Annotated in this window: 94 protein-coding genes and 1 tRNA gene (1 of these 95 cut by a window edge); 50 read left to right on the top strand and 45 right to left on the bottom strand. The window is 67.3% G+C overall.

Annotated features, from left to right (window positions below):
• The first annotated feature begins 242 nt into the window (after positions 1 to 242).
• From ACFVVK_RS08675 to ACFVVK_RS08665, 3 genes are all read left to right on the top strand, one after another.
• Complete coding sequence (locus tag ACFVVK_RS08675) at positions 243 to 1,748, top strand: alkaline phosphatase family protein (RefSeq protein WP_390265981.1); 1,506 nt, start codon at positions 243 to 245, stop codon at positions 1,746 to 1,748.
• A gap of 135 nt (positions 1,749 to 1,883) precedes the next feature.
• Positions 1,884 to 2,732 carry an SDR family NAD(P)-dependent oxidoreductase gene (locus tag ACFVVK_RS08670; RefSeq protein ID WP_390265980.1) on the top strand — a complete coding sequence of 283 codons (849 nt, stop codon included), beginning with the start codon at positions 1,884 to 1,886 and terminating at the stop codon, positions 2,730 to 2,732.
• Between the two features lie 114 nt (positions 2,733 to 2,846).
• Complete coding sequence (locus ACFVVK_RS08665) at positions 2,847 to 3,143, top strand: excalibur calcium-binding domain-containing protein (RefSeq protein ID WP_390265979.1); 297 nt, start codon at positions 2,847 to 2,849, stop codon at positions 3,141 to 3,143.
• A gap of 57 nt (positions 3,144 to 3,200) precedes the next feature.
• Here the strand turns inward: ACFVVK_RS08665 and ACFVVK_RS08660 are convergent, their stop codons facing one another.
• The 10 genes from ACFVVK_RS08660 to ACFVVK_RS08615 all read right to left on the bottom strand — a co-directional run bounded on the left by ACFVVK_RS08660 (position 3,201) and on the right by ACFVVK_RS08615 (position 18,238).
• Positions 3,201 to 5,045: a putative bifunctional diguanylate cyclase/phosphodiesterase gene (locus tag ACFVVK_RS08660; protein ID WP_390265978.1), complete on the bottom strand. Its 1,845-nt coding sequence runs from the start codon at positions 5,043 to 5,045 to the stop codon at positions 3,201 to 3,203.
• 238 nt (positions 5,046 to 5,283) lie between these two features.
• Positions 5,284 to 7,632 (bottom strand): multicopper oxidase domain-containing protein, encoded by a 2,349-nt coding sequence (locus ACFVVK_RS08655; protein WP_390265977.1) that lies wholly within the window; start codon positions 7,630 to 7,632, stop codon positions 5,284 to 5,286.
• Positions 7,629 to 8,336, bottom strand: coding sequence for a hypothetical protein (locus ACFVVK_RS08650; RefSeq protein ID WP_390265975.1), 708 nt, complete (start codon positions 8,334 to 8,336; stop codon positions 7,629 to 7,631). The genes ACFVVK_RS08655 and ACFVVK_RS08650 overlap by 4 nt, the downstream gene beginning before the upstream one ends.
• A gap of 87 nt (positions 8,337 to 8,423) precedes the next feature.
• Positions 8,424 to 10,526, bottom strand: a complete 2,103-nt coding sequence (locus ACFVVK_RS08645) for a putative bifunctional diguanylate cyclase/phosphodiesterase (RefSeq protein WP_390265973.1) — start codon at positions 10,524 to 10,526, stop codon at positions 8,424 to 8,426.
• A gap of 134 nt (positions 10,527 to 10,660) precedes the next feature.
• Complete coding sequence (locus tag ACFVVK_RS08640; protein WP_390265971.1) at positions 10,661 to 12,928, bottom strand: EAL domain-containing protein; 2,268 nt, start codon at positions 12,926 to 12,928, stop codon at positions 10,661 to 10,663.
• 140 nt (positions 12,929 to 13,068) lie between these two features.
• Positions 13,069 to 14,247 carry a glycosyltransferase family 4 protein gene (locus tag ACFVVK_RS08635; protein ID WP_390265969.1) on the bottom strand — a complete coding sequence of 393 codons (1,179 nt, stop codon included), beginning with the start codon at positions 14,245 to 14,247 and terminating at the stop codon, positions 13,069 to 13,071.
• A gap of 292 nt (positions 14,248 to 14,539) precedes the next feature.
• A complete protein-coding gene (locus tag ACFVVK_RS08630) occupies positions 14,540 to 14,779 on the bottom strand; it encodes a hypothetical protein (RefSeq protein ID WP_390265967.1) in 240 nt (79 codons plus the stop codon).
• A 66-nt stretch (positions 14,780 to 14,845) separates the two neighbouring features.
• Positions 14,846 to 16,279: a flotillin family protein gene (locus ACFVVK_RS08625; RefSeq protein WP_390265965.1), complete on the bottom strand. Its 1,434-nt coding sequence runs from the start codon at positions 16,277 to 16,279 to the stop codon at positions 14,846 to 14,848.
• Positions 16,280 to 16,668: 389 nt separating this feature from the next.
• The gene (locus ACFVVK_RS08620; protein WP_390265963.1) at positions 16,669 to 17,157 is read right to left on the bottom strand and encodes a hypothetical protein; all 489 of its coding nucleotides are present in this window, start codon (positions 17,155 to 17,157) and stop codon (positions 16,669 to 16,671) included.
• 181 nt (positions 17,158 to 17,338) lie between these two features.
• A complete protein-coding gene (locus ACFVVK_RS08615) occupies positions 17,339 to 18,238 on the bottom strand; it encodes an HNH endonuclease (protein ID WP_390265961.1) in 900 nt (299 codons plus the stop codon).
• Between the two features lie 94 nt (positions 18,239 to 18,332).
• Between ACFVVK_RS08615 and ACFVVK_RS08610 the strand changes: the two genes are divergently transcribed.
• Together ACFVVK_RS08610 and ACFVVK_RS08605 are read left to right on the top strand one after the other, a co-directional pair.
• Positions 18,333 to 18,827, top strand: coding sequence for a GNAT family N-acetyltransferase (locus ACFVVK_RS08610; protein WP_390265959.1), 495 nt, complete (start codon positions 18,333 to 18,335; stop codon positions 18,825 to 18,827).
• Between the two features lie 126 nt (positions 18,828 to 18,953).
• Positions 18,954 to 19,142, top strand: coding sequence for a hypothetical protein (locus ACFVVK_RS08605; RefSeq protein WP_390265957.1), 189 nt, complete (start codon positions 18,954 to 18,956; stop codon positions 19,140 to 19,142).
• Between the two features lie 12 nt (positions 19,143 to 19,154).
• Here the strand turns inward: ACFVVK_RS08605 and ACFVVK_RS08600 are convergent, their stop codons facing one another.
• From ACFVVK_RS08600 to ACFVVK_RS08560, 9 genes are all read right to left on the bottom strand, one after another.
• On the bottom strand, positions 19,155 to 20,363 hold the full coding sequence (locus ACFVVK_RS08600) for a serine hydrolase domain-containing protein (protein WP_390265955.1): 1,209 nt from the start codon (positions 20,361 to 20,363) through the stop codon (positions 19,155 to 19,157).
• 140 nt (positions 20,364 to 20,503) lie between these two features.
• On the bottom strand, positions 20,504 to 20,827 hold the full coding sequence (gene fdxA, locus ACFVVK_RS08595; protein ID WP_390265953.1) for a ferredoxin: 324 nt from the start codon (positions 20,825 to 20,827) through the stop codon (positions 20,504 to 20,506).
• Positions 20,828 to 20,833: 6 nt separating this feature from the next.
• Positions 20,834 to 22,315 carry an aldehyde dehydrogenase family protein gene (locus tag ACFVVK_RS08590; RefSeq protein WP_390265951.1) on the bottom strand — a complete coding sequence of 494 codons (1,482 nt, stop codon included), beginning with the start codon at positions 22,313 to 22,315 and terminating at the stop codon, positions 20,834 to 20,836.
• A 59-nt stretch (positions 22,316 to 22,374) separates the two neighbouring features.
• Entirely contained in the window at positions 22,375 to 23,160 is a 786-nt protein-coding gene (locus ACFVVK_RS08585) for an SDR family oxidoreductase (RefSeq protein WP_390265950.1), read from the bottom strand.
• A complete protein-coding gene (locus ACFVVK_RS08580) occupies positions 23,160 to 24,092 on the bottom strand; it encodes a dihydrodipicolinate synthase family protein (protein ID WP_390265948.1) in 933 nt (310 codons plus the stop codon). Before ACFVVK_RS08580 ends, ACFVVK_RS08585 begins: the two co-directional genes overlap by 1 nt.
• A 119-nt stretch (positions 24,093 to 24,211) precedes the next feature.
• Entirely contained in the window at positions 24,212 to 25,042 is an 831-nt protein-coding gene (locus ACFVVK_RS08575) for an enoyl-CoA hydratase-related protein (RefSeq protein ID WP_390265946.1), read from the bottom strand.
• Positions 25,039 to 26,286, bottom strand: coding sequence for a CaiB/BaiF CoA transferase family protein (locus ACFVVK_RS08570; protein ID WP_390265944.1), 1,248 nt, complete (start codon positions 26,284 to 26,286; stop codon positions 25,039 to 25,041). Before ACFVVK_RS08570 ends, ACFVVK_RS08575 begins: the two co-directional genes overlap by 4 nt.
• Positions 26,283 to 27,665, bottom strand: a complete 1,383-nt coding sequence (locus ACFVVK_RS08565; RefSeq protein WP_390265942.1) for an FAD-dependent oxidoreductase — start codon at positions 27,663 to 27,665, stop codon at positions 26,283 to 26,285. Before ACFVVK_RS08565 ends, ACFVVK_RS08570 begins: the two co-directional genes overlap by 4 nt.
• A gap of 241 nt (positions 27,666 to 27,906) precedes the next feature.
• Entirely contained in the window at positions 27,907 to 28,515 is a 609-nt protein-coding gene (locus ACFVVK_RS08560) for a helix-turn-helix domain-containing protein (protein WP_390265940.1), read from the bottom strand.
• A 583-nt stretch (positions 28,516 to 29,098) separates the two neighbouring features.
• On the opposite strand from ACFVVK_RS08560, the gene ACFVVK_RS08555 reads away from it, so the two are divergent.
• A complete protein-coding gene (locus tag ACFVVK_RS08555) occupies positions 29,099 to 30,403 on the top strand; it encodes an MFS transporter (RefSeq protein ID WP_390265938.1) in 1,305 nt (434 codons plus the stop codon).
• A gap of 102 nt (positions 30,404 to 30,505) precedes the next feature.
• Positions 30,506 to 31,003 carry a hypothetical protein gene (locus ACFVVK_RS08550; RefSeq protein ID WP_390265936.1) on the top strand — a complete coding sequence of 166 codons (498 nt, stop codon included), beginning with the start codon at positions 30,506 to 30,508 and terminating at the stop codon, positions 31,001 to 31,003.
• A 217-nt stretch (positions 31,004 to 31,220) separates the two neighbouring features.
• Here the strand turns inward: ACFVVK_RS08550 and ACFVVK_RS08545 are convergent, their stop codons facing one another.
• Positions 31,221 to 31,637: a DUF4383 domain-containing protein gene (locus ACFVVK_RS08545; RefSeq protein ID WP_390265934.1), complete on the bottom strand. Its 417-nt coding sequence runs from the start codon at positions 31,635 to 31,637 to the stop codon at positions 31,221 to 31,223.
• Positions 31,638 to 31,884: 247 nt separating this feature from the next.
• Here ACFVVK_RS08545 and ACFVVK_RS08540 point away from each other — a divergent pair, with 247 nt between their 5' ends.
• The gene (locus ACFVVK_RS08540) at positions 31,885 to 33,204 is read left to right on the top strand and encodes a DUF6350 family protein (protein ID WP_390265993.1); all 1,320 of its coding nucleotides are present in this window, start codon (positions 31,885 to 31,887) and stop codon (positions 33,202 to 33,204) included.
• Positions 33,205 to 33,252: 48 nt separating this feature from the next.
• Here ACFVVK_RS08540 and ACFVVK_RS08535 read toward each other — a convergent pair whose 3' ends face one another.
• Complete coding sequence (locus ACFVVK_RS08535) at positions 33,253 to 33,684, bottom strand: hypothetical protein (RefSeq protein ID WP_390265932.1); 432 nt, start codon at positions 33,682 to 33,684, stop codon at positions 33,253 to 33,255.
• A gap of 39 nt (positions 33,685 to 33,723) precedes the next feature.
• Here ACFVVK_RS08535 and purN point away from each other — a divergent pair, with 39 nt between their 5' ends.
• Positions 33,724 to 34,290: a phosphoribosylglycinamide formyltransferase gene (gene purN / locus ACFVVK_RS08530; RefSeq protein WP_390265930.1), complete on the top strand. Its 567-nt coding sequence runs from the start codon at positions 33,724 to 33,726 to the stop codon at positions 34,288 to 34,290.
• A 54-nt stretch (positions 34,291 to 34,344) separates the two neighbouring features.
• Here purN and ACFVVK_RS08525 read toward each other — a convergent pair whose 3' ends face one another.
• A complete protein-coding gene (locus tag ACFVVK_RS08525; protein WP_390265928.1) occupies positions 34,345 to 35,697 on the bottom strand; it encodes an MFS transporter in 1,353 nt (450 codons plus the stop codon).
• A 149-nt stretch (positions 35,698 to 35,846) separates the two neighbouring features.
• Here ACFVVK_RS08525 and purH point away from each other — a divergent pair, with 149 nt between their 5' ends.
• Positions 35,847 to 37,532, top strand: coding sequence for a bifunctional phosphoribosylaminoimidazolecarboxamide formyltransferase/IMP cyclohydrolase (gene purH, locus ACFVVK_RS08520; RefSeq protein ID WP_390265926.1), 1,686 nt, complete (start codon positions 35,847 to 35,849; stop codon positions 37,530 to 37,532).
• An 821-nt stretch (positions 37,533 to 38,353) separates the two neighbouring features.
• Here purH and ACFVVK_RS08515 read toward each other — a convergent pair.
• Complete coding sequence (locus ACFVVK_RS08515) at positions 38,354 to 39,379, bottom strand: hypothetical protein (protein WP_390265924.1); 1,026 nt, start codon at positions 39,377 to 39,379, stop codon at positions 38,354 to 38,356.
• Between the two features lie 245 nt (positions 39,380 to 39,624).
• On the opposite strand from ACFVVK_RS08515, the gene ACFVVK_RS08510 reads away from it, so the two are divergent.
• Positions 39,625 to 41,847 (top strand): NADP-dependent isocitrate dehydrogenase, encoded by a 2,223-nt coding sequence (locus ACFVVK_RS08510; protein ID WP_390265922.1) that lies wholly within the window; start codon positions 39,625 to 39,627, stop codon positions 41,845 to 41,847.
• A 119-nt stretch (positions 41,848 to 41,966) separates the two neighbouring features.
• On the opposite strand, the gene ACFVVK_RS08505 is transcribed toward ACFVVK_RS08510, so the two are convergent.
• On the bottom strand, positions 41,967 to 42,659 hold the full coding sequence (locus ACFVVK_RS08505) for an SRPBCC family protein (RefSeq protein ID WP_390265920.1): 693 nt from the start codon (positions 42,657 to 42,659) through the stop codon (positions 41,967 to 41,969).
• Between the two features lie 278 nt (positions 42,660 to 42,937).
• Here ACFVVK_RS08505 and ACFVVK_RS08500 point away from each other — a divergent pair, with 278 nt between their 5' ends.
• Positions 42,938 to 45,151 (top strand): catalase, encoded by a 2,214-nt coding sequence (locus tag ACFVVK_RS08500; RefSeq protein WP_390265918.1) that lies wholly within the window; start codon positions 42,938 to 42,940, stop codon positions 45,149 to 45,151.
• 124 nt (positions 45,152 to 45,275) lie between these two features.
• Here ACFVVK_RS08500 and ACFVVK_RS08495 read toward each other — a convergent pair whose 3' ends face one another.
• From ACFVVK_RS08495 to ACFVVK_RS08450, 10 genes are all read right to left on the bottom strand, one after another.
• Positions 45,276 to 45,827 (bottom strand): mucin-associated surface protein, encoded by a 552-nt coding sequence (locus ACFVVK_RS08495; RefSeq protein ID WP_390265916.1) that lies wholly within the window; start codon positions 45,825 to 45,827, stop codon positions 45,276 to 45,278.
• Positions 45,824 to 47,113, bottom strand: a complete 1,290-nt coding sequence (locus tag ACFVVK_RS08490) for a serine/threonine-protein kinase (protein ID WP_390265914.1) — start codon at positions 47,111 to 47,113, stop codon at positions 45,824 to 45,826. Before ACFVVK_RS08490 ends, ACFVVK_RS08495 begins: the two co-directional genes overlap by 4 nt.
• A 505-nt stretch (positions 47,114 to 47,618) precedes the next feature.
• Positions 47,619 to 48,974 (bottom strand): hypothetical protein, encoded by a 1,356-nt coding sequence (locus tag ACFVVK_RS08485; RefSeq protein WP_390265912.1) that lies wholly within the window; start codon positions 48,972 to 48,974, stop codon positions 47,619 to 47,621.
• Between the two features lie 138 nt (positions 48,975 to 49,112).
• A complete protein-coding gene (locus tag ACFVVK_RS08480) occupies positions 49,113 to 50,183 on the bottom strand; it encodes a Gfo/Idh/MocA family protein (RefSeq protein ID WP_390265910.1) in 1,071 nt (356 codons plus the stop codon).
• 124 nt (positions 50,184 to 50,307) lie between these two features.
• Positions 50,308 to 51,009 (bottom strand): ABC transporter ATP-binding protein, encoded by a 702-nt coding sequence (locus ACFVVK_RS08475; protein WP_390265908.1) that lies wholly within the window; start codon positions 51,007 to 51,009, stop codon positions 50,308 to 50,310.
• Between the two features lie 2 nt (positions 51,010 to 51,011).
• On the bottom strand, positions 51,012 to 52,430 hold the full coding sequence (locus ACFVVK_RS08470; protein ID WP_390265906.1) for an ABC transporter permease: 1,419 nt from the start codon (positions 52,428 to 52,430) through the stop codon (positions 51,012 to 51,014).
• A 243-nt stretch (positions 52,431 to 52,673) separates the two neighbouring features.
• Positions 52,674 to 53,777 (bottom strand): substrate-binding domain-containing protein, encoded by a 1,104-nt coding sequence (locus ACFVVK_RS08465; protein ID WP_390265904.1) that lies wholly within the window; start codon positions 53,775 to 53,777, stop codon positions 52,674 to 52,676.
• A gap of 65 nt (positions 53,778 to 53,842) precedes the next feature.
• A complete protein-coding gene (gene mmsB / locus ACFVVK_RS08460; RefSeq protein WP_390265902.1) occupies positions 53,843 to 55,111 on the bottom strand; it encodes a multiple monosaccharide ABC transporter permease in 1,269 nt (422 codons plus the stop codon).
• A 3-nt stretch (positions 55,112 to 55,114) separates the two neighbouring features.
• On the bottom strand, positions 55,115 to 56,719 hold the full coding sequence (mmsA, locus tag ACFVVK_RS08455; protein ID WP_390265900.1) for a multiple monosaccharide ABC transporter ATP-binding protein: 1,605 nt from the start codon (positions 56,717 to 56,719) through the stop codon (positions 55,115 to 55,117).
• A gap of 129 nt (positions 56,720 to 56,848) precedes the next feature.
• Positions 56,849 to 58,039 (bottom strand): ROK family transcriptional regulator, encoded by a 1,191-nt coding sequence (locus ACFVVK_RS08450; protein WP_390265898.1) that lies wholly within the window; start codon positions 58,037 to 58,039, stop codon positions 56,849 to 56,851.
• 240 nt (positions 58,040 to 58,279) lie between these two features.
• On the opposite strand from ACFVVK_RS08450, the gene ACFVVK_RS08445 reads away from it, so the two are divergent.
• Positions 58,280 to 59,104, top strand: coding sequence for a nitrilase-related carbon-nitrogen hydrolase (locus ACFVVK_RS08445; RefSeq protein ID WP_390265896.1), 825 nt, complete (start codon positions 58,280 to 58,282; stop codon positions 59,102 to 59,104).
• On the opposite strand, the gene ACFVVK_RS08440 is transcribed toward ACFVVK_RS08445, so the two are convergent.
• Positions 59,083 to 60,888 carry a PucR family transcriptional regulator gene (locus tag ACFVVK_RS08440; protein ID WP_390265894.1) on the bottom strand — a complete coding sequence of 602 codons (1,806 nt, stop codon included), beginning with the start codon at positions 60,886 to 60,888 and terminating at the stop codon, positions 59,083 to 59,085. The two genes, ACFVVK_RS08445 and ACFVVK_RS08440, sit on opposite strands and share 22 nt — an antisense overlap.
• 111 nt (positions 60,889 to 60,999) lie before the next feature.
• Here ACFVVK_RS08440 and ACFVVK_RS08435 point away from each other — a divergent pair, with 111 nt between their 5' ends.
• On the top strand, positions 61,000 to 62,535 hold the full coding sequence (locus ACFVVK_RS08435; RefSeq protein WP_390265892.1) for an amino acid permease: 1,536 nt from the start codon (positions 61,000 to 61,002) through the stop codon (positions 62,533 to 62,535).
• Positions 62,532 to 64,244 (top strand): flavin monoamine oxidase family protein, encoded by a 1,713-nt coding sequence (locus ACFVVK_RS08430; RefSeq protein WP_390265891.1) that lies wholly within the window; start codon positions 62,532 to 62,534, stop codon positions 64,242 to 64,244. Before ACFVVK_RS08435 ends, ACFVVK_RS08430 begins: the two co-directional genes overlap by 4 nt.
• Positions 64,245 to 64,358: 114 nt before the next feature.
• Here the strand turns inward: ACFVVK_RS08430 and ACFVVK_RS08425 are convergent, their stop codons facing one another.
• The 3 genes from ACFVVK_RS08425 to purU all read right to left on the bottom strand — a co-directional run bounded on the left by ACFVVK_RS08425 (position 64,359) and on the right by purU (position 66,329).
• Positions 64,359 to 64,880: a gamma carbonic anhydrase family protein gene (locus ACFVVK_RS08425; protein ID WP_390265889.1), complete on the bottom strand. Its 522-nt coding sequence runs from the start codon at positions 64,878 to 64,880 to the stop codon at positions 64,359 to 64,361.
• 73 nt (positions 64,881 to 64,953) lie between these two features.
• The gene (locus ACFVVK_RS08420; RefSeq protein WP_390265887.1) at positions 64,954 to 65,427 is read right to left on the bottom strand and encodes a class I SAM-dependent methyltransferase; all 474 of its coding nucleotides are present in this window, start codon (positions 65,425 to 65,427) and stop codon (positions 64,954 to 64,956) included.
• Between the two features lie 41 nt (positions 65,428 to 65,468).
• Positions 65,469 to 66,329 carry a formyltetrahydrofolate deformylase gene (gene purU, locus ACFVVK_RS08415; protein ID WP_390265885.1) on the bottom strand — a complete coding sequence of 287 codons (861 nt, stop codon included), beginning with the start codon at positions 66,327 to 66,329 and terminating at the stop codon, positions 65,469 to 65,471.
• A 313-nt stretch (positions 66,330 to 66,642) separates the two neighbouring features.
• Here purU and glyA point away from each other — a divergent pair, with 313 nt between their 5' ends.
• From glyA to ACFVVK_RS08360, 11 genes are all read left to right on the top strand, one after another.
• Positions 66,643 to 67,941 (top strand): serine hydroxymethyltransferase, encoded by a 1,299-nt coding sequence (gene glyA / locus ACFVVK_RS08410; protein ID WP_390265883.1) that lies wholly within the window; start codon positions 66,643 to 66,645, stop codon positions 67,939 to 67,941.
• A gap of 3 nt (positions 67,942 to 67,944) precedes the next feature.
• Positions 67,945 to 68,868 carry a bifunctional methylenetetrahydrofolate dehydrogenase/methenyltetrahydrofolate cyclohydrolase gene (locus ACFVVK_RS08405; RefSeq protein ID WP_390265881.1) on the top strand — a complete coding sequence of 308 codons (924 nt, stop codon included), beginning with the start codon at positions 67,945 to 67,947 and terminating at the stop codon, positions 68,866 to 68,868.
• Positions 68,869 to 69,064: 196 nt separating this feature from the next.
• Positions 69,065 to 70,012 (top strand): ABC transporter ATP-binding protein, encoded by a 948-nt coding sequence (locus ACFVVK_RS08400; RefSeq protein ID WP_390265879.1) that lies wholly within the window; start codon positions 69,065 to 69,067, stop codon positions 70,010 to 70,012.
• Positions 70,013 to 70,103: 91 nt separating this feature from the next.
• Entirely contained in the window at positions 70,104 to 70,922 is an 819-nt protein-coding gene (locus tag ACFVVK_RS08395) for an ABC transporter permease (RefSeq protein ID WP_390265992.1), read from the top strand.
• Entirely contained in the window at positions 70,919 to 71,767 is an 849-nt protein-coding gene (locus ACFVVK_RS08390; RefSeq protein WP_390265877.1) for an ABC transporter permease, read from the top strand. The genes ACFVVK_RS08395 and ACFVVK_RS08390 overlap by 4 nt, the downstream gene beginning before the upstream one ends.
• Positions 71,768 to 71,801: 34 nt before the next feature.
• Positions 71,802 to 71,957, top strand: coding sequence for a hypothetical protein (locus ACFVVK_RS08385; protein WP_390265875.1), 156 nt, complete (start codon positions 71,802 to 71,804; stop codon positions 71,955 to 71,957).
• 583 nt (positions 71,958 to 72,540) lie between these two features.
• Positions 72,541 to 73,110 carry a hypothetical protein gene (locus ACFVVK_RS08380; protein WP_390265873.1) on the top strand — a complete coding sequence of 190 codons (570 nt, stop codon included), beginning with the start codon at positions 72,541 to 72,543 and terminating at the stop codon, positions 73,108 to 73,110.
• Positions 73,111 to 73,120: 10 nt separating this feature from the next.
• Positions 73,121 to 73,954 carry an exodeoxyribonuclease III gene (locus tag ACFVVK_RS08375; protein WP_390265871.1) on the top strand — a complete coding sequence of 278 codons (834 nt, stop codon included), beginning with the start codon at positions 73,121 to 73,123 and terminating at the stop codon, positions 73,952 to 73,954.
• Positions 73,955 to 73,971: 17 nt separating this feature from the next.
• Positions 73,972 to 75,078, top strand: coding sequence for a tryptophan--tRNA ligase (gene trpS / locus ACFVVK_RS08370; protein ID WP_390265869.1), 1,107 nt, complete (start codon positions 73,972 to 73,974; stop codon positions 75,076 to 75,078).
• A gap of 4 nt (positions 75,079 to 75,082) precedes the next feature.
• Complete coding sequence (locus ACFVVK_RS08365; protein WP_390265867.1) at positions 75,083 to 75,697, top strand: 2'-5' RNA ligase family protein; 615 nt, start codon at positions 75,083 to 75,085, stop codon at positions 75,695 to 75,697.
• On the top strand, positions 75,642 to 76,805 hold the full coding sequence (locus tag ACFVVK_RS08360) for a YihY/virulence factor BrkB family protein (RefSeq protein WP_390265865.1): 1,164 nt from the start codon (positions 75,642 to 75,644) through the stop codon (positions 76,803 to 76,805). Before ACFVVK_RS08365 ends, ACFVVK_RS08360 begins: the two co-directional genes overlap by 56 nt.
• Here the strand turns inward: ACFVVK_RS08360 and ACFVVK_RS08355 are convergent.
• The 5 genes from ACFVVK_RS08355 to sdhC all read right to left on the bottom strand — a co-directional run bounded on the left by ACFVVK_RS08355 (position 76,768) and on the right by sdhC (position 81,241).
• The gene (locus ACFVVK_RS08355) at positions 76,768 to 77,532 is read right to left on the bottom strand and encodes an alpha/beta hydrolase family protein (protein WP_390265863.1); all 765 of its coding nucleotides are present in this window, start codon (positions 77,530 to 77,532) and stop codon (positions 76,768 to 76,770) included. The two genes, ACFVVK_RS08360 and ACFVVK_RS08355, sit on opposite strands and share 38 nt — an antisense overlap.
• 96 nt (positions 77,533 to 77,628) lie before the next feature.
• Complete coding sequence (locus ACFVVK_RS08350; RefSeq protein ID WP_390265861.1) at positions 77,629 to 78,411, bottom strand: succinate dehydrogenase iron-sulfur subunit; 783 nt, start codon at positions 78,409 to 78,411, stop codon at positions 77,629 to 77,631.
• A gap of 1 nt (position 78,412) precedes the next feature.
• The gene (gene sdhA / locus ACFVVK_RS08345) at positions 78,413 to 80,212 is read right to left on the bottom strand and encodes a succinate dehydrogenase flavoprotein subunit (RefSeq protein WP_390265859.1); all 1,800 of its coding nucleotides are present in this window, start codon (positions 80,210 to 80,212) and stop codon (positions 78,413 to 78,415) included.
• A 180-nt stretch (positions 80,213 to 80,392) separates the two neighbouring features.
• The gene (locus tag ACFVVK_RS08340; protein ID WP_390265857.1) at positions 80,393 to 80,857 is read right to left on the bottom strand and encodes a succinate dehydrogenase hydrophobic membrane anchor subunit; all 465 of its coding nucleotides are present in this window, start codon (positions 80,855 to 80,857) and stop codon (positions 80,393 to 80,395) included.
• A gap of 3 nt (positions 80,858 to 80,860) precedes the next feature.
• Positions 80,861 to 81,241, bottom strand: a complete 381-nt coding sequence (gene sdhC, locus ACFVVK_RS08335; RefSeq protein WP_390265855.1) for a succinate dehydrogenase, cytochrome b556 subunit — start codon at positions 81,239 to 81,241, stop codon at positions 80,861 to 80,863.
• 269 nt (positions 81,242 to 81,510) lie between these two features.
• Between sdhC and ACFVVK_RS08330 the strand changes: the two genes are divergently transcribed.
• From ACFVVK_RS08330 to ACFVVK_RS08215, 24 genes are all read left to right on the top strand, one after another.
• The gene (locus ACFVVK_RS08330) at positions 81,511 to 82,644 is read left to right on the top strand and encodes a mannose-1-phosphate guanylyltransferase (RefSeq protein WP_390265853.1); all 1,134 of its coding nucleotides are present in this window, start codon (positions 81,511 to 81,513) and stop codon (positions 82,642 to 82,644) included.
• Between the two features lie 95 nt (positions 82,645 to 82,739).
• Positions 82,740 to 83,939 carry an amidohydrolase gene (locus ACFVVK_RS08325; protein ID WP_390265851.1) on the top strand — a complete coding sequence of 400 codons (1,200 nt, stop codon included), beginning with the start codon at positions 82,740 to 82,742 and terminating at the stop codon, positions 83,937 to 83,939.
• Between the two features lie 610 nt (positions 83,940 to 84,549).
• Entirely contained in the window at positions 84,550 to 85,014 is a 465-nt protein-coding gene (locus ACFVVK_RS08320) for a MarR family winged helix-turn-helix transcriptional regulator (protein ID WP_390265849.1), read from the top strand.
• A gap of 12 nt (positions 85,015 to 85,026) precedes the next feature.
• Positions 85,027 to 85,458 carry an organic hydroperoxide resistance protein gene (locus tag ACFVVK_RS08315; protein ID WP_390265847.1) on the top strand — a complete coding sequence of 144 codons (432 nt, stop codon included), beginning with the start codon at positions 85,027 to 85,029 and terminating at the stop codon, positions 85,456 to 85,458.
• Positions 85,455 to 86,486 carry an NADP-dependent oxidoreductase gene (locus ACFVVK_RS08310; RefSeq protein ID WP_390265845.1) on the top strand — a complete coding sequence of 344 codons (1,032 nt, stop codon included), beginning with the start codon at positions 85,455 to 85,457 and terminating at the stop codon, positions 86,484 to 86,486. Before ACFVVK_RS08315 ends, ACFVVK_RS08310 begins: the two co-directional genes overlap by 4 nt.
• A gap of 263 nt (positions 86,487 to 86,749) precedes the next feature.
• The gene (locus tag ACFVVK_RS08305; protein WP_390265991.1) at positions 86,750 to 87,817 is read left to right on the top strand and encodes a BMP family protein; all 1,068 of its coding nucleotides are present in this window, start codon (positions 86,750 to 86,752) and stop codon (positions 87,815 to 87,817) included.
• 164 nt (positions 87,818 to 87,981) lie between these two features.
• Complete coding sequence (locus tag ACFVVK_RS08300; RefSeq protein ID WP_390265843.1) at positions 87,982 to 89,697, top strand: ATP-binding cassette domain-containing protein; 1,716 nt, start codon at positions 87,982 to 87,984, stop codon at positions 89,695 to 89,697.
• The gene (locus ACFVVK_RS08295; RefSeq protein WP_390265841.1) at positions 89,690 to 91,090 is read left to right on the top strand and encodes an ABC transporter permease; all 1,401 of its coding nucleotides are present in this window, start codon (positions 89,690 to 89,692) and stop codon (positions 91,088 to 91,090) included. The genes ACFVVK_RS08300 and ACFVVK_RS08295 overlap by 8 nt, the downstream gene beginning before the upstream one ends.
• On the top strand, positions 91,087 to 92,403 hold the full coding sequence (locus ACFVVK_RS08290; RefSeq protein WP_390265839.1) for an ABC transporter permease: 1,317 nt from the start codon (positions 91,087 to 91,089) through the stop codon (positions 92,401 to 92,403). The genes ACFVVK_RS08295 and ACFVVK_RS08290 overlap by 4 nt, the downstream gene beginning before the upstream one ends.
• 2 nt (positions 92,404 to 92,405) lie before the next feature.
• Positions 92,406 to 92,810 carry a cytidine deaminase gene (locus ACFVVK_RS08285; RefSeq protein ID WP_390265837.1) on the top strand — a complete coding sequence of 135 codons (405 nt, stop codon included), beginning with the start codon at positions 92,406 to 92,408 and terminating at the stop codon, positions 92,808 to 92,810.
• The gene (locus ACFVVK_RS08280) at positions 92,807 to 94,138 is read left to right on the top strand and encodes a thymidine phosphorylase (protein WP_390265835.1); all 1,332 of its coding nucleotides are present in this window, start codon (positions 92,807 to 92,809) and stop codon (positions 94,136 to 94,138) included. Before ACFVVK_RS08285 ends, ACFVVK_RS08280 begins: the two co-directional genes overlap by 4 nt.
• Before the next feature lie 156 nt (positions 94,139 to 94,294).
• Complete coding sequence (locus ACFVVK_RS08275) at positions 94,295 to 94,930, top strand: DedA family protein (protein WP_390265833.1); 636 nt, start codon at positions 94,295 to 94,297, stop codon at positions 94,928 to 94,930.
• A 204-nt stretch (positions 94,931 to 95,134) separates the two neighbouring features.
• Complete coding sequence (locus tag ACFVVK_RS08270; RefSeq protein WP_390265831.1) at positions 95,135 to 95,836, top strand: DedA family protein; 702 nt, start codon at positions 95,135 to 95,137, stop codon at positions 95,834 to 95,836.
• Between the two features lie 33 nt (positions 95,837 to 95,869).
• Positions 95,870 to 97,039 (top strand): adenosine deaminase, encoded by a 1,170-nt coding sequence (locus tag ACFVVK_RS08265; RefSeq protein ID WP_390265829.1) that lies wholly within the window; start codon positions 95,870 to 95,872, stop codon positions 97,037 to 97,039.
• A 109-nt stretch (positions 97,040 to 97,148) separates the two neighbouring features.
• Positions 97,149 to 97,742, top strand: coding sequence for a MazG nucleotide pyrophosphohydrolase domain-containing protein (locus tag ACFVVK_RS08260; RefSeq protein ID WP_390265989.1), 594 nt, complete (start codon positions 97,149 to 97,151; stop codon positions 97,740 to 97,742).
• A gap of 180 nt (positions 97,743 to 97,922) precedes the next feature.
• Positions 97,923 to 99,203: a phosphopyruvate hydratase gene (eno, locus tag ACFVVK_RS08255; protein ID WP_390265827.1), complete on the top strand. Its 1,281-nt coding sequence runs from the start codon at positions 97,923 to 97,925 to the stop codon at positions 99,201 to 99,203.
• A gap of 86 nt (positions 99,204 to 99,289) precedes the next feature.
• Positions 99,290 to 100,069, top strand: a complete 780-nt coding sequence (locus ACFVVK_RS08250) for a septum formation initiator family protein (protein ID WP_390265825.1) — start codon at positions 99,290 to 99,292, stop codon at positions 100,067 to 100,069.
• 132 nt (positions 100,070 to 100,201) lie between these two features.
• Positions 100,202 to 100,933 carry a DUF501 domain-containing protein gene (locus ACFVVK_RS08245; RefSeq protein ID WP_390265988.1) on the top strand — a complete coding sequence of 244 codons (732 nt, stop codon included), beginning with the start codon at positions 100,202 to 100,204 and terminating at the stop codon, positions 100,931 to 100,933.
• Complete coding sequence (locus tag ACFVVK_RS08240; RefSeq protein WP_390265823.1) at positions 100,930 to 101,916, top strand: exopolyphosphatase; 987 nt, start codon at positions 100,930 to 100,932, stop codon at positions 101,914 to 101,916. The genes ACFVVK_RS08245 and ACFVVK_RS08240 overlap by 4 nt, the downstream gene beginning before the upstream one ends.
• An 81-nt stretch (positions 101,917 to 101,997) precedes the next feature.
• Positions 101,998 to 103,416, top strand: coding sequence for a S8 family serine peptidase (locus tag ACFVVK_RS08235; RefSeq protein WP_390265821.1), 1,419 nt, complete (start codon positions 101,998 to 102,000; stop codon positions 103,414 to 103,416).
• A gap of 38 nt (positions 103,417 to 103,454) precedes the next feature.
• Entirely contained in the window at positions 103,455 to 104,918 is a 1,464-nt protein-coding gene (locus ACFVVK_RS08230; protein ID WP_390265819.1) for an NAD(P)/FAD-dependent oxidoreductase, read from the top strand.
• A 178-nt stretch (positions 104,919 to 105,096) separates the two neighbouring features.
• A complete protein-coding gene (locus ACFVVK_RS08225) occupies positions 105,097 to 106,056 on the top strand; it encodes an N-acetyltransferase (RefSeq protein ID WP_390265818.1) in 960 nt (319 codons plus the stop codon).
• Positions 106,057 to 106,089: 33 nt separating this feature from the next.
• A tRNA-Leu gene (locus tag ACFVVK_RS08220) sits at positions 106,090 to 106,163 on the top strand.
• A gap of 278 nt (positions 106,164 to 106,441) precedes the next feature.
• Positions 106,442 to 107,791 carry an ABC transporter substrate-binding protein gene (locus ACFVVK_RS08215; protein ID WP_390265816.1) on the top strand — a complete coding sequence of 450 codons (1,350 nt, stop codon included), beginning with the start codon at positions 106,442 to 106,444 and terminating at the stop codon, positions 107,789 to 107,791.
• A gap of 319 nt (positions 107,792 to 108,110) precedes the next feature.
• Here the strand turns inward: ACFVVK_RS08215 and ACFVVK_RS08210 are convergent, their stop codons facing one another.
• Positions 108,111 to 108,881 carry an ABC transporter ATP-binding protein gene (locus ACFVVK_RS08210; protein ID WP_390265814.1) on the bottom strand — a complete coding sequence of 257 codons (771 nt, stop codon included), beginning with the start codon at positions 108,879 to 108,881 and terminating at the stop codon, positions 108,111 to 108,113.
• Positions 108,878 to 109,800, bottom strand: partial view of an ABC transporter ATP-binding protein gene (locus ACFVVK_RS08205; RefSeq protein WP_390265812.1) — the 3' portion only. It continues 214 nt past the right edge of the window; 923 of the gene's 1,137 nt are visible here — the last part of the coding sequence; its start codon lies beyond the right edge, outside the window — the gene reads right to left on this strand; it ends in the stop codon at positions 108,878 to 108,880. The genes ACFVVK_RS08210 and ACFVVK_RS08205 overlap by 4 nt, the downstream gene beginning before the upstream one ends.

Genomic DNA, 109,800 nt, shown 5'->3' with positions numbered 1-109,800 from the left:
GGGTGTGGGAGAGTAGGTCACCGCCGGAACACCATTCAGGTCGAGGACCCCAACCACCAGGTTGGGGTCCTCCCGCATTTAACACCACAAGCCGCTGATGAATGGTCAACCTTTGGAATACCTTTGGCTGGCCAGCAATTTGGGATGTGAGCATTGTCGGGCTCTATTTGACCCGCTAGGGTTTGAATTCCTGCGGGCCATTGGGGGCGTAGGAGACGTCGACCGGACCTTATAGGAGCACTATGATGAGCGTCGATTTTAGTTCTGCCATGCCAAAAAACGGTACTAAGAGGCATCGGTTCAGAGGCTCTTTCTCCGGGCGCCGATGGGTTTCCCTCGCGTCAGTCTTTTTCCTTGTGGCCGGCACGCTTTCCCTAATCGCCGGTCCCGCGCAAGCTGCCACCTTCACGTTTTCGACTGCGGCTGATGCCGTCGTGAAGCGCGACAGCCCCACGATCAATTTCCGCACGGCAACAGGCCTTAAGGCTGATAACTCGCCGGTCGAAATGATCTTCCTCAAGTTCACGGTAACCGGCACCGCGGGCAGCACCGTGACCGGCGCCAAGCTCAGGTTATTCGCCACGGATCCGTCCAACTCGGGCGGCCAATTCCGGCGGGTCCTCAACAACTCCTGGAGCGAAAACACGATCACATTCAACAATGCCCCCGTCGCGGAGACACCGATTGTGGCTTCCCGCGGCGCTGTTGCCGACAACACCTTTGTGGAGTTCGATCTCTTCAGCGTGATCAAGGGTGACGGCACCTATTCGTTCCGCATCAGCAACACGTCCTCCGATGGCGTCATTTACAGCTCCAAGGAAACGTCGGTCTCCACGCAACGGCCCCTTTTGACGATCACCACCAATGCGACGCCGCCGCCCCCGCCTCCTCCGCCACCACCGCCGCCGCCGCCTCCCGGCGCCAACCCTTGCGGCACCACCACGGTCGCGCCTGCGAAATACGACCACGTCATGTGGGTGCTTTTTGAGAACAAGACCTACTCACAGGTCATTGGGAACGCCAGCGCGCCGTACATGACAACGAAGGCCAACCAGTGCGCCTCGGTTTCCACCTGGAGCGACGCGGGCACGGGCTTGCCTTCACTGCCGAGCTATCTGGCCATGACTTCGGGCAGCACGCAGGGCGTCACTTCCGATTCGAGCCCATCGGGCCTGCCGCCCATTACGGCCGACAACATTTTCCGGCAGGTGCGTACCTCCGGCCAGTCCTACAAAAGCTACATGGAGGACATGCCTTCGAACTGCCGGCTGAGTGCGTCCGGCCTGTATGCAGAACGGCACAACCCTGAAATCTACTATCAGGGGACCGGAGACAGGGCGGCATGCGCGATCAACAACGTGCCCCTGGGCAACGTGAGCGCCGGACACCTGGCGAGCGACCTGGCCAACAACACTCTGCCGAATTTTTCGGTGGTGGTGCCGAACGTATGCAACGACATGCACGACTGCAGCGTCGCCACGGGCGACACCTGGCTATCGCAATGGCTGCCAGTCATTTTGAACAGCCAAAGCTACCGAGCGGGACGAACGGCGATCTTTGTACTCTTTGACGAAGATACTCCGATACCCAATTTCATCGTCGCTCCGTCGGTGGTCCCGGGCACCGTCATCCAAGGCAACTACAACCACTACTCCCTTCTCCGGACCACCGAAGAAATGCTGGCCATTGGCCTGAAATTGCAAAACGCCAGCACCGCCCTGAGTTTCCGGTCACCGCTGCGCATCTAATCACTGCAGGGACTCCCAGCAGACTCTCGGGAAACTTGCTGGCCCGGCGGAACGTTCCGCCGGGCCAGCTCGTTAGAATTCGATGGAGCTGGATTCCAAAAGACCAGCCCACCGCTTTCGTTCTAAGGACACTCAATGACTGAGCGCACCATCGTCATCACCGGAGCCAGCGACGGGATCGGCGCCTCCGCGGCGCGGACCTTCGCGATGCAGGGGGAACGGGTGATCGTCGTCGGGCGTTCCGCCGAGAAGACCGAGGCTGTCGCGAACGAGATCGGCGCGGACTACTTCGTCAGCGACTTCGCCGAGCTCGCCCAGGTGCGCACGCTGGCCGCACAGCTGAAGGAAAAGTACCCGCGGATCGACGTCCTGGCGAACAACGCCGGCGGCATCATGGGATCCCGCGAGCTCACCGTCGACGGCCACGAGAAGACCTTCCAGGTCAACCACCTGGCCCCGTTCCTGCTCACCACCGAGCTGATCGATGTCCTCACCGCCAGCCATGCCATGGTCATCAACACCTCAAGCGTCGCCAATTCGATCTTCGGCAAGCTGGACATCGATGACCTCGACGCGGCACGGAGCTACTCCACCAACCGCGCCTACGGCAACGCCAAGCTCGCGAACATCCTCTTCACCGCCGAGCTCCACAACCGCTACAACACCGAGGGAATCACGACGGCGGCGTTCCACCCCGGCGGCGTGGCCACCAACTTCGCGGCCGACTCCACGAGCAACATGCGGGTGGCGTACAAGTCAGTCCTCAAGCGCTTCATGAAAACCCCGGAGCAGGGCGCAGACACCCTTGTGTGGCTCGCCAACACCACCCCGGGCCACGACTGGGTCTCCGGCGCCTACTACGCCAAACGGAGGCTCGCCAAGGCCAACCGGCAGGCCTACAACACAGGTCTCGCCAAGGCGCTGTGGCAGCGCAGCGAGGCGATGGTGGCGCAGGACCTCGACAAGCTGGACCAAAGCGCCTGAGCCTCCTTTCGCGGCGGTGATTCAGCGCCTGAACAGCCAAAACGTGGGATAGCATGTCCCTGCCCCTCGCCGACACGCGGCCGAGGGCTTCTACCTGGGGGAGTGCTCTCTAACGTGCGCCTGAAGAAACTGATTATTGCGTCCCTGGCGGGCACCGCCATCGTCCTGAGCTCCACGGCGGTGCCGGCCACGGCAGCGGCGCCGAAGTCGTACAAGAACTGCACGGAGCTCAACAAGGTCTACCCGCACGGCGTGGGCCGCAAGGGCGCCTGGGACAAGACCAGCGGCAAGCGGGTCACGAACTTCCGCGTCGACAGCACCCTTTACAGCTACAACGACGGCGCCGCGCGGCACCGGGGCGAATACGACCTCGACCGCGACAACGACGGCATCGCCTGCGAAAAGCGCTGAGGTCAGTGGCCTGTCGGGGTGCCGGCTCACCGCCGGGACCCCGACCTGCCTAACCGGCTACCGCCCGGCGTCGACCTTGTCCAAAGCGTTCAGGGCGCTCTCCATGGTGCCGGCGAGATCGCTGGCAGGGGCGGGCTTGGCGAACAGGTAGCCCTGCAGGGAATCGCAGCCGCGCTCCATCAGGTACTTGGCCTGCTCCGCGGTTTCGATGCCCTCGGCCGTGACCAACAGGCCCAGGGCGTGCGCGGCCTTGATCATGGTGGTGAAGAACGGGAGCTGTTCCTTGCCGGTCTTGATCATGGCCACGAAGGAACGATCGATCTTGACCATGTCCAGCGGCAGTTCCTGGAGCCGGCCGAGGGTGGAATAGCCGGTGCCGAAGTCGTCCATGGCGATCCGGACGCCAGCCTCCCGCAGCAGGCGCAGCTGGCCCAGCACGTCGGAGGAGGCGTCGAAGAACACGCTTTCGGTCAGCTCAAGCGTCAGCTGGTGCGGGTCGACGCCGGTGGAGGCTGCAATCGCGAGGACGTCGGTGGCGAATTCGCGGTGCTGGAACTGCAGGCCTGAGATGTTCACGGCCACGCTGTAGGCGGTGTCGCCGGCCAGCCAGGGCCGGATTTCGGCGCACGCGCGGCGCAGGACCTCGTCGCCGATCTCGCGGATCAGGCCGCTCTGCTCGGCCACCGGCAGGAACTGGTTGGGCGGGACCAGCCGGCCGTGGCGTTCCCACCGGGCGAACGCCTCGAACTGCACCACGGAGCCGACGCCTGGGGACACGACGGGCTGGTAGTGCACCGAGATCTGGCCCAGTTCGACGGCGCGCCGGAGCCCGGTTTCGCCGTCGGCCTTGTGCGCCGCGGTGTTGAGCATTTCCGGCCGGAACCGCAGCCACTGGTTCTTCCCGGCGGCCTTGGCCGCGGTCATGGCGGCATCGGACTGCCGCAGCAGTTCCGCGCCGTCGAGCGTGTGCGCCGACTTGGATGCCAGGCCCATGCTCACCCCGGGCCGGACCATGGTCCCGCCGATGCGCAGGGGCTCGTAGAGGGCCTGCGCGATGCGCGTGGCCACCGCGTCCGCGTTGAGGCATTCGGTCAGGAGCACCGCGAACTCGTCGCCGCCCAGCCGGGCCACGGTGTCATGCGGGCGGACACAGTTGCGCAGCCTGCTCGCCACCTCCACCAGCAGCTCGTCGGCCGCGGAGCGTCCCAGCATGTCGTTGAGGTGCTTGAAGTCATCGATGTTCAGCAGCAGGATGTCCACCGGATCCGGACGGCGCAGGGCCGCGGCGAGCCGTTCGTTGAAGAACGGCCCGTTGGGCAGCGCCGTCAGGGGGTCGCGGAGCGAGACGGCCTTCAGCTCGTCGTCGTGCCCGGCGAACGCCGCGGGAGCGGCACCCGCCGCACGTGGCGCAGCCGGAGCTTCAGGCGTACGACGGCGGAGAACGGCGCCGCCGGGGGTCTGCCCGGCGGCGCCGGCAGCGGGGAGCGCTCCGGCGACGTGACCAGCGCTCGGCGCCCGGACGGTGCGGTGGTCATCCCGGGCACCGGCGTCCCGGACCGAGAGCACCACGGAGGATTCGACGTCGGCCGCTCCTGCCGGGGCCGGGACCAGCGAACAGGTGATTTCGATCTGGAGTTCGGCGCCGTCCGCCCGGCGGCCCGAGCCGGCGAACCGGGCGCGGGAGTCTGCAGCCGTGCCCAGCCCGGCCAGGACGCCGTGGAAGTCCTCCCGGGAAGCCTCGGCCAGGAGCATGCTGTGGTCTGCCCCCAGGAGCTGCGCCCGGGTGTAGCCGAAGAGCCGCTCCGCGGCCGTGTTGAGGAAGGAAATCGATCCGTCCTGGCCTACGAGCAGCAGCGCATCCGGGTTGTACTCCAGCAGTTGTTGTGCGAAACCAGCTTCCACGTTTTTTGACAGCCCCCCAGGCGACGAATTCAGATAGCGGGCACCAACAGCTAAGAAGGTGCGCTGCGCTGAGTGAATCATATGCGGTGCGGGCTCACCGAACGTGATGCGCATCATGGGGCACACGAATATGTCGAAAATGCCAGATCCGCCGGAGGGCACACCGGTGTGGAGCGCGGCCGGAGACCAGGCCGGCTACCTTGGCCGCGCTACACCCGAACGGCGGCGCGATCTTCGTCTAGGCGGCCACGACCGGAATCCTCCGGGTGAAGAGGACCTTCTCGGTGATCCAGTCCATGAGGTCCACGGTGAGCCAGTACGTGCCGGGTGCCGGTGGGCGCAGAAGCATGTCGTAGCGTTCGGCGGCGCCGAAGTTGATCAGGCTGGACCGCAGCGGGCCCGTGGAAGAAATCGGCCGTGCTGGTCCCGTGGGGCTGGACGTGTCCCGGAACGGCCGTCCGTCGTGCGAGATGAGTTCAGCCATGGCAACCGGCTTGCCGGCCGAATCTGTGAAGCGCACGTTGACCGGGAAGTAGTTGGCGTTGAGCAGGCGCAGCAGGGTGGGTTTGGCGGCACCTCCTGCCAGCCTGGCACGGATACGAGTAAGCAGGATCGGGCCGTCTTTTTTCGGCATCCGGGCCAGTTCCCCGGCCAAAAGGTAGAAGTGCTTGGGGCTGAACTTGTCCAGCCCGGCGTCATCGCCCGATAGCCCGGCGGCGTGGTTGAGCTGGTGCCACCGGGGGTCCACGGAGTAGGGCACGAGGAGAGTCTCCGTGTCGATGTCGTATTCCGGCCCGTCAACGAAGGCCCGCCTGGCGCCTGCGGCTACCGGAAAGTCCGGGTGGACTGGGGGGTCGATGATCAGGGGACCGAACATGCCCATTTGTACGTGCAGGGTGGTGTTGACGTGGCAGTGGTAGAAATACGTTCCGGACGCGCCCACGTTGGGGTTGCCGGGCTGCCCGCGTTCCGGGCGCCACTGATAGGTGTAGCTCCCTGTGACCTCGAATGAGGTGTGGCCGACGCCGTCGTTGCGTGGATCCGGCTCGATGCCGTGCCAGTGGATGGTGTGGACTCTCTTGCCCGGGCGGACAGTGCCGTGGAACAGCTGCCCCTCGGTGATCCGGATCAGCGGCGCCGGGAAAACCCGGCCGGAGTTCTCGGTCTCGAAGGTCCACATCTCGAATTCGCCGCCGTCGTCGAACTTCATTTTGCGGTTAAAGAACTTGAACTCGTGCTCCACGTCCGGGGTCTGGCGGAACTCGGTCTCGGGGCTGCCCTCGTGCATCTGGTGGGAGCTGAAGTCGACCTGGCTGCGGAACAGCTCGTGGGTGGCCTCGCCGGGGCTTCCCGGCTGGGGCGCCGCCACGGTCCAGTGGCCAACGAGCCCGCCTGGATACATGCCGCCCCGGGCTACCTGGGAAGGCTCGGCATGGCAGTGCATCGGGTAGTCCCAGTCCTCTTTCCGGGCGTTCCACACCTCGTCAATAGCCTCCGGCGGCCGCCGCAACGGGAGCATGGAGTCCTTGCGGTCCAGCGGGTGCATTTCGATAACGTCCTCCCACTGCTGCAGCACCACGTGGCCCTCAGCGTCAATCCTTCCGCCGGCACGTGGAAACATGCTCCCGTTGCGGTTCACGGTCCAGAGGTGGTTGCCGTGGAAGTGGAGCTGGTGGTGAACGACGCCGGCGTTGAGGAAGCGCATCAGCTGGCCGGTCCTCACAGTTCCTGCCGCGGCGCTGAGGCTGAAATTGCGGACGTCGACCTGCCGGGCCGAGCCTGACATGAGCGAGTCCTCTTCCCGCACGCGGTTCAGTGCCTCGTCGGTGGACGCGGCCAGCGACTGGAAGCCGCTGCGGCCGTTGAGGGTGAAATACCGCGGGTACGCCGGGGTCTTGTCGGGATCCACGGTTCCGTTGCGCGAGGCGATGCCGGCCCATACCGGGTCAACGTTGTGGAGCATCCACAACCACTGGCGTTCGAATTCGGGCCCGTTGGGCATGGGCAGCCACGGCGAGGCCGGATCGGTGACCAGCAGGGCGCCATAAAGGCCCAGGACGCGCTGGACCGGGTCGGCGGTCGGATCGGCCGGATCCGCGCCAGGATCGCAGTAAAGGTAGGTGCCAGCCCTGGGGGCCCTGAACTCCAGGGTTCTGGTTTGGCCGGGCCCGATCACGCCCGTACCGACGTGGCTGTTCCCGGCTCCCGCGTTGAGGAACTGCAGGGCGTGCCCCTGGGCCAGGTGGTTGGTGACGCGGACGCTGATGGTGCTGCCGGTTTCGGCGATCAGCGTCCGGTCCGGGAAGAAGCTGGCCCAGAATGCGCGCCGGACCAGGAATTCCCCGGGGTTTGCAGGGTCCTTGGCGGCAGGTGCCGGGCGCCCGAGTGGGGGAGTGGCGGCCTTGAGGGGGTAGGTGCGGCTCGCCACCACCGACCCGCTGCGCAGGAACACCCTCGGGCTGATGGTCAGGCTGGGTTTCGGGTCGTTCACCAGCGTCCGCCGGTCACCGAACCCCCGGTGGTAGACGCGGGATCCGTCCACCATGGGCAGGAACCCGTCATTGATGTGGATGTCGAGCGGGCTCATGACTTCACCTGGCTAACTGTCAGAGGAGGAAGGGGGAGGAAGGCGGTGCCGTCGTGTTCCGGTTCCGAATACTCCAGTTCCATCGCCAGGGCGTCATGGGGAGCCAGGTAGCTGATCCAGAGATGCTCTGCGGCCCCGGCTTCGACGGCATTTAGGCCGCGGTCGAAGTCCTGGGGAGTGACTGTGGTACCGGACGAGAGGAGCCTGAGGCGCAGTTGGCCGGGGCTGAAGAGCACCGGTTCCTGGCTTGAGTTGCGAAGCTCCACCTCAAGGATGATGACGTCGCCCCATGTCAGATTTACCGGCTGGGGCCAGTCGGGATCCTCCGGAGGTGCGCTGTCGTGGTCGTGGTCGTGGGAGGTTGCGGGGAGGTTCGTCGTGCTCCCGGCCCGCTGGAGACCGCCGGTGGCGGCCCGGTTTGCGCCAGCGGCCATGGCTCCGGGACCGGTCAGCAGGGCGGCTGCGCTTTCAATTGACCGGAAGGCCTGGAGGCCCTGCGTGTTCAGCCGGGCGAGGCGGCCGGCCCGGCTCACCGTCAGGACGCCAAAGGCGGTATCCAGTTGCGTTGCAGACTGTGGACTGCTGCGGGAGACGGCGCCGTATGTGCCGCCTGCCACCAGCAGGAAGGCGCCGCCCCCCACAATCAGTCCGAACTGGCGGCGGCTCAGGACGGGGCCGGAAAACAGGGGTGAGCGTGAATCCATGGTTCGTGCCTCCACGTTGAGTTCGCAATAGGCCCAATAGTGCCGAGGAACCCTATGGAAATCTTGCGAGGCGCCCGGACACGGGTGTTATCCGGGCAGCGGGACGCCCTCCAGCTCCGCGATGGCTGCCACCGACCTGAGGACGGTCTGCTGCCGGTCGGCCGCGGGTTCCGGACGGGAGAACAGGAAGCCCTGCAGGGTATCGCAGCCGTGGTCCATGAGGTAGCGGGCCTGCGCCGGTGTCTCGACCCCCTCGGCCGTGACCTTCAGTCCCAGGCTGCGGGCCATGTGGATGATTGAGGTGAGGATGGGCAGCTTTTCGAGGCCGGTGTGCAGCATGGACACAAAGGACTTGTCGATTTTCACCACGTCCACGGGCAGATCCTGCAGCCGGCCCAACGAGGAATAGCCCGTCCCGAAATCGTCCAGCGCCACCCGGACGCCGGCCTGGCGCAGGGTTTCGAGCTGACCGATGACGTGGGAGTGGGCATCGAAGAAGACGCTCTCGGTCACTTCGAGCACCAGCTGGCGCGGGTCAACGCCGCTCCAGGCGGCAATGTCCAGGACGCGCTCGGCGAAGTCCTGGTGCTGCAGCTGGACGCCGGAAACGTTGACGGCCACGCTCCGGAACGGATCCTCGGAGAGCCAGGGCGCGAGCTCGGTGCAGCTGCGCCTCAGCACCTCGGTCCCGATGTCCCGGATCAGGCCGCTGCGCTCGGCGGTCTGGATGAAATCATCCGGCGCGACCACGGTGCCTTCCCATTCCCAGCGGGCAAGGGCCTCGAACTGCACGACGTCGAGCCGGTCGCTGGAGATGACGGGCTGGAAGTGGACCGCGATCTGCCCCAGCTCCACCGCCCGCCGCAGCCCGGCCGTGAGCTGGGTGCGTTCCAGCAGCGCGGCCAGCATCTCGGGCCGGAAGTGCACATAGCAGTTCTTGCCGGCTTCCTTGGCCGCATACATGGCCAAGTCCGCCCGCCGCAGCAGCTCGGAAGAGGTCTGCGTTCCGGGGTCACGTGATGCCACGCCGAGGCTCAGGCCGGGGCGCATGTGTGTCCCCTCGATGGAGACCGGGGCGTTCAGGGTGCTAACCACCCGCTGGGCCACGGCGTCGGCGTCCCGGCAGCCGACCAGCAGGATCACGAACTCGTCCCCGCCCAGCCGGGCGACGGTGCCGTGCGGGCCCACGCAGTTCTGCAACCGGCGGGAGACCTCGACCAGCATCTGGTCACCGGCGTGGTGGCCCAGCACATCGTTAATTTCCTTGAAGTCGTCCAGGTCCAGCAGCAGCACGTGCACGGGCTCCGGCGTGAGGAGCGCCGCGGCAGCCCGCTCATTGAACAGCATTCGGTTGGCCAGCCCGGTAAGCGGGTCCTGGAAGGCCAGTTCCTTGAGCTTGTCCGCCTGCTCGGCCAGTTCCTCCATGGCGCGGCGGGCCTGGTCCTGCGCGCGGCGGCGGGAAGTGGTATCGCGGAAGTTCCAGATCCGCCCCACGGTCGTATCTGCCACCTTCTGCGGCCGCGAGAAGAGTTCCACGGTGCGGCCGTCGGTGAACTCCAGGACGTCGTGGCTCTGCAGTTCCGTGTCCGAGTACAGTGCCGAAACCTTCTGCAGGAAGTAATCCGGGTCGGCCAGCTGCTCCGCGATGAACCGGGCCAATGCGCTGGGATCCTCCGAAGCGATCAGCTCCGGCGGCATGCACCACAGCTTCAGGAACCGGTCGTTGATCCCCGTGATGTGCCCCTCGGTGGAGACCACGACGATCCCGTCCGACGTCGTCTCCAACGTGGCGTCCAGAAGCGACAGCGCCAGCCGCCGCCCCGAGTCCGAGTCATTCCGGTGCCCCGCGTCGCGGACGGCTACCGCCATGGCCGTGCCGGCGTCGAGCGTCACAAGCGAGCACGTGATCTCGACGGCTGCTTCCGAACCGTCGCGGCGCCGTCCGACGGCGGGGAACGGCCGGCTGCCCGCCTGGCTGTTGCGGCCCAGCCGGCCGAAGACCCGCAGGAAGCCCCCGCGTTCCCCCTCCGACAGAAGGACGGTGTGCTGCACGCCCAGCAGCTCGTCCCGGGGATAGCCGAATAGCCGTTCCGTGGCTGAATTCACAAAGGCGATGGTTCCGTCCGAGGTCAGCAGCAGAAACGCATCAGGACCCTGTTCCAGCAGGGCCTCACCAATCCCAGTTCCCACGACGATTGCGGCCCCCAGAGCGACGGAATGTTGACAGTGCGGCAGTGCCGGGCGACACGCCGCGGCAATGCGTTTCCTGAATCATAGGGTGCTCAGGGCCCGTGTCCAGCACATCGGCCCCGAACTTTCTTCAGTCACCGGCTGCCGGGCACCCGATCGCCCCGCATGGCGCCGATGGCCCGGGCCGCCTTATCCAGCGCCGGCGCCAGCGCAGCCTCCGGCTGGGGCCGGGAAAACAGGAAACCCTGCAGCGCATCGCAGCCCCGGTCCATCAGGTGGCCGGCCTGGGCCGCAGTTTCTACGCCTTCGGCGGTGACGGTCAGCCCCAGCCCGTGGGCCATGTCGATCATGGCACTCAGGATGGGCAGCTGTTCCGTGCCGGTGCTGATCATCGCCACGAACGACTGGTCGATTTTCAGAGTGTCCACCGGCAGGTCCTGAAGGCGTCCGAGGGACGAGTATCCGGTGCCGAAGTCGTCGAGCGCCACCCGGACGCCGGCCGCGCGCAGGCTGACGAGCTGCGTGATCACGTGGCAGTCGTCCTCGAAGAACACACTCTCCGTGACCTCCAGGACCAGCTGCCGCGGGTCCACGCCGCAGGATTCCGTCACCGCCAGGACCAGCTCGGCGAAGTCCCCGTGCTGGAGCTGGACGCCGGAGACGTTCACGGCCAGGGACCGCGAGGAGTCCTCCTGCAGCCAGTCCTTGAGTTCGGTGCAGCCGCGCAGGAGGACCTCGGTGCCGATCTCGACAATGAGGCCGCTGCGTTCGGCAGCCGGAATGAACTGTTTGGGCGGCACCAGCACGCCGTCGCGGATCCAGCGGGCCAGGGCCTCGACCTTAATCACCTTCCCGAGCGACGTGGACACGATCGGCTGGTAGTGGACGGCGATCTGCCCGTTGTCCACGGCCAGCCGCAGCCCGGCCTCCAGATTGTTGCGGTCCACGAGGGCCTCCATCATCTCGGGACGGAAGCGCATGTACCGGTTCTTGCCGGCGGCCTTGGCGGCATACATCGCGACGTCGGCCCGGCGCAGGAGCTCGGAGGCGTCCACGGCGTCCTCGCAGATCGACGCGAGTCCCAGGCTGAGGCTGGGCCGGAGCATGGTGCCGTCGATCCACACCGGGACCCGCAGCGAGTCGACAATCCGGGCGGCGACGGCGTCGGCATCCAGCGAGCCGATCAGAAGCACCACGAACTCGTCCCCGCCCAGCCGGGCCACGACGTCGCATGGACGGACGCACGTGCGCAGCCGCCGGCCGACCTCCATCAGCATCTGGTCGCCGGCGTGGTGGCCAAGGATGTCGTTGACCTCCTTGAAGTCGTCCAGGTCCAGGAGCAGGACGTCGACGGCGGTGCTGGCCGGGTCGGTGCCGCCCGGGTCCGCGAGGGCGCCGGCGAGGCGGTCGCTGAACATCTGGCGGTTGGACAGGCCGGTCAAGCTGTCCTGGAATGCCAGCGCCTTGAGCTGGGCGGACTGCTCGGCGAGGTCCGCCATGGCCCTCGAAATCCGGTCCTGGGCCACCTTCGCCGCGGTTACATCCCTGAAGCTCCACACCCGTCCGACCACCTCGTCCGCCACTTTCTGCGGACGGGAGTAGCGTTCAAAGGTCCGGCCGTCGCGGAAGTGCAGCGCGTCGCGGCTTTCGGCTCCGGGGTCGGCGTAGAGGGCCTCGACCTTTTCGGCGAACCGGGCGGGATCCTGCAGCTGGTCCAGGACGAAGGCCATGATGGCCGCGTCGTCCCGACGGGCCAGCAACTCCCGCGGGATGCCCCACATGGAGACGAACTGGTTGTTGACGCCGGCGATCTCGCCGTCGCTGCTGACCACCAGGATGCCGTCCGCCGTGGATTCAAGCGTCGCGCTCAGCAGCGACATGGCGGCGCGGAGGCCGTCGTCGGTCGCAGGCCGGTGCGAGGTGTCCCGGATGGCGGCGATCATGCTGGCGGTGCCTTCGCCGGTGCCTTGACTGGTATTTTCACCGGGGCCTCCATCCGTGACGAGGAGGGCGCCGGCCACTTCGGCCTGGAATTCCGTGCCGTCCCGACGCCGCCCGTAGGCCTCCACGGGAGCCGTGTCCGCCCCGGCGGCGGCGGCGTCGCCGTCGAGAGCGACCGGTGTGTGCGCCGGTGGCTGGGCGGCCTCGCGGCGGAGGTTGAAGAACAACCCCTGGAGCGCGTTCTGGAATCCCTCCGCCAGCAGCAGACGGTGGTCTGAGCCCACGAGCTCGTCCCGGCGGTACCCGAACATGCGCTCGGCGGCGGCATTGACCATCCTGATGGTGCCGTCTTCGGCCACCACCAGCAGGGCGTCGGGGCTGGATTCCACCAGTTCGCTGTAGCCGGGGGCGGCGCCCGGTGCAGCGCCGAGTGCCCCCTCCGGGGACGACGGCGCAATCACGCGCCGCCCGCCGTGTATATCCGAGACCAACCAGTCACTTAGAACCTCCCACCGGGAAATCATAGGCGTCCCGAAGGCCCGTCGATGTCACAACGGCGGGTCGGGTCCAACCTCTCGGTTGCCCTCATCACTTATGGTGCTTAGAACCCCGGTTTGGCAGCCCTCAGCGATAGGGCAACGCCGGGGGAGGGGGTGGGCGCGGGCTCAGGTTCCCCGGTCACGGACTGGTAGTGGGCGACGAGTTCGGCCCCGAGCGCGCACCACGTCCTGCCCTGGACCGAGGCCTTGGCTGCCGCCGCGAAGGCGCGCCGCTTGGCGTCGTCGCCCATCAGATCGACCACGCGGGCCCGTAGTGCGGCAAGGTCGCCAGGCTCATACAGCCAGCCGGTCCGCGAATTCTCCACGAGGTCCAAGGGCCCGCCCCGGCCCGTGGCCACCACTGGCACGCCCGACGCCATGGCCTCCTGGATGGTCTGGCAAAAGGTCTCGAATTCGCCAGGGTGCACGAAGATATCGAAGGACGCCACGGCCCGGGCGAGGTCGGCGCCGCCGAGGAATCCGGTGAAAACTGCCCCCGGCAGGGCAGCTTCCAGGGCTTTTCGCTGGGGCCCGTCGCCGACGATCACCAGCCGCGTCCCGGGAATATCGGCCAGCACCGCCAGATCCTCCACCTGCTTCTCGGCCGCCAGCCGGCCCACATAACCGATCAGCCGCTCCCCGCCAGGAGCCACGGAAGCCCGCCAGCCGGCGTCGCGCTTCTCCGGGTTGAACCGCTGGGTGTCCACCCCGCGCCGCCACATGTCCACGCGCGGAATCCCGCGGCCGCGGAGCTGGTTGAGCGCGAAGGTTGAGGGAACCAGGGTGCGGGAGGCCAGCAGATGGATCTGTTCCACCCTGTTCCAGGCCCAGTTCTCCAAGAAGGGGACGCCGTAGCGCGCGGCGTAACCGGGGACCTCGGTCTGGTAGATGGCAACGGTGGGGATGCCGAGCTGGTGGGCTGCCTGCGCCGCCCGCCAGCCGAGCACGAAAGGGGATGCGAGGTGGACGACGTCGGGCGCGTAATCGGCAAGGATTCGCTTGACCCGATACACACCGCCCAACGCCACCCGTACATTCGCGTAGCCGGCCAGCGGGACCGAGGGGAGCCGGTGAATGTTCGCGCCTGAGACCTCGTCCGGGACGTCGGTGTCCTGGGTTGAGGGCGCAATCACGATCACCTCATCCCCGCGCTCCTGCAGGTGCTCCAGCACGCGCAGGATGGAGTGGGTGACCCCGTTCATGAGCGGAAGGAATGATTCGGCGACGATTGCGATCCTCACTCCTCCACGGTGCGGGCGGCGGCTTGCGGCGCGGGGGAGCGGACGTGGCCGGGAGGGGAAGAGTGAGTTAACAGGTGGGCGCGGTCAGCACCGAACCGGAGTCAGGATGGATGAGCGGCGGGGCGAAACGCGCGGCCTACAGCGGATCGGGCCAGTTCCCGACCGGGCCGAGATTTTTCGGTGGCTTTGCAGCCGGACCGCTACGCGCGCGCATATTGCCTTCCAACTGAAATCCCTTCAGAGGCTACGGGACTTCAGAATACGCCCGTCCCTTCCTAGCGTCCAGAGGCAGCTACCCCTCCTTCAGTACGTCCGGTAGTTCGTCCACAAAGACGGTTTGGGGCGGTTCATAATAAATGACCAGGACCTGTTCCCCCACGGCGAAGACACTGCTCTTGTCGAACGGGTGGGCGTGGAACGCACTGGTTCCGCCGCGGACGGGCAGCATGACCTCGCCGATTGTGCCCGGACCGATCCGTCCGGTGACGCGGCCAATCTTGCCGGTCAGGCTCCGGTCAACATCCCTGTGCATCAAAGTCCCTATGCATGAAACCCCCAGTCCATCGGTATCCCCGGGCTTTCCGGACGCATGGCCGTCCTACGCCTCCGGTGCCTTCGCATCCCGTTTGCCGGCGCGGCCGTCCTTCAGCGCCGTAGAGAGCGCCGGAAGGTAGTCGCCCACCTGTGCCAAAATCCCGCCTATCATCTGGTTGACGCCTTCCCCGCCGTTCAGGACGGTCATCTGACCCACATGCCCGAACGGCTCGGCCGCCGCCGCCACGATAGCCGGCATGTTCTCGGCGAGCTGCTGGGAAATGACGGCGTCCTGGTTGGTTGCGAGCGCTTCGGCACGGGCCGCGATGCCTTCCGCCTCGGCCAGCGCTTTGGCCTTGATGGCGGAGGCGGCAGCATCGCCGCGGGCCTTGGTGGCGGCAGCCTCTGCTTCGCCGGTGAGCCGGGTGGCCCCCGCGGCCGCCGCGGCCGCCGTCGCGTTGGCCTGGGCCTGCACCTCGGTCCGCCGCGCGTTGGCCTGGGCCTCGAGTTCGGTGCGCCGGGCCAACGCCTCTGCGGCGCTGATGTCCGCGGACTTCTGGCCCTCGGCATCGGTGCGCTTGGCATAGGCCCGGGCGTCGGCGGGCTTGCGGACGGTGGTCTGGAGCTTCTGTTCCTCGCGGTCGGCCTCTAGCTTGGCCACTTCGGTTTCTTGGACCACCACCTGCTGACGGGCTGACGCTTCGGCCAGCGGCCCCGCCTGGGCCGCGTTCGCCTTGGCCCGTTCCGCATTGGCCTGCGCCACCGACTGCCGGATCGCGGACACGCTCCGGGCGTCGGCGATCAGGGCCTCGGCCTCGGCTTCCTTTTCGGCCGCCTCCCGGTTGCGGGTGGCTTCGGCGATTCGGGCCTCCATCTTGACCATGGCAATGTGCGGCTTGGCGATGTTCTGGATGTAGCCCGTGGGGTCCTGGAGGTCCTTGATCTGCAGCGAGTCGACCACCAGTCCCAGCTTCTCCATCTCGACGCCGCTGGCGCTGCGGACCTGGGAGGCCAGCTTGTCGCGCTCGCGGATGATTTCCTCGACCGTCATGCTGCCAATGATCGAACGAAGGTGGCCCTCGAAGACGTTGTACACCTGGCTTTCCATCTTGGGCTGCTGGCCCAGGAACCGCCGCGCTGCGTTGGCAATGAAGGGCGGGGCGTCCCCGATCTTGTAGATGACCACGCCCTCGACGATCACCTGGATGCCCTGGGAGGTCACGCAGGAGACCTTGAGCTCGGTTTCGTTTAGCGTCAGGGACAGCGGCCGTACGGTCTGGAGGCCGGGCAGCACCAGCGCTCCTTTGCCAGTGACGATCTTGAAGTCCATTCCCTCCCGGGTCTCCAGCGTGCCTCGGGTCAGCCCGGAGATGATCAAGGCCTCGTTCGGTTCAGCCACCTTCCACATCAGCTTCGTTGCCACCCAGATGACGCCGACGACGGCGGCGGCCCCCAGGATGATCGAGATGAGCGGGTAGAAAGCTGACAAGTCCGGCATTAACCAGTCCTTTCACGGCGGTGGAAAAGGTATTAAGCAAAGCCCCAAACGATGCTGCTGGCGGTACCCGGCCGGTCTGGCGGCGGGAATTGGAACACCACCAGGCAACCGTTGTACACAGTCTGGGGTCCTACATGCTTGGAAGTCCAGCAATTAGCCGATGCCGGGACCGCGCCGGTGCCCAAGGCCCCTAGCGGTTCGGCCCCCGTCGATGTGTACGGACTTTTAGGTGACCGCCGGGGCCCGGGAGGCCGGCGCACCAAACTCTCGAGACACGACAACACCCCCTCCCTGCCGGCGCCGGGAGGCCGCCGGTGCTGCGGAGCGGGGGTGTTGTCAGTGCTGTGAAAATCAGACGTTCGCGGAATCCTCCGCGGGGGGCGGCCGGTCTAAGCGGCCGGAGCTTGGGCGGGGGTTTCGGCGTCCGCGGCCTTTTCCGCAGCCTCCGTTTCGGCCTCGGCGGCGGCCTCCGCAGCTTCGGCGGCTGCTTCTTCCGCCGCCTTCGCGGCAGCAGCTGCCTTTGCGGCTGCTACCTTCGCGGCCTGGGCTTCGCGCTTCTGGGCCTGGGTGGCCGTCTTGGCGACCTTCTTGGCTTCCTGGGCGGCGCGCTTCTGCGCGGCTTCGGCTACGGCAGCGGCCTTCTTCGCCTCGGCGGCCGCCTTCTGGGCGGCAACCTTGGCCTTCACCGCGGCAAGCTTCGCGGCGGCCGCCTGCTTCTTCAGCTCCGCCTTCGCCTTCGCCTCGGCGGCCTTGGCGGACACCTTCGCGGAGACCGAGTGTGCGGCCTTGGCCGGGGCCGCGTTGGCGACGCCGGCGCCGGCTCCGGTGAGGACGGCGGCGGTCAGGACGACAGCGCCCAGCTTCTTTGCAATCGACATGCGTAGTGCTCCAGTTTGTGTGTGGCCCGGGCAGTGCGGGCGGCGGTCCGGCGTGCCGGCTGCCGTTAGCCTAAGGCGGGGGCGCGGGGCCGCCCAACCGGAACCGCTGATACTGGGCAGAAGCTTGGCTAATGCTGAGGGATTTACTCATCCAGCCGGCCCTTTGACTGCTGCGCTCGTCTTATTTCTGTTCCAGGATCCGCCGAGCGTCCTGCTGGGCCTGAAGCTCATCCTGCGTGACCTGCTGTCCGGCCAGGAATCCTGCGGCGGCCATGATCCGGCGCAGCTCGGCGACGCTGCGCGGCGTCCCTACCGCGTGGTGCGCCATGGCGTGGCAGTTGGCGCACAGCGGCACCAGGTCCGTGACGGGATCGAGCTCGTAGTTGCTGTCCCGCTGTGACACCGGGACCAGATGATGGACCGCGATGAAGTCCCTGCCGAGGTCCCCGTAGGCAATTTCAAACGAGAACCCGCACACGGCACAGCTGGTCCCGTGATGGGCGATGCAGATCCGCCGCGCGTCCGGACTGTGCTCGTAGCGGTTCACCTCCACCCGGCTGACCTCTGCCGCCGGGACGGTGCCGGGAACAGGCTGGGTGGAGTCGGCCGGCTGCGGGCCGAATTCGCTCCAGAGCCCGCGCAGGAGCGCTTCGTCGGCCGGGTCGATTGCCAGCCCGGAGCCGCGCAGAGCCTCCCAGCCGATGCCGGGCACGGCCTCCGCCAGGACGGCGGGCGGGATCTGATCCCCGGTCCGCAGGAGGGCATCGAACTCGACGCGGACGTAGAGCGGGGAATCCGGCGGGACCGGGCTCCCGGCGTCCTGGGCCGCCGTCGTTTGTGGGCTTGGTACGGGCCACCGGGGCGCCGGTCGATCCGAGACGATCACGCCATGGCCGATCAGTCCGCGCCCGTGGCGGCCCTGGAGCACGAGCCAGGCCTCCGCCCCGGAGGCAATCTCCGTGTGGCTGCCCACGTTCCAGCTGGCCAGGAACCGGCCCGTTTCGGCGATCTCTTCCACCACGGCCGGGTAGGTCCAACTGTTCCATTCATCGGGATTCCAGACGAGGATGATCGCTGCCATATGCCCATTGTCCCCTTCGGGGGTCCCAGCTTTGAAGGTGCGGCGGGGTCCGTGGGGCCATCAGTGAGGAGGGTGTTGTGCATAGAATGCAGAAATGTTGCTAAGGCCCACGTCAGATGCCGATCTGGACATATTCCTGAGCTGGATTCCCGACGAGGAAGCCATGGTGCTGTGGACCGGACCTACGTTCTCCTGGCCGCTAAACCGAGTCCAGCTGGAGAGGTACCTGGTCAATGCGAAGCGCCAGTACTGGACTGGGATCGATGAAACCACCGGAGCGATTGTCGGGCACGGCACCCTGCTGCTTGACGATGAAGGGCGGACGTGTCGCCTGGGCTCCGTCATCGTCGATCCCGGCCGCCGGGGCGAAGGATTGGGGCGGAAGCTGATGGAACTGTTGAAGGCCACGGCCTACGGGACCACGACCGTAACCGAACTGACTCTGGGCGTGATTGCCCACAACAGCGCAGCCCGAAGCCTCTACGAGTCACTCGGCTTCCGGGGGTCCGAGGTGGTCAGGCGTACCCCGATGGGTGACCAGGAGTGGGAAGTGATCTCAATGAGGCAAAGCCGGCAACATCAAAACTAACTCCGCTCGATAAACAGGTCTTCAGCCGCCCCAGGCCGCGCCTGCGTTGCGGGCGGTGCCGGCCCCCGATTTCCCGGGCCAGGAGGCGGGAACGGCGGTAAAATTGGAGCTAGAGGTGTTCGGGAAATGCTTGGATTCATCGACCCCATCGTCGTCTTCCTGCTCTTCTTCGCCGCAGTCTCACTGCTGGCGATCGCCGGCACGTTTGTCCTCATCTGGCGGGACGGGCACGGGCGGATCCCGCTCGAGCCCGCGGAACGGCCCTGGACGGCCGGCAACCTCCCAAGCCTGCCGTACTCCCAAGTGCGCCTCTAGCCTTGCGCTCTTTCAGCCCGCACGGTCTGCAGCCTGCACCAGCTGTGTCGACCCGGCAGGGCAGGTGGCATTCAGGGTGTTCTCCGCAATGGCTTGCATCGCCAGCAGGATGCGCGTGGTCTGGACCTCCAGCGGTTCCGGCGGGTAAGCCACGGCGATCGTGAGCTGCCGGCTGCCGTCCGCGCTGGACATCGAGATGGTCCCATAGCCGGGCACCTCGCCGGGATGGCCGTAGTAGAAGTCGTTGGTGCAGAGGTCGTTCCAGCGGACGACGCCGAGCGCGTACCTGGCGTAGAGCGGGCTTTCCATCTGGGTGATCGTGTCAGGCTTGAGCAGCCGGTTCTGCAGTAAGCCACGGTAGAAAGCATTCACGTCCGCCACTGAGGACACCATGCCGACGGCAGCGTTGTCGATTTGGGCCGCCGGGTAACTGACGTCGAGCCGTTTGCTGTCCAAGGTGATGTACCCGTGGACCATATCCGACGGCGGAGGTCCGGCTGCCGTCATTAAGGTCCTGCTCAATCCGAGCGGCTCAATGATGTCGGTGCGGATCACCTCGCCGATCGGCCGGCCGCGCAGGCGTTCGACTATCAGGGCCAGTGCAATGTAGTTCGAGTTGGAGTACGCAAAGCCCTGGGCCAGCTTCGCCTGCCAGGATATCCGGCCCGCCATGGCCAGCAGCTCCGCAAGGCTCACCTTGGTGGTCAGGGCCTGCCGCACGGTGGCGGGATCGAACAACGGCCCGTTCACCGAGGGCATGCCGGAGCGGTGCTGCAGCAGCTGGCGGACCGTGACAGGTCCGGGCGGGTGCATGACCCGGTCGAACTCCGGCAGGTATGTGCTGACCGGCGCCTCCAGTTGGAGCCGGCCTTCCTCCACGAGTTTGAGCACCGACACCGCCACCATCGACTTGGTGATGCCCCCGATATGGACCGGGTCCGTGATGCCGGCGCCGGAACGGCTTTCCAAGTTGCGCACCCCCTTCGCTGAGGACCATTCGTCTCCGCCGACCCGGACCTGGATGAGCACCGCAGGGGCGCCGTCGTCGAGCATTCGCCTGCTGAACTCTTCCAGCTGGGCCCGGTAACCGGGCTCGGACGACGGCGGTTGGGCTGGCGGTTGCGGCCCGGGACTGCATCCGCCCAAGGCCGCAGTGAGCGCGACGGCGGCTATTGCTGCCGTGAGCCGGAGGGTTGAGGCGCGGTTCCAGGCCACCGACATGGCGGTTCCTTCTTGCAGCTCGGGTAAGCAGTCGGGGAGCAGGATGCTCCCGGCCAACCCCTCCTTCTGGCCGCGCACAGTCCTGACCCTTGAGATAGTCCTCAGCTGGCCACCCGCCGTCAAGGGCCAAAGGAGTGTGATCAGACGGCAACGGCGGCCGGCGCTCCCACTACTATGGGGTGGTCGCGGTGCAGGTTCCCCAGGGCCGAGGCGCCCTGCGGCGAACCCAGCTCCTCGAAGAACTCCACATTGGCGCGCACGTAGTCAGTCCACTCGTCCGGGACGTCGTCCGAGTAGTAGATGGCCTCGACCGGGCAGACGGGATCGCAGGCGCCGCAGTCCACGCACTCGGCCGGGTGGATGTAGAGCGAACGTTCCCCCTCATAGATGCAGTCCACCGGGCACTCGTCGATGCACGCCTTGTCCTTGACATCCACGCAGGGCTGCGCGATTACGTAGGTCACGGTAGGTTACACACCCGTGTAGACGGTCTTGCCCCACGTGAAGAAGTCCAGGGCCGACTTCCCCTGCTCGCGGAACGTGTTGGTGGAGGAGTCCTTGACGCCGCCGAACGGGACATTCAGGTCCAGTCCGGCCGTGGGCCGGTTGACCTTGATCACGCCGGCCTGGGCGCGGGCGGCGAAGTCCGTCGCCAACGCCAGGGAATCGGTGCAGATTCCGGCGGTGAGGCCGTAGCGGGAATCGTTGATCGCGGCCAGTCCTGCCTCGTAGTCCGGGACCTCAAGGACGGCGACGACAGGGCCGAAGATCTCTTCTGTCACTGCGGCGTCGTCGAAAGGCAGGTCGGTGAGGACGGCGGCCGGGAAGCGGAAGCCGGCGTCCGTGCCGCCGTCGTACTCGCCGTGCAGCAGCGTGGCGCCGCGATCGACGGCGGTGCGCACCGCCGCCTGGTTTTGTTCGAACTGCTGGCGGCTCACGACGGCGCCCATCGGCGTCCCTGCGTCCAGGCCGTCGCCGGGCTTGTACGCGGCGGCTTCCTCGACGAGTGCCGCCAGGAAATCCTCGCGGATGCCCGGGGTGACGTAGACGCGGGATGTTGCGGTGCAGGCCTGGCCGGTGAGGCCGAACGCGCCACCGGCAACCACCTTGGCGGCCTTGCGGGGATCGGCGTCGTCTAGGACCAGCACCCCGTTTTTGCCGCCCATTTCCAGCTGCACCCGGGCGCGGCGGGCGTTCAGGATCTCCTGCAGCCCCAGGCCCACCTTGGTGGAACCGGTGAAGGAAAGCCCGGCGATGCGGGGGTCGCGGGCCAGGGCGTCGCCCACCACGCGGCCCTTGCCGTGGACCACGTTCAACACCCCGGCCGGCAGGCCGGCATCCTGCAGGGCGCGGGCCAGGTGGGTGGCGGAGAGCGGGGTGAGCTCGGCCGGCTTGATGACCACGGTGTTGCCGCTGATCAGGGCCGGGGCGGTCTTCCAAGCCGGGATGGCGAGGGGGAAGTTCCACGGCGTGATGAGCCCGACGACGCCGAGCGGCTCGCGCCGGGTGGTGATGGTGGTGTCCGGCAGTCCGCTGGGCAGCACTTCGCCGGTGGCGGCCCAGCCGAGCGAGCCGAAGAAGCGCAGTACGTCGGAGGCGCGTTTGACCTCGCCGTTGGCCTCGGCCAGGGTCTTGCCTTCCTCGCGGACCAGGTCCCCGGCGATGGTGGCCTGGCGTTCGAGCAGGAGGTCGCCGGCGGCCAGAAGGATGGCGCCGCGGGCGGGGCCGGGCATTGCGGCCCAGGCCGGCTGGGCGGCGGTGGCGGCGGTGATGGCGGCGTCGGCGTCCTCGGCCGTGCCGCTGGGGGAGAGGGCAGCGACTTCGCCGGGGCGGGCGGGGTTCAGGCGTTCAGTGTCGGCCTCGCCGAGCCATTCGCCGTTGATGAGGTGCCGGGCGGTGATGAGGTCCCGCTCCGCGGAGTTGGTGGCGGGGTCTGTGATGGTGGACGTCATGGTGTTCCTTCGGAGGAGTCGGCAGAGGGAAGAGGTGTGCGGGAGGGGGACTCTGGCGGTTACAGCCCGCGGATCAGGCCGCCGTCGCAGCGCAGGGCCACGCCGGTGATGTACGACGCCGGGGCGCTGCAGAGGAACGCCGCGGCGGCGCCGAATTCCTCGGGTTCGCCGTAACGGCGGGCCGGGATGGTTTTGCGGGATTCGAGCTGGATTTCCTCCGGGGTGGTGCCGCGGCGCTTGGCGGCGGCCTGGTCCAGTTCGGCCACGCGGTCTGTGGCGATGCGCCCGGGCAGGAGCATGTTGACCGTGACGGCGTCCAGGGCGACCTCCGCGGCGAGGGTCTTGAGGTACCCGGCCAGCGCGGCCCGGCCGGTGTTGGATACGGCCAGGTTGGGCAGCGGCGCCACGACGCCGCTGGAGCCCACGGCCAGGATCCGGCCCCAGCGCCGTTCCCGCATGCCCGGCAGGACGTGCGAAACCAGGGCGTGGTGCGGCTTGACCAGTTGCTCGAAGGCGGCGGCAATGTCGTCGGCGCCAAGTGCGGAGGCCGCGCCGGGCTTGGGTCCCGGGCCGTTGAGCACGAGGATGTCGATGGGGCCGAGGACGTCGACGGTGCGTTCGACGGCGGCGGCCACGCCGTCGCCGGTGCTGAGATCGGCCTCGACGGCGACGGCGCTGTACCCCTCCGCCTGCAGCCCGGCCGCGATCTCCTCGGCGCGCTCGCGGCGCCGGCCCGTGATGGCCACCCGGGCGCCTTCGGCCGCCAAGGCCTTGGCGACGGCGAGGCCCAGCCCGCCGGTCGACGCGGCCACCAGCGCGGTCTTGCCGCTGATTCCGAGATCCATCAGTACCTCCCCGCCGTCACACGGGCGGCGGCCGGATGGGGGCCAAGAGCCGCGGCCGCCTCGGCCAGGTGGGTGCGCAGCCCGGTCCTAAGAACCTCCGGGAAGGCCGCCCCGGGTGCCCGGACTCCGGCGTCGGCGATCAGGCCGCGCTGGTACAGGCATTCCTTGCGGATCGCCAGGGCAATCTTTGCCTGCTGTTCAAAGTTGATCAGCGGCAGGTACGGCACCAGCGCGTCGCGGGCGGCCTCGTAACCGTCCCGCTGCCAGGCCCGCACGCAGGCGATGAGTGCCTCCGGGTAGGAGAACCCTGTCATCGCCCCGGCGGCGCCGGCCATAAGCTCGTCCAGCAGCCCCTGGCCGCCCAGTCCGCCGAACACGGAGACGTCGAGGGCCGCAGTCAGCTGTCCGATCGCCACGGACGTGGGAGGGGCCTCGGCCTTGACCGCGGTGACAAAGCCGCAGGCCCGGACCACCGAGATGAGTGCCTCGGTGCTGATGCTGACGCCGCTGGCCAGGGGGTAGTCCTGCAGCACGACGTTCGCGCCGGTCGACTGGTGGATGGCGTTCAGGTGTGCGGTGACCACGCCGGGGTTGGCGGAGTTGGCCTGCACCATGACGGCCGCGAGCCGGTCCCCGGTGGCGGCCTGGATGGCGCGGACTTCCTCGACGGCCGTGCCGGTGTAGAGCGACGTCACTCCCGCCACGAGAGGCAGGCGGGTTTCCTCCATGACCACCTCGAGGACCAGGCCGCGCTCGGCTGGTGTCAGGGCTGCGGCCTCGCCGAACACGCCCAGGACGGTCAGTCCGGTGGCGCCGATCGACTCGTAGTACCCCGCGAGTCCGGCCAGGCTGTCTGTATCGACGTCCAGGGTGCTGCCCTGGAACGGTGTGGCGACGACGCCCCACACGCCGGGTGTCAGTGACTCCCGCATAGGTTTCTCCTTAAAGCTCTTGATGTGCTTTTTGTTTAAAGCTCGTGTTGCTTCGGGTGGCTGGTTGCCGGGCTGAGGCGGTGGCCGCCAGCGGGGCGGGACCGCTAGCGGCTGCCTCTCTAATGTCCGGGCCAGACGGGCGGGCGTTTTTCCTGGAAGGCGCGGAGGCCCTCGGCGGAGTCCGCGCTGTCCAGCGCCGCCATCAGGGCCGGGAGCCGGAGCCCGCGGGCCTCGGCGGCGGTCAGGTGCGCGGTCCGGGTGACCATCTGCTTGACTGCCCGGACGGAGGTGGGGGCGCAGGCGAGGATCTGGTCGAGCCAGCGCTGCACCGCGGCGTCGAGCTCCTCCGCCGGCACCACCTCGTTGACCAGGCCCATGGACTGCATTTCCGCGGCCTCGGCCTTCCGCCCGGTGAGGAGCATGCCCATCGCCTGGGTGTACGGGATCCGGCGCACCAGCTGGTGGATCCCGCCGTCGAGCGCCAGACGCCCGACGCGCGGTTCCGTCAGCCCGAAGCGGGCCGTGTCAGCTGCGACCACGATGTCGGCGCCGAGCACGATCTCCATGCCCCCGCCCAGCGCGTAACCGTTGACCCGTGCGATCACCGGCACGTCCAGCGTGGTGCGCAGGCTCAGCCCGCCGAAGCCGTTCGGGTCCAGGCCGGCCCAGTATTCGAGGCCGGTCTTGTCCACGGCGGCGGCGGACATGTCCGCCCCCACGCAGAACGCGCGGGTGCCGGCGCCGGTGATGACCACGGCGCGGACACCGGGATCCGCCTCCAGCTGGTCCCAGATTTCGTTGAGCCGGGCCTGGGCTCGGCCGTCGACGGCGTTGAGGACGTGCTGGCGGTCGATCACCACGGTGGCGACGTGGTTCTCGACGGTCAGTGTGACCTCGTCCACCGTGTCCGGAACTGCGGTGGTCTTCTCAGCGTCAGAAACCGCGGTCACCGGAGCACTCCCAGCTGCTGCAGGCGTTCGATGGTCTCGGCGTCGAACCCGTTTTCGAGCAGCACCTCGACGTTGTGCTCGCCCAGCCGCGGGGCCGCCCGGCGGATGGTGGGCGGGGTGGCGGAGAGCCGGATGGGCGCGTTGAGCATTTTGACGGTGCCGACGCCGGGGTGTTCGGCCTCGACGATCATGCCGTTGGCTTGCGTCTGCGCGTCGGCCAGGGTCTGTTCCAGGGTGTGCACGGGGGCGTTGAGCAGTCCCTTCTCCTCCAGCCGGCCGGTCCAGTACTCGGTGGTGTTGGTGGCGATGCGCTCGCGGAAGATGGCCTGCAGGGCGGGCTTGTGCTTGAACTGCTGTTCCAGGTTCGCGAACTCGGGGCGCTGGGTGAGGTCCTCGTCCAGGCCCAGGGCCTCGGAAATGCGCAGCAGCGGATCGGGGGTGAAGCCGCCCACCATGCAGACGGCGCCGTCGGTGGTCTCAAAGACGCCGCTGAGCGGCATGGCGCCCCAGTTGACCTCGAAGCCGCGGTTGAGCTGCATGCACGCCTCCTGCATCTGCAGGTGCAGCATGGAGTCGTACATCGTCACCTCCACCTTCTGCCCGACGCCGGAGGTGTCCCTGGTGCGCAGCGCCAGCAGGATGCCCTGCATGAGGTGCATGCCCGTGATGTAGTCGCACAGCGTGGTGGGGTAGATGGAGGGCTTCATGTCCTCCGATTCGCGCCGCCACATCACACCGGAGTACGCCTGGGCGATCGCGTCCTGGCCGCCCTTGTGCGAGTAGGGGCCCTCGGGTCCGAAGCCCGTGCCGGAGGCCCAGATGATGGCCGGGTTCTCCGCTTTGAGCTCCTCGTAGCCGAAGCCCATCCGCTCCATCACGCCGGAACGGAAGTTGCTGACCACCACGTCGGCGTCGGCCAGCAGCCGGCGGAGCACGGCCTTGCCGTCCTCGGTGCGGGTGTCCACGGAAACGCTGCGCTTGTTGCGGTTGATGGACAGGAAGATCGGGTTGTCCTGGCCGTCCTTGTCCGGGAAGGAATTGCGGGAGATGTCCCCGGCGCCCGGGCGTTCGACCTTGATGATGTCCGCGCCGTAGTCGCCGAGGAGCTGGGTGCAGGACGGGCCCATGAACACCTGGGTGAAGTCGACGACCTTGATGCCGTCGAGCGGCAGCGGGGTACCTTCACGTTCAGGTGCCGGCGCCGCCGTCGTGCCTGAAAGCAGTTCGTCGATGACGGTGCTCATGCCCCCACCACCGCATCGATGTCGAGCGTGGCGTTCGACGACGGGACGTCGCCCGGGTCGGCGCCGTGCCGGCGCATGCCCTGCTGGATGTCCAGGGCGGAGACGTCGCGGACGAGGGTGCCGTTCTGGACGGCCACTGCGGCGGCGACGCCGACGGCCTGCCCCATGGCCATGCAGGGCGGGATTTCGCGGGACATCTTCTGCGCCTCGGGGGTGGCGGAGTAGTGGCGGCCGGCGACCAGCAGCTGGTCCACTTCCTTGGGTAGCAGCGAGCGGTAGGGGTAGTAGTAGTCGCGGCCGCGGGCCACGGTGTCCGCGAAGTGCCGGCGGGAGGTGACGTCGTCCTTGGTCATGACGTACTCGCCTTCCAGCAGTCGGGTCTGCCGGACGCCCATCTGGGACGCGACGTCGAGCATGTAGCAGTTCTCGAAACCGGGCAGGTTGGCGCGGACGTAGTCCACGGCCTCGGTGATCTTGTCGCGGGCGGCGAATTCGGCGGCGGTCATGTCCGCCGGGTCCACGCCGTCGTAGCCGGTCATGTGCGGCGCGTTGCACCAGACGACTCCGTCGATGGGGGTCTTGAGCCACCACAGTTCCCAGGCGCCGCCGAGGAGGCGTTTGATCTTGCGGTTGATGGCGCGGGCTTCCTTCGGGTTGGCCTGTTCGAAGGCCTCTGCGGCGTTGGTGTCGACGTTGCCGAGGCGGAAGACGAGCGTGGTGAGGTAGCTGTCCTTGACGTGGCTGGCGCCGGCCCGGGAGGCGACGTCGATGTCGCCGGTGGTGTCGATGACGATGTCCGCCAGGAACGCCTGCGGGCCGGACTTGGTCTCGCAGATGACGCCCTTCATCACGCCGTTGTCCACGATGGGGCGGGAGAACCAGGAGTGCAGGCGCAGGTTGACGCCGGCTTCGCGGACGAGGTCGTTGGAGACGCGCTTCCAGCCGTCGGGGTCGAACGCGGCCGCGTAACAGACCGGCTTGGGGGTGGTGTGGGAGTGGAAGTCGAAGGTGCCGTAGCGGCCCCACTTGTTCCACAGTTCCTCGGAGGTCTTGCGGTCATCGGCCGGCGGAACGATCGCCAAGCCCAGCTTCTGCAGCCTCTCGACGTACTCGGAGACGATGCCGGTGACGGTGATTTCCTGGCCGTTGATCATGTCATCAAGCACCAGGACCATGCCGCCGGAGGCGAGGCCGCCGAGGGAGGAGTAGCGCTCCAGCAGGGTGACGGAGGCGCCGGAGCGGGCCGCGGTGACGGCGGCGGCCACGCCGGCGGGGCCACCGCCGACCACCAGGACGTCCGAGCGGGAGATGACCGGAGCGGTCAGGTCCTGCGTGGTGGTGGCCAGTTCGAGGGAGCTCGTGGCTGTGGGCGAGTTCATGAAGATCCTTACTTTTCCGGAGGGCCGTGGGATCGGCAGCCGGTGAGGTAGAAGACGGTGAAGTAGGAGATGCTGGCCGAGAAGAGCGCGCGGCGACGCTGACCGCTGATTCCGCCCGGCAGAGGGTATGACGCAGCACGGCCCGTCGCGGACCTGGCTGCGGAGAGGAGGTTTCCGGCGGACACCTGGGTGTCAGCGGAGATGGAGATGGAGAACGGCGACGGCGGCTAGGGCCGGCTGATCACCACGCGTGAGGTGCGTTAACCCAGATCGCTACGCATACCTCTTCGTAGCTGTTTTTGTACCAGTGAGGCGTATCCGACGAGAAGGTGATGGAATCGCCTTCTTCGAGGGTGTAGCACTCACCGTCCAGGTAGATGTCCTTCCGGCCGGAGAGGATGATGCCGAATTCCTCCCCGCTGTGCCGGAACGGGGTGGCGCTGGTGTCGTGGCCTGGCGGACTCACGATCCATTGGGCCTCCAGGGCGCCGTTGAGGTCGGGGGTGAGCAGTTCATAGACCGCCTCGCCCACGGACTTCTTGGTGACGCCCTTGAGGTTTCGCCGCTCGCCCTTGCGGACCACCGGCGACCTGGTTTCTTCCTGTCCAAGGAAGAACTTCCCTACGGGGATGTCCAGGCCGTGGGCCAGCTGTGCCAGGGTGGTGAAGGACGGATTGGCCAGGCCCCGTTCGATCTGGCTTACGATCGCGGGGCTGAGGCCGGTGACTTCCGAAAGGTTCGCCAGGGTCATTCCCTTGTCCTTGCGCATGTTGCGGATCTTGTTGCCTACGGTGGCAAGAAGGACGCTTGTGCCGTTGGGGGAGGATCCCGGGACGCTCTCGTTGGTCATGGTCCGTCTTTCTCTGGATGAGCTGACCTGCATAACTATAGTGAAAATTTTTACCGAATCAATGGTTTTCGTAAAATTCTTGACTAACGGCCACCGACTGCAGCCTGACCTGCGGCTTTGCCGGGTGCCAACGAGCGGCGGGACCGAACCTTCCCCAAAGCATTGACTCTGTGAAGATCTTCAATATAGTTATGTGAGCTGCAACACTCGGATTGACGCTACGAACAAGACTGGGCTCGACGGCCTTCTGGCGGAAGGCACGGCCGGCCCGCGAACGCGTTCGTTTCCGCAGTAAAGCTGCAGTGACATCTGCCAAGCCATCCTTAGAACCCGATTTTGGCCGGTCAGCCGGGACACGTTCCTAAGAACACGTTCCCTGTTGCCGAGCCGGATGGCCCGTTTGCATTCAAGCGCTACGAAGAGGCATGCGTAGCTATCTGGGCTAACTCACCTCCCATGGGGTGAACCGGTCCCGCCTGCGGACCAAGCCAAACGATAGTTTCGATTGCCGGTGACCCCATGAGGGGCTCCCGCCGGCGATCCGTACCCTCACGCACCCCGACGGTGCGGGGGAAGGAAAATCATGACTGACACTGTCGTCAAGACTGACCTGGAGAGCGGCCGGAAGTCCCGGCTCTCTCCGGAAATCCGCCGTGGGCTGCTCGGCCTCGGTCTGGGCAACACGCTGGAGTGGTACGACTGGATGGTCTTCGGCCTCCTGTCGGCCTTCATCGGCCCCAAGTTCTTCCCATCGCAGGACCCTGTTGCCGCGACCCTGAGCGCCCTGGCCGTCTTCGCCGTCGGCTTCGCGTTCCGCCCGCTGGGCGGAATCCTGCTCGGCACCTTCGCCGACAGGATCGGGCGGCGCCGGGTGATGCTCTGGTCCATCATGATGATGGCGGTAACCACCCTGATCATCGCAGTGTCGCCGACCTACGACCAGATCGGCCCCGCAGCCGGCGTCATCCTGCTGGTCTGCCGCATCGTCCAGGGTATCTCCACCGGAGTGGAGGCCCCGCTGTCCACCGCCCACGCCGTCGAACTCGTCCCCGAGGGGCGCGAGGGCTTCGTCGCCGGCATCATCTCCTTCTACGTCAACATCGGCATCCTGCTCGCCTCGCTGGTCAGCTACCTCTGCAGCCTGATGCTCGGCGGATCCGTCATGGCCGACTGGGGATGGCGTGTGCCGTTCGTCGTCGGCGCAGCCTTCGGCTTCGTCGTGGTCTACCTGCGCCGGACGCTTCCGGAAACCATGAAGCCCGAAGAGCTGGCGAACAACTCGGCGAAGACGGTCTGGGGCGGGGTGCGCAAGCACTGGCTCAGCGTGCTGGCCATTACCTTCGTCGTCGGCGCGGCCCAGGCCTACAACTACGCCTGGAACACCGGCCTTCCGACGGCGGCCCGCAGCGGCTTCAAGGAGGACGCGACCGCTGTCTTCGCCCTCACCACCGTCCTCGGCGTCGTGCTGGTCATCGGAAGCCTCATCATCAGCAAGGTCGCCGATGGCAAATCGATGTCCAAGTGGTTCCTGATCACCCGTGCGCTGGCCATCCCATCCGTCTTCCTGATGCTGATGTACGTCAAGCCCGGCATCGCCGGCTTCGCTGCCGTGCTCCTCGGCGGCTCGGTGGTGCTGGTCCTGAACATGACCCTGTACAACGTCGTCACCAGCTCCCTCATGCCGAAGGGTTGCCGCGGCGCCGGAACGGCCCTCGGCTACGGCCTGGGCGTGGCCCTCTTCGGCGGGACGGCCTCCTATCTCCTGGTCTGGCTCCAGTCCATGAATGCGTCCTGGATCTTCCCCGTGTACGTGGCTGTCCTCTCGGCGCTCAGCATCGTGTTCTATCTCCTCGCCAGGAAGAAGAGCGGCATCTTCATCGGCAGCTAGGAACACCGGACAGACAGGAACACAGGAAAGACAGGAACACAGGAAAGACAGGAACACAGGAAAGACAGGAACACAGGAAAGACAGGAAGGACAGGAACGCCCATGGACGCCAGTCGCCCGGACCGAAGCAGCGTGGAGGCAAACGTGATCTCCTTTGAACTCAGCGAACCTGACGTGGAGCTTTACGAGGCAGCCCGCCGGCTGTTGCTTTCCGCCCATCACAGCGAGAACCACCGGGTGGCTGCCGCCATGCGCGGCGGCTCAGGAGCCATCTACCTCGGACTGCACCTTGGCTCAAAGCGCCTCAATGTGTGCGCCGAGTCCAGCGCCCTGGCCAACGCCCGCATGGCCCAGGAGGCATCAATCCATTCGGTGGTGGCCGTCAGCATGGATGGACTCGGACAGCCGCAGGTCACCAACCCGTGCGGGCTCTGCAGGGAACTGCTGCGCACCTACGGGCCTGAGACAACCGTCCTGGTCGATGCCGGGGGAGAGGTGGGAAAGGTGCACGTCACAGGCCTGTTGCCCTATCCCTGGATGCGCGCGGCGGAAACAGAGTGGGACACCCTGCCGCCCCGCGCGCAGGAAACCGCCACCTGACCGCCCTGCCACACCGAACTTCCCCCGGCCCACCCAACTGGCTCGCAGCAGGGGCCGTTCTCAGCGCACAGAACGGCCCCTGCTGGGGTTGCTTTTGCCCGGCGTTCCGCCGGGCAAAAGGAAAGCTGGTGCAGCCGCCGCGTTGCCGCTAAACCACTGCACCAGCAGGTAGTACGAATTTTCAGAATGCTATGAAACGTTACTCATTCGCGGCTCCCTATGTCCCGGGGGTTGATGACCGGGTCTCTGAGTCTTCTAGGTGCCTTGACATCAGCCAGCCCACGCCGGCCATAACGATGCCCATGATCATGAACGCCCAGCTGTCTGCGGTATTCAGCGACAGGAAGTTGGCCGCCGAATCCACACCCACGATGAGCCCATAAATGCTAAGGATGATGTACAGCAGGCCGGACCCCATGAGGAAGTTCCGGGCGCCCAGGGCGGTCCTGGACAGGCTCAGGCCAGTAGCGCCAATCGCGACCTGGACGATGTTCAGCAACATCGATACCTGGAACAGGTTCAGGAACAAAGCCTTGGAATCAGGTCCGAAGAACCTTAGCTCGCTGTAGTTCGTGGTGATGCCGGGGATGAAGCCGAGGATGCCCACGATGATAAGGACGATACCTGCACCCATGCCAACGTTCTGCACATCTGTCCGACCGAAATGAACGCCGTGCGCATGGGGGGATGCGGTAGTCATGTTCTGCCTCCAACCACTGAATGCGGACATTTAATTTTACGACCCGGGTATGGAAAAAGCTCCCGCGGGCAGGCAGCGATGGGGCCGGCCGGGAGGGGCGGAGCGGCCGGATTTCGCGGATCCGCGCGTTGTGCCTGTCGGAAACCGGCGGGATGCCGGGCACATGGCACCATGGATCTCGATGAAACTGCGCGCTGATCAGACCGGACAACGTGGCCTTCCCATGCCCCTGTGGCTGCAGGGTGCGCTCGAGTCCGCCCAGGCCGCTGTCATTTCCGCCCTTGCCGTGGCCGGGCCGATCATCGCCGTCTGGGCCACGGCTGGATTCCACAACAGCGGCTTCGACGTCCTGGCGCGCCTGGCGGGCCAGGCCTGGCTGCTGATCCACGGCGTGCCCCTGCTGCTGGACACCGCCGGCGCCGGGTCCGCCGCGCACCCGGAATCCGGGACGCTCTCGCTCATTCCCCTCGGGCTGGCCCTCATCCCGTTCCTGCTCGCCTGGCGCGCGGGACGCCGGCTGGCCCGCGCCTCCTACACGGACCAGCTCTGGCAGGCGCTGCTTGGATCGTGGCTGGCGTACGCCGGCTTCGGCCTGGCCACCGGGTTCGTGTGCCGCACGTCCGACGTCGGCATCGGCCTTTGGTCCGCCGCCCTGATCCCGCTCATCCCGTTCGGGCTCGGCATGGTGGTGGGTGCGCGGCGCGAGGCCGGATCCTGGAGCCGGCTGATCGGCGTCGATGCCGTGGCCTGGCTTTCGAAGACCAGCCAGCATTCACGCTGGGCCGGCTCCTACCTGGGCTCGGCCATCAAGGCCGGCTGGGTGGCGCTGATGGCGAGCCTTGCGATGTCCGCGGCGCTGCTCGCCGTCGATCTCTTCATCCACTGGAACCTTGTGGTCGCCGTCTATGAAGGGCTCGGTGCCGGCGCGATGGGCGGCGCCGTCCTCACCATTGTGCAGCTGGGCTTCCTGCCCAACCTTCTCGTCTTTGCCCTCGCCTGGATCTCCGGTGCGGGGTTCGAGCTGGGCGTCGGTTCGGTGGCCGGCCCGCTGGGAACCGCCGTCGGGCCGCTGCCGTCGGTTCCCGTGTTTGCCGCTCTGCCGTCCGGCTCGCTCGGCTTCGGCGTCGTGGCCCTTGTGGTGCCGGCGCTTGCCGGGGCGCTGGCCGGCTGGTGGTTCCTGCGCGAAGGCGAGAACCACTTCGACGAATGGCTGTCCATTAAGATCCGGGCCCGCTGGTTCACGGCCGCGGCGTCCACCCTGGTGCTCGGTGCGGTGATCGGCTCCATCGCGGGGCTGCTCGCGGCGGGGCTCGCCTGGCTTGCCCGCGGTTCGGCGGGGATCGGGCGGCTGACGCAGATCGGCCCCGACCCGCTCCGCACGGCACTGTTCGTGGCCGCGGAAGTGGGGATCGGCGTCGTGATCGGCTACGCGGCGGGCCCCTGGCTGGAACGCCAGCAGAAGCTGCGCGAGGCGGACCTCGAGGCGGTCAGCAGCCGCTGACGCAGGTGCTGGACTGATGCAGCTGCCGGAACTAGCTGAGCTGTTGGACTAGCGCAGCTGCGTGGGCATGGAGTTCTGAAGCTGCGTCTGGCACGCCGAAGTGGCCTGCAGCGTCAGGGCGTGGCGGACACACTGCTGGTAGTCGCGGATCTGGTTAAAGAACAGTGACGAGGCCAGGATGACCAGCAGCATCACCACCGAGACCACCATCCCGGACAGCGTGCCGAACAGGACCAGCCGCGGCGCCTTGTATTTCACCGCCCGGATGATCAGCAGGATGCCCAGCACAATCCCGGCCAGGGTGAGGAGGGCCGTCAGCCACAGGTAGCCGACGTCGAGCTGGAAGACGAAAAACGAGGCCAGGACCGCGACGACAAACAGCCGGAACAGGGTGTGCGTCAGCTGCGGGGACGCCTTGTCGGCCGCGCCGCGCGGACGCCCGCCCGGCTCGCCGCCGCCGGAGTCCGTGGGGGAATTCATGTTTTCCAGCCTACGCGAGCGGCCCCATAAGCTAGGACCATGCGCATAGTTGTCCTCGTTTCCGGCACCGGCTCCAATCTCCAGGCGGTGATCGACGCCGTCGCGTCCGGCGCCCTCGACGTCGAGATCGCCGCCGTCGGCGCCGACCGGCCGGGGACCTACGGGGTGGAGCGCTCCGCCGCCGCCGGGATTCCCACGTTTGTGGTGGACTTCAAGGCCTACCCCAACCGGGCCGCCTGGAACGCCGCGCTGACCGATACCGTGGCCGGCTTCAACCCGGATGTGGTGGTGTCCTCGGGCTTCATGCGGATTGTCAGCGCCGGCTTCATCGACGCATTCGGCGGCAAGTACCTCAACACGCACCCGGCCCTGCTGCCGTCCTTCCCCGGCGCCCACGGTGTCCGGGACGCCCTGGCCTACGGCGTGAAGGTCACTGGCTGCACGGTGCACTGGGCCGACGCCGGGGTGGACACCGGCCCCATCATTGCGCAGGAGGCCGTGGCGATCGCGGACGGCGAATCCGAGGACTCCCTGCACGAGCGCATCAAGGTCGTGGAGCGCCGGCTCCTGGTGTCCACGCTGGCATCCCTCGCCGCAGCCGGGTAGCCGACGCCCCCGCATCACCCGCCTCAAGTGATGGCGCATCGGGGCGGGGGGCACCTACTCGAGCCGGCGCTGCTTGGTTTCGGGGGCAAAGAACGCCATCCACAGCACGGACAGCAGCACCAGGCCGCCGGCCAGTGCGAACGATGTTGCGAGGCCCAGCTCCGGCCACAGGACGGCTGCGAAGATCAGCGGGCCGAAGCCGGCGCCGAGCCGGGAAAACGTCGACGCCCAGCCGAAGCCGGAGCCGCGCAGTTCCGTGGGGTAGAGCTCGGAAACGTAGGCATAGAGCACCGGGATGGCCACCTGCACCACGAAGCCGAACACCAGCAGCCAGAACACGGCCGCGGTCGGGATGCCCACCACGACCGCCACGATGACCAGAGTCAGCGCGGACAGCGGGCCGGTGATCGCCAGGATCCACTTGCGGCCCACCCGCTCCACCAGCAGGGCGGCCACCACCACGCCGAGGAGCCCGACGGCGGCCATGGACGCCGTCGTGAGGAACGCCTTGTAATCCTCGAAACCGGCGCCGATCAGGATCCGCGGCATCCACGTCAGCGACAGGTAGTACACCAGCAGGATGCTGAAGAACAGGGCCCAGGCCGCCGTCGTAATTTTCCAGTCGAACTGCCAGAGCGCGCGCAACTGCGTCCAGGCGCTGCCGGCGGAGAGCCGGGGCGCGTCCTGGGCCTCGGGCAGGCTGTAGGCGCGCGGCTCGGCGCCGGTGGCGTCGACCAGGCTGTCGATCACCTTCGCGGCCTCGTCGCGGCGGCCCTTGCGGATCAGGAACAGGGGCGACTCCGGCACGCTGCGGCGGATCCAGAAGACCAGCAGCGCCGGGAGCACCATGACCAGCATGGTCAGGCGCCAGTCGGCGAAGGCGGCAATCAGTCCGGCGGAGACGAAGCCGCAGAGGGCCGCCCCGACCGGCCACCAGCCGTCCATCGCCGTCAGGACCCGCCCGCGCTGCCTGCGGGGGGTGAACTCGCCCACGAGGGCATAGTCCACCGGGATGCAGCCGCCCAGGCCGAACCCGGCCACGAACCGGAACACACAGAACCAGACGAAGTCGGGGGCGAAGGCGCCGAACACCGTGAAGATCGAAAAGATCAGCAGGGTCGCGGTGAAGGCCTTCTTGCGCCCGATGGTGTCCGCAACGGTTCCCCACACAAAGGCACCCAGGGCCATGCCGATCAGGTTCGCCGTGCCGATCCAGGCGGCATCGCCCGGGCTCAGCGACCAGTGCTTGGACAGCAAGGGGATAAGGATGCCGTTGAGGGTGACGTCCCAGGCATCGAACATGAAGCCCAGGCCGCCGATCAGGAAGATCCGGCCTTGGACCTTCCAGCGCCACGGCAGTTCCTGGACCACCTGTTCGCCGCTGGGCACAGTGGTGTACGTGTTCATTTTGGCCTCCTATGAAAACCTTACGTGGCCCGGGCAGCTGCAGCGGCGGCTTCACACTCCGGCGCGCGGAAGGGCCCGGAGCGCTGACGCGATAAACTGGCCGCATCCCCACCACCCGCGGCCGCGCCGCACATACGACGGAGACTTTTGTGAGCTTCACGCAGCCTGACCGTGTATCCATCGACCGAGTGCCCATCCGCCGGGCACTGATCTCGGTCTACGACAAGACCGGTCTGGAGGAGCTCGCCCGGGGCCTGAACGACGCCGGCGTCAAGATCGTCTCCACCGGCTCCACGGCCAAGAAGATTGCCGCCGCGGGCATCCCCGTGCAGGAAGTCGAGGAAGTCACCGGCTCCCCGGAAATGCTGGACGGCCGCGTCAAGACCCTGCACCCGCGCGTGCATGGCGGCATCCTCGCCGACCGCCGCGTCCCGGCGCACATGCAGACGCTGGCGGACATGGAGATCGAGCCGTTCGACCTCGTCGTCGTCAACCTGTACCCCTTTGTCGAGACCGTGAAGTCCGGCGCCGCCCAGGACGACGTCGTCGAGCAGATCGACATCGGCGGCCCCGCGATGGTGCGCTCCGCCGCGAAGAACCACGCCGCCGTCGCGATCGTGGTGGACCCCGCGTCCTACGGTTCCGTCGTGGCGGCAGCGGCCTCGGGCGGCTTTGACCTGAAGGCCCGGCGCCGGCTGGCCGCCAAGGCGTTCGCGCACACCGCCAGCTACGACACCGCAGTGGCCACCTGGACCGCCAGCCAGTTCCTGGACGAGGACGGCGACGGCGTCATCGACTGGCCCGCCTACGCCGGTCTGGCCCTGGAGCGCTCCGAGGTGCTCCGCTACGGCGAAAACCCGCACCAGCAGGCCGCGCTCTACGTGGACCGGGCCGCCCCGGCCGGGATCGCGCAGGCCGACCAGCTGCACGGCAAGGCCATGAGCTACAACAACTTTGTCGACGCCGACGCCGCCCTGCGCGCCGCTTTCGACTTCGCCGAGCCCGCCGTTGCCATCATCAAGCACGCCAACCCGTGCGGCGTGGCCGTGGGTTCGGCCTCCGCGGCGGATCCGATCGCCGACGCCCATGCCAAGGCCCACGCCTGCGATCCGGTGTCCGCGTTCGGCGGCGTCATCGCCGCGAACCGTACCGTGACCGCCGGCATGGCGCGCACCGTCGCGGGGATCTTCACGGAGGTCGTCATCGCGCCGGGCTTCGAGGACGAGGCCGTGGAGATCCTGTCCAAGAAGAAGAACATCCGCCTCCTGGCCCTGCCCGACGGGTACGGCCGCTACCCGACTGAGTTCCGCCAGGTCTCCGGCGGCATGCTGGTACAGGCGACGGACAAGGTCGACGCCGACGGCGACAACCCCGCCAACTGGACCCTCGCCGCGGGCGACGCCGCCGACGCCGCCACCCTGGCGGACCTCGCGTTCGCCTGGACCGCCTGCCGTGCGGCCAAGTCCAACGCCATCCTGCTCGCGGACAACGGCGCCGCGGTCGGCATCGGCATGGGCCAGGTCAACCGGCTCGATTCCTGCAAACTCGCCGTCGAACGCGCCAATACCCTCGGCGTCACCGTGGAGTCCGACGTCGACGGTGCCGGTGGCGCCTCGAACGCGGACTCGGCTGGTTCGCCGGAGCGGGCCCGGGGCGCCGTCGCGGCGTCGGACGCGTTCTTCCCGTTCGCCGACGGACTCCAGATCCTGGTCGACGCCGGTGTCCGTGCCGTCGTCCAGCCCGGCGGTTCGGTCCGGGACGAGGAAGTCATCGCCGCGGCCAACGCCGCCGGCATCACGATGTACTTCACCGGAGCGCGCCACTTCTTCCACTAGGTTCCTCCTCGGCCTGCCGGGCGGTGCCGTGGAAGCACCGCAGAGCCCCACAACGAATGGACATGTCCGCCCTTGCCGGGGGACATGTCCATTCTTTGTTTCCGCGGGGCACCACGGGCGGCCCGGCGCGGGGACATGCTAGTCCGTGGTGGTGCTGCTGGGCCGGTGCGGGGGGAGATGCTCGTTTTTCGCGCTGCAGGATGCGCTGCCGGACCCTCGCCGGGGGACATGCCCATTCTTCAGATCTAGGCCTGGGCATAAGGGAATATGTCCGGGCCTTGGTGTGAGGGGAGGGCATGTCCGGGACCTGTTGCCTACCTTCAGGCCGGCGGCGGTAGCTCGGGGGACATGCTCATTCTTCGCGCTGCAGGATGGGCAGACGGACGCGGCTGGGGGACATGCCCATTCTTCAGATCTAGGCCTGGACATATGGGGAATATGTCCAGGCCTTGGTATGAGGGGAGGGCGTGTCCGGGACCTGTTGCCTATCTTCAGGCCGGCGGCGGTAGCTCGGGGGACATGCCCATTCTTCGCGCTGCAGGATGGGCAGACGGACGTGGCTGGGGGACATGTCCATTCCTTGAGCCGCCGGATGGGCAGACGGACGCGGCTGGGGGACATGTCCATTCTTCAGGCCAAAGCCTGGACATATGGGGGATATGTCCGGGCTTCGGCGTTGACGGAGGGCATGTCCAGCGAGCAGTGGTTAGGCCAGGCAAGCAGCGTTGGCTCGAGGAACATGCTCATCGTTCGTGCCGGGCGCTGGCCGGCGGACGTGCCTCCAGGGACATGTCCGCCGGCCAGGCCCGGAATCGGGCAGGCTAGGAAGCGGCCGCCGCGGTGTAGGCCTGCTGGATGACGCTGCCCCAGTAAGGGCCGTACATCTTGGTGGAGTTGCTGCCGTAACCGTAGCTGTTGATCGAGTTCTGGTACCCGGAGGAGCTGGTGCCGATAAACCACGGGCCGCCCGAGGATCCGCCGGTCATGTTGCACGGGATGCCTTGGGTGCTGAACTGCGGGTTGTAGGGGTCGTTGGTTGCGGTGCCGGAACAGCTCTTGAGGGACTCGCCGTTGAAGGGCGCAGCGGCAGGGTAGCCGAACGACTTGTAGCTCAGGCCGCGGGCGGCGTTGAACTGCACCCCGGATCCGCCGACGACGTCGCTCAGGTACTGGCCGTTGAGCGTGGACATCACGGCGAAGCCGGTGTCATAGGTCATGTCCCCCGCGGAGCTCCACTGTGTGGTGGTGTACAGGGCCTTGGCCGTCCACTTGCCGTAGGGGGCCGCGCCGTTGAGGTAAGCCGGAACAAACGTGAACTTGGTGGCGAAGGCGCCAGGGCCCTCGTTGACGCAATGCCCGGCAGTCGAGACGGTGCTCCTGTTGCCGGAGGAGACCGAGTTGCCGGAGCAGACATAGTTGGTCCCGCCGAGGGTGAAGAACACCTTGCCGATATGCGGGACGGGGGACTCGCTCGCATTCGCCTTCGTCTGGATCGCCGGGGACTGGGTCGAGGGCTGGGCCTGGGGCCGCTGCGTCGGCGCGGTCGCCTCGACCGTGTTCGGGGCGGCGCCCTCCAGCAGCGCCGTCCCGGACTTCGAGGACTTGCCGGCCCGGGCCATCGCCTTGGCCGCCAGGACATCACCCGGGACGGCGTTGCGCATGCGCTCCGAGGTCCAGTAGTCGGCCGCGCCCGTTTCGGTGACGGTGTGGCTTGCGACGTTGGCGGCGGATAACGGTGCCCTGGCGGGGCCGGGGGAGGCGGTGGCCGCCCCCGTGGTGCTCAGAGCCAGCAGCGCTGCCGCCGAAAGGGTGAGCAGGCTGGCGGCCAGAGTCTTGGGTGTTCTCATGGGTGTCCTAACCGGTGGGAAATTTGGGCGGCCGCCGTTGGCGGCCGTTGGATGGAATGAAGCTACGGCAGGTTGACGGTTCTGTAAAGTCGTTTGTCAATTCTTGTTATGCCGCGTTACTGCGTCATGCATCCGTGCAAGCCCGACGCCGGTAGGCGCCATCGAGGCCACCTCGGGTAAGTTAGGGGTGTTGAGATAACACAAGATTCCGGAAATACCCAGACCTTCAGGGAGACGCCCGAGCAATGGCAAAGATTATCTATACCCACACCGACGAAGCGCCGATGCTGGCCACCTATTCGTTCTTGCCGATCATTGAGGCGTTTGCCTCGACGGCCGGTGTGGAAGTGGAGACCCGCGACATCTCGCTGGCCGGCCGCATCATCGCCGCATTTGGCGACTTCCTCACCGAAGAGCAGCGCGTCGGCGATGCGCTGGCCGAACTTGGCGCCCTCGCCAAGACGCCCGAAGCCAACATCATCAAGCTGCCCAACATCAGCGCCTCCGTGCCCCAGTTGAAGGCGGCAATCGCTGAACTCCAGGGCCACGGCTACGCTCTCCCGGACTACCCGGACAACCCCTCCTCGGACGAGGAAACGGACATCCGGTCGCGCTACGACAAGATCAAGGGCTCCGCCGTGAACCCGGTCCTGCGTGAAGGCAACTCGGACCGCCGCGCACCGCTTTCGGTCAAGAACTACGCCCGCCAAAACCCGCACAGCATGGGTGCGTGGACCCCGGAGTCCAAGACCAACGTGGCCCACATGGAGGCCGACGACTTCCGCTCCAACGAGAAGTCGGTGGTGATCGACGCCGACACCAACCTCAAGATCCAGCTCGTCAAGGAAGACGGCACGGTCAAGGTCCTCAAGCGGGCCTTCCCCGTCCTGGCCGGCGAGGTCATCGACGGCACCGTGATGCGCGCAGCCGCCCTGGACGCGTTCCTGGCCGCCCAGGTTGCCCGCGCCAAGGAAGAGGGCGTGCTGTTCTCCGCCCACCTGAAGGCCACCATGATGAAGGTCTCGGACCCCATCATCTTCGGCCACGTCGTCAAGGCCTATTTCGCGGACCTCTTCGCCACCTACGGCGAGCAGCTCGCCGCCGCCGGCCTGAGCCCCAACAACGGCCTTGCCTCCATCCTCAACGGCCTCGAGGACCTCCCCGAGGAGATCCGCGGCGACGTGCAGACCGCCATCGAAAAGGGCCTGAACGAGGGCCCCGAACTCGCCATGGTCGATTCCGACAAGGGCATCACCAATCTGCACGTGCCCTCCGACGTGATCGTCGACGCCTCGATGCCGGCCATGATCCGCAGCTCCGGCCACATGTGGGGCCGCGACGGCCAGGAAGCCGACACGCTCGCAGTCCTCCCGGACAGCAGCTACGCCGGCATCTACCAGGTGGTCATCGACGACTGCCGCGCCCACGGCGCCTTCGATCCCACCACCATGGGAACCGTCCCGAACGTCGGCCTCATGGCCCAGGCCGCCGAGGAATACGGCAGCCACGACAAGACGTTCGAGATCCAGTCCGCCGGCACCGTCCAGATCGTCGACGACGCCGGCACCGTGCTGATCGAGCACCAGGTCGCCCCAGGCGATATCTGGCGCGCCTGCCAGACCAAGGACGTGCCGATCCGCGACTGGGTCAAGCTGGCCGTCACCCGCGCCCGCGCCTCCGCCACGCCCGCCATCTTCTGGCTGGACAAGGGCCGCGCCCACGACGCCCGGATGATCGCCAAGGTGGAGGAATACCTCAAGGACCACGACACCGACGGCCTGGAAATCGCCATCATGTCCCCGGAGAAGGCCACGGCCTTCACGATCGAACGCCTCCGCAAGGGCGAGGACACCATCTCGGTGACCGGCAACGTGCTCCGCGACTACCTCACGGACCTGTTCCCGATCCTGGAACTGGGCACCAGCGCCAAGATGCTCTCCGTGGTTCCCCTGATCAACGGCGGCGGCCTGTTCGAGACCGGCGCCGGCGGCTCCGCCCCGAAGCACGTCCAGCAGCTGCTGAGCGAAAACCACCTGCGCTGGGACAGCCTGGGCGAATTCCTCGCCCTGGCCGTCAGCTTCGAGCACCTCGCCACGAGCACGGGCAACGCCCGCGCCCAGGTCCTGGCCGACACCCTGGACCGCGCCACCGGCACCTTCCTGCTCGAGGACAAGTCCCCGAAGCGCAAGGCCGGCGAGCTGGACAACCGGGGCAGCCACTTCTACCTGGCCAAGTTCTGGGCCCAGGAACTGGCCCGCCAGAACGACGACGCCGAGCTCGCCGCGGCGTTCACCGCCGTTTCGGACGCGCTGAACTCCAACGAGGACACCATCACCGGTGAACTGCTGGCCGTGCAGGGCTCCCCGGTGGATCTTGGCGGCTACTACCGCCCGGACGAGGCCAAGGCCTCCGCCGTCATGCGCCCCTCGGCGACGTTCAGCGAGGTCCTCGCGACACTGGCTAAGTAGCGCCAGAGGCCTCCCGGCCGGACACCACAACGCCCCGCCTCCCAATGGGAGGCGGGGCGTTGTGCGTTCACTGGCCCGGCGTTTGCCGGCGCTGTATTTGCCGGTGCAGTGCCCCGGGTTTAGCGGTCGCTGTCCGGCTTGAACGGCGACTCGGGTGCGAGGTCGGGGTCGGCGTCAACGTGCTGGAAGGTCGGCACCTCGCCGTAGTCCACTTCCTCTTCCAGCGGCACCGCCGTTGCCGCGTCGGAACTGACGGCGCCAGCGGCGGCGCCCACCCCGGCGGCGCCAGTTGTGCCCATCCCGCCGGCGCCGGCCACGGGGCCGCCGTCGTTCGCTGTGCCGCCGCCCTGGACCGTACCGCCGCCCGCCACCGTTCCGCGCCAGGCGCCGGTGACGGCGCTGCGCTCCTCAATGAACGTCTTGAATTTCTTCAGGTCCGAGGCAACCTGCCTGGAATCGAGGCCCACTGCGGCGCCGAGTTTCTCGGCCGCCGTCTCCGGATGCCAGCTGAGCTCGACGCTGACCCTCGTTGCGCCGGTGCTACCCGGTTCGAACCGGACAATGCCGGAGTTGCTGGGCTCGTCGAGGCTTGCCCAGGAGACCAGCCGGTCCGGTTCCTGGGCGGTGATCCGGGCGTCATATTCCCGTTTCACGCCGCCGATGCTGGTCTTGAAATGGACGGTGGTTTCGTCGAGTTGAGTGACGGAATCGACCCCGCTCATGAATTGCGGGAAGTCCTCGAACTGGGTCCACTGGTTGTAGGCCTGGCTTAGCGGGACGTCGACTTCAATGGATTCCTGGACAGTTGCCATGCGTACATCACTCCTGCAGTTGGCGGACCGGGGCCCGCGGTTCTGATGGTCGTAGCGGCTCACACCACACGTCCACGCTAACGCGGATTCCGGCAATCAGTAAGTTTGCTGACGAAGAAGCCGGGGGCGGGCGACTCGCGTACCCGGGCGGTTGTGGACGACGGCGCCCCTCACTAGGGTGCTAAGTACGCTTAGTGTTTTTCGGACCGTCCGCCGCCTCCTGCGGCTGACCCGGGGGCCGGCGTGGCCAAGGCTGTACAACCATGAGGAGTCACCGCATGACATCTGAACGCGACATCATCATCCCCGGCGCCCCGACAACGGCGCCGGTTTCTGTGGGGGAACCCACCGCGCCTCATGACCCACTTCCGCCGAAGCCGGACCAGCAGGGACCGGAGGCGGTCTCGCCCACGGGCTCGCCGACCGGGGCGCCCGAGACCTCGCGCGCCCAGTCCGGGGCCCACCTCACAACCGCCCAGGGCCTGCGCCTCTCGGACACGGACCACTCGCTGAAGGCCGGCCGGCGGGGCCCGGTGCTCCTGCAGGACCACCACCTGCGGGAGAAGATCACCCATTTCGACCACGAACGCATCCCGGAGCGCGTGGTCCACGCCCGCGGCGCCGGGGCGCACGGCACTTTCCGCTCCTACGGTACGGCGGAGAACATCACACGGGCGGGCTTCCTGGCCAGGGACGTCGAGACGCCCGTGTTCGTGCGGTTTTCCACTGTGCTGGGCTCGCGCGGCTCTGCGGACACCGTCCGGGACACGCGCGGCTTCGCCACCAAGTTCTACACCGACGAAGGCACCTTTGATCTGGTAGGCAACAACATCCCGGTCTTCTTCATCCAGGACGGCATCAAGTTCCCGGACATCGTCCATGCCGCGAAACCGCACCCGGACCGCGAAATACCGCAGGCCCAGAGCGCCCACGACACGTTCTGGGACTTTGTCTCCCTGCACACCGAGGCCCAGGCCCACACCATGTGGAACATGTCCGACCGAGGGCTGCCCCGTTCCTACCGCACCATGGAGGGCTTCGGCGTGCACACCTTCCGGCTGGTGAACGCCGAGGGCGCCACATCGCTGATCAAGTTCCACTGGAAGCCGAAGCAGGGCGTCCACTCGCTGGTCTGGGAGGAGGCCCAGCTGATCAACGGCATGGACCCGGACTTCCACCGCCGGGACCTGGCCGACGCCATCGAAGCCGGGGCCTTCCCGCAGTGGGAGCTAGGCGTGCAGGTCTTTCCGGACACCGAGGAGGAGTTCTTCGAGGGGATCGATCTGCTGGATCCCACAAAGTTCGTCCCCGAGGAACTGGCCCCCGTGCAGCCGATCGGCCTCATGACGCTGACCGCCAACCCGGTGAACTTCTTCGCCGAAACCGAGCAGGTGGCCTTCCACCCCGGGCACCTGGTTCCGGGCATCGACGTCACCAACGATCCGCTCCTCCAGGTCCGCCTCTTCTCCTACATTGACACCCAGATCAGCCGGCTGGGCGGGCCCAACTTTGGCCAGCTGCCGATCAACCGGCCGCAGGCGCCCGTCAACGACGCGCTGCGGGACGGCATGCACCAGACGGCCGTCCACGGGGGAGTGGCGCCGTACCATCCGAATTCGCTCGACGGCGGCTGCCCTTTCCTGGCCGGGGCCGACGTCGGCGCATTCGTCGAGGTGCCCGAGGAACTGGCCGCCGCGGTGAAGGAACGCAAATCGCCGGCGTCGTTCGATGACCACTACAGCCAGGCGCGGCTCTTCTTCCGGAGTCTGACACCGGTGGAGCAGGACCACGTGATCCAGGCATACACGTTTGAACTGGGCAAATGCTACGAACAGAGCATCCGCGAGCGGCAGCTGGCCGCACTGGCCAACATCGACGCCGGTCTCTGCGCCGCCGTGGCGGCCGGTCTCGGCCTGCCGGCACCGGCCGCCACTGCGGAGGTGCCGGATGCCGCGCCCAGCCCGGCCCTGTCCCAGGTCGGCGGCACCTGGCCGGTGGCCGGGCGGGTGGTGGGCATCATCGCGGACGAGGGCAGCGACCTGGACCTCGTGCGGGCCGCCAGGACAGCGCTGGACGACGCCGGCATCGTGCCCTTGGTGATTGCCCCGGCCGGGGGAATGTTGGGCGAGGAGGGCAAGGCGATTCCGGTGCAGCGCACGTACGTCACGGCACGCTCGACCGAGTTCGACGCCGTGCTCATCGCCGGCTCGGGCGCGCCGGCCAAAGACGCCGAGCAGGGGCGCGATGCAAAGGCCGGGGAGCCCGGCGCCGCCCTCGATCCGCGGGTGGTGCTCATGCTCTCGGAGATGTTCCGCCATGGCAAGGCGATTGGCGGCTGCGGTGACGCCCTCACGTGCCTGGACGCGGCAAGCATCCCACAGGACGCCGCCGGAATCGCCAGGGGCGACCGCGCGGAGGACATCGTGGCACAACTGACCGGGCTCCTGGCTGCGCATCGGGCCTGGGAACGGTTCCCCGCCACGGGCGCCTAAGCGGCGGGGCCCGCCATCCGGCACGGCGCCGCCGTCCGGCACTAGGCGCCCGAGGGGTAGCGCCGGGACGAACACGAGCAGGAAGTCGGGGAGGGCCCTTCGGGGTCCTCCCCGACGCGCGTGCTCAACCCTTGCCCTTGCCCTTACCTTTGTCCTTTCCCTTGGCTTTGCCGGCGGCCGAAGCTTTCGCCGGCGCGGGAATGACGACGGCGGGTGCTGCCGGGGCGGGGGCGGCTGCCTTGGCCGCGGCCGCTTTCGCCGCCGCCTGGGCAGCTGCCTGGGCAGCCGCTTTTTCGGCGGCCGCCTTTTCCGCCGCGACGCGGGCAGTCTCGGCTGCCGCCTTCTGTGCGGCAAGGTCCGCCCGTACGGCGTCGATCGAGGACTTGATGCCCTGGTGGCGTTTGAAGGACACCTGGCCGCTTGTGGCGGCGGCGTCCAAGCGTGCCTGCAGCTCGTCGAGTAGCTTCAGGCAGCCCGCGGGGTCTTTTGCGGCAGCGGCCTCGCTGACGGCCAGGACTTGGGACTGCAGCTGTTTGGCCGTATCGCGGTCAAGCTCGGGTGGCGGGGAACTACAACCGGCCAAGCTGCCGGCGAGCAGGGCGGCCGCCAGCCCCCACGCCGGAAACCGGACGCCGAAGCCGGCCGTGGCGGTGCCGTCGACGCGGGCGGCCCTCACGGTTCCACGCTCTTCTGGAGTTCCTTCAGGTGCTCGCCGAGCTGCCCGGTGACGGTGGGGTAGGGGACGACGGCGGCGGGGGCTGCGGGCACGGCGACGGCGACGCCGAGGGCGGCAGCCCCTGTGAGGACGGTCAGCGCGGTGAGCACCACGGCGAGGCGGGTCCGTACGCTGGCCTGCCGGAACCAGGCGATCGCCCTGGACACCGACGGGCGGCGGAAGGCGCGGCTCCGGTCGTCCGGATCCCGGACCCGCGCGGCCGGCGTTCCCGGCCGATGACGGGAGCCCGAGCCGGCGCCGGGGATCCTCGGGGGTCTGGCCGGCCGGGCAGGCGCGGTGACTGCGGCAGAGAGGGCCGTTGGAACCACCGGGGCAGGAAGCACGCGGGTGTGCGCCTCGGTCACGGGGCCGGGGAGGGATTCGGGCGATATCAGGGCGTGGCGCAGTGCGGCCTCGACGTCGGCCGCCGCGGGCCGGTCCAGGGGGCTGGGCGCGGTCATGGCACGCAGGAGCCGGGCCCATTCGTCCGGGACGGCGTCCGGGATGTCGGGATCGCGGTGCAACCGGGCAACGGCGGACTCCACTGCGCTCCCGGGATACTCCACCTCACCTTTAAGGCATTCGAGCAGGACCAGGCCGAGGGAATAGACGTCACTCGAGGGGCCGAGGTCTTCGCCGCGGGCCTGTTCGGGGCTGAGGTAGGCGGCGGTGCCCACCATGGTGCCGGTTGCGGTGAGGCGGGTGCCATCGATGATCCGGGCGATTCCAAAGTCAGTGAGCTTGGGCCGGAGCGGCTCGCCGGGCCGGACCGGAATAAGCAGGATGTTGGCGGGTTTGACGTCCCGGTGGATGATTCCGAGCGCATGGACATAGGCGAGGGCATCGGCGATCCCCGCGCCGACGACGGCCACCTCACCCAGGGACAGCGGGCTGTGGCGGATCCGCGTGCGCAGGTCCTGGCCGTCTACCAGTTCCATGGTCAAGAAGGGCCGCGGTTCATCGGCAATCCGGGTGTCTATCCCGGCATCGAACAGTGTCACGAGTCCGGGATGGTTCAGGGTGGACAGCAGTTCGATCTCGGCCTCCTGACGGCGGAGTTCGTCAGGATCGGCCGACTGCGGCGCGAAAAGTTTGAGCGCGACGTCCCGGCCCAGGTTCAGATCCTTGGCAGTGTAGACCGAAGCCATGCCGCCACGGCCGATCACTTCACCGAGCTGATAGCGGCCGCCCAAGGGCTGCTCCGTGATACTGCCGGGCGAACTGTCCACGATGTCCCCGTATTCCATTTCTGTGCGCCAAGGTAGCCCACCTAAAGAATGATACGGGCCGGTAACCTGCACGCTGTCACGTCCGACCATTGCCGGACGTGACAAACGTGCAGACGGACCGCAGTGTTTGCCACTCCTCCTCAGGGACCCTCCGACTCAGCGAGCGCGGGCCGTTCGGTCCCCCAGCGGACCCAACGGCCTCGCTCCGGCGGTGGCAGGACCTCGACGGGAGCGGTGGCATGCCTTACGGCGGCCTGGGCCCGCAACCGGGGCGCGGACGGGCACCGGAACGCTCCGGCCGAGCGAGGACGAGCCGTCCCTTGCACTCCGGCGCAGAGGGTGACCAGGTTGCTGGTGGTGGGGTTGGAACTGGTGATGCTGAAGGAATCAGCGCGTTGTCATTTGGGGTGCCGGAAACCCGGCGGCGGACGGTCGAGGCCATGGGGAGATCTCCTGGGTGACTGGTAACGGGCGGCCGAGGCAGCCCGACGGGCAGTGCTCTGTGGAGGCAGAGACGGCCCGACTAGTCAGGAGAAGAACCGGGGTCAGCGCAAATGGCGTTGTACTCGGGCAGAAGCGGACCGCCGATACGGTCGGCCCCACCTGCGGGGACGATGAAATGCAGGTACGGCACCCACGCGGCAGTCCCGGCAGGACCGTTGCCCGAGTGCCCGCTGCCGGACCCGGAGCCCGGAGCGCTCGGGAACGCGTCCGGTGCGGGCAGGCCTGTGCCGCCGTGCCAGGGACTTGGACCAGGGGCGGCGGGCGCGGGCGGCGGTTCGGGCGTGCCGGCAGGGAGTTGCGCTGGTGGGACGGCGGCAGCCCGGGCGGAGGGCGCGGCGGCTTCCGCCCCCGGGAGTCTGGCATAGAGAATCCGGGCAGCAGGGGAAGCGTTGGCCCCGAACGTGCTGGCCACTGCGGGACCAGCTGTCTGAGTACGCTCCGCCTCAGCACCGGCGGGCTGCACACGGGCGGCAGCGGGTGTCGCCGGTTCCGCCGGCCTTGTCTTACCGCTGTCGGTTGGCTTGGCTGGGTTTGCTGCCGGTACCGGTGTGGCGTCGTCCGGTGGAACTGCCCCCGGGCTGTCCGGTAACGGTGCGGCGGGGTCACCGGGCAGCGGTGCAGACGGATGCGGAACCGGGGGGACCACCACCGGCTGGACCGCGCCCGTGTCCGGCGGCGGTGTGGTGTCCGGTGTTCCGGCGCCCGGTGCCGCGGGGTCGCCCGGGGGCGGCGCGGTGGGGACGGGAACGGCCGGATCGGGAACGGGATCGACCACTGGAACATCCGGACCGGGAACAGCCGGGTCGGGCGCCGGGACACCCTGGTCGGCAGCAGCCGGGTCCCCAACGGGCACGGCAGGCTCCGCTACCGGTCCGGCTGCGGGCGGAGTGGCCTCTGCGGCGGGCAGCGGTGTATCGGATGCCGCCGGAGCGGAGACAGGGGGCGCAGGATCAGTGGCAGGCGGCCGCGCGTCCGGACCCTGAACGGCAGGGTCCACGGCAACCTGGGCAGCATCGGCGGGCTCATTTGCCACGGGTTCGTCGGCGGGGTGGGCTGTGTCGCGGTCACTGGCCGAAGGAGCAAGGGACGGAACGGCGCCAGCCGCCCACGTGGCCGCCGGAGCCGGCCCGGCGTCGAGGACCGCCTGGGCGCCGTCGAGGGCGGGGACGGGGACGGGGAAGTCGTCATCGGCGCAGCCGGCGGGCGCTGACAACTCGCCGTCGTCGGCCGGTCCCTGGCCGGGACAGCCGTCATCCGCTTGGGCGGCAGTGCAGGAAAGCGTCAACCACGCGGCGCCGGCGACGGCAGTTAACAGGACACGCCGCAGAGGGCGGAGGTTGCGGTCCGCACGGGAGGGCGACACTGCAGGATCCATGCGCACCCCCACTCCCGGACGACTGGACAGTTGCCTACAGGGTAAGTCGCCCCCAACAGGCGAGTCCAGAGAAGGGCGGAAACCGTACGCATTCCGAGACCATTCAGTACCCGCTGTTCTAGGGCCCGAGGGAGGTGGTCAGGGGGCGTCGTTCGGGTAGGTCACTCCAAGTTGCGCGCGTACCCCGTCAAAGAGCCGCATGGTGTCCAGGGAGTCCTCCAGCGGCATGACCGGGCTCTCGGTCAGTCCCTGCTGGATGCACCGCGTCACCTCGCGGAGCTCATAGCTGTAGCCGCGTCCGACCACCGTGAACTGCTCGCTGCGGGGCTCGTCGAAGCCGATCCTGACCAGTAGCTCCTTGGGGTTGTTGATGGAGCCAGAGGCCTGCAGGAAACCCTTGTTGCCCGCGACGGTCGCCGTGCGCGGTCCGTGGGCCAGCAACGACGAGGTCAGTTGGGCCTGGGCGCCATGGTGGTAACCCAGGGTCAGGGCGTTCTGGGCGTCCACGCCGTCGTCGTTGAGCCAGCCGGTCGCGCTGACTGTCTGGGGAAATCCCAGGGTGCCCAGGGCCCAGAGCAGCGGGTAGACGGTCAGGTCCAGCAGGGCGCCGCCGCCGTCCCTCGGCGCCCAGAGCCGTGAGGTAGGGGAGTAGGGGGCCGGGAAGCCTAGATCCGCGCCAATCCATTTGACGTCGCCGATTTCGCCCGAGGCGGCGATCTCGAAAGCCCGCTGCATGCTCGGGAGGAAGCGGCTCCACATCGCCTCCATCAGGAACAGTCCGTTGTCCCGGGCGGCGGAAACAAGTTCCGTTGCCTCCCGTGCGTTGACGGTCAGGGCCTTCTCGCACAGCACGTGCTTGCCTGCCTTGAGGGCGGCGAGGGCGATTTCGTAGTGGTGCGCGTGTGGCGTGGCGACGTAGACGACGTCGACGGCGTCGTTGGCGAGCAGCCGGGCGTAGCCGGTCACGCCATCCTGGTCGCCATAGGCGCGGGCGAAGCCGTAGTCGGCCGCGAACGCATCCGCCGCCGCCTGGGTTCTGGAGCTGACGGCATAGAGTTCGGCGTCCGCCAGGAGTTCAAGGTCGCGGGTGACGGCGGCAGCGATGCCGCCGGTCGCGATGACCCCCCAGCGGAGCCGGGCGCCGGTGGCGGTGCGGGGATCCTGGTCGGTCTGGCTGAAGAGCCACGGCTTGGCGATGGGGGCAGTCATGCAGCCATCCTCTCACTGAGCTGCGGGAGGGTTGGGGTTTTGGGGGCAGGAGCTGCGGGAGGATCGAAATAGAGAGCCGCCCGCAGCTCCTGAAGGGGCAGCCGTGCTGCCCCGGCCGCCGCGGCTACGCGCGTGCGCCCGCAGCCGCCCTGGCTGTTTCCTCCGTCAGCCGCCCCTGCTGGAGCCGGAAGCGCCGGTCGGTCTTCTGCGCCAGGGCACGGTCATGGGTGACCACGAGGATGGTGGTGTTGTGGTCCCTGCTGAGCGCGCTGAGCAGTTCGATGATGTGATCGCCGGTCTGCTCGTCCAGGTTGCCGGTGGGCTCATCGGCCAGGATCAGCTTGGGCTCGTTGGCCAGTGCCCGGGCAATCGCCACCCGCTGCTGCTCGCCGCCGGAGAGCCGGTTGATGCGCCGCACGTGCTTGTCCGGGTCCAGCTGGACCTGTTCGAGCAGTTGCCGGGCACGCTCCAGCCGGGCACCCCTGCGTAATCCGGCAAATTCCATCGGCAGCATCACGTTGTCCGCGGCCGAGAGGTTCGGGATCAGGTTGAACTGCTGAAACACGAATCCGATGTCCCGGCGCCGGTAGTGGGTCAGCTTCGCGTCCGGCATGCTCGCCAGGCTCACGCCGTTGACCACCACATCGCCGCTCGTGGGCTTGTCCAGGGCGCCGAGCAGGGAGAGCAGGGTGCTCTTGCCGCTGCCGCTCTTGCCGACGATCGAGGCCAGCGTGCCCTGTTCGAGTTCGAAACTGACGTCATTGACGGGCTTGATGGTCCGGTCACCGGTTTTGAAGGTGCGGACCAGGTTCTTGACTTCAATCATGGCTATTCTCCTCGGAGGACTTCGATGGGACGGATGCGTGCCGTGAGCAGCGAGGGAACGAGCGCCCCGATGATGGCGACGCCGAACACCGCGGCGATGCCGGTGGCGATAACCCCGGGGGAGGCGCTCGCTGTCACGGAGGTCAGCAGCTGGCTGGCCCCGCCGAACGGGCCGCCCTGGCCGCCGGGGAAGCCGCCGGGGCCGCGCTGGCCGGTAGCCGCCGTCGTACTGCTGGAGCTGATGAGGGCGCTGGCTATCCCGCCGCTGGCAAAGGAAGCGACGGCGGCGCCCACCACGCTGCCCAGGGCCACCAGGACTAGGGCCTCGAGCACGAACTGCAGGCCGATGGTGCGGTTAGGGGCACCGATGGCCTTCAGGACGCCGATCTCGCGGCGGCGTTCCCGGACCAGCATGACCATGATCAGGAGGATGATCAGGCCGGCGGTGGCGAGGGCCGCAGCGAAGGCGACGAAGGAAATGTTCTTGACGCTGTCCAGCGAGCTGACGGCGGTCTGCAGGTTCCGCTGGCCCTGGGTGACGTCCGCCTTGTCGGAGCCGAGCGCCGTCGTGAGGGCTGTCTTGGCGGTGTCGACGTTTTCCATGCTGTTGACGGTGACGATCATGGTGGACAGCTCGCCGGGGAGGGCGGCAAGGGTCTGGGCGGTCGGAAGGGTCAGGTAGAGGGCGTTGTTGCCAAAGGCCGTGCCCGCGTCGAAGAGGCCCTTGACGGTGAAGTTCTTGTCCCCGATGGTGAAGGTCGAGCCGATTTTTAGACCGTTCTTCTCGGCCAGCGTGGTGCCGAGCAGGGCGCCGGTGGATTCCGCCGCGTAGTCGCCCAGGCCGGTTCCCTGCGTCAGTACCAGCGCCTTGCCGGTGGAGTCCACCTCGGCGCCGATGCCGGTCGCGGCAACGGGCAGCGAGAAGGACGGGGCGGCCTGCCCTGTACCAGTGGCGCCAGTGGTGCCGGTGGTGCCGGTGGCTGCCTGGTTGCGGTTGCCGAGCGTTCCGGCGTCGACGGCGGCGGTGAGGCTCGTGGTCACGGTGGTGGCTGATTGGCCGCCCGGGCCGCCTCCTGGGCCGGCCTGACCCGATGCGGATTGGGCAGCGGCCTCAGTGGCCTTGCGCAGGCGCAGTGCCTTGGTGCCAACCACGCTCGTGACGTTGGGGACGGCCGCTGCGGTGGCCGCCTGCGTGGCGGTCAGCGGCTCGCCGCCGCCCTCGAAACCCTGGCCCCCGGCCGGGTTCACGGTCAGGACCGTGCCAACGGAGGCGTTCAGCTCGGCGACCTTGCCGGCGACGGCCTGGTTGGCCACGAGCATGGCCAGGGCAAGTCCGATGGCTACGGCCAGCACGGCCACCACGGCGGCGGTCCTGACCTTGTTTCGAAAGGCGTTGCCTACACTCCGGGCAAGAACGCTCACGGTACTCCTAATTTTTCTTGGGTGTCTTTTGCCGGGCGGAATGCCCGGCGGCTGCTCCCACAGTGGTACGGGCTGCTGTGTGCATCTCCCGGTGAAGCTATGGTTCCGCTGTGAGGCGCCCGCCCCGGCGTCGCAAACCCGGTATGTTAGCGCCGGCAACGCAAAAGCCCCGGCCCTCCCTTGCGGGGAGAACCGGGGCTCTGCTGCCTGGCTGGCGCTGGCGTGGCGCGCGACGGGCGGGAACTACTGCTTGGTGATCGGGCCGAGTACCGGGTCGTTGACGTAGGCCGTGTGGACGTTGTCCTTGGTCACGATGACCGGCTTCAGCAGGTATGCCGGAACAACCTTGACCGAGTTGTTGTAGGACTTGTCGTCGTTGATCTCAGGCGTCTTGCCGGCCTGGATGTCGTTGACCATGGTGATCGCGTGCTCAACGAGCGCGTTGGTGTCCTTGTTGATGGTGGAGTACTGCTCGCCCGCCATGATGGACTTAACCGACTCAACCTCGGAGTCCTGGCCCGTGACAATCGGGATCGGCTTGCCGGCGGCCTTGACGGAGGTGATGATGGCGCGGGCCAGGGTGTCGTTCGGGGACAGCACGCCGTCAAGCGGGGCGGAGCCGTAGGTTCCGGCGAGCAGGGTATCCATGCGCTTCTGGGCGTTCTCTGCCTTCCAGCCCTGGGTAACGGCCTGTTCGAAGCTCGTCTGGCCGGAGAGGACCTTCAGGGTGCCGTCATCGATCTTCGGCTTCAGGACGCTCATGGCGCCGTCGAAGAAGACCTTCGCGTTGGCGTCATCGGGGGAGCCGGCGAAGAGTTCGATGTTGTACGGGCCGGAGGGCTTCTTGCCCTTCATGCCGTCCAGCAGCGCCTGGCCCTGGAGTTCGCCGACCTTGAAGTTGTCGTAGGCCACGTAGTAATCAACGTTCGGGGTGTTCAGGAGCAGACGGTCGTAGGCGATGATCGTGGCGCCGGCGTCCTTGGCCTGCTTGAGCTGGGTGCCCAGCTGCGCGCCGTCGATGGCGCCGACGATGATGACCTTGTCGCCCTTGGTGATCATGGCGCTGATCTGGTTCTGCTGGTCCGACACGCCGCCGTTGGCGAACTGCACGTCCGGCTTGTAGCCGGCCTTGGTGAGGCCGTCGTTGAACAGCTGCTCCGCCAGAACCCAGTTTTCCGAGGTCTTCTGGGGGAGCGCGACGCCGATCGAGGAGCCCTTCGGGAAGGCCTCGCCTCCGGAGGAAGATCCGCTGGACGTTCCGGAGTCGGAACGGCCGCAGGCTGTCAGCGCCAGTGCCGCAATGGCAGCGATTGCTGCCGCCTTTCCTGCTGTACCAATCATTCGCATTGCTTGGTTCTCTTTCTTTTGGTGGTGTGCGGAGAATTGTGGGATTCGGGAACCGGGATAGTGGATCAGATTCCCCTTGAGATGACCTCTTTGGTTTGAGTGGTCTCGTCGGCCTTGATCTCGCTGCTGCGGCCGAAGTTCTTCATCAGCATGCCGATGACGGACCTCTTGCCCGCGGACTTGTTGTAGACGTCGAATGCGACAGCGATCAGGAGGACCAGGCCCTTGATCATCTGGGTGAGGTCGGCGCCGACGCCGAGTAGCTGCAGGCCGTTGTTCAGCACGGCCATGACCAGGCCGCCGATGATCGAACCGATCACGGTGCCCACACCGCCGGTGACCGCGGCGCCGCCGATGAACACGGCCGCAATGGCGTCCAGTTCCCAGCCGACGCCGTCGAACGGGCCCGAGGCGGTGGAGCGGCCGACGAAGATCATGCCGGCCAGGCCGGCGAGGATAGACATGTTCATCATCACCAGGAAGTTGACCTTCTTGGACTGGACGCCGGAGAGCTCAGCGGCATGCCGGTTCCCGCCGACGGCGTAGATGTGCCGGCCGATGACGGTCTTGGCGGAGATGAAACCATAGATCAGGATCAGGACGGCCAGAATAAGGCCCGGGATCGGGAAGGACGTGCCCGGCCGGCCGGTGGCGAACAGGTAGGTCGCGTAGAGGATGGCGCCGCAGACCAGGACCAGTTTGAGGACCATGACCCAGGTCTCCGGGACCTCGGCGCCGAGGGCCTTGGCGTTGCGGCGTGAGCGGATTTCGCTGTAGATCACGTACGCGACGGCGGCGAGGCCCAGCAGCAGGGTGAGGTTGTTGTACCCGGTCTGCGGGCCTACCTCGGGAAGGTAGCCGGACCCGATGTACTGGAAATCCGTCGGGACGGGGATGGTGTTCGACTTGCCGACGAACTGGTTGGCGCCACGGAAGATCAGCATGCCGGACAGCGTCACGATGAACGCGGGTATGCCGACATAGGCCACCCAGAAGCCGTGCCAGGCCCCGATGGCGACGCCCAGCAGCAGCCCGAGCAGGACACCGACGTACCAGGGCAGTCCCCAGTCGCGGATGAAGAGGGCCACGCAGACGCCCACGAAGGCCGCGACGGAACCCACGGAAAGGTCGATGTGTCCGGCGATGATCACCAGCACCATGCCGATGGCCAGGATCAGAATGTAGGAGTTGCCGTTGAAGAGGTTGATGACATTGCCCGATGTGAGCGTGCGGCCCTCCGTGAAAATCTCGAAGAACACGATCAGCGCCACCAGGGCGAAGATCATGCCGAATTGGCGGGTGTTGCCGCCAAAGAGCTTCTTGAGCGCGTTCATTGTTCAGTCCTTGTTTCCGGGTAGTTCGGCTAGTTCTGGATTCCCAGAGGGTGAGGCGGTCTTGCGGGCGGACGTCATGAGCTTCATCAGGTTTTCCTGGCTGGCTTCGTCCTTGTTCAGCACGCCGGTGATGGCGCCTTCGAAAATCGTGTAGATCCGGTCCGAGAGGCCCAGCAGTTCGGGCAGCTCAGAGGAAATGACGATCACTGCCTTGCCCTGGTTGGCCAGCCGCTGGATGATGCCGTAGATCTCGTACTTCGCGCCGACGTCGATTCCGCGGGTGGGTTCATCCAGGATCAGCACGTCCGGGTCGGTGAACATCCACTTCGCCAGTACGACTTTCTGCTGGTTGCCGCCGGAGAGCTTCGCGACGCCTTCCTCGACCGAGGGCGTCTTGGTCCGCAGCGACTTCCGGTACTCCTCGGCGACGGCATATTCCTTGTTGGCGTCCACCACGAAGTGCTTGGTGATCTTGCGCAGGTTGGCCGAGACCGTGGTGGCCTTGATGTCATCCAGCAGGTTCAGGCCCAGGGACTTTCGGTCCTCAGTGACGTACCCCAGCCCGGCGTCGATCGCCTGGCGGACGTTGCGCAGCTGCAGTTCCTTGCCCTCTTTGTAGATATGGCCGGAGATGAAGCGGCCGTAAGAGCGCCCGAACACCGACCGTGCCAGCTCGGTGCGGCCGGCGCCCATCAGCCCGGCGAACCCGACGATCTCGCCGCTGCGGACGAAGAACGAGGAGTTCTTGCACACCAGGCGGTCCTGGATCTGCGGGTGGCCGACGTTCCAGTCCTTCACCTCGAAGAGCACCTCGCCGATCTTCGGCTCGTGGTCCGGGAACCGGGATTCGAGTGTCCGGCCCACCATGCCCTTGATGATCCGGTCCTCGTCGACGCCGTCTTCCTTCACATTGAGGGTCTCGATCGATTTGCCGTCGCGGATGATCGTGATTTCGTCGGCGATCTGTTCGATCTCGTTGAGCTTGTGCGAAATGATGATCGAGGTGATGCCGCGGCCCTTCAGGCCCAGCATGAGGTCCAGCAGGTGCTGGGAATCGGACTCGTTCAGCGCCGCCGTGGGCTCGTCCAGGATCAGGAGCTTGACCGACTTATTGAGGGCCTTGGCAATCTCGACGAGCTGCTGCTTGCCGACGCCGATCTCCTTGATCGGAGTGTCCGGGTCCTCCCGCAGCCCCACCCGGGCCAGCAGCTCGGTGGTCCGGGTGCGGGCCTCGGCCCAGTCGATCACGCCGCGCTTGGTGGGCTCGTTGCCGAGGAAGATGTTCTCCGTGATGGACAGTTCGGGAATGAGCGCCAGTTCCTGGTGGATGATCACGATCCCGGCGTGCTCGCTGGCCCGGATGTCCTTGAACTGCTGGATCTCGTTCTGGTAAACGATGTCCCCGGCGTACGTGCCGTAGGGGTAGACGCCTGAGAGCACCTTCATCAGGGTGGACTTCCCGGCGCCGTTCTCACCGCAGATGGCGTGGATTTCACCGGCCTTCACGCGCAGGTTCACATCGGCCAATGCTTTAACGCCGGGGAATTCTTTGGTGATGGAGCGCATCTCGAGGATTACGGGATCGCTGTGCGTGTTGAGGGACGTCATCTGCCCTTACGCCTCCAATGCATGACTTCGTTGTCCGCCCCTGCAAACCGCAGGGCCGTCTGATGGAAAAGTAAACTAGCTCACGCCATTGTCGTCAAGTCTTTAACGCAACGGCCCGATAACAAATGCTCAGTTCCGCCGGATGCCGGCGTGCTGGAACACCAGTGCGGTGGCCCCGAGGGCTTCGGCCCGGTCGCCCAGGGAGGACATCGTGAGGGTGGTCGACTCGCCGATCACCGGGACGGCGTGGCGGATAAGGCCGCGCCGGATGGGGCCCAGGAGCAGCTCGCCGAGATCTGCCAGCGGGCCGCCCACCACGATCACTTTCGGATTGATCAGGTTCGCCACGTTGCCCAAAGCGCGCCCGACGGCGAGGCCGGCGTCGTCCACTACGCGCAGGGTCGCCGAGTCCCGTTCCAGCGCCTTGCGGACGATGTCCCCGGGCGAGAGCGGCCGGTCCTCGCCGCGGCCCAGAAGTTCGATCATGGTGGTGGTGGAGGCGATGGTTTCCAGGCATCCCCGGTTCCCGCAGCGGCAGATGAGCCCGTGCTCGTGGATGGTGGCATGGCCGATCTCGCCGGTGATGCCGACGTTGCCGTAGTACGGGACGCCGTTGAGGATCAGCCCCGCGCCGATGCCCGAACCGATCTTGAGGAACATCAAGTTGTCGATCCCGCTGTGCGGCCCCCACGTGACTTCGGAGAGGGCGCCCAGATTGGCGTCATTGTCAACGAATACGGGCAGGTCAAGCGCTTCCTCGAGGCTCTTGAGGATGTTGATGCCCACCCATTCGGGCAGGATCGCGCCCTGCGCCACCGTTCCCGTGCGCCGGTCGATGGGGCCGGGAATCCCGACGCCGGCACCCACCAGGGCGCTGCGCTCCACACCGCTGTCCGCGAGCAGCCGGTCCAGCACCCCGACGGCGGCCTGGATGCCCTCCTCGGCGCGGTGGCCCAGGGGAAGCAGGACGGAGTCCTCGGCGACCACGTGATAACTGAGCGAGGCAAGCACGACGCGCAGGTGCCGCCGGCCGAAGTCGATGCCGACGGCGACGGCTCCGTTGCTGTTGAGCCGGACGTTCAGGGCGCGCCGCCCGGAGCTGGTGGTCGGCTCGGTCGAGGCCAACCCGGCCTCCTGCATGATCCGGACGATATTGGAGACCGTGGCTGTGGAGAGCCCGGTCTGGCGGGCCAGCTCCGCCTGGGTGGAAGGGCCCGTCAGGAGACATTCAATGATCCGCTGCTGGTTCAGATGCCGGAGGGCGGACTGCGATCCGGGGTTTTTGGTTCGGCTCCTCGTTGAGCTCGTTGGTGAGGGCATGCAATGAAGCGTGACTCATCCGCGGCTTGTAGTCAAGAAGTTAACGCATTGGTAACGGCCAGTCCGGTTTTCAGGACGCGCGGCTGCTTAACTCCAGGTCCTCAGCATCCGTGGGGCGTTCTGCCCTGTTCCTTGTCTGGCGGGGAGGAATTGCACCGCATGGTGCGCCCGGGCGCGGCTACGCTGGAAGCAGAGAGTCCGCAGCGCTCCTGCGGACTACCGGCGAGTCGTGAGGTGGTAATGGTGCTGCTGGCCCTGATGCAGGCGAACGCCCGCGTGCTTGATGTTGAAGCCAACTGTGCCGCGGTGGAGGAAGGGGCGCGCCAGGCGGGCGACGCGGGAGCGCAGCTACTCCTGACGCCGGAGCTTTTCCCCGTTGGCTATGCCCCACGCCGGCTGAGGTCCACCTTCGATCCCGGCACGCTGCCTGCGCTCCGGCAGACACTGGCCAGCATCGCGCGGCGCAACAGCATTGGCTTGGTCTACAGCCTCCCCGCCGTGACGCCTGCGGGAGAATGGCGCATCTCTGCCACACTGGTTGACGCGTCCGGCGACGAACTGCTCAGTTATGAGAAGGTGCACCTGTTCGGCCCCGACGAACGCGCAGCATTTGCGCCGGCCGCGGCCGCCCCCGGCGTGGTGGAATTCCAAGGGCTCAAGACCGCCCTCGTCATTTGCTACGACATCGAGTTTCCCGAGTCAGCACGGGCCGCAGCCGTGCGCGGCGCCGAACTGCTGCTGGTGCCGACGGCACTCGCCGGCGGGTTCGAGGCTGTGCCCCAGGTACTGGTCCGGGCCAGGGCGCTGGAGAACCAGCTGACGGTTGCGTATGCCAACCACACCGGCAGGGAGGAAGGCTACGACTTCCGCGGCGGCAGCATCATTGCCGGCGCGGAAGGCACGGTTTTGGCCGCCGGCGGTACCGGGGCGGAACTGCTCTTTGCCGAACTGGGGCGGACCGCGGACGCCGGCGCGGAGGCGACGGACAGGGCGTCCGCTGCCGATGACGCCGTGGACTACCTGCGTGACAGCCGCCCGGACATCTACCGTTCCTGGGGCATCTGACCGGCGGGAGCTGCGACCGCCGGTGATGCGACGGCCGCCCCAGCTCCGGGCAACCCCGCCGCCGCCGCGCCTGGCGTGCCAGGACCGCCCTGATCGTCCCGGGTGATGTACTGGAGCGCGATCCACAACTCCGCGCGGGCCTGAGCCTGGTTGAGGTCCATGCCAAGCAGTTCAGCGACGACGCCGACCTGCCGGCGGACGCTGTTGCGATGCAGCCCGCTGGCCTTTGCCGTCGCGTCCCAGCTGCCGTTCGCACCAAGCCACGCCCGCAGGATCCCCAGCAGGGTATCGCGGCGTTCCGGCTCGAGGGCGAGCAGGGGCGCCAGCAGGCGGTCCGCCAGCATGGTGCCGGCCTCAGAGCCCAGCAGGCCCGCCACGGACCAGGTGATGTCCTCGGCCCGGACGCTCCGGCGGCTCGTCAGCACACGGTTGCGCAGCGAGGAGGCGAGCTGGTAGGCGTCCGCCAGGGAAGCGAACTCGGTGTCGCTGCCGATCACGAGGCGCCAGCCGAGCCGCTCCACCTCGGCGAGCAGGGTGTCGTCGATTTTCAGGCGGGTGATGGCGGCAAAGCCGTAGTCGGTGTGCTCCACCAGCTTCGTGTCGAACAGCCTGCGCCATTCGAGCAGCTCCCGCACGGGGCCGTCGCCCGCTCGCCGCGGTCCGGCGGCCGCCCGGTCGCTGCCCGTTGCGGCGTCCACCCGGACGCCCTGGATGACGCGCAGCTGGCCGGACCGGGTGGAGGAGACGCTCTGTGCCAGGAGGTCCTTCAACCCGTTGACCTGCCGAGCAGTTCCCGACGCCACACTCTCCGGATGCAGCAACAGCGCCGTGGCCAGCTGGCTGGGTGCCAATGAACCGCTGGTGCGCTGGCGGACCAGCAACTCCAGTAGCCCGACGGCGGTGGAAACCACGCTGTTCTGGGCCGGGGTGAGCGGAGCGTCGGTGCCGAGGACAAGGCCGCCGAGATTGGCGTCCCGGGTGCTGCGCAGGGGATACCCGAAGACCAGCGCCGAGCCGTCTGCGTCGAAGGAATCCGTCTCCACCCGGGGGCCGCTGCCGGAAAGCAGCCGGGCCAGCAGAGGCTGCAAAGCGGCGGCGTCAACTCCTGGCACGGCGCCGGCGGCAGTGCCGGCGCCGGGCGCGCCGGGGGAAGCGGCCGAGCCCCGGGCGCGGACCCGCCCGTCGGCTCCGACCAGCACGGCCCAGACCGGCACGCGCTGCACCAGGGCCGCGAGGAGTTCGTGTTCGGGCCGCGCGGACAAGACCGCCCGCATGAGCTGCCGGTTAGTGTCGGCCAGTTGGCGGAATGTCTTGGCGTTGTCCGACTCGAGGAGCCGGGAGAACTCGAGCCCCAGCGCGGCGAACGGGATACTCCCCGGGATCGAGACCAAGGTCAGGTTGTGCTCCCGACAGGCCCGGACCACAGCGGCCGGCACGGCCTCGAAGTAGGGCTCCAGGCCAAAGCCGAGGGCGCCCACACGGGCCTCAACCAGGCGCCGCACATAGGCGTCCACCGTCGCTTCGCTGCCACCATCGCCCACGAACGGCAGGCCTGCCGTGAGCAGGAACTCCCCGTCGAGCAGGTAGGGCGTCGGATCGTCCAGCTCGCTGGGCTCTACCCAGCGCAGGCGCTCGTCGCCGTTGCCGCCGTCGTGCATGACACCGAGCGCCGGCAGTTGGCGCAGGAACTGCGCCAGTGTGACGAAACCAAACCGCTCGGAGTCCTCAGCGGCCACGCCGGCGGCCCCCGTCCCGCCGCACCGGACGCGCGGCCCGCAGTGCATTAAGTCTCATGACGGAAGGCTACAGGTTTTTTTGCACAAGGGTGAGAAGTAGCTCACATGCCTAGTGTGGTCAGGGGAAACCGACCACTACTGAAGATAAGGACGTCAACGATGACTGTGCCAACTCTGATCGGGGAACGCCCGCCGGCCGCCGCCGGCCGTCCCGGAATCACCGCCCAGCTTCTGCGCCGCAAGCCGATCGGGCAGCTGGTCAGCGAAGCCGAAACCGGGCACGGCGGCACTCGGCTGGTCCGCAGCTTCGGCGTGCTGCAGCTGACCATGATCAGCGTCGGCGCCACGCTGGGCACCGGTATCCTGGTCATCCTGGGCGAATCCGTGCCCCTCGCCGGCCCGGCCATCTGGATCTCCTTTGCCATTGCCGGGCTCGCGGCACTGCTGTCCGCCGTCTCCTATGCGGAGATGGCCGGCCTGGTGCCCGCCGCCGGATCCAGCTACTCCTACACCTACGCCACCATGGGCGAGGGAATGGCCTGGATCTGCGGCTGGTGCCTGGTGCTCGAATACGCCGTCTCGGTGGCAGCCGTGGCGGTCGGCGCGGGCCAGTACGTCAACGAGGCCCTGGCGGTCTTCGGCCTAGGACTCCCCGACGCCATCTCGCAACCGCCGGGAGCGGGCGGAGTGCTGAACGTGCCGGCAATGGTAATTGTCACCCTGGCCATGGTGCTGTTGGTCCGCGGCGCCAAGGAGAGCGCCTGGATCAACACGGGGATCGTCCTGGTCAAGGTCTGCATCCTGTTGTTCTTCTGCGCCGTGGCCTTCACCGCCTTCAACGGCGGACACTTCCAACCGCTCATGCCGATGGGCGCCGCCGGCGTCTCAGCCGCAGCCTCCCGGGTGTTCTTCTCGTACATCGGCTTCGATGCCGCCTCCACCGCCGGCGAGGAAGCCCGCAACCCGAAGCGCGACCTCCCGCGGGCCATCCTGCTCTCGATGCTGATCGTCACCAGCATCTACGTGCTCGTGTCCGTCGCTGCCATCGGCGCACGCCCCTGGGGCTGGTTCGACGGCACAGAAGCGGCCCTCGTGAAGATCCTCGAGGAAATCACCGGCCAGCCATGGGTCGGCGTCGTGTTCGCAGTCGGTGCCGTGCTGGCCATCGCCAGCATCGTGCTGACCGTCCTCTACGGGCAGACCCGGATCCTGCTGTCGATGTCGCGCGACGGCCTGGTGCCCAAGGTCTTCAGCCGGGTCTCGGCCCGGACCGGCACGCCGGTTGCCGGAACCTTGATCGTGGGCACCGCTGTCGCACTGACCGCCGGCCTGGTGCCGCTCGGCGCCCTCGCGGACGCGACCAGCATCGGCACCCTGTTCGCGTTCGCCCTGGTCAACCTGGCTGTGATCTACCTGCGCCGGAGCCGTCCGGGGCTCACGCGCAGCTTCCGCGTCCCGCTCTTTCCGCTGACGCCGCTTCTCGGGGCCCTCATGTGCGCCTACCTCATGGCCAACCTCGGCGCCGAGACCTGGGCGGTCTTCGGCGTCTGGATGCTGGTCGGCCTGGCCGCCTACTTCGGCTACGGCCGCAGGAACTCCAGGCTGGCCGCTCTGAGCCGCGAGGAATACCGTGAGCTATCAAGCCGCCCCGCAAACACCACCACAACCGAGAAAATGAAGGCTGAAATTTCATGACGACCGCCACCGAACTGCCGGCCCCAGAACCGGCCGCCGCCCGTGCCGGCACCCGTCCGGCCGAGGCGCCCATCACCATGCTGAATCCGGATTTCCCGTTCAGCTACGACCACTACCTGGCCCACCCCGACGGACTGGGGTCGGTGCCGCCCGAACTGCACGGGACGGAGGTAGCGGTCGTCGGCGCCGGCCTGTCCGGGCTGGTGACCGCCTACGAACTCATGAAGCTGGGCCTGCGGCCTGTGGTCTACGAGGCCGACAGGATCGGCGGCCGGCTGAGGACCACCAGCTTCCCGTCCGCACCCGGCATCGTGGCAGACCTTGGCGGCATGCGGTTCCCGGTCTCCGGCAAGGCCTTCTACCACTACGTGGACTTGCTCGGGCTGCAGACCTGTGAATTTCCCAATCCGCTGGCGCCGGCCACCTCCAGCACCGTGATCGAGCTTGCGGGCCGGAAGTACTACGCGGAGACGGCGGCGGACCTGCCACCGTTCTTCCTGGAGGTGGCGGAGGCCTGGAAGGCGGCTGTGAACGGCGGCGCCCGGTTCGCCGAGATGCAGGCGGCCATCCGTGACCGTGACACCGCGCGGATCAAGGAACTGTGGAACGCGCTGCTCCCGGAGCTCGACGAGCAAACCTTCTACGGCTTCATCGCCGGCAGCGACTCCTTCAAGGAGGCCGGCTTCGCCCACCGCGAAGCGTTCGGGCAGGTGGGGTTCGGCACCGGCGGCTGGGACACCGACTTCCCCAACTCCATCCTCGAAATCCTCCGGGTCGTCTACACCGACGCCGACGACCAGCACCGGTTCATCGCCGGCGGCGCCCAGCGGCTCCCCGAGGCGCTCTGGGAGCACGCGCCGTCGGGCATCGCCCACTGGCCGGACGGCACGTCCCTCGCGTCCCTGCACGGAGGTGCCCCGCGGGGCGCCGTGGACCGCATCGCCCGCGACGGCGCCGGTGACTTCCGGATCCGCGAACGGTGGGGACGTGAGTCCGCCTACCCCGCGGTGGTGACCACGTGCCAGTCCTGGCTGCTGTCCACGCGGATCCACACCGAGGAGTCGCTGTTTCCCGCCGAGCTGTGGACAGCGGTCGAACGCTCCCACTACATGCAGTCCTCGAAGACCTTCGTCATGGTCGACCGGCCGTTCTGGAAGGACACCGACCCGGAAACGGGCCGGGAGGTCCTTTCCATGACCCTGACCGACCGGCTGAACCGGGCCACCTACCTGCTGGACAACGGCCCGGACCAGCCCGCAGTGATCCTGCTGTCCTATACGTGGAACGATGACGCACTGAAGTGGCTGGCGCTCGACGCGGAAGAACGGGTGCGGCTCATGCTTCACTCCTTGGAGCAGATCTATCCCGGCGTCGACATTGCCGGCCACATTGTGGGCCAGCCGATCACGGTCTCTTGGGAGGCCGACCCCAACTTCATGGGCGCCTTCAAAGCCAACCTGCCGGGACACTACCGCTACCAGCAGCGGCTCTTCACCCACTTCAAGCAGGACGGGCTGCCCGCCGAACAGCGCGGCATCTTCCTGGCCGGAGACGACGTGTCCTTTACTGCAGGCTGGGCCGAAGGCGCCGTCACCACGGGCCTCAACGCGGTCTGGGGCGTGCTTAACCACCTCGGCGGTAGGACGTCTGCAACAAACCCAGGACCGGGCGAATTGCTGGACGCCATTGGCCCGATCGCCTTGGACTGATGCATCGGAACGATCGCCGACACGCAAACACGCTCGCGATGCGCAACAGCCCCGGGGACGGCCGAATTGCGGGGCTCCCAGGGCTCTTGTGCGTCGTGAGAGCGGAAGCGCGTCCTAGCCGGCGTGGAGTTCCCGGTGCGCGCGTGCCAGTTCCTGGTAGTGCGCGGCGTTGTGCTGGACGCCCGCGAACTCTTCGTCGCTGAGCTCGCGCCGGACCTTGGCCGGAACTCCGGCGACGAGCGAGCGGGGCGGGATGACCGTGCCCTCCAGCACCACGGCGCCCGCCGCGATGAGCGAGCCGGCGCCGATCACTGCCCCGTTGAGGATGGTGGCACTCATGCCGATCAGGCAGTCGTCCTCGACGGTGCAGCCGTGCACGACGGCGCTGTGGCCCACGCTGACCCGCGCGCCGACGCTGCACGGGAAACCGGGGTCGGCGTGCAGCACCACGTTGTCCTGTAGATTGCTGCCGGCGCCCACCGTGATGGCGGCCGTGTCGGCGCGGACGGAGACGCCGTAGAAGGCGCTCGAGCCTTCGGCCAGGGTGGCGTTGCCGATCACCGAGGCCGTGGGGGCGATGAAGGCGGAGTCATGGACGGCCGGGCTCGTGCCGGCGAATGCGTAAAGGGGAGCCATGCCTTCAGCCTAGAACACGCCGCCCCCACCCCACCGGCTAGCGCTTAGTTGGGTGGACGCGGGCCTGGTGGTGTCAGGCGGGGGAGCGGAGGACGGTGAAACGGTCGCCCTGGCTGTCGCCCCCGCTGTCGCCCCCGCTGTCGTCCCGGTTGTCGTCCCGGTTGTCGCCCCCGCCGCGCGGGTCGGGTACGGGAAGCACGACGGCGATCGGGGCGCCGGGTTCCGCCACCCGGCCAAGTTCCCGGACGACGTCGTCCCACTGCTCCGGCGGCAGGCCGGACAACGCGTCCACGGCCCAGACCGAGGAAAACGCGGCGTCCGCGAACGGCAGCGACTCCGGGCCCGCCACGCTGGCCTCCAGCCCGCGTGCCCGGGCGGCGCGGATACTCTCCTCGGACATGTCCACGCCGGTGAAATGGATGCCGGACTGCACGAAATGCAGCCCATCGACGCCCGCGCCGCAGTCGAGCCCCAGCACTCCGTGCCGCCCCTCGGACTTCAACAGGGACACGAATGACTCGAGCCGGTCCCTCCGAATGGATTCCATGGCTCTAGTCAATGTCGGGATTCAGTTAAAAACAACCGGAATCAGTTAAAAACAACCGTCCGGTTGCCGTCGAGCAGGACGCGGTGCTCGGCATGCCACTGCACCGCCTGGGCCAGGGTGCGGCCCTCCACGTCGCGGCCCATCTGGACGAACTGCTCGGCGGTGCGCCGGTGGTCCACCCGGATGACTTCCTGTTCGATGATGGGTCCCTCATCCAGGGCCGCGGTGACGTAGTGCGCCGTGGCGCCGATGAGCTTCACGCCGCGGGCATGCGCCTGGTGGTAGGGCTTGGCGCCCTTGAAGGACGGCAGGAACGAGTGGTGGATGTTGATGGCCTTGCCCGTCAGTTCGCTGCACAGATCGTCGGAAATGATCTGCATGTACCGCGCCAGGACGGTGAGCTCAATGTCGTGTTCCTTCATCAGCGCCCGGAGCGCGTCCTCGGCCTGGAACTTGGTGTCCGCCGTGACCGGGATGTGGTGGAACGGGATGCCGTAGAACTCCGCCAGGCCTTCAAGGTCACGGTGGTTGGACACGATGGCCGGAATGTCGATCGGCAGGGTGCCGGAGCGCTGCAGGAACAGCAGGTCGTTCAGGCAGTGGGCCGAGGTGCTGGCCATCAGCAGGGTGCGGATCTTGCGCCCGGCCGGGTTGAGGCTCCACTGCATCCCGAATGCCTGCGCCACGGGCTCCAGCGCCGCCTGCAGCTCCGCCAGGGGAGCCGTGGTCGTCGCCTCCACCCGCATGAAGAAGGTGCCGGTGCCCTGGCTGCCGTATTGCTGGGAGTCCGTAATATTGCAGCCCGCCACGAGCAGGGCGCCGGCGACGGCGTGCACGATGCCCGGCCGGTCGGGACAGGACAACGTAAGGATGTAGGAGGAGGTGGGAAACTCGTTAGTCACGGACAACAGCCTACCCGCGCTTCAGGGGCAGTTTTGCAAGGGTTTTGGTAGTGTTAACCCCGTCGCAACTGGCGTTGGATGGCTAACCATCAGGGAGCGGCACTCACGAAGACCACGGATCGTACGCCTGGGCCGAGGGTCATGTCTTACCGGTTGGCAGCACCACCGCTGCCGGCCCGTTTGTTGGCACCCGCGCAGGTGCCTTCCGCCGCTGTCGCGGCCCGCCGTCAAGGGGGCCGTAACCAAGGGGCGGTGGAACGGGCATGCCGGTAGCCTGACCAATAGCCGTTCCCGTGCCTACCAGGAGTTCCTCGTGACTACTACCACCGCCACCTCAGCCGCCGTGAGCAACCAGCCGCTGGCCGAACTCGACCCTGAAATCGCCGCCGTCCTGGCCCAGGAACTTGGCCGCCAGCGCGGCACCCTGGAGATGATCGCCTCCGAAAACTTCGCCCCGCGCGCGGTCATGGAAGCCCAGGGCTCCGTCCTGACCAACAAATACGCCGAAGGCTACCCGGGACGCCGCTACTACGGCGGCTGCGAATACGTCGACGTCGCCGAGCAGCTCGCCATCGACCGCGTCAAGGAGCTCTTCGGCGCCGAATACGCCAACGTCCAGCCGCACTCCGGCGCGCAGGCCAACGCCGCGGCCCTGCACGCCATGATCACCCCGGGGGACAAGATCCTGGGCCTCTCCCTGGCCCACGGCGGCCACCTCACCCACGGCATGAAGCTGAACTTCTCCGGCAAGCTTTACAACGTGGCCGCCTACCAGGTCGAGGAAGACAACTTCCGCATCGACATGGACAAGCTGCGCGAGCAGGCCATCGCCGAAAAGCCCCAGGTCATCATCGCCGGCTGGTCCGCGTACCCGCGCCACCTCGACTTCGCCGCATTCCGGTCGATCGCCGATGAGGTCGGCGCGCTGCTCTGGACCGACATGGCGCACTTCGCCGGCCTCGTCGCCGCCGGACTGCACCCGAGCCCGGTCCCGCACTCCGACGTCGTCACCTCCACCGTGCACAAGACGCTGTCCGGCCCGCGCTCCGGCGTCATCCTGGCGAAGCAGGAATGGGCCAAGAAGCTCAACTCCGCCGTCTTCCCCGGCCAGCAGGGCGGCCCGCTCATGCACGTGATCGCCGCGAAGGCGGTGGCCTTCAAGATCGCCGGCACCGAGGAATTCAAGGAGCGCCAGGAACGCGTGCTGGAGGGTGCCAAGATCATCGCCGAACGCCTCGGCCAGGCCGACGTCGCCGACGCCGGCGTCTCGGTCCTGACCGGCGGCACCGACGTGCACCTGGTGCTGGTGGACCTGCGAAACTCCCAGCTGGACGGCCAGCAGGCCGAGGACCTCCTGCACTCCGTGGGCATCACCGTGAACCGCAACGCGGTGCCGTTCGACCCGCGCCCGCCGATGGTCACCTCCGGCCTGCGCATCGGCACCCCTGCCCTGGCCACCCGCGGATTCGGCGCCGAGGAGTTCTCCGAAGTGGCGGACATTATCGCCGCCGCCCTGAAGTCCGGCGCGGCCACGGATGTGGAAGCCCTGCAGGCCCGCGTGGACAAGCTCGCCGCCGACTTCCCGCTGTACCCGCAGCACGAGCAGTGGTAGGCCATGGCTTCTGCAAAAGCGGCTGAAACCGCACAGATCCTTGACGGCAAGGCCACAGCCGCTACCATCAAGGCCGAGCTGACCGGGCGCGTGGCCGCGCTCAAGGCCAAGGGCATCACCCCCGGACTGGGGACCATCCTGGTGGGTTCTGATCCCGGAAGCACCTGGTACGTGGGCGGCAAGCACAAGGACTGCGCCGAGGTGGGCATCACGTCCATCCGCCGCGACCTGCCCGAGGAAACCACCCAGGACGAACTCCTGGCCGTGGTCCGCGAACTCAACGAGAACCCGGCCTGCACCGGCTACATCGTCCAGCTGCCGCTGCCGGCGCACATCAACCAGGACGTCATCCTCGAGGCCATGGATCCTGACAAGGACGCCGACGGCCTGCACCCGATGAACCTGGGCCGGCTCGTGGCCAACGTCAGCGGACCCATGAAGTCCCCGCTGCCCTGCACGCCCAAGGGCTGCGTGGAGCTGATGACCCGGCACGGCATCGACCTGAAGGGCAAGCGCGTGCTCGTCGTGGGCCGCGGCGTCACCATCGGACGCCCGGTGGGCCTCCTGCTGACCCGCAAGGACGTCAACGCCACGGTCATCCTCGCGCACACGGGAACGGTGGACCTGCCGGCCGAACTCCGGCAGGCCGACGTCGTGATCGCCGCCGCCGGACAGCCGCACATGATTAAGGCCGCGGACCTCAAGCCCGGCGCGATCGTGCTCGACGTCGGCGTCAGCCGGGTTGACGACGGCAACGGCAAGGCGGTGGTCACGGGCGACGTCGACCCTGCGGCGGCGGATGTCGCTGCATGGCTCTCGCCCAACCCCGGGGGAGTGGGTCCCATGACCCGGGCCATGCTGCTCGCCAACGTCGTGGAAACCGCGGAACGCCAATTGGCAGAGAAAAGCCACTCCGGGCTCGCCTAGGAGGCCGAATAAAGTGTCACGCGCGGTGGTTGAGCCTTGTATGCAGGCTCAACCACCGCAGGATTCGGCGCGCTTCACCGCCGCCGGGCATAACGGATCGGATACGTACGGCGTTTTTACGAAAAGACCCTTTCATAGTTTGCGGGGATCCACTACCGTGGTGCGGGTGTCCGAACTTGCCGCTAAAGAATCAGCCGTGACCAGCTCCTCTGACGCCGCTCACCAGTACGTCATCACCGCCGAGAACCTCACCAAACGCTACGGCGACGTCACCGCCGTCGACGGTATCTCCTTCCGTGTCCCCGCCGGGGAAGCCTTTGGCCTGCTGGGCCCCAACGGCGCCGGCAAGTCCACCACGATGAAAATGATCGGCGGGGTCTCGCAGCGCACCTCCGGCAGCCTCAACATCATGGGCCTGGACCCCGAGCAGCACGGGCCCGAAGTCCGCGCCCACCTGGGTGTCGTCCCGCAGCAGGACAACCTGGACGAGGAACTGAAGGTCCGGGACAACCTGCTGGTCTACGGCCGCTACTTCGGCCTGCCCATGAGCTACCTCAAGCCCAAGGCCGACGAGCTGCTGGAATTCGCCCAGCTCACGGACAAGGCCAAGTCCAAGGTGGACGCACTCTCCGGCGGCATGAAGCGACGCCTGACAATCGCCCGCTCCCTGATCAACGAGCCCCGGATCCTGCTGCTGGACGAGCCGACCACGGGCCTGGACCCGCAGGCACGGCACATCCTCTGGGACCGGCTGTTCCGGCTCAAGGAACAGGGCGTCACGCTGATTCTCACCACGCACTACATGGATGAGGCCGAGCAGCTGTGTGACCGGCTGATCGTGGTGGACAAGGGCAAGATCATGGCCGAGGGCTCGCCGGCCAGCCTGATCCGCGAATACTCCACCCGGGAGGTCCTGGAACTGCGCTTCGGCTCGGAACGCAACGCCAGCGTCGGCGCGGAACTCGACGGCGTCGGCGAACGGCTGGAGACCCTGCCGGACCGGGTGCTCATCTACGCCCACGACGGCGAGGCCGCCCTGGAGCAGGTCACCAGCCGCGGCCTCCGGCCGGTCACCTCCCTGGTCCGCCGCTCCTCGCTGGAAGACGTCTTCCTGCGCCTGACCGGCAGGAGCCTTGTTGATTAAGAAGGCAGAGTCGACCAAGGCACCCCAGCCGGCAGGTACAGCGGCGGCCGGTGCAGCGGCGGCCAGCCCGACGACGGCGGGAACCGGGACGCTGCGCGCGCACGCCCCGGAAGTCTCGGCCGTCCGCGCCCGGCGCTGGGGCGCCTTCTACTACGCCGAACAGGTCCTGCGCGTCATGAAGGGCTACGGCTGGACCATCGTCATGTACGGGGTCGGGCAGCCGGTGGCCTACCTGTTCGCGATGGGCGTGGGCCTCGCGACGCTGGTCCAGGCCAACGGCGCCGGCGCCTTCGGGGGCGTCAGCTACCTGACGTTCATTGCCCCGGCGCTGCTGATCTCGGCGGCGGTCATGACGGCCGCGAACGAGTTCACGTTCCCGGTCATGGACGGCTTCAAGTGGCGGCGCGTCTACTACGGCCCGCACGCCTCTCCGCTGACGCCGGAACAGATCGCCGGCGGGCAGGTCATCGCCGTCACCGTCCGCTTCCTGCTGCAGTCCGCCATCTACTTCGCGGTGGTCGCGCTGTTCGGGGCCGCCCCCGGCGCCTGGGGCTGGGTCTCCATCCTGGTCGCCACGCTCGCCGGCCTGTCCTTCGGCCTGCCGCTCATGGCCTACGCGGCCACCATCAAAGATGACCGCGGCCAGTTCGCCATGGTCATGCGGTTCATCGTCATGCCGCTGTTCCTGTTCTCCGGCACGTTCTTCCCGCTAGACACGCTCCCGCTCGGGGTCCGCTGGATCGGCTGGATCTCACCGATCTGGCACGGAACCGAACTTGGCCGCGTGGTCAGCTACGGGTACGAGGAAGAGCCGTGGCTCACGATCGTCCACGTCGTCTTCCTGCTCGGCCTGGCCGCCGTCGGCTGGGTCCTGACCAAACGCCAGTTCGCCAGGAGGATGGGCTCATGAGCGTCCTGACCGGAAGTTTCAGCGCCGGGGACCACAGCGCCACCGACGCGGCACGCCGCCGGCGGTTCGGGCCCATCTACTCCCGCAACGTCCGCGCCGTCGTGGCCCGCGGGCTCATGGCCACCAAGAGCAGCAACTGGATGGTCATGGCTTCGGGGTTCTTTGAACCGGTGCTGTACCTGATCTCCATGGGCGTGGGGCTGGGCGCAATCGTGGGGTCGGTCCAGGGCCCGGGCGGCCAGGAAATCAGCTACGCCGCCTACATCGCACCGGCCCTGCTGGCGGTGTCTGCCATGAACGGCGCCGTCTACGACTCCACCTGGAACGTCTTCTTCAAGATGAACTTCGCCAAGCTGTACCAGGGAATGCTCTATACCTCGCTGGGGCCGCTGGATGTTGCCATGGGCGAAATCTTCCTGGCCCTGCTGCGCGGATTCATGTATGCCACCGGGTTCACCGCCGTCATGGCCGTGATGGGCCTGATCACCACGCCGTGGGCCATCCTGATGATCCCGGCCTCGGTGCTCATTGCCTTCGGTTTCGCGAGCTTCGGGATGGGGATCACGAGCTTCATGAAGACGTTCCAGCAAATGGACTGGATCAATTTTGTGATGCTGCCGATGTTCCTCTTCAGCGCCACGTTCTACCCGCTCAGCGTGTACCCGCAGTACATCCAGTGGTTCATCCAGGCCATGCCGCTCTGGCACGGCGTGGAGCTGCTGCGCCAGATCAGCGTGGGCGTGTTCAGCCCGGCGACCGCCGTGCATGTTGGCTACTACCTCGTCATGATTGTCCTCGGCGTCCTGCTCACCACAAGCCGCCTGCGCCGGCTGTTCCTGAAATAACGCAAATCCTGGATTAACGGATCAAGGGGATCCAATGATCGGAAAATGGCAGGCACTCGTGATCGGCTGCGAGGACCCGGCCAAGCTCGCGGGCTTTTACCAGGAGCTGCTGGGCATGATCCGGGTGCAGGACGACGAGCATTGGATTTCGATCGGCGACGCCGCCGACCGTCCCGCCGTCGCCTTCTGACGCGCCCGTACCGTCCGCTGATCGCGCCCAACAGGCGTTGAACGATGAGCATGTTCTCCGAGCCATCTCCTGCGGCTGGACATGTTCGGCGGCGGCCACAACCAGTGGGCGGAATGCTGTTCTGTCCACTGGTCGCGCTTACCAATGAGCATGTCCTACCAGCGACTCGAATAATGAGCATGTCCTCTGGGGGTGAGCGCCGCGGCCGGACATGTCCACCGGTGGCCACGACCAGTGGGCAGTTTCGTGTTCTGCCCCCTGATCCCTTGCAACGAGGAGCATGTCCTCCCTGTAGACGGCCCGCGGCTGAACATGTCCACTGGTGCTGCTCACGAAAGAGCATGCCCTCCCGGAGGACAGCCCGCGGATGGGCATGTCCTTCCGTGATGCTGGCGAAGGGGCAGGTGCCGGAGCGCAATAGGCCCAGCTGCCGACCGTTGGACATGTCCCCCGGGCCCATACGCCCCGGGTCACGTACGTTCCGGGCCAGGCCAGACGCCGGGGCCGGGTGTGGAAGTTCGCCCGCGGTGGAAGCGCTCCGGGCGGTTGGGTGGGTGGGGCGGGCGTTTGCGATAATGGGCTCATGCAATCTCTGGGTAGCTCCGCCTCCACGTCCAACGCCACCCCGGCCGCTAGCCGGTTCTCCATGTTCCGCATCAGCGGGCCGGGCATGCTGGTCTTCATCATCGCGTTCACGGTGGCCGTGATCTTCGCGGCGAACCAGAACGACGTCGTCGGCTGGGTGGTGGCGATCATCGCCGGCTGCTGGCTGGCGCTGGCCGCGTTCGTGGTGTTCAGTATCCAGAAGGCCGCCAAGAAGGCCGGCGCCAGGCTCGACGAGGCACAGAATGCCTTCAACGCCGCCACCGGGCGGGCGCCGTCGTCGGGCAGTGTGGACCACGGCGGCACCCGGCTCATCAGCGAACGTCGCGAAGCGGACAGCGTCCGCGACATGAAGCTCGACCACTCCTTCAAGATCGTCCAGGTCCAGGTCCGCGTTGTGGACGAGGAACGGGCCAAGGGCGATGCCGCGGACCAAGACACGATCCGCCGGGCCCTGGAGACCATTGAAATCACCGCGACCAACGCGCGGGACATGATCAAATCCTCCGACGGCGGCAGCGAACCCGTCAGCGGAACCATCATCGACTAGAGTGGATCGGGTGAGCTCGGCATTGAAGAAGGACCACCTTCGCATCGCATCGGTCAACGTCAACGGCCTCCGTGCCGCCTACAAGAAGGGCATGGCGGAGTGGCTGGAGCCGCGCGAAGTCGACATCCTGTGCCTGCAGGAGGTCCGCGCGCCTGATGCGGTGGTCCAGGAGCTGCTCGGCGAGGGCTGGTACGTCCTGCACGCCGAGGCGGAAGCCAAGGGCCGGGCCGGCGTTGCCATCGCGTCCCGCGAGGAGCCGCTTGCCACCCGCGTAGGCATCGGGGAGGACTACTTCGCAACGACCGGGCGCTGGGTCGAGGCCGACTTCATCGCGCGGGACGCCGAAGGCCGGGCCTCCCAGCTGACCGTCGCGAGCGCCTACGTGCACTCTGGCGAGGCCGGCACCCCCAAGCAGGAGGACAAGTTCCGTTTCCTGGACGTCATGTCCACGCGGCTGCCCGAGCTCGCCAAGCACAGCGACCACGCACTTGTGGTGGGCGACCTCAACGTCGGCCACACGGAGCTGGACATCAAGAACTGGAAGGGCAACGTCAAACGTGCCGGGTTCCTGCCGGAGGAGAGGGCCTATTTTGACCGCTTCTTCGGCGAGGAAATCGGCTGGAAGGATGTTCACAGGGGCCTGGCGGGTAACGTCGACGGCCCCTACACTTGGTGGTCGCAAAGGGGTCAGGCCTTCGACAATGACACCGGCTGGCGCATCGATTACCACATGGCCACGCCTGCCCTCGCTGCTGCCGCAGTGTCTGCCGTTGTTGACCGGGCACTGTCCTGGGACACCCGCTTCTCCGACCACGCCCCGCTGGTAGTGGACTACCGGCTCTAGTTTTGAGGCTTCCACGAATGACCACCACTTCCACTGTGACCGACGCCGGCGCCGCGCCGGACGCTGAGACTGCCGCCGGCAAAGCCGCTGCGGCGACCACCGGAGCCCGTGACCGCATCCTCTCCGGCATGCAGCCCTCCGCCGACTCCCTGCACCTGGGCAACTACCTCGGCGCCCTCGTGAACTGGGTCCGGATGCAGGACGAGTACGACGCCGTCTTCTTCATCCCCGATCTGCACGCGATCACCGTCCCGCAGGATCCCGCCGAACTGGCCCACCGCACCCGGGTGACGGCCGCGCAGTATATTGCCGGCGGCGTGGACGTGGACAAGTGCACGCTGTTCGTCCAGTCCCAGGTGCCGGAGCACGCCCAGCTGGCGTGGGTCCTGAACTGCATCACGGGCTTCGGCGAAGCCTCCCGGATGACCCAGTTCAAGGACAAGGCCCACAAGCAGGGCTCGGACCACGCCAGCGTCGGGTTGTTCACCTACCCCATCCTGCAGGCCGCGGACATCCTGCTGTACCAGCCGCACGGCGTCCCCGTGGGCGAGGACCAGCGCCAGCACGTGGAGCTGAGCCGCGACCTGGCCCAGCGGTTCAACACCCGCTTCGGCCAGACGTTCACGGTCCCGCAACCCTTCATCCAGAAGGAATCGGCGAAGATCTACGATCTGCAGCACCCCACGGCCAAGATGTCCAAATCGGCGGAGTCGCCGGCGGGCCTGATCAACCTGCTCGACGACCCCAAGGTCACCGCCAAACGGATCAAGTCGGCCGTGACGGACGCGGAGACGGAAATCCGCTTCGACCGTGAGGCGAAGCCGGGCGTGTCCAACCTGCTGACCATCTACTCGGGGATCACCGGGCAGAGCGTTGACGCCCTTGTCGCCGCCTATCAGGGCAAGATGTACGGCCACCTCAAGGTGGACCTCGCCGAGGTTGTAGCGGAGCACCTGACACCGATCCGCAACCGCGCCGTCGAACTGCTGGACGATCCCGCGGAACTGGACCGGCTGCTGGCCGTCGGCGCGGACAAAGCCCGGGAGATCGCGTCGGTGACCCTGCGCGATGTCTACGCCAAGGTGGGTTTCCTGCCGTACGCCGGAGCCCAGGGAGTCCGCTAGGTCAATGTCCCCCGTCAGCAAAATCAACCCGAAAGTCGCCACGTCCAACGGGCAGGTGCGCAGCGAAGGCATCAGCACCGGTGTGATCCTGAGGTTCCCGGCGGACATCGCCGAGGAGCTGCAGCGCTGGCGCGCCTCCTTCGGGGACCCGATGGCCGCCGTCGTCCCGGCCCACATCACGCTGGTCACCACCACCATGACGCAGGACTGGGAAGCGACCCGCAGGCATGTCCGGGACGTGGCGCGCCGGCAGGAGCCCTTCATGGTGACCATCGCGGGGACCGGGTCTTTCCGGCCGGTGTCCCCGGTGGTGTTCCTGAACGTGGAGGACGGTTTCGGGGAATGCGTTAACCTGCACCGCCAGCTGCAGACGGGCCCTCTGGAGCGGGAGCTGCCGTTCGGCTACCACCCGCACGTCACCGTGGCCCACGACATCGCACCCGAAAGCCTGGACGAGGCCGAAACGGCCCTCAAGGATTATCGAGCCACGTTCCCGGTGGCTAGCATGGGTCTTTACGAGCACGATGACAACGGCATCTGGCACCTACGGGAAGAGCTTGATTTTGGGACCAAACCTGAGCGCCGCAGGGGCCGGGACGGCAGCGCAGGCGCCCGCTAAGCCGCCCCTTCCCACCGACCTGGCCGGGCTGAAACTGGAAGTCATCCGCAAAAGGGTCGACTGGGGCAGGTCCCGACGCTCCGGCGGAGGAATCGCGTCGCTGATGGCGATGGTGCCGTGGCTGGTGGCCAGGGTGAACACGTGGCTGCCGGTGCGCGTCTTCACGCACTACAACATCCAGCGCGGCCCGCTGATGAGTGCCGGTATCGGGTTCCGGATGTTCTTTTCCATCACTGGCCTCCTGGCCACCGGTTTGTCCGTGGCCGGCCTGGTCCTCAGCGGGCACCCGGCCCTGCTGGACCAGATCATCAAGAGCGTTGCCGCGGCGGCGCCCGGCCTTCTGAAAGTCAACGGCAGCGAGGGCCTGGTCGATCCCTATCAGCTGTTGAACCCCGCCAGCCTGGGCTGGGCGGCCGTGATCGCCGCCGTCGTGACCGTGTTCACCTCGCTGGGCTGGATCGGCGGCATGCGCGACGGTACGCGCACCATGATGCAGCTCGGACCGCTGTGGATGAACCCGGTCCTGCAGATACTGCGCGACGTCGGCACCCTCCTCCTGCTCGGAGTGGCCCTGGTGGTCAGCTCCGCCGTGTCCCTGGTGTTCGGTACGGCGGCGGACTGGGTGGCCGGGCAGCTGCACCTGGACCCGTTGCTGGCCGGGCCTCTGACAACCTCCGTCACGATCGTTGTGCCCCTGCTGCTCGGCTGGGGTACTGCCCTGATCATGTATCGGGTGGCCGCCGGCCTGAAACCGGCCCGGCGCTCACTGCTGGAAGGGACAATCCTGGCCGCGGTGGGCACCACCGTGCTGCAGATCTTCAGCACCCAGCTGCTGGCCAGCGCCGGAAAGAATCCCATCCTGGCGCCCTTCGCCATCATCATCGGCCTGCTGATCTGGTTCAACCTGGTCAGCCAGGTTTACGTGCTCTGCGCAGCGTGGCTGGCGATCCGCGAGGAGGACCTCAAGACCCAGCCGGCCGCCACGACCACCGGCTGGGGCGCGCGGCAAGTACAGCCGGGCAAGACGCCGGTGGAGTCAGGGCCGCGCCGGCGGCCTCTGTCCGCCGCGTTCAGGCGTCGAGGTACTGGTCGGCCCACGCCGAGATGATCTTCGCGGCGCGGGCCGCCTGGCCCTTGCCCGTCAGGAGGTGGTCGCTGCCCTCCAGCGAGACGAAGCTGCGCGGGTGGCGTGCCGTCTGAAAGATAGTGCTGGCGTTTTCGATCCCCACCGTATTGTCCGTGGGGGAGTGGAGCACCATGAGCGGCTTGTGCAGCTGCCGGATGCAGTCGGTGAGGTCGGCGTTCTCCAGGTCCTCGACGAAGTGCCGCCGGATCTGGACCCGCTTGCCGCCGAGATCCACCTCGGCGCTTCCCTCGCTCAGGATCCGGTCCAGCGCAGTGTCAAAGACGTGGGCCACATGCTTGGGCGAGAACGGCGCGCCCACCGTGGCAACTGCCTTGAGCTCGGGGATCTGCCGTGCGGCGGAGAGGACCGCCGCGCCGCCGAAGGAGTGGCCCACGAGCAAGGACACGCGCCGGCCCGAATCCCGCATGAACTCGACGGCCTTGACCGTGTCCGCCACCTTGTGGCTGAAGGACCCCTCGGACCACATTCCCGCGGACTCGCCGAGCCCCAGGTTGTCGAACCGGAGCATGCCCACACCGCTGTCGGCCAGGGCCTTGCACATCCGCGACGCCGACGGGCTGTCCTTGCCCAGGGTGAAGCCGTGGGAGAACACGCCCCAGCCCTTCACCGGGCCTTCGGGAACGTCAAGGACGCCGGAGAGCAGTTCGCCGGTGGAACCCTGGAAGGAGACTTTTTCTGAGCGGGACACGGTGTCCCCTTTCCTGTAAGCGGGAAGACGACGACGGCGCCCCCACCCAAGGTGAGAGGCGCCGTCGTCGGTATATCGTGAGTTGTCCTGCGGACCCTAGATCTTGCGGGCCAGGATGGCCTGCTTGACCTCGGCAATGGCCTTCGTGACCTGGATGCCGCGCGGGCAGGCCTCGGAGCAGTTGAAGGTGGTGCGGCAGCGCCACACGCCTTCCTTGTCGTTGAGGATCTCCAGGCGCATGTCGCCGGCGTCATCACGGGAATCGAAGATGAAGCGGTGGGCATTGACGATTGCCGCCGGGCCGAAGTACTGGCCGTCAGTCCAGAACACCGGGCAGGACGAGGTGCACGCGGCGCAGAGGATGCACTTGGTGGTGTCGTCGAACCGTTCGCGGTCCTCGGCGGACTGCAGGCGTTCCTTGGTGGGCTCGTGGCCGCGGTTGATCAGGAAGGGCATGACTTCGCGGAAGGACTGGAAGAACGGCTCCATGTCCACGATCAGGTCCTTCTCCACAGGCAGGCCCTTGATCGGCTCGACCGTGATGGGCTTGGACGTGTCCAGGTCCTTCAGCAGGGTCTTGCAGGCCAGGCGGTTGCGGCCGTTGATGCGCATGGCATCGGAGCCGCAGACGCCGTGGGCGCAGGAACGGCGGAACGAGACGCTGCCGTCCATCTCCCACTTGATCTTGTGCAGGGCGTCCAGGACACGGTCGGTGCCGTACATGGTGACCTTGAAGTCATCCCATGTGGCGTCCTCGGAGACCTCCGGGTTGTAGCGGCGCACGCGCAGCGTGACGTCGAAGGACGGGATTTCCCCGCCACCGCCGACGCCGGCGGGCAGTTCGACCTTGGATGCTGGCTCAGCGAGTTCAGCGCTCATTTTAGTACTTCCTCACCATCGGCTCGTAGCGCGTAAAGACCACCGGTTTGGTGGCAAGCCGGATGCCAGCAATTGCCTCGGCCGAGCCATCGGCCGGGGCGTGCTCATCCTTGTACGCCATGGAGTGCTTCATGAATTTTTCGTCGTCGCGCTCGGGGAAATCCTCGCGGAAGTGGCCGCCGCGGGACTCTTCACGGTGCAGGGCCGCCACGGTCATGACCTTGGCGAGCTCCAGCAGGAAGCCCAGTTCCACGGCCTCGAGCAGGTCCAGGTTGAACCGCTTGCCCTTGTCCTGGACGCTGATGCGCTGGTACCGCTCCTCGAAGGACGCGATGTCCTTCAGGACCTGGTTCAGCGTTTCGGCAGTGCGGAACACCTGCATGTTGGCATCCATGGTGTCCTGCAGTTCCTTGCGGATCGCAGCGACCTTCTCGGTGCCGTTGGCGGTGCGCACGTGCTCCAGCAGGTCCAGGGTGTACGCCTCCGGATCCGCCGGGAGCTCCACGAAGTCCGCCGTCTTGGCGTATTCGGCGGCGGCGATGCCGGCGCGCTTGCCGAACACGTTGATGTCCAGCAGCGAGTTGGTGCCCAGGCGGTTGGAACCGTGGACGGAGACGCAGGCGACCTCGCCGGCGGCGTAGAGGCCCGGGACCACGGTGTCGTTGTCCTGGAGCACCTCGGCGCTGATGTTGGTCGGGATGCCGCCCATGGCGTAGTGCGCCGTCGGGAACACCGGCACCGGCTCCGTGTAGGGCTCCACACCGAGGTAGGTGCGGGCGAACTCGGTGATGTCCGGCAGCTTGGCGTCGATGTGCGCCGGCTCGAGGTGGGTCAGGTCCAGCAGGACGTAGTCCTTGTTCGGGCCGCAGCCGCGTCCCTCCCGGACCTCGTTCGCCATGGAACGGGCCACGATGTCGCGCGGGGCGAGGTCCTTGATGGTGGGCGCGTAACGCTCCATGAAGCGCTCACCCTCGGAGTTGCGCAGGATCGCGCCTTCGCCGCGGGCGGCCTCGGAAAGCAGGATGCCCAGGCCGGCGAGGCCGGTCGGGTGGAACTGGAAGAACTCCATGTCCTCCAGCGGGATGCCGCGCCGGAAGGCGATGCCCATGCCGTCACCGGTGAGGGTGTGGGCGTTGGACGTGGTCTTGAAGACCTTGCCCGCGCCGCCGGAGGCGAACACCACGGACTTGGCCTGGAAGACGTGCAGTTCGCCGGAGGCGAGGTCGTAGGAGACGACGCCGGCGACACGCTTCTGCTTGTAGGCCGTGCCGTCCTCGCGGACGGCGTCTTCCTCGACGGTCAGCAGGTCCAGCACGTAGTACTCGTTGTAGAACTCAACGTTGTGCTTGACGCAGTTCTGGTACAGGGTCTGGAGGATCATGTGGCCCGTGCGGTCCGCGGCGTAGCAGGCGCGGCGCACCGGTGCCTTGCCGTGGTCGCGGGTGTGGCCGCCGAAACGGCGCTGGTCAATGCGGCCCTCGGGCGTGCGGTTGAACGGCAGGCCCATCTTTTCCAGGTCCAGGACGGCGTCGATCGCTTCCTTCGCCATGACCTCGGCGGCGTCCTGGTCTACCAGGTAGTCGCCGCCCTTGATGGTGTCGAAGGTGTGCCACTCCCAGTTGTCTTCCTCGACGTTGGCCAGGGCCGCGCACATGCCGCCCTGCGCCGCGCCCGTGTGGGACCGGGTGGGGTAGAGCTTGGTCAATACTGCTGTTCGGGCGCGCTGACCTGATTCGATCGCCGCGCGCATCCCGGCGCCACCGGCGCCGACGATCACGACGTCGTACTTATGGACCTGCATACCAGACGCTCTTTCTCTCAAAATTCGCTATAACCCCCCCGGCAGGCCGCGCCTGCCCGGTGAAGTCTTGTGTAATCCGCGCCTGCGCTCGGCAGGCAAGATCGATGGCCGTGGCGGGCCGCCGTCTCCTGCCCGCAGGGGCAACGGTCAGCGGCGGCTCCGCCCTTGCGGCGTACGCCCTTAGGGCGCGGGGCAGAAGCCGCCGGGCAGCTGGACGCCGTTGGCGACGGGGCACGGGTCAAACGTGAAGATGACCAGGGTGCCCAGGACGACGATGACCGTGGTGGCCGCGTAGAGCACGATCTTCAGCCAGAGGCGCGTCGCGTCCTTCTCGGCGTAGTCATTGATGATCGTGCGGACGCCGTTGGTGCCGTGCAGCATGGCGAGCCACAGCATGGCCAGGTCCCAGACCTGCCAGAACGGGTCGGCCCACTTGCCGGCCACAAAGCCGAAGTCGATCGCGTGGATGCCCTCGCCGACCAGCAGGTTGACGGCCAGGTGACCGAAGATCAGTACCACCAGCACAACGCCGGAGAGCCGCATGAAGAGCCAGGCGAGCATCTCGAAGTTGCCCTTGGACGAACCAGTGCGGCGGTACTTCGGCTGGATCTTCCCACTGCGTGGGCTCTGAATGGTTGCAGTCATGGCTTAGTGACCTCCAAAGGCGAGGGACAGGTGGCGGATGGCGAAGCCGGCCATAACGACGACCCAGAGGCCCAGGACCGTCCAGAGCATCTGACGCTGGTACTTGGCACCCTTCTTCCAGAAGTCGACGGCGATGATCCGCAGGCCGTTGAAGGCGTGGAACACGATCGCTGCGACGAGGCCCGTTTCCCCCAGGGCCATGAGGGGGTTCTTGTAGGCACCGATCACGGTGGTGTAGGCCTCGGGGGACACACGCACCAATGAGGTGTCCAGCACGTGGACCAACAAGAAGAAGAAAATCACTACACCGGTAATGCGGTGTCCAACCCAGGACCACATGCCTTCACGGCCGCGGTACAAGGTGCCAGCTGGTTTTGTCGGCACTGAATAAACCTCCCTGCAACACAGCGGCGCTGGCATGGGATCCACGCGGGGGGAACGCCTGCTGCGAGAGCACTCGTAAGCTCAAGCCTAAATCTAGGCTTCGCTCTCAGCTTATTCAATTTGGGAACCCGTTGTTGACCGGCCCCGGCACCGATTTGCACCGCTTTTGAGACGAACGCCACATCTGCTTGCGGTTCCGGGCGCCGGAACGGCGCAATCGGGGGGCCCCGTCAAGGGCGGTCGGGCCGCCGTCGGCTAAAGTAGCGGTAATGACTACAGACAAAGTGACAAGCCAGGATTCCCCGCTGGACCGTTTTATTGCGGTCATCCCAGCGGGCGGGGTGGGGACCCGCCTCTGGCCCCTGTCACGGGCAGCAGCCCCCAAATTTCTTCATGACCTCACCGGGTCGGGCAGCACTTTGCTGCGTGCGACCTACGACCGCCTCCAGCCCGTCGCCGGCAAGCATGTGCTGGTGGTGACCGGCGCGGCCCACCGGGATGCCGTCTGCCGCCAGCTGCCCGAAGTGCTGGAATCCGATCTGGTCCTCGAAAGCGAGCCCAAGGATTCCGGCGCGGCGATCGGCCTAGCCGCGGCCATCCTCCGCGAGCGGGACCCGGACACCATCATGGGCTCGTTCGCCGCGGACCAGGTCATCAGCCCCGACGGGCTCTTCCAGGACGCCGTCCGGGAAGCCGTTTACACCGCGGCCGCGGGCAAGATCGTCACCATCGGCATCAAACCCACCCACCCCTCCACCGGATTCGGCTACATCCGCTCTGGCGCGAACCTGCACATCCCGGACGCTCCCAGCGCGCAGTCCGTGGTGGAGTTCGTGGAGAAGCCGAGCGAGGAAGTGGCCCAGGAATACGTTGACAGCGGGGACTACGTCTGGAACGCCGGCATGTTCGTGGCGCCGGTTTCGCTGATGCTCAAGCACCTCGAGGCCAACCAGCCCGAACTCTTCGCCGGGCTGCAGGAAATCGCCAAAGCCTGGGACACCCCGGAACGGGACGCCGTCACGTCGCGTGTCTGGCCCGCCCTGCCCAAGATCGCCATCGACTACGCCGTCGCCGAACCGGCAGCCGCCGCGGGCGACGTCGCGGTGGTGCCGGGTACCTTCCGTTGGGACGACGTCGGGGACTTTGCCTCCGTGGGACGGCTCAACAGCGCCAGGGAGGTTGACGAAGTCACTGTCCTGGGCGAAGGCGCCCGCGTTTTCACCGAGAACGCCAGCGGTGTGGTGGTCACCGACACCAAGCGGGTGATCGCCCTGATCGGCATCAAGGACGTCGTGATTGTGGACACCCCCGACGCCCTTCTGGTCACCACCAAGGAACACTCCCAGCGGGTCAAGCAGGCGGTGGATGCCATCAAGGCCAAGGGCGACACCGACGTCCTGTAGGCGGGACGGAACGGTTGCGGGCCTTGAATGTTCAGCAATCCGTAATGGGCCGTACCCGATGCGGCTATTCCCTGTCTGCTCGATAGAGTTATTTCGTGCGCAACTATTCTACTGAAGCTGAGCCCACAACCCTCGTGGAGCCATGGCTGGAGCCCCTCCTGCCCGAGCTGATCGCTTTCCGCCGCGACCTCCATGCGCACCCGGAACTTTCCTTCAAGGAGTTCCGCACCACCGACCGGCTGGCAAGGCGGCTTGAGGAAGCCGGCCTCAAGCCCCGCCGCCTCGAAGGCACCGGGCTGACGGTCGACGTCGGACAGGGCCCCATCGCCACCGCGCTGCGCGGGGACATCGACGCGCTGCCGATTATCGAGGAAACCGGCCTTTCCTTCGCCTCGAAGAACCACGGCGTGACCCACGCCTGCGGCCACGACATCCATACCGCCACCATGCTCGGCATCGCCCTGGTCCTGCAGCGCATGCACGAGGAGTCCCCGCTGGGGGGCACGGTCCGGATCATCTTCCAGCCGGCCGAGGAGACCATGCCCGGCGGGGCCAAGGCGTGCATCGAGCAAGGCGTCCTTGAAAGCGTGCCCCGCATTCTCGCGCTGCACTGTGATCCCCGGATCGAGGTCGGCAAGGTTGGCACCCGGATCGGGGCCATCACGTCAGCATCGGACACCATCAAGATTGAACTCTCCGGCCGCGGCGGACACACCTCGCGCCCGCACCTGACCGAGGAACTGGTCTTCGCCCTCGCGCAGATCGCGGTCAATGTTCCCGCCGTGCTGTCCCGGCGCATCGATGTCCGCAGCGGCGTGTCGGTGGTCTGGGGCCAGATCTCCGCGGGCTCGGCCCCGAACGCCATCCCCGGCACCGGCTACATGGCCGGCACCCTGCGGTGCCTGGACCGCGACGCCTGGCACGACGCCGGCGAGCTGCTCGACGAGGTGGTCCGGCAAATCGCCGAGCCCTACGGCGTCGACGTCCACCTCGAGCACACCCGCGGCGTGCCGCCGGTGGTCAACTCCGAACACGAGACCGCGCTGATCGAGGCCGCCGCCCGCGCGGAAATCGGCGAGAGCGCCGTCGTCCTGACCCCGCAGTCCATGGGCGGGGAAGACTTCGCCTGGTTCCTGGCCGAGACCCCCGGTGCCATGATGCGCCTCGGCACCAAGACCCCCGGCGGGGAAGAGTATGACCTCCACCGGGGCGACTACATCGTGGACGAGCGGGCCCTGGGCCTCGGCATCCAGGTGCTCACGGCGGCGGCCCTGCGCACCATCCGCGACCTCTAAATCCTGGATAGGTCCCCGGAAAGATCACCTCAACTGAAGTCGCCTGCGCGTCAACGTAAATCACCTGCGCGCGGAGTTTCCCCACTTTTGCGTGCACGACGACGGGACACCCCGGCGTCGCGGGCTGCCCGGCCGCATATGTCCACTGCTGCGGTCCGGGAGAGGGCATGTGCTGCCAGGCGTGGTGCGACGAATGGACATGCGTTTCGGTAGTGCCGGCGGACGGGCATGTGCCGTGAGGCTTGGTGCGAAGAATGGACGTGCGCCTCGGTTGGTCTGGCGGATGGGCACGTGGGTCATATGTCCATTGCTGCGGTCCGGCGGAGAGCATGTGCTGTGAGGCTTGGTGCGAAGAATGGACATGCGCTTCGGTAGTGCCGGCGGATGGGCATGTGCCGTGAGGCTTGGTGCGAAGAATGGACATGCGCTCCTGTTGGGCTGGCGTGTGGACACGTGGGTCATATGTCCATTGCTGCGGACCAGGGGAGGGCATGTGCTGCCAGGCATGACGCGAAGAATGGACATGTCCCGACTGAGGCGGCGGGTTGTGCGCAATTCAGTTGTGCGCAATCAAATTGTGCACAACTGAATTGCGCGCTAGGGTGGGTCTATGACTTCGCCAGAGACCACCCGAGCGCCCGGTCCGGAGGCGCTCCGCCTGAACCGCCAAGTGTGCTTCGCCATGTACTCGGCTTCGCGCGCCGCCACGGCAGCCTACCGGCCCATGCTGGAGGAGCTCGGGCTGACGTATCCGCAGTACCTGGCCATGCTGGTGCTCTGGGAGGCCGAGCCGCGCAGCGTCCGTGAGCTGGGGGAGGAGCTGGGGCTGGACTCCGGAACCCTCTCGCCGCTGCTCAAGCGGCTCGAAGCGCTCGGCCTGGTCCAGCGCCGCCGGTCCGCCGAGGACGAGCGCCGCGTGGAGATCCTCCTCACCGACGCCGGCGCCGCACTCAGCGCCAGGGCCGGCGGCATCCCGCAACGCCTGGCGGACGCCGCCGGCCTCACGCCCGCAGAACTCGAGCAGCTCCGCGAAACCCTGGGCCGCCTGACCAGCGCTCTCCACGCCTCCCACTAGGAACGGAAACCCATGAAGACTCTTTACACCGCCGAAGCGCTCGCGTCCGGCGACGGCCGCGACGGCACCGCCGTGAGCAAAGACGGCAAGCTCAGCGTCACCCTGGCCAGCCCCGTGGAACTGGGCGGCGACGGGGCCGGGACCAACCCGGAGCAGCTGTTCGCCGCCGGTTACGCCGCGTGCTTCCACTCCGCGCTGCGCCTTGTCGGACGCAAGGAGCGCGCGGACCTGACCGATTCCGCCGTCGCCGCCAAGATCCACTTCGGTGCCCTCGACGGCGGCGCCGGCTACGGCCTGGCCGCGGAGCTCGAGATCGCCCTGCCCGGCGTGGACCGGCAGGCCGCCGAGGCCCTCGTGGCCCGGGCCCACCAGATCTGCCCCTACTCCAACGCCACCCGTGGCAACATCACAGTCGACATCAAGATCCTGGAGGTAGCCGCATGAGCACCCGCACCGAAGCAACCGTCCTTCCCGCCACCACGCGCGAGATCCAGCTCGCGTCCCGGCCGCACGGGCGCCCCGTGCCGGCTAACTTCCGGCTCGCCGAGTCGCCGCTGCCCGAGCTGCAGGACGGGCAGGTCCTGGTCCGCAACCTCTACATCTCCGTGGACCCGTACATGCGCGGCCGCATGAACGACGTCAAGTCCTACTCCGCGCCATTCGCGCTGGACCAGGCGCTCGACGGCGGCGCCGTCGGCAAGGTCATCGCGTCACGGGCCGAAGGGCGCGCCGTCGGCGACACCGTCGTCCATGGCCTCGGCTGGCGCGAGTATGCCGTCGTCGATGCGGCGGCCACCACTGTGGCGCGGACCGACCTGGCCCCCGCATCCGCGTTCCTCGGCGCTCTGGGCATGACGGGCCTGACCGCCTACGCCGGGCTGCTGAAGGTGGCCGACTTCAAACCCGGCGACGTCGTGTTCGTCTCGGGTGCGGCCGGTGCCGTCGGCTCGCTCGTGGGGCAGATCGCCAAGGCGATGGGCGCGTCCCGCGTCATCGGCAGCGCGGGCTCGCCGGAAAAAGTGGCACGGCTGCTCGAACTGGGCTTCGACGCCGCATTCAACTACCACGACGGCCCGGTTGCCGGGCAGCTCGCGGCAGCTGCCGGGGAGCGCGGGATTGATGTGTACTTCGACAACGTTGGCGGCGAGCACCTTGAGGCGGCGTTGTCCGTGCTGACCGTCGGCGGCCGGGTGGCCATGTGCGGGGCCATCGCCCAATACAACGCCACCGAGCCCACGCCGGCACCGCGGAACCTGATGCTGGCGATCGGCAAGCAATTGACGCTCAAGGGCTTCCTGGTCGGCGGCTATTGGCAGCACATGGCGGAGTTCGTCGAGGCCATGTCCGGCTGGCTGGCCGACGGCACGGTCCGCTACGACGAGACAGTCGTGGACGGACTGGAAAACGCCCCGCAGGCCTTCATGGATCTGCTCGAGGGCGCCAACACCGGCAAGATGCTCGTGCGCCTCTGAGGCTGGGGCGGCCCCGCTACCGCAAGGTAACAAGTTCTCAACAATCTGGGTAGATGCTGTGAAGTCTGCTATGTGGACGTGTCGCAGGCCACTAAAGTTACTTCATCAGTGCGCCTCGGCGCAGTGCTGCGAAATCATCAGTGACAACAGGCTTCAGCGGAACACCGCGGACAGAAACTCATTGAGCTCCGTCGTAGCGCCTACTCTTTCTTCCTGGAGGAAAATTGAAGAACTCTCTGCGTGCCACCCTCAAGCGCGGATCTATGGCCGGGGTAGCTACCGCGGGCGCGGCTGCCCTCCTGCTGACTGGCTGCGGGGCTGCCCCGGAGGCCAGCACCGCCACCAACACCGCCAGCAACTACAAGGGCTGCATCGTGTCCGACTCGGGTGGGTTCGATGACCAGTCGTTCAACCAGTCTTCCTACGAGGGCCTGAAGAAGGTCACGTCGGAGCAGGGCCTTAAGATGAACCAGGCCGAGTCCAAGACCAACAACGACTTCGAGCCCAACCTGCGCGCTATGGTCGCCGCCGGCTGCAACCTGACCATCACGGTCGGCTTCCTGCTCGGCGACGCCACCAAGTCCCAGGCCACAGCGAACCCGGACAAGCACTTCGCCATCATCGACTTCGGTTACGAAACCCCGGTGGCCAACGTCAAGCCGATCATCTACGACACGGCACAGGCCGCGTTCCTGGCTGGCTACCTCGCAGCAGGCACCACCAAGACCGGAACGGTCGCCACCTTCGGCGGCATCAAGATCCCCACGGTCACCATCTTCATGGACGGCTACGCCGACGGCGTGAAGTACTACAACGAAAAGAAGGGCAAGAACGTCAAGGTTCTTGGCTGGGACAAGGCCAAGCAGGACGGCTCCTTCACCGGTGACTTCGAGAAGCAGGACAAGGGCAAGCAGTTCACCCAGAACTTCCTGGACCAGGGCGCCGACATCGTCATGCCCGTCGCCGGTCCGGTCGGCAAGGGTGCGGGCGCAGCCCTGCAGGAAGCGAAGGCAGCAGGCAAGGACGTCAAGCTCATCTGGGTTGACTCCGACGGCTTCCTTACGGCACCGGATTACAAGGACATCATGCTCTCCTCCGTCATGAAGCAGATGGGCCAGGCCGTCGAGGCCGTCGTCAAGCAGGACAAGGACGGCCAGTTCACCAACAAGCCGTACATTGGCACCCTCGCGAACGACGGCGTCCAGCTGGCTCCGTTCCACGACATGGACTCCAAGGTTCCGGCCGAGCTGAAGTCCGAGCTGGACCAGATCAAGAAGGACATCGCCGATGGCAAGCTGAAGGTCGAATCCGCAGCCAGCCCGAAGGCCTAACTTCCTCCGCTAAGCGCCACGGCCCGTCCGGTCACCACCGCACGGGCTGTGGCGCTTTTCGTTGCGGCCCGCTGCGGCCCACACCGCAGGCCACTAAGCTGGTGCTGCAGCCCCCATACGCGTCCGGACCAAGCCTTCCGGACACCTCGAGATTGGTCAGAGTTTTGAAACTTGAACTCAAGGGCATTACTAAACGCTTCGGCTCCCTGGTAGCCAACGATCACATCGATGTGGTTGTAGAACCCGGGCAGATTCACTGTCTGCTCGGCGAGAACGGCGCCGGCAAGTCCACGCTGATGAACGTCCTCTACGGACTGTACGAGCCCACCGAGGGCGAAATCCTGATTGACGACAAACCGGTCACCTTCCGCGGCCCCGGCGACGCCATGGCGGCCGGCATCGGCATGGTGCACCAGCACTTCATGCTGGTCCCCGTGTTCACCGTCGCGGAGAACGTCGCGCTGGGAGCGGAGACCACCAAGACCGGCGGATTCCTGGACCTCGAGGACACCCGCCGGAAGATCCGCGAAATCTCCGACCGGTACGGCTTCGACGTCGACCCCGACGCGCTGATCGAAGACCTCCCCGTGGGCGTGCAGCAGCGCGTCGAGATCATCAAGGCATTGGTCCGCGACGCCAAGGTGCTCATCCTCGATGAACCCACGGCCGTGCTGACCCCGCAGGACACCGATGAGCTGCTGGACATCATGCGCCAGCTCAAGAGCCACGGCACCTCCATCGTCTTCATTTCCCACAAGCTGCGTGAAGTGAAGGCCGTTTCGGACACCATCACCGTTATCCGGCGCGGCAAAGTGGTGGGCTCGGCCGATCCCGGCGCCTCAACCACGGAGCTGGCGTCCATGATGGTGGGCCGGGCCGTGAGCCTGACCCTAGACAAGGCTCCGGCCAATCCGCAGGAGACCACCTTCGAGGTCAAGGACCTCACCGTCATCGCTCCCAGCGGCCAGCATGTGGTGGACGGCATCAGCTTCGGGATCGCCCGAGGCGAGATCCTCGCCGTCGCCGGTGTCCAGGGCAACGGCCAGACCGAGCTGACCGAGGCCATCCTCGGCCTGCACGAGAGGGCCCACGGCTCGATCACCCTTGACGGCGAAGAACTCCTGGGCCGCAGCGTCAAGGACGTCCTCAACGCCGGCGTCGGATTCGTGCCGGAAGACCGTTCACTCGACGGGCTGATCGGCACGTTCTCCATCGCCGAGAACCTGATCCTGGACCGTTATGACCAGGCGCCGTTCGCGAAGGGCATCAGCATGAGCCCGGCCAAGGTCCTGGAGAACGCCAAGACCCGGATCGCAGAGTTCGACGTCCGCACCCCATCCGGCATGCTCGCAGCCGGCACGCTCTCCGGCGGCAACCAACAAAAGGTCGTCATGGCCCGGGAGCTCTCCCGGCCGCTGCGGCTCTTCATCGCCTCCCAGCCCACCCGCGGCGTGGACGTGGGCTCCATCGAGTTCCTGCACAAGCGGATCGTCGCGGAGCGGGACCATGGCACGCCCGTCATGATCGTCTCCACCGAACTGGACGAGGTGATTGAACTCGCCGACCGGATCGCCGTGCTGTACAAAGGCAGGCTGGTGGGGATCGTCCCCGCCGGCACCGGGCGCGACGTCCTGGGCCTGATGATGGCCGGCGTTTCCCTGGACGAAGCCCAGGCCGACGCCGCAGGGAAGCGCTCGGCGCAACCGCTCTCCGACAACGCCGCACCGAACACAGCAGGCACCCCCGCCGGGATCACAGCAGAAAACCCCGCCGGGACCACAGCAGACAACCCCGCAACGACGCCGGCCACGAGCCAGGCGCCCGCCGCCCCGTCCGTGCAGGAGCCCGGCTCCGGCGCCGTAGGAGACCACCATGAGTGAGAACACCGAGCCGCGGCCCGCGGCCGCACCGGACCCGGACCGGCTTCCGGCAGCCCAAGCCACCGCAGTGGAGCCTGAGCCGCTCGAGGACGATGAAGCCTTCGTCACCTCCCTGGACACCGCGGGCGGTGCCCGCCAGCCATCGGCCGTTCCCGTCTCGACCCAAAGCGGATCCCTTCCCGGCGCCCCGGAAGAGGAGTCGCTGCTGCGCAAGATCTTCACGGGCAATGGCATCGTGACCATCCTGGCGGTGCTGCTCGCACTGATCCTGGGCGGCCTGCTCATCGCCATGACGGACAAGGTGGTTGGCACCACGGCCGGCTACCTCTTTGCCCGGCCCACTGATTTCCTCACCGCCGTCTGGTCCGCCGCTACCGGCTCGTACGTCGCACTCTTCCAGGGCGCGGTCTTCAACCCCCAGGGGGCCGGCGTGGCTGGACAGTTCGCCCCCCTCATGGAGACGCTGACCATCGCCACCCCGCTGATCACCGCAGGCCTCGGCGTCGCCCTGGCCTTCCGCGCGGGTCTGTTCAACATCGGTGCGCAGGGCCAGATCATCATGGCCGGCATCCTCGCCTCGTGGGTCGGCTTCGCGCTGCACCTGCCGGTCGGACTCCACCTGCTGCTGGTCCTCGTGGCCGGCGTCATCGGCGGCGCCGTCTGGGGCGGCATCGTCGGCGTGCTCAAAGCCAGGACGGGCGCCCACGAGGTCATCGTGACCATCATGTTCAACTACATCGCCCTCTATTTCCTGCGCTACCTGCTCGACACTGACTTGTTCCAGCGCCCGGGGGCGGACACACCGATCTCGCCGATCCTGGACCCCAGCGCCGCGTATCCGCTGATCTTCGGCAGCCAGTACCGGCTGCACCTGGGCTTCCTGCTGGCCATTGCCGCCACCTTTTTTGTTTCGTGGCTGCTGAACCGCTCCACGCTCGGTTTCGAGTTCCGTGCCATCGGCGCCAACCCCAAGGCAGCCCTGACTGCCGGCATCAACGTCTCCCGGGCCACCATCCTGGTGATGACCATTGCCGGTGGCCTGGCCGGCCTGGCCGGCGTGGCACAGGTGGCCGGCACCGAAAAGGTCCTGACCGATGGCGTCGCGGCAACCTACGGCTTTGACGCGATCACCGTGGCCCTGCTGGGACGTTCGTCGCCGTGGGGCACCTTTGCCGCCGGCATACTGTTCGGCGCGTTCCGCGCAGGCGCCGTCCAGATGCAGATCCAGACCGGAACCCCGATCGACATCGTCCTCGTGGTCCAGTCGCTCATCGTGCTGTTCATCGCGGCTCCGCCCCTGGTCCGAGCGATCTTCGGAATGAACCCGCGCAAGAAGAAGGCCGCGACCGCCGGCAAAACCAAGCAGGCCGCAACCACCGGAGGTGCCGCATGAGCACAACAGCAACCTCGCCCGTCCAGGGAGAATCACAACCTGACAAGGGGCGCAGGCCGGCGGCGTCCGCAAAACCCGTGACCTGGAAGCTGCCGGTCACCCTGGCGGTGCTGGCCACCATCGCCTTCATCTTCTTCGGACTGCTGGGCCCGCAGGCGAACGCCAAGTTCGGCGTTTCCTCCGGCGGTGACTTCTTCCAGCTCCCCGCTATCGACGTCCCCGCATTCCTGTCCGGCATTGTGCTCTCCCTGATCCTTCTGGGCCTCGCGGGCTACGCCTTGGTCCTGAAGGCGAAAAGGAACGTCCGGCCTCCGAGCTGGCTTCCGGCCGTGTTCACCGTCGTGTTCGTGGTCGCCTTCCTGATCTGGGTAGTGGGCGGCGCCCGGAGCCCCAGCATTTCGCTGGCCGGCCTCATCGCAGGGTCCGTGACCCTCGCCGTGCCGATCGTCTTCGGCTCCCTCTCGGGTGTGCTGTGCGAACGCGCCGGCGTCGTCAACATCGCCATCGAGGGCCAGCTCCTGGGCGGCGCCTTCACGGCCGCGCTCGTCGCCAGCGTGACGCACAACCCGTACCTGGGCCTGCTTGCGGCGGCCGTGGCCGGCGCTCTGGTCTCCATGGTGCTGGCGCTGTTCAGCATCAAGTATGTGGTCAACCAGATCATCGTCGGCGTCGTGCTCAACGTCCTGGTCTCCGGGCTTACCGGCTTCCTGTTCACCACCGTGATGCAGTCGGACCCCGAGAAATACAACTCGCCCGCCGAGCTGCCCATCATCGATATCCCGGTCCTGTCCGGCATCCCGATAATCGGGCCCATCCTGTTCAAGCAGTCCGTGGTGGGCTACTTGATGTACGTGGCCGTGATCGTGATCTGGGTCGCGCTGTTCAAGACGAAGTGGGGCCTGCGCGTCCGTGCCGTGGGCGAGCACCCGCAGGCGGCCGACACCCTGGGTATCAACGTCAACGCGACCCGGTTCTGGAACGTCACAATCGGCGGCGCCGTCGCCGGAATCGGCGGATCGTTCTTCACCCTCGTGGCGATCGACAGCTTCACCAAGGAGATCTCCGGCGGGCGCGGCTTTATCGCCCTCGCCGCCATGATCCTGGGCCGCTGGAATCCGATCGGGGCCTTCTTCGCCGCGCTGCTGTTCGGCTTCGCCGACAACCTGCAAAGCATCGTGACGATCATCGGCACCCCGGTGCCGAGCCAGTTCATGGCCATGCTGCCGTACATCGTGACGGTGTTTGCGGTGGCCGGGCTCGTCGGCAAGTCCCGGGCGCCGGCGGCCGACGGCATACCGTACGTCAAGGGCTGACCGTGGAGACCAACGAGGTCGACTGGGCCGCGCTTGAAGCTGCGGCAGTGTCCGCCATGCAGAACGCCTACGCGCCGTATTCGAAGTTTCCGGTGGGGGCAGCGGCCCTCACCGGGGACGGGCGGATTGTCAGCGGCTGCAATGTCGAGAACGCCAGCTACGGGCTGACCCTGTGCGCCGAGTGCGCCCTGGTGGGCAACCTGCAGATGACCGGCGGGGGACAGCTGCGCGCCTTCTACTGCGTCGACGCCGGCGGCAACGTCCTCATGCCTTGTGGGCGCTGCCGCCAGCTGCTCTACGAATTCCGGGCTCCCGACATGGAGCTCATGACCACGCAGGGAATCAAGACCATGGACCAGGTCCTTCCCGATGCCTTTGGCCCCCAACACTTGGAGGAACCCCGGTGACAGAAGCGACACAGCCCGCCAGCAACACTGAGGCGTTCGACGCCGTCGACATCATCCGCATCAAGCGGGACAAGGGCGTGCTCAGCCCGGCCCAGATCGACTGGACGATCGACGCCTACACCCGCGGTGCCATCGCCGACGAACAGATGGCCGCCCTGAACATGGCCATCCTGCTCAACGGCATGGACCGGGTTGAGATCTCCCGCTGGACGGCGGCCATGATCGCCTCCGGCGAACGGATGGACTTCTCCAGCCTGCGCAGGCCCGACGGCGGCGTCAAGGCGACGTCGGACAAGCACTCCACCGGCGGCGTGGGGGACAAGATCACCCTGCCGCTGGCGCCCCTGGTGGCGGTCTTCGGCGTGGCCGTGCCGCAGCTCTCGGGCCGCGGCCTGGGCCACACCGGCGGCACCCTGGACAAACTCGAGGCGATCCCGGGCTGGCGTGCGGCCCTGAGCAATGAGGAAATGCTGGCCCAGCTCCAGGACGTCGGCGCCGTGATCTGCGCCGCCGGCGCGGGGCTGGCGCCGGCGGACAAGAAGCTCTACGCGCTCCGCGATGTCACCGGAACGGTCGAGGCCATCCCGCTGATCGCGTCCTCGATCATGAGCAAAAAGATCGCCGAAGGCACCGGCTCCCTGGTGCTCGATGTCAAGGTGGGCAGCGGCGCCTTCATGAAGGACGAGGCCCGCGCCCGCGAACTGGCCGAGACCATGGTGGCCCTGGGCAAGGACGCCGGCGTCAACACCGTGGCCCTGTTGACCAACATGGACACGCCCCTGGGCCTCACCGCGGGCAACGCGATCGAGGTCGAGGAGTCGGTGGAGGTCCTGGCCGGCGGCGGCCCGGACGACGTCGTCGAACTCACCGTCCGTCTTGCCGAGGAAATGCTGGCGTGCGCCGGTGTCCGCGATGCCGATCCCGGTGCGGCCCTGCGGGACGGCCGGGCGATGGACGTCTGGAACAGGATGATCGAGGCGCAGGGCGGCGATCCGCGCGCCAAGCTGCCGGTTGCCAAGGAATCAGAGGTCATCTACGCCCCGGCCGACGGTGTCCTGGTGCAGCTCGACGCGATGGCCGTGGGCGTCGCGGCGTGGCGCCTCGGTGCCGGACGTGCCCGCAAGGAGGACCAGGTCCAGGCCGGTGCCGGGGTGCGCATGCACGCCAAGCCGGGCGCCGCGGTCAAGGCCGGCGAGCCGCTCATGACGCTCCTGACCGACACCCCGGAGAAGTTCGAGCGTGCCAAGGAGGCGCTCGAACATGCCGTCGTGATCGCGCCGGAGGGTTCGCGGCCGGCGCAGAAGCTGATCATCGACCGCATCGCCTGACAGCCGCGTTGCCCTATCGCTTGTGGTCGCCAAACGTCCCCAAACGCGGGGTTTTGCCGCGACAGGTGATAGGGCAAGCCGCGGGCCGGGGGCGGCAGTACACTGAGGGATCTTTGTACATTGGACCTTTCAGGACCGGCCGTGCGTTAGGAAGCTGTGCAGGCAATCAACGACTTCATTCTCGCCGCCGCAGGGCAACCCTGGGTCCTCGTGCTCGTTTTTGCCTGCTGCGTGATTGACGGGTTTTTCCCGCCCGTCCCGAGCGAGTCGGCGGTGGTTGGCCTGGCCGCTGTCGCGGCCACGGCGGGAGTTCCCAGTCCTGGCCTTCTGATCGCGACCGCGGCGGCCGGGGCGTGGGTGGGTGACAACCTTGCCTACCTGCTCGGCCGCGCCACCGGTACGCGGCGCTGGGGATGGATGCGCCGCCCCCGGATGCAGAGGGCCTTCCGCTGGGCCGGAAAAGAGCTGCGCAAGCGGGCGGCATCACTGATCCTGGTGGCGCGCTTCGTCCCGATCGGGCGGGTGGCCGTTAACCTGACCGCCGGTGCCACGCATTACCCCAGGCCGAGGTTCATGAGCCTGACCGTGCTCTCGGCCCTGCTGTGGGCCACTTACTCGGTGGGGATTGGACTGTTTGTGGGCCCATGGTTCGAGAAGAACCACCTGCTCGGCGCGGCCATTGCGATTATCTTCGCAGTCTCCCTGGGCGTCGTAGTGGACCACGTCATCAGCAGGCTGCGCGGCCGCACCCCGGAAGAACCGGCGCCCTCCGTTCCGCCTCGGGACTCGTAGGTGACCCGCCGGCACCCGGCTGAACCACCCGGCCAACCGGCTGGCGGGTACCCCCGCCAGTCCCTCCCGGCCGCCCCAGCACGGCGCGAATATTCGTAGCGCCGAACGTAGCGGATGGCGCCCCGCACGTGGGACACTTAGGGGCGATTTGCGTCACTTTTGTCACCGCCTGTCCGTTCCCATCCGTCAAGGAGCACCGCCTGCATGGAGTTCATTAACGAGGCCGTGCTCCATGCTGCTGGCCAGTGGTGGATCTACCCCCTCCTGCTGGTCTTTTTCTTCGTGGACGGTTTCGCAATGGTGGTGCCCAGCGAGACGCTCATCGTTGCTTTGGCGGCATATTCGCTGCACAGCGGCCAGCCCAACCTCTGGATCCTGGGCCTTACCGCGCTCGTGGGGGCCATGGCCGGCGACAACATGGCGTACATGCTGGGCCGGAAGATCGGTCTGGAGCGGTTCCGCTGGATGCGCAAGCCAAAGGTCCAGAAGGTCTTCGCCTGGGCCAACTACGAACTCGAGAAGCGCGGCGCCGTCCTGATCTTCACCGCCCGCTACATCCCCTGGGGACGCGTCGCGGTCAACTACGTGGCAGGAACGACGGCGTTTCCGCACCGCCGGTTCTTCGTCCTGGACGCCGTCGCCTGCGTTACGTGGGTCGGCTATTCGATCGGCATCGGCGTCCTGGCCAGCTCCTTCCCGTGGCTACACCACAACCCGCTGCTCAGCGCCGGGATCGCGGTGGTATTCGCCATTGTGCTCGGCGTCATTATCGACCACCTGCTGCGCTGGTGGCACAAGCGCCTTGGGCGCAACGACGCGCCCCATGAGACGGCCGGCGTGCCCGCCCCAGGGCACGGGACCCAGGCGCCCGCGGCCCCAGCACGGGCGACTCCGGCCACAAAGTAGCATCCGGCGGCCGGCGACCCTATGGTTGGAAACGTGACTGAGACTAATCCTGACGCTGCCCCTGACCTCGACTTCGACCTTAAGGTTCTTCCCAAGGTCTCCCTTCATGACCACCTGGACGGCGGACTCCGTCCGGCCACCATCATTGAACTGGCCAAGGCCGTCGGCCACACGCTCCCGTCGACCGACCCCGTCGCCCTGGGGGAGTGGTTCCGCGAATCCGCCGATTCCGGCTCGCTGGTCCGTTACCTGGAAACCTTTGACCACACCATCGCCGTGATGCAGACCAAAGAGGGCCTGTTCCGCGTCGCGCAGGAGTTCGTCGAGGACCTGGCTGACGACGGCGTCGTATACGGCGAAGTCCGCTGGGCCCCCGAACAGCACCTGCAGAAGGGCCTGAGCCTGGACGAAGTGGTCGAGGCCGTCCAGGCCGGACTGGAAGCGGGTGTGGACGCCGTCGCCGAAACCGGCCGCGACATCCAGGTGGGCCAGCTCATCACCGCCATGCGCCACGCCGATCGCGGCCAGGAGATTGCCGAGCTGGCCGTCCGCCACCGGAACAACGGTGCAGTGGGCTTTGACATCGCCGGAGCCGAGGACGGCTTCCTGCCCTCCCGCTTCAAGGACGCCTTCACGTATCTCGCCGAGCACAACTTCCCGGCAACCGTCCACGCTGGCGAGGCGGCCGGCCTGGAGAGCATCCAGTCGGCCCTCGTCGACGGCCGGGCCCTGCGCCTGGGCCACGGTGTACGGATCGCCGAGGACGTCGCGATCGAGTTCGAAGAGGCCGACGACGCCGGGTCGCTCGCGGACGGCGTCGATGACGAGGTCAGCGACACCATCGGCATGGTGACCCTGGGCGAGCTCGCCAGCTGGGTGCGCGACCGCGGCATCGCCCTGGAGATCTGCCCGTCCTCGAACCTACAGACGGGCGCGATTGCCGGCTTCGGCGAGGGCATCGAAAGCCACCCGCTCGACATGCTCTACCAGCTGGGCTTCAACGTCACCATCAACACGGACAACCGCCTCATGAGCGGCGTGACGCTTACGGACGAGTTCGAGCTTCTGGTCGAGACCTTCGACTACGACCTCGATGACCTCCTGGAGCTGACGCTGAACGCGGCGGAGGCAGCCTTCCTCCCGCTGGAGGAGAAGGAAGCACTGGTCGAATACATCAACGAGGCCTACGCCGACCTTGGCTAACCAGGAACCATCACCCGTCCAGGGGCGAGCTGGCGGCCCACTTGGCGAGCTTGGCGAGCTTGGGGAGCTCGTGGGGACGATTGCCGCCCTGCGTGAGCACTGCCCCTGGATGGGTGCCCTCACCCACGAGTCCCTCGTGGAGTACCTCCTCGAGGAGGCCTACGAGGTGGCCGAAACCATCGAGACCGGCGGCGGCGACTCAGAGCTGAAGTCCGAGCTCGGCGACGTGCTGCTCCAGGTGGTCCTGCATGCCCGGCTGGCCGAAGAGCGCGGCGCCTTCGACCTTGACGACGTCGCCCGCGGCCTGACCGCCAAAATGGTCCGGCGCAACCCGCACGTGTTCAAACCCGACGGCTCGCTGCAGGAGTCCTTTCCGGCAACGGTGGAGGACATTGTGCAGACGTGGGACGCCGTGAAGAAGGCCGAAAAACCGGAACGCGGCCACATCTTCGACGGCGTCCCCGCCGCGCTCCCCGCGCTGGCGCGGGCCCAAAAGCTCCTCGACCGGGCCCAACGGGCCGGCCTGTCGACCGTTGCGGGCGGTACCGCAGTCGAAGTCCCGGCCACCGAAGAGGAGCTTGGAGACTTGATCTTCGGGATGGTGGACGGTGCCCGGGCCCGGGGACTGGACGCCGAGCGTGCCCTCCGCGGAGCCCTGCGCCGCTTCCAGGACAGCCATCGCCCGACGCCGGAGGCGCCGTAGCGCCACAAAGACACCATAGTGTCGGCATGATGACGTCCGGAAATTGGATAGGTTTCCGTAACCTCCGCCACTCTCGACTAGGCTAGTAGCGACGACGATGTCGGCTTGTCAGCCTGATGGACAGCCAGATTCCAAGCAGTCAGATTCCCTGCAGATCGCTTCAACCAAAGGAGCATATCCATGGCGCTTATCGATGCCATCCACGCCCGCGAAATCCTCGATTCCCGTGGCAACCCGACCGTAGAAGTTGAAGTCCTGCTCTCCGACGGCCAGATCGGCCGCGCAGCAGTACCCTCCGGCGCTTCCACCGGCGAACACGAGGCCGTTGAACTGCGCGACGGCGACAAGGGCCGCTACCTCGGCAAGGGCGTCCAGAAGGCCGTCGACGCCGTCATCGACCAGATCGCCCCGGCCCTGATCGGCTTCGACGCGACTGACCAGCGCAGCATCGACCAGGCCATGATCGACCTTGACGGCACCGCCAACAAGGGCAAGCTCGGCGCCAACGCCATCCTTGGCGTCTCGCTCGCGGTCGCCAACGCCGCCGCCGCGTCCGCCGACCTGCCGCTGTACAAGTACCTGGGCGGCCCCAACGCCCACGTCCTGCCGGTGCCGCTGATGAACATCCTCAACGGCGGCTCGCACGCTGATTCCGACGTCGACATCCAGGAATTCATGATCGCGCCGATCGGTGCCGAGACCTTCTCCGAGGGCCTGCGCTGGGGCGTCGAGGTCTACCACAACCTCAAGTCCGTCCTGCAGGCCAAGGGCCTGTCCACCGGCCTCGGCGACGAGGGCGGCTTCGCCCCGAACCTGCCCTCCAACCGCGCCGCCCTGGACCTGATCCAGGAAGCCATCAAGAACGCCGGCTACACCCCGGGCAAGGACATCGCCCTGGCCCTGGACGTTGCGTCCTCGGAGTTCTTCACGGACGGCGCCTACCAGTTCGAAGGCAAGGCCCTGAGCGCCACCGAGATGAGCAACTACTACGCCGAACTCGTCGCCGACTACCCGCTGGTCTCCATCGAGGATCCGCTGGACGAGAACGACTGGGAAGGCTGGAAGACCCTCACCGACGCCATCGGCGACAAGGTCCAGCTCGTTGGCGACGACCTCTTCGTCACCAACCCGGTCCGCCTGCAGCAGGGCATCGAGTCCGCCACGGCAAACTCGCTGCTCGTCAAGGTCAACCAGATCGGCTCCCTGACCGAGACTCTGGACGCCGTGTCCCTGGCCCAGCGCGCCGGTTACACCACGATCACCTCGCACCGTTCCGGCGAGACCGAGGACACCACCATCGCCGACATTTCGGTTGCCACCAATGCGGGCCAGATCAAGACCGGCGCTCCGGCCCGTTCCGAGCGCGTCGCTAAGTACAACCAGCTGCTGCGCATCGAGGAGGAACTCGACGACGCCGCACGGTACGCCGGACGCAGCGCCTTCCCGCGTTTCAAGGGCTAGTTAGCCGCGCAAACCGGTAACCGGTGGCTATGGTTGAAAGACCATGGCCACCGGTTCTGTTTTTGGTCCGCTTTTGAAGGAGTGACATGGCTACCCGACGCCCCAATGTTCCCCGGGCCACGCCCGCGGCCGCCAAGGCAGCCAACCCGCCAGCGGACGCCGGCCTGGGGACATCAGCCGACGGCGGCGATGTTATCCGGGCGGACTTCGGCGGCTCCCGGAGCGGCGCCGCCAAGGCGGCTCCGGCGAAATCCTCCGGCACCTCCTCGGGCACGCCGCCGGCCGCAACAAAATCGCCGGCCGCAACAGGCGCGGCACCTGCCCGGGAAGGGGACGGCAACCGCGGTCCCGGCGGCCCGGCCAAAGGCAAACCCCGGCCGCCTGCGGCGCCAAAAACCCGCCCGGCGCCGGGAGCAGCCGGCGGCAAATCCGCACGCGGGACCGCCGCAGCCGGATCCGACGAATCCCCGGACCCGGTTCCGGCGAAAGCGTTCTCCGGCCGGCTGCTGGCCCTCGGCGTCGTCATGATTGCCATCACCGTCCTGCTGGCGCCGACCGTCAAGATCTTCCTCGACAAACGCGCCGAGATCGCGGGGCTGCAGGCGGATATCGCAGCCAAGGAGGCCAAGCAGGAGGACCTCAAACGCCAGGTCTCCCGCTGGCAGGATCCGAACTACGTCAAACAGCAGGCCCGCGACCGCATTAACATGGTTATGCCCGGCGAGACCGGCTACTGGGTCTTCGGCAGCGATATTCCTGCCGCACGGTCCAGTGGCACGGCGGGTGCAGCAGCAGCACAAGACCCAGCCAACGTGCCCTGGGTGGACGCCCTCTGGGAATCCGTCAGGCGATCGGCAACAGACTAGAAGCGGCGCCCGCCGCCGGAATTGTCCCGCGGACAACCCGGAACAGGGCAGGAAGGTGCCACTCCCGTGGACCACAACCTAGCGGACGAGAACCGAGCGGACGAGAACGCGCTTGCGCTGAACGCGGTTGCGCTGAACGCGCTTGCGCAGAACACTGGAGCGCAGAGTACCGCAGGCGCTCCGGAGACGGCCCGCCAGCCGTCGCCGTACGACCTCGACGTCCTCAGCCGCCAGTTGGGCCGGCCGGTGCGGGACGTCGTCGAAATCCCCGCCCGCTGTGTCTGCGGGAACCCGCTCGTGGCCGCCACATCGCCGCGGCTGAGCAACGGCACGCCGTTCCCCACCACGTTCTACCTCACCCATCCGGTGATCACGTCCGCGGTGTCGCGGCTGGAGGCTGCCGGGCTGATGAATGACATGAATGCCCGGCTCGCCGCCGACGCCGGCCTGGCCGGCCGCTACCGCGCCGCCCACGAGGCCTACCTGGCCTCGCGCGCCGAGATCGGCGCCCGGTCCGGCATCGGTGCGGTTCCGGAAATCGACGGCGTTTCCGCCGGCGGGATGCCGACGCGGGTCAAATGCCTGCACGTCCTCGTGGGCCATTCGCTGGCCGCCGGGCCCGGTGTGAACCCGCTCGGTGACGAGGCGATCGACGCCATCGCCGAATGGTGGACCGCGGACCGCTGCTACTGCGACGGCGCTTGGGACACCGGGGGAGAGGTCCCGTCCCAGGACCTCAGCCGGCACGGGCCGCAGGGTCTGCCGGAGATCGTGGGCCGCCCGGCTCCGGTCCGCAAGTCCAAGCCAGCAGGCCCCACCGGCGCAGACGCAGCGGACGCCGCGGCCACGGGGGAGCCCCAGTGACCCGGGTGGCGGCAGTGGACTGCGGCACGAACTCGATCCGCCTGCTCATCGCCGACGTGCAGGCAGACGTGAAGCCAGACAGCACAGCAGGTCAGCGCACACCGCGGCTGACCGACATCGTGCGGGAAATGCGGGTGGTCCGGCTGGGGCAGGGGGTGGACGCCACGGCCGAGCTGGCCCAGGAGGCCCTCGAGCGCACCTTCGCGGCGGCCCGCGACTACGCTGCCCTCATCCGCGAGCACGGCGTCGAGCAGGTCCGCTTCGTGGCCACCTCCGCTACCCGCGATGCCCGCAACCGGCAGGTCTTCGTCGACGGCATCCGCGCCATCCTCGGCGTCGAGCCCGAGGTGATCACCGGCGACGAGGAAGCCGCGCTGTCCTTCGCCGGCGCCAGCAGTGTCCTGCCCAGCAGCGCCTTGCCCAGCGGTGGGCAGGACCCCGTGCTGGTTGTGGACCTCGGCGGCGGAAGCACGGAGTTCGTGCTGGGCAACGCCGACGGCGTCATCGCCGCCCGCTCGGTCGACGTCGGCTGCGTCCGGATGACCGAACGGCACCTGCACAGCGATCCGCCCACGCCGGAGCAGATTGCCGCGGCAGAAGCCGACGTCGACGCCGCCATCAGCCAAGCGGCAGCGACCGTCCCGCTGGAACGCGCCACCGCCGTCGTCGGTGTGGCCGGCTCCGTCACCACCATCACGGCCCATGCCCTGCGCCTGCCCGGGTATTCCCCGGCGGCGATCCACGGCACCGAACTGGACCTGGATACGGTCCAGAAAGCCTGCACCGAGCTGCTCGAGATGACCCGGGAGGAACGGGCCGCACTGCCGTTCATGCACCCCGGGCGGGTGGACGTGATCGGCGCCGGCGGCCTCGTATGGCGGCGGGTCCTGCAGCGCCTTGCCGACGTCACGGCCGGCCGCATCACCACGGCAGTGGCCAGCGAACACGATATTCTTGACGGAATTGCCCTCAGCGTCAGCTGATTTCGCACCAGCAGTCGTGCACCGGCCCCTTGTGCACCGACAAGGGCTCGTGCCGCGAGCACATCCGCCGATAGGACCTGTATGACCAGAGCAACAGCCCGGCCCCGCCGGACCGCCTCCGCGTTGATGGCCTTGGCCCTTGTGGGCGGCATCTCCGCGGCCGAGCTGGCGGCGGCCCTGGCGGGCGCGCCTGCCGCCCACGCCGACTCCTGGCGGGACAAGGAATATTGGCTTGCCGAATCCGGTATCACCAAAGCCTGGGAGGTGTCCAAGGGGGCCGGGGTCAAAGTCGCCGTGATTGACAGCGGCGTGGACGGCGGGCATCCGGACCTGGCCGGCGTTCTCGCCGGCGGTGCCGACATCTCCGGCGCCGGCGCCGCCAACGGCCAGGAAAGCATCGGCGCCAAGCCTGAACACGGGACCCTTGTGGCCACCATGCTCGCCGGGCGCGGACATCAGAGCGCCGAAGCGAGCGCCAAACCGAGCGCGAGTGCCTCAGCCAGCCCTGCCGCCGGCGCGGGCGCCGGTCCCGACGGGATCATCGGCGTTGCCCCGGAGGCCCAGCTGCTGTCCGTCTCCACCTGGCTTGGTTCCGCAAACCCGGGGGGCAAAACCGACCAGGAGCAGATTCCCGAGGCGGTCCGCTGGGCCGTAGACCACGGGGCCCGCGTCATCAACATCTCCCTTGGCAGCACGTCCCCGGAATGGCCCCAGAGCTGGGACGCTGCGTTCCTCTACGCAGAGCAGAAAGACGTCGTCATCGTCGCCGCCGCGGGCAACCGGGTGGGCGGCAACATCCAGGTCGGCGCGCCCGCCACGATTCCGGGCGTGCTGACTGTTGCGGGTCTGGACCGCAGCGGAAAGGCCAGCATCGACTCGTCGTCCCAGGGCATCAGCATCGGCGTGGCCGCTCCTGCCGAGGACCTGGCCGGGGGCATGCCGGCCGGCGGCTACGCCGAGTGGGCGGGCACCTCCGGCGCCACCCCCATCGTCGCCGGTGTCGCGGCGCTGATCCGGTCCAAGTGGCCGGAAATGTCCGCCAGCCAGGTCATCAACAGGATCGTCAGCACGGCCAAGGACGCCGGAGTGCCGGGGAAGGATCCGCTTTACGGGTTCGGGGTGCTCAACGCCGAGGCAGCCCTCAAGGCCGATGTCGCGGAAACCAAGGTCAACCCCCTGGGGTCGATTTCGGACTGGATCCGGGTCCAGCGGCGCGGCAACCCGGCCTCGACGGCCCCTGCCGCGGCGCCAGCACCGTCCAGTGCCGCGCCCACCCTGCCCGAGGCGACCGTGCCTGTGGCACAGAAGCCGTCGCAGCTGGACAGTGCCGTGCCGGCCGCGGTGGTCCTGGGTTTTGGCGCCCTGTTCCTGGGCATCATTGCCGCCGCTGCCTTCCAGCTGCGCGCCGCCCTGCGGAACACACCGAAGGACGGCGGGGACGGGCCCGGACGCTCCCAGGCAACGGCAGCATCCTCGGAGGATTCCAGCAACCGGTCATAGTTAGTGAAGCTTTTCACAAACTACTGTATTCTTGACCCATGGCATCCTCCCTTAAGCTCCAGGACCGTCCCCGGGTACTCGTCGTCGGCGGCGGATACGTCGGCCTGTATGTAGCCCTCAAACTGCAGAAAAAGATCGCGAATGCAGGTGGCATCGTCACCCTCGTCGATCCGCTGCCCTACATGACCTACCAGCCCTTCCTGCCGGAAGTTGCCGGCGGCAACATCGAGGCGCGCCACGCAGTCGTCTCGCACCGCCAGCACCTGAAGCAGACGGAACTCATCCAGGGCCGCGTCACCTCGATCGACCACGCCAACCGCACGGCCGTGGTTGCCCCGTCCGACGGCGGCGACACCATCGAGGTTCCCTACTTCGACGTCGTCCTCGCCGCTGGCGCCATCACCCGCACGTTCCCGATCAAGGGCCTCGCGGACAAGGGCATCGGCCTGAAGACCATCGAGGAAGCCGTTGCCCTGCGCAACAAGGTCCTCGAGCGCATCGAGACCGGCTCCCTCATGACGGATCCCGTTCAGCGTGCCCGCGCCCTGACGTTCGTCGTCGTCGGCGGCGGCTTCGCCGGCATCGAATGCATCACCGAAATGGAAGACCTCGCACGCGCCGCGGTCAAGAACAACCCGCGCGTCAGCCAGGAGGAAGTCCGCTTCGTCCTGGTCGAGGCAATGGGGCGCATCATGCCCGAGGTCACGGCGCCGCAGGCCGAATGGGTTGTCGAACACCTCCGCAGCCGCGGCATCGAGGTTCTGCTCAACACTTCCCTCGACAACGCCGAGGGCTCCCTGAAGCTCATCAACCTGCCGGACAAGACCCCGGCCCAGGAATTCGAGTCGGACACCCTGGTCTGGACTGCCGGTGTGCAGGCTAACCCGATGGTCCGCTCCACCGACTTCCCGCTCGAGCCGCGCGGACGCGTCCGCGTCCTGGCCGACCTGCGCATCGCGGGCGACGAGGGCATCATCGACAACGCCTGGGCCGCCGGCGACGTCGCAGCCGTTCCCGACCTCACGGGCAGCGGCCTGCCGGACGGCACCTGCGTGCCGAACGCCCAGCACGCGCTGCGGCAGGCAAAGCGCCTGGCCAAGAACCTGTGGGCCTCCCGCTGGAGCAAGCCGCTCACGGACTACAAGCACAAGAACCTGGGCGCCGTCGCCGGCTTCGGCGAATGGAAGGGCGTTGCCAACATCAACCTCCTGGGCCGCATCGGCCTCAAGGGCCCGCTGGCCTGGCTGGCGCACCGTGGCTACCACGGGTTCGCCATGCCGACCGTCGAGCGCAAGATCCGCGTGATCTCCAACTGGCTCTGGTCCTTCTTCCTCGGCCGCGACACCACGCAGCTGATGGACCTGGACAACCCGCGCGGCGCTTTCGTGGCTGCAGCGACGCCGGCCCCTAAGCCCGCCGCTGCGCCGGCCCCGGAGGCAGCCAAGCCGGCCGCCGACGCCAAGGCAGCCACCACCGCATCGGTCCCGGCAGACGCCAAGTAACTGCTTGCGGCAACCGCCCCCTAGCTGGCGGTTGACTTCCGACGGCGGCTGTTCCCTCCCGGGGGAGCAGCCGCCGTCGTTTTTTGTCCCCGTCTTGATCCCGTCCGGCCGTCCGGGCCCGCGGCGGCCCTGCCGTCCCTGAACCGGGCCGTTGACCCGCCACGCCTAGACTGGCTTCATGACCGCTGAAAAGGATCTTCAGACCCTGCTGGGCACCATGCATCCTGTCCGCCGCGACGGCGAGTTCGTCTACGTCCTGTGGCCCCACGGCAGGCCGCTGGAAGGCAGCATCATGGCCGCGGTGCGGGAAGCAGAGGGACTCACTGTTGTGATGGCCCGCGACGACGCGGAGGCCCTGGCGCTGCCGTACGACTTCGTCGGAGCGTGGATAACCCTCGAGGTGCATTCCTCGCTGGAAGCCGTGGGCCTGACGGCCGCCGTCGGCGCCGCCCTCACGGAGGCGAAGATCAGCTGCAACGTCCTGGCCGGTTTCCACCACGACCACCTGATGGTGCCGGTGGCGGATGCCGACCGGGCGCTGGAAGTCCTGCACGAACTGGCCCTGCGCGAACTGGCACAGGACAGCGGCCGCGCGGGACATGCCCCGGCGCTCCGGATTCGCACCGAGCAGCCCGAAGACCGCCCCGCCATCCTGGCTCTGACAGCTGCGGCCTTCGTCGTTTCCCCGATCACCGGTCTGCCCGTGTCAGGCGAACCGGAGGAAGTCGGCCTGCTCCGGGGGCTCTTCGACTGCGCGGAGTACCTGCCGGAGTTCAGCATCGTCGCGGAGCTCGACGGCGAGATCGTCGGGCATGTGATCAGCACGCGGGGATGGGCGGGGGAGCTGGAGCTCCTGGGGCTCGGGCCGATCGGGGTGGTGCCGCGGCTGCAGCGCCACGGCATCGGCACCGCGCTCATGAACGAGACCGTGGCGCGAGCCAACCTGGCGGGGGAGCGGGGGATCGCGCTGCTGGGCAGCCCGGACTTCTACTCGCGCTTCGGCTTCGTGCCGTCAACCTCGCTCGGGGTGGCCCCGCCGGAGGCGGGATGGAGCCACCACTTCCAACTGCTCCCGCTCGCCCTGTGGCCCGGGGGCGTCAGTGGAACTTTCCGCTACGCACGCCCGTTTGCTGCCTGATCCGGCCCGCAGACGGGATAGCATGGACCGGGCGCCCCAGTAGCCCAATTGGCAGAGGCATCGGACTTAAAATCCGCGTGTTGTGGGTTCGAGTCCCACCTGGGGCACTTGCGGGATGCAGCCCCGCCTGCCCCCTGCGTTCTTGCGGTCCGGCCGGGCGCCGGTTTCCCAGCCCGGCCCCCGTTCCCCGGCGCCGGTTCCCCGGCGTCGCGGCTGACCCGCGCCCCGGGATGCTCGCAGATTTCCTCTATGCAACGAGTGTTATAAGGATGTGACCGTAGTCACTTATTTTCGCGCCGAAATTGCATTAGCTTGAAGTGGAATCAGGAACACCTGATCTTTCGCGTCAAAGGCCGTTCGCACCTTTAGATCGAGGAGCTAGTACATGACTTCACTCCACCAGGCTGCGCCCCGCATCGCTAAGCTGACAGCGCTTAGCATCGGTGTCGCCTTTCTGGCTACGGCTTGTGGTGGTTCGTCCACCCCGAGTTCGACGGGCTCCAGCTCGGCCGCAGCAGCCGGCATCGCTTGCCCTGCACCCAGCGCCACCGGCGGCGGTACCAGCGCTGCCGGCAACACCGGCTCCGTGCCCCCTTCGGCCACCACCACCGCTACACCCCTGAAGATCGGCTCGCTCCTGCCGACGACGGGTTCCCTGGCCTTCCTCGGCCCGCCCGAAATTGCCGGCGTCAACCTCGGCATCAAGGAGATCAACGACGCAGGCGGCGTCCTGGGCAAGCCCGTCGAGGTCATTCACCGCGACTCCGGTGACACCAAGACCGACATCGCCACCCAGTCCACCACGGCACTGCTCGGCCAGGGCGTCGGCGCCATCATCGGTGCGGCGTCCTCGGGCGTCTCCAAGACGGTCATCAACCAGATCACCGGTGCCGGCGTCGTCCAGTTCTCCCCGGCCAACACCTCGCCGGACTTCACCACCTGGGATGACAAGGGCCTCTACTGGCGCACCGCCCCCTCGGACGTGCTCCAGGGCAAGGTCCTCGGCAACTACATGGCTACCTGTGGCGCCCAGACTGTCGGCATGATCGTCCTGAACGACGCGTACGGAACGGGCCTCGCCAAGAATGTCCAGGCTGCTTTTGAGGCAGCAGGCGGCAAGGTTGTGGCCCAGGAACTCTTCAACGAAGGCGATTCCCAGTTCAGCAGCCAGGTGGACAAGGTCCTCGCCGCCAAGCCGGATGCCATTGCCCTGATCACCTTTGACCAGGCCAAGAGCATTGTGCCGCTTATGACGGGCAAGGGCGTCAAGCCGAACCAGATCTTCATGGTGGACGGCAACATGTCCGACTACAGCAAGGACTTCCAGCCGGGAACCCTCAAGGGCGCCCAGGGCACCATCCCGGGCACGTTCGCCAAGGATGACTTCAAGAAGAAGCTCCTGACGATTGATCCGGCGCTGAAGGACTACAGCTACGCAGGCGAGTCCTACGATGCCGCCAACCTGATCGCGCTGGCTGCCGAGGCCGCCAAGAGCACCAAGGGCACCGACATCGCGGCCCAGCTGAAGGCAGTCTCTGAAGGCGGCGAGAAGTGCAACACCTTCCCGTCCTGCGTCACCCTGCTCCGCAACGGCAAGGACATCGACTACGACGGCCAGTCCGGCCCCGTAACGTTCTCCGACGCCGGCGACCCCACGGAAGCCTACATCGGCATCTACGAGTACCAGGATGACAACACCTACAAGCCGGTCAAGGAAGAATTCGGCAAGCTGTAAGCCGCTTCCCACCGACAAACGAAAGACCCCCGCCCCACACCGGGCGGGGGTCTTTTTGCTTTCCGGGGCGGTCGACTTCCAGGCCGGGCTGTCACGCACAGCAGGCTTTGGGCCGGCAGGGGAGGGCACGACGGCGGAAATCCGGCACAGTTCTCCGGCGACGCAGACAAAACCCTGTGCTACGTGACGCAGCCAAAACCCTGCGCTGCGTGCCGCCGCCGTCGTCGCCGCCGGACAAAGCCACCCCAGCACACGCACCAGGGGCCGCCACCAACGGTGACGGCCCCTGTGCGGGTTACCCGGGATACTGCGGTTACGGCTAGTCGCTATCCGCGAGCGTCCCCAGGTAGAGCTGGATAACCTTGGGATCCTTCATGAGCTCCCGGCCGGTACCCGTGTACGCGTCCTTGCCCTGGTCCAGGACATAGCCCCGGTCGCAGATCTGCAGGCAGCGGCGGGCATTTTGCTCCACCATGATGACGGAGACGCCGGCCCGGTTGATCTCGTGGACCCGCAGGAACGTCTCATCCTGTTTGACCGGGGAGAGGCCGGCCGACGGTTCGTCGAGCAGGAGCACGGCCGGATCCATCATGAGGGCCCGTCCCATGGCCACCATCTGGCGTTCGCCGCCGGAGAGCGAGCCCGCCCGCTGGGCCCGCCGCTTGCCGAGCTCGGGGAACAGGCTGGTGACGAAGTCGAACCGTTCGGAATAGTCCTTGGGGCGCTGGAACATGCCCATCTGGAGGTTTTCCTCGATGGTCAGGGCGGCAAACACGTTGTTCGTCTGCGGCACGAAGCCCACACCCCGCGTGACCAGCTTGTTGGCCTTGAGCCCGGTGATGTCCTGACCGCGGACCACCACTGAGCCGGAGTGGACCTTCACCAGGCCGAACATGGCCTTCAGCAGCGTGGACTTGCCGGCGCCGTTGGGCCCGATGATGCCGATCAGTTCGCCCCTGCGGGCCTCGATGCTGCAGCCGTTGAGGATATTGACGCCGGGGATGTAACCGGCCACAAGGTCGGTGACCTTGACGACCGCATCACCCTCGAAGTCGGGCTGGGCGGCTGGTGCCGCGCTGGTGGCGCTCATTCTGTGTCCTTCGGTGTGCTGTTCGGCTGCCCTGTGCTGCTCGGCTCACTGCTGCTCGGCTGTTCGGCGCTGCGACGGCCGCGTACGGGCCCGTTCGGCTCGGGTTCCTGCGCCTCCTGCGCCTCCTGTGCCGGCGTCTCGGCGGCGATGACATCGGCGGAGATGAAGCCGGCGTTTTCAGTGCCGACGATCGATTCCTCATCGGCCTCCAGCTCGGCGGCCAGTTCCTTGAGGCCTTCCGCGGCGCCGAGGTCGACGTCGTGGTGGGCGCCGAGGTAGGCGTCGATCACTGCAGGGTTCTTCATGACCTCGCCGGGAGGGCCTTCGGCCACGATCTTGCCCTCGGCCATCACGACCACCCAGTCGGCGATGTGCCGGACCATGTGCATGTCGTGCTCGACGAACAACACGGTCATGCCCTCGGACTTGAGGTTCTTGATGTGGTCCAGCAGCGACTGCGTCAGTGCCGGGTTCACGCCGGCCATCGGCTCATCGAGCATCACGAGCTTGGGCCGGACCATGAGCGAGCGTGCCATTTCCAGCAGCTTGCGCTGCCCGCCCGAGAGTGACGCCGCGTAGTCGTCCTTCTTGGCGTCAAGCTTGAACTTTTCGAGCAGCACGTTTGCCTCGTCGGTGATCCGCTTTTCCTGGCCGCCCCAGATGCCCTTGAACAGGGCCTTGAAGAGGCTCTCGCCGGACTGGTTGGAGGCGCCCAGGCGCATGTTCTCCATCACGGTGAGCTTGCCCATGACCTTGGTGAGCTGGAAGGTGCGCACCATGCCCATCCGGGCCACCTTGTACGAGGACACCCCGGCCAGGCTGTTGCCTTCGAACTGCCATTTGCCCGAGTTCGGTGTATCGAAGCCCGTGAGCAGGTTGAACAGGGTGGTCTTGCCGGCACCGTTCGGGCCGATCAGCG

This window comes from Arthrobacter sp. NPDC058192 (assembly GCF_042883665.1).
Lineage (GTDB): Bacteria > Actinomycetota > Actinomycetes > Actinomycetales > Micrococcaceae > Arthrobacter.
This window is presented reverse-complemented; position numbering and strand designations above follow the sequence as displayed.

Coding starts and splice junctions, on each gene's coding strand:
- ACFVVK_RS08625 (WP_390265965.1), bottom strand. CDS start 16,279: ATGCCGGACTTGTCAGCTTTCTACCCGCTCATCTCGATCATCCTGGGG.
- ACFVVK_RS08350 (WP_390265861.1), bottom strand. CDS start 78,411: ATGAGCGCTGAACTCGCTGAGCCAGCATCCAAGGTCGAACTGCCCGCC.
- mmsA (WP_390265900.1), bottom strand. CDS start 56,719: ATGACGTCCCTCAACACGCACAGCGATCCCGTAATCCTCGAGATGCGC.
- ACFVVK_RS08365 (WP_390265867.1), top strand. CDS start 75,083: ATGTCCCCCGTCAGCAAAATCAACCCGAAAGTCGCCACGTCCAACGGG.
- ACFVVK_RS08330 (WP_390265853.1), top strand. CDS start 81,511: ATGACTACAGACAAAGTGACAAGCCAGGATTCCCCGCTGGACCGTTTT.
- ACFVVK_RS08435 (WP_390265892.1), top strand. CDS start 61,000: ATGACTGTGCCAACTCTGATCGGGGAACGCCCGCCGGCCGCCGCCGGC.
- ACFVVK_RS08515 (WP_390265924.1), bottom strand. CDS start 39,379: ATGAGAACACCCAAGACTCTGGCCGCCAGCCTGCTCACCCTTTCGGCG.
- ACFVVK_RS08210 (WP_390265814.1), bottom strand. CDS start 108,881: ATGAGCGCCACCAGCGCGGCACCAGCCGCCCAGCCCGACTTCGAGGGT.
- ACFVVK_RS08630 (WP_390265967.1), bottom strand. CDS start 14,779: ATGCACAGGGATGTTGACCGGAGCCTGACCGGCAAGATTGGCCGCGTC.
- ACFVVK_RS08225 (WP_390265818.1), top strand. CDS start 105,097: ATGACCGCTGAAAAGGATCTTCAGACCCTGCTGGGCACCATGCATCCT.
- ACFVVK_RS08290 (WP_390265839.1), top strand. CDS start 91,087: ATGAGCACAACAGCAACCTCGCCCGTCCAGGGAGAATCACAACCTGAC.
- ACFVVK_RS08445 (WP_390265896.1), top strand. CDS start 58,280: ATGGTGCTGCTGGCCCTGATGCAGGCGAACGCCCGCGTGCTTGATGTT.
- sdhA (WP_390265859.1), bottom strand. CDS start 80,212: ATGCAGGTCCATAAGTACGACGTCGTGATCGTCGGCGCCGGTGGCGCC.
- ACFVVK_RS08405 (WP_390265881.1), top strand. CDS start 67,945: ATGGCTTCTGCAAAAGCGGCTGAAACCGCACAGATCCTTGACGGCAAG.
- ACFVVK_RS08590 (WP_390265951.1), bottom strand. CDS start 22,315: ATGACGTCCACCATCACAGACCCCGCCACCAACTCCGCGGAGCGGGAC.
- ACFVVK_RS08525 (WP_390265928.1), bottom strand. CDS start 35,697: ATGAACACGTACACCACTGTGCCCAGCGGCGAACAGGTGGTCCAGGAA.
- ACFVVK_RS08310 (WP_390265845.1), top strand. CDS start 85,455: ATGAGCACCCGCACCGAAGCAACCGTCCTTCCCGCCACCACGCGCGAG.
- ACFVVK_RS08570 (WP_390265944.1), bottom strand. CDS start 26,286: ATGAGCACCGTCATCGACGAACTGCTTTCAGGCACGACGGCGGCGCCG.
- ACFVVK_RS08655 (WP_390265977.1), bottom strand. CDS start 7,632: ATGAGCCCGCTCGACATCCACATCAATGACGGGTTCCTGCCCATGGTG.
- ACFVVK_RS08380 (WP_390265873.1), top strand. CDS start 72,541: ATGCAATCTCTGGGTAGCTCCGCCTCCACGTCCAACGCCACCCCGGCC.
- ACFVVK_RS08560 (WP_390265940.1), bottom strand. CDS start 28,515: ATGACCAACGAGAGCGTCCCGGGATCCTCCCCCAACGGCACAAGCGTC.
- ACFVVK_RS08580 (WP_390265948.1), bottom strand. CDS start 24,092: ATGCGGGAGTCACTGACACCCGGCGTGTGGGGCGTCGTCGCCACACCG.
- ACFVVK_RS08450 (WP_390265898.1), bottom strand. CDS start 58,039: ATGCCCTCACCAACGAGCTCAACGAGGAGCCGAACCAAAAACCCCGGA.
- ACFVVK_RS08420 (WP_390265887.1), bottom strand. CDS start 65,427: ATGGAATCCATTCGGAGGGACCGGCTCGAGTCATTCGTGTCCCTGTTG.
- ACFVVK_RS08260 (WP_390265989.1), top strand. CDS start 97,149: ATGGGTGCCCTCACCCACGAGTCCCTCGTGGAGTACCTCCTCGAGGAG.
- ACFVVK_RS08620 (WP_390265963.1), bottom strand. CDS start 17,157: ATGTCGATTGCAAAGAAGCTGGGCGCTGTCGTCCTGACCGCCGCCGTC.
- ACFVVK_RS08565 (WP_390265942.1), bottom strand. CDS start 27,665: ATGAACTCGCCCACAGCCACGAGCTCCCTCGAACTGGCCACCACCACG.
- eno (WP_390265827.1), top strand. CDS start 97,923: ATGGCGCTTATCGATGCCATCCACGCCCGCGAAATCCTCGATTCCCGT.
- ACFVVK_RS08485 (WP_390265912.1), bottom strand. CDS start 48,974: ATGGATCCTGCAGTGTCGCCCTCCCGTGCGGACCGCAACCTCCGCCCT.
- ACFVVK_RS08425 (WP_390265889.1), bottom strand. CDS start 64,880: ATGGCTCCCCTTTACGCATTCGCCGGCACGAGCCCGGCCGTCCATGAC.
- ACFVVK_RS08615 (WP_390265961.1), bottom strand. CDS start 18,238: ATGGCAGCGATCATCCTCGTCTGGAATCCCGATGAATGGAACAGTTGG.
- ACFVVK_RS08510 (WP_390265922.1), top strand. CDS start 39,625: ATGGCAAAGATTATCTATACCCACACCGACGAAGCGCCGATGCTGGCC.
- purN (WP_390265930.1), top strand. CDS start 33,724: ATGCGCATAGTTGTCCTCGTTTCCGGCACCGGCTCCAATCTCCAGGCG.
- ACFVVK_RS08585 (WP_390265950.1), bottom strand. CDS start 23,160: ATGGATCTCGGAATCAGCGGCAAGACCGCGCTGGTGGCCGCGTCGACC.
- ACFVVK_RS08305 (WP_390265991.1), top strand. CDS start 86,750: ATGGCCGGGGTAGCTACCGCGGGCGCGGCTGCCCTCCTGCTGACTGGC.
- ACFVVK_RS08390 (WP_390265877.1), top strand. CDS start 70,919: ATGAGCGTCCTGACCGGAAGTTTCAGCGCCGGGGACCACAGCGCCACC.
- trpS (WP_390265869.1), top strand. CDS start 73,972: ATGACCACCACTTCCACTGTGACCGACGCCGGCGCCGCGCCGGACGCT.
- ACFVVK_RS08430 (WP_390265891.1), top strand. CDS start 62,532: ATGACGACCGCCACCGAACTGCCGGCCCCAGAACCGGCCGCCGCCCGT.
- ACFVVK_RS08250 (WP_390265825.1), top strand. CDS start 99,290: ATGGCTACCCGACGCCCCAATGTTCCCCGGGCCACGCCCGCGGCCGCC.
- ACFVVK_RS08600 (WP_390265955.1), bottom strand. CDS start 20,363: ATGTCGGTGGCCTGGAACCGCGCCTCAACCCTCCGGCTCACGGCAGCA.
- ACFVVK_RS08385 (WP_390265875.1), top strand. CDS start 71,802: ATGATCGGAAAATGGCAGGCACTCGTGATCGGCTGCGAGGACCCGGCC.
- ACFVVK_RS08270 (WP_390265831.1), top strand. CDS start 95,135: ATGGAGTTCATTAACGAGGCCGTGCTCCATGCTGCTGGCCAGTGGTGG.
- ACFVVK_RS08320 (WP_390265849.1), top strand. CDS start 84,550: ATGACTTCGCCAGAGACCACCCGAGCGCCCGGTCCGGAGGCGCTCCGC.
- ACFVVK_RS08675 (WP_390265981.1), top strand. CDS start 243: ATGATGAGCGTCGATTTTAGTTCTGCCATGCCAAAAAACGGTACTAAG.
- ACFVVK_RS08610 (WP_390265959.1), top strand. CDS start 18,333: ATGTTGCTAAGGCCCACGTCAGATGCCGATCTGGACATATTCCTGAGC.
- ACFVVK_RS08230 (WP_390265819.1), top strand. CDS start 103,455: ATGGCATCCTCCCTTAAGCTCCAGGACCGTCCCCGGGTACTCGTCGTC.
- ACFVVK_RS08235 (WP_390265821.1), top strand. CDS start 101,998: ATGACCAGAGCAACAGCCCGGCCCCGCCGGACCGCCTCCGCGTTGATG.
- ACFVVK_RS08670 (WP_390265980.1), top strand. CDS start 1,884: ATGACTGAGCGCACCATCGTCATCACCGGAGCCAGCGACGGGATCGGC.
- ACFVVK_RS08295 (WP_390265841.1), top strand. CDS start 89,690: ATGAGTGAGAACACCGAGCCGCGGCCCGCGGCCGCACCGGACCCGGAC.
- ACFVVK_RS08490 (WP_390265914.1), bottom strand. CDS start 47,113: ATGGAATACGGGGACATCGTGGACAGTTCGCCCGGCAGTATCACGGAG.
- ACFVVK_RS08550 (WP_390265936.1), top strand. CDS start 30,506: ATGGACGCCAGTCGCCCGGACCGAAGCAGCGTGGAGGCAAACGTGATC.
- ACFVVK_RS08440 (WP_390265894.1), bottom strand. CDS start 60,888: ATGCACTGCGGGCCGCGCGTCCGGTGCGGCGGGACGGGGGCCGCCGGC.
- ACFVVK_RS08215 (WP_390265816.1), top strand. CDS start 106,442: ATGACTTCACTCCACCAGGCTGCGCCCCGCATCGCTAAGCTGACAGCG.
- ACFVVK_RS08545 (WP_390265934.1), bottom strand. CDS start 31,637: ATGGGTGCAGGTATCGTCCTTATCATCGTGGGCATCCTCGGCTTCATC.
- ACFVVK_RS08465 (WP_390265904.1), bottom strand. CDS start 53,777: ATGCGAATGATTGGTACAGCAGGAAAGGCGGCAGCAATCGCTGCCATT.
- ACFVVK_RS08540 (WP_390265993.1), top strand. CDS start 31,885: ATGAAACTGCGCGCTGATCAGACCGGACAACGTGGCCTTCCCATGCCC.
- ACFVVK_RS08650 (WP_390265975.1), bottom strand. CDS start 8,336: ATGGATTCACGCTCACCCCTGTTTTCCGGCCCCGTCCTGAGCCGCCGC.
- ACFVVK_RS08535 (WP_390265932.1), bottom strand. CDS start 33,684: ATGAATTCCCCCACGGACTCCGGCGGCGGCGAGCCGGGCGGGCGTCCG.
- ACFVVK_RS08475 (WP_390265908.1), bottom strand. CDS start 51,009: ATGATTGAAGTCAAGAACCTGGTCCGCACCTTCAAAACCGGTGACCGG.
- ACFVVK_RS08315 (WP_390265847.1), top strand. CDS start 85,027: ATGAAGACTCTTTACACCGCCGAAGCGCTCGCGTCCGGCGACGGCCGC.
- ACFVVK_RS08340 (WP_390265857.1), bottom strand. CDS start 80,857: ATGACTGCAACCATTCAGAGCCCACGCAGTGGGAAGATCCAGCCGAAG.
- ACFVVK_RS08605 (WP_390265957.1), top strand. CDS start 18,954: ATGCTTGGATTCATCGACCCCATCGTCGTCTTCCTGCTCTTCTTCGCC.
- mmsB (WP_390265902.1), bottom strand. CDS start 55,111: ATGAACGCGCTCAAGAAGCTCTTTGGCGGCAACACCCGCCAATTCGGC.
- ACFVVK_RS08500 (WP_390265918.1), top strand. CDS start 42,938: ATGACATCTGAACGCGACATCATCATCCCCGGCGCCCCGACAACGGCG.
- ACFVVK_RS08480 (WP_390265910.1), bottom strand. CDS start 50,183: ATGACTGCCCCCATCGCCAAGCCGTGGCTCTTCAGCCAGACCGACCAG.
- ACFVVK_RS08555 (WP_390265938.1), top strand. CDS start 29,099: ATGACTGACACTGTCGTCAAGACTGACCTGGAGAGCGGCCGGAAGTCC.
- ACFVVK_RS08505 (WP_390265920.1), bottom strand. CDS start 42,659: ATGGCAACTGTCCAGGAATCCATTGAAGTCGACGTCCCGCTAAGCCAG.